Raw genomic sequence first — 113,893 nt, forward strand, 5'->3', positions numbered from 1 at the left:
ACCCGAAGTGGGGCCCGCGCGTGGATCCGGAGCGCATCGGCGCGTCGGGGCACTCCATGGGCGGCTACACGGCGCTGGCGCTGGTGGGGCTGAACCTGAACCTGGAATGGATTGAGAAGCGCTGCAAGACGCCGGGCACCCGCGAGGAGATTGGCTGCGAGGGCCTGCGCGACGTGGACTACGGCCGCATCGACATGAAGCAGGCGCGAGCGTCGTACCTGGATCCGCGAGTGAAGGCCGCGTTCGCGATGGCGCCGGGCATGGCGGCGTCCTTCGAGGCGCGGGACACCGCCGACATCCAGAAGCCCGTGGAGCTGGTGCTGGCGAAGGGGGACGAGCTGATGCCGCACGAAGGGCACGGCATGCACCTGGCCGGGCTGTTGCCCGCCGCGACCACGACGACGGTGGTCCTGGACGACGCGGGCCACTTCTCGTTCCTGCCCGAGTGCTACCCGAAGGGCTTCAAGGTCATCGCCATGCTGTGCCGCGACCCGGTGGCCGGGACGCGCCCGGCCTCGCACGCGCGCACGGTCGCGGAAGGCGTGGCGTTCTTCCGCCGCACGCTGGACGTGCGTTAGGCCGGAGCGGCGGCCTTCGGTGGGCTCTCCAGGAGGATGGTGACGGGCCCGTCGTTGACGAGCGCGACCTTCATGTCCGCGGCGAAGATGCCGGTGCCCACGGTGAGGCCGCGCTGGCGCAGCGCTTCGCAGGCGCGCTCGTAGAGGGCCTTGGCGGCGACGGGCTCCATCGCGTCGATGAAGCTGGGCCGGCGGCCCTTGCGCGCGTCGCCGTAGAGGGTGAACTGGCTGACGACGATGAGGTGCTTGGAGGTGTCCTCCAGCGACAGGTTCATCTTGCCGTCGGCGTCCTCGAAGATGCGCAGCGTGGCCAGCTTCTCCACCATCCACGTCAGGTCCGCGTCGGTGTCGCCCTTGCCCACGCCCAGCAGCACGAGCAGGCCCGGGCCCATCTCGCTCACGCGCTGACCGTCCACCGTCACCGACGCTTCCAGGACCCGCTGCACCACGGCCTTCATGGGTTCACTCCCTTTTGTCCCTGCTTCCTGCCAGGGACGCCCGGGGCCTTCAAGTCACCGGCCCTCGTGGCGTGGATCCATCGCGTCGCGCAGCGCATCGCCCAGCAGGTTGAAGCCCAGCACGGTGAGCGCCAGCGCGATGCCCGGGAAGAGGGCCACGTGGGGCGCCACCAGCAGGTACTGCGTCCCCTGGTCCACCAGCGCGCCCCACGACGGAGTGCCCGGAGGGACGCCCAGCCCCAGGAAGCTCAGCGACGCCTCCGCGACGATGGCGCCCGGCAGCGCGAAGGTCGCCTGCACGAGGAGCGGGCCCGCCGCGTTGGGCAGCAGGTGCCGCACGAGGATGCGGCCCGGACCGCTGCCCAGGGCCCGAGCGGCCTGCACGTAGTCGCGCTCGCGCAGGGTGAGCACCTGTCCGCGCGTCAGCCGCGCGTAGCCCGTCCATCCGGTGAAGGAGAGCGCGAACACGACGTTGGCGAGGCTGGGGCCCAGCACGGCGGTGATGAACAGCGCCAGCAGGATGCCGGGGAACGCGAGCAGCACGTCCACCAGCCGCATCAACGCTTCGTCCACGAGCCCGCCCGCATAGCCCGCGATGCCGCCCAGCGTGATGCCCACCGCGGCGGACAGCACCACGGCGAAGAAGGACACCTCCAGCGACACGCGCGCGCCGTACAGCACGTGCGTGAGCACGTCGATGCCGTTCTCCCCCGTGCCCAGCAGGTGGCCGGAGGTCGGGCGCGACAGCTCGCGAGTGAGGTCGATGGCGTCCGGCGAATGAGGGCTGAGCCACGGCGCGAACAGCGCGGTGAACACCCAGACACACGCCACGGCGAGCCCGAACCGGGCGCCCCAGGAGTGCAGCCGGAAGCGGTGGGCCGCGCTCATGAGCGCCTCCGCACGCGCGGGTCGACCCACGCATAGGCCAGGTCGGTGAGCGTGTTGACCAGGACGTAGCTGAAGGTGAAGAGGAGCACGGTGGCGCGCACGGTGTTGTAGTCGCGCTTCTCGATGGCGGTGAGCAGCAGCGTGCCCATGCCCGGCCAGGCGAACACCTTCTCCGTCACGATGGCACCGCCCAGCAACGCGCCGAACTCCAGGCCCAGCACGGTCACCAGCGGCAGCAGCGCGTTGCGGAACGCGTGCTTCCACAGCACCACGCGGGGCGACAGCCCCTTGGCCCGGGCCACGGTGACGTAGTCCTCGCGCAGCGCCTCGAGCATCGTGGCGCGAGTCATCCGCGCGAGGAACGCGGCCAGCGCGGTGCCCAGCGTGAACGCGGGCAGCACCAGGTGCCGCCAGGACTCCGCGCCGGACACGGGCAGCCAGTCCAGCTTCAGCGCGAAGAGGATGATGAGCACGGGGCCCAGCCAGAAGCGGGGCAGGGCGCCCCCCGCCACGGACACCCCCATCGCCGCCGCGTCCACCGGAGTCCCCCGCCGCGCCGCCGCCATCACGCCCAGGGGGAGCGCCAGCACCAGCGACACGGCCATCGCCGCCACCGTGAGCAGCAGCGTGTACGGCAGCGCCGCGCCCAGGGCCGGAAGCACCTTGCGCTGGAACGGAGGCAGCGACGTGCGCAACTCCCCGGTGGCCAGGTCGCGAGCGAACGTCCAGAGCTGCGCGTACCACGGCAGGTCCAGCCCCACGGCCCGCCGCAGCGCCGCGCGGTCCACCTGCGTCGCCTGCTCCCCCAGCATCACGTCCACCGGGTCGCCGGGCACGAGGTGCAGGAACAGCGACACGAGCAGCAATGCCCCCACCATCGCGATGACCGCGGACACCAGTCGCCGGCTCACGGCGTGCCTCTGCGCTCGGGCGTCACTTCGCGCGCCTTCGCCAGCGGCAGCAGCAGGCCATGCGCGCTGGGCTCGAAGTCCGCGAGCCTGGAGGACACCACCGCGACGCTCGCCTCATGCCACAGCGGGATGACGGGCAGGTCCGCGTCCAGCTCCCGCTGCGCCTGCGCGTACAGCGTCCGCCGCTCCTCCCTCGACGCCTGCGTCGCCGCGTCCAGCACGCGGTCCAGCGCCGGGTCCTTCAGCGCGCCCCGGTTGAACCCGCCCCAGTGGTTCTCCGGCCCGGGGATGTTCGCGGAATGGAACGCGCCCCGGAGCAGGTCCGGCTCCATCACGGCGGCCCACTTCAACGTGAACAGCTCGAAGCGTCCCCGTCGCACGTCCTCGAAGAACGTGCCGAACTCCAGCGCCCGCACCTCCACCGCCACGCCGCCCTTCGCCAGCTGCTCCTTGAGCACCAGCGCCACCGCGCGCCGGAAGCGGTCCGTGCTCGTCTTGAACGTGAAGGACACGCGCGGCTGTCCTCCGGGCCCATCCGGATCCGGATACCCCGCCGCGTCCAGCAGCCGGGCCGCCTCCTCCGGCGCGTAGCCGCACCCCGGCGTGGCCGTGAAGGCCCAGTGCTCGCGGGGCAGCATGCTGGACGCGGGCTCCGCCAGCCCGTGCAGCTTGTGCTCCACCAACGGACGCACGTCGATGAGGTGGCACAGCGCCTGCCTCACGCGCACGTCCGCGAGCGGCCCCTCCCGCAGGTTGAGCCCCAGGTACGTGAAGCCCGTGCCCGGCTTCGTCACCACGCGCAGGTGGGGCGCCTCCCGGAGCGCGGGCAGCACCGCCGGGGACACGTTGTTCACCACCAGGTCCGCGCGCCCCTTGAGCAGCTCCAGCACCCGCGTCGTCTCGTCCCGCACCACCCGGAACGTCAGCCGCGACACGGCGGGCTTGCCTCCGTGCCACCCTTCGAAGGGCGTAAGCGTCAGGTGCTCCTCGTCCGGCCACGACTCGAACCGGAACGGGCCCGCGCCCACCGGATGCTGGCCCTGCGCCTCGATGCCTCCGGGCCCCACCCGCTCCGAGGGCAGGATGGCCGCGGACAGCTCCGCGAGCAGCGGCGCATAGGGCCGCTTCAGGTGGAAGCGCACCGTGCGGGCATCCACCACCTCCACCCGGTCCACCGGCTCGTACCGCTCGCGCTTGGGGCTGCCCAGCTTCGGCTCCCTCAGGGCGTCGAAGGTGGCCTTCACGTCCTCGGCGGTGAGGGCGCTGCCGTCGTGGAAGGTGAGCCCCGGACGCAGGACGAACTCCACCACCGTCGCGGAAACGTCACGGAAGGACTCCGCCAGCTGGGGCACCGGCCGGCTGGCGTCATCGAAGGTGAGGAGCCCCGGGCTGATGAGCTGCGCCAGCCGCTGTCCATGGGCCGTGAGGGCGAAGCGGTCATCCAGGCTGTCCGGTGGGGCCTCCAACAACACCGTGATGCCCGCCGGTGGCGCCGGGGCCCGGCAGCCGGAGTCAAGCACCAGCGCCAGCGCGAGGACGAACACCCGGACGGCACGGAAGGGCAGGGGAGGCATGGCGTCTGTCACGAGGTGGATGTCAGGCGGAGCGCTCATGCTGCGACAGCCTTCTTCCTGTTTCCAGGAAGCAGGCAGGCGTGCAGGGTAGCGGCGGCCGTGCAGCCACCCCCCACCCTTGCCGCCCCTTTCGTCCCTTCTTCATAATGGATCGCGACTTCCCCGGAGCGTGCGTGCAGGTTTTTCGAACCAGACCCTTCTGGGCAGCGACCGCCATTGCCCTGTGGCTTCCTTCCGCCACGCTGGCTGCGTCGCCGTCCGCCGACAAAAAGGCCGAACGCGAAGCGCTGAAGAACGCGCTCGTTCAGGTGATGCAACGCACCGCGCTCAAGAGCAGCCGCGTCGGCGTGCACATGCAGAGCCTGGACGACGGCTCCGTTGTGTTCAGCCACAACGCGGACGAGCTGCTCAACCCCGCCTCCAACGTGAAGCTCGTCACGTCCTCCGCGGCGCTCGTCGCGCTGGGGCCGGAGTTCCGCTACGAGACGGAGTTCCTCGTGGAGCCGGAGCTGCCCGCCGACGGCAAGGTCAAGACGCTCTACGTGCGCGGCAGGGGTGACCCCACCATCACCACCGAGCGCCTCTACAGCATCACCTCCGAGCTGCTCCACGCGGGCCTCAAGGAGGTGCAGGACATCGTCGTGGACGATTCCTGGTTCGACCCCGAGCGCACGCCGCCCGGCTACGACCAGGAGGACTCCGACCGCGCGTACATGGCGCCCACCGGCGCGGTGAGCCTCAACTGGAACGCCGTGGCGGTCTACGTGCGCTCCGCTCCCGGCGGCAAGGCCGTGGTGGACATGGAGCCGCCCAGCGACTTCTTCGTCGTGGACAGCACCGTCACCAGCGGCCCGGGCCGCGCGCGGCGCGTGTCCGTGAAGTCCGACGCGTACGGGGACAAGCAGAAGATCATCGTCAAGGGCCAGGTCCCCGACGAGCGCGGCGCCGTGAGCGTCTGGAAGAAGATCGACAACCCGCCCATGTACTTCGGCGGCTCGCTCAAGCAGCTGCTCACCACGCGCGGCGTGAAGGTGAAGGGCAAGGTGAAGCAGGGCCTGACGCCGTCGCGCGCGAAGGTCGTGCACGTGTCCCAGTCCGACACGTTCGACATCGTCCTCAAGCGCCTCAACAAGCTCTCCAGCAACTTCGTCGCGGAGACGCTGCTCAAGACGATGGGCGCGGAGCTGCGCGGCGCGCCGGGCTCGTTCGCCAAGGGCATTGACGTGGTGGAGGAGTTCCTGGACCGCGACGTGGGCATCCCGCGCGGCACCTACGTGATGAAGAACGGCAGCGGTCTCAACGACGCCAACCGCTTCTCCACCGCGCAGGTGGACCGCCTGCTGCGCCACATGTACGAGCGCTTCCCGCTGGCCCCGGAGTACCTGTCCTCGCTGGGCATCGCCGGCAAGGACGGCACGCTCAAGTACCGCTTCGACGGCACGGACGCCGTGGGCCGGCTGCGCGCCAAGACGGGCACCCTGGAGGGCGTCTCCGCGCTCAGCGGCTACGTGCAGTCCGCGGGCGGAGAGAAGTTCTCCTTCTCCATCATGGTCAACGACTACGCGGGCCGCGCCGGCCCCGTCGTCGCGGGCATGGACGCGCTGGGCGCCGCCGTGGCCGCCACCGGCTCCACGCTGGGGCCGGGCAACGCGCTGGCCTCCCTCAATGAGGGCCAGAAGCCCCAGTCCGGCCTGCCGGACATCGCCAACCGCGTGAAGACCTACCTGGAGCTGGGCAAGCAGCGCGATCAACGCAACATCGGCTTCCTGCGCACCGCGTGGCGCAGCGAGCGCGACCCCGCCGTGCGCGCCGTGCTGGCGGAGAGCCTCTACCAGTCCAACCCGCACGACTACCTGGGCACGCGCACGCTCCTGGACAGCTACTCCGCCACGGATGACGTCTACGGCCGCCTGCGTCAGGTGGCCCACGCCCTGTCGGTGGGCGTGCCCGGCGTGAGCAGCATGGTGGAGCTGGCCTCCGGCGGGAACACGGAGGCCCTGGCCCGCGTGATGGAGCTGTGCCGCGCGGCCGGCGCCGCCCGTGACCTGGAGGCGCAGGACGAGCTGGCGGACGGCCTGGGCGAGGTGGCCCGCACCGCCCCCGAGGAGCTGGTCACCGCCCTGCGCGCCGCGAGCACCGTGGAGCGCGACGCGACCGTGCCGCTCCTGGCCCAGGGGCTGGTGAGGGCCGGGGACACCGCGCACCCGTTCTGGAAGTCCCTGCGCAAGCTGGGCTCCGGCGGGACGGATCCGCAGCTCGTCGCCTTCGCCAAGGGGCTGGACTCCACCCTCACCACCAAGACGGCCGAGGCCCGGACCTCTCAGCGCGCCCAGCCCGTCCAGGTGGTCGCGCCCGCGTCCGCCACGCCCAACGTCGTGCCTGCCTCCGGCGTCCTCCGCCCGGGCGGGTAGGCCCGCGCCGCGGACTCCCTCCGCCCGGACGCCCACCGTCCGGGCGGCCGTTCCTCCCCAGCCCTCCTCATCCCTCCCAAACCCCTGGAATCCCTGGCGCTTCCCGCCCGGGGAGCAGGCAGGCGTGCGGGCCCACTGGCCCTGGCCGGTTTCTCGCCAGGGGAATGTCAGTGGTGGATGCTATGGGCTGAAGGACCTGTCGGGGCGTGTGGCCTCGCAGGGTGCACCTGACCCGTCGGTGGGTCAGGTATCGGGAGGAAACATGGCTGGAGGCGTGAACAAGGTCATTCTCATCGGCAATCTCGGGGCGGACCCCGAGGTGCGCTTCACCCCGGGCGGTCAGGCCGTGGCGAACTTCCGCATCGCGACGAGCGAGAGCTGGAACGACAAGAACGGCCAGAAGCAGGAGCGCACCGAGTGGCACCGCATCGTCGTCTGGGGAAAGCTCGCGGAGCTGTGCGGCGAGTACCTCAAGAAGGGACGGCAGTGCTTCGTCGAAGGCCGTCTGCAGACGCGCGAGTGGATGGATAAGGAGAACAAGAAGAACTACACCACCGAGGTCGTCGCCACCTCCGTCACCTTCCTCGGCGGCCGTGACGCCGGTGAGGGCTACAGCGGCGGCGCGGGTGGTGGGCGCCGGCAGCAGCAGGGCAACGGCGGCTACGGGCAGGGGCGTGACGACTACGGCCAGCCGCCTCCCATGGGCATGGACGACGGTGGCGGCATGGGCGGCAACCACGGCGGCGCGGCGGACGAAGACATCCCGTTCTGACGCCTGGGGCCTCTCCCCTTGAAAAGCGAACCGGCCGCTCCTGGACGTCAGGGGCGGCCGGTCGTGTTTTCAGCGACCGGGGCCCGGGGCCCCGGCTCTGCCGCCGAGGGGCTTGCTCAGCCGACGTCCATGCCCGCCGGGCCGTACGCCGCGCCCGCCGTGTAGAGGGCGTAGATGGCGCCCCAGGACATGGCCAGCAGGATGAGGAAGATGATGATGGTGACGGGCTCGAAGCGGCGCATGGAGCGGTCGCTCGCGAGGATGCCCCAGCCCATGGCGAAGGTCTGCAGGCCGTTGGCCAGGTGGTACGCGGTGCCCAGCGTGCCCAGCAGGTAAACCATCAGCGTGGGGCCGTGGAAGTGCATCTCCCGCGCGATATCCATGAAGGGCTCCGCGTGGCCCTCCATCAGGCGCGGCTGCAGGAACGCCAGCCAGATGTGCGCGCCCAGGAACGCGAGCACGCCCAGGCCCGCCACGCGCTGCACGATGTACTTGGTGTTGCCGTAGTTGTTGTAGGCGAGGTTGTTCGGCTTGAAGCTGAACATGCGCACCACGCCCCACGCGGCGTGGATGAGCAGGGGCAGCATGACGATGATGAACGTGAACGCCTGGGCGAACGGGTTCGCGTACTCCGTCACCGACTTTTCCCAGGCCGTCGCGCCGTAGAAGGCGGCCAGGTTGTCCCACAGATGGTTGATGACCCAGAAGCTCAGGGGCACCACGGCGAGGAACGAACCCAGCCGCGACTTCAACAGGGGATTCCGGTCGGTGAGGGCTTCGGCGGTGGCTTGGGTGCTCATCGAGTCTCCAGCGGGGCGCGCGGATGGGTGGGGTGGAAGACCCCCGCGAGCCCAAGTCAGGGCCTGGGTGATACGGCCAACAGGCGGTTTATAGCCGTTCCGTCACGCCGGCTGGATTTCTTCCGCACCTGCCCGTGCCAGCCGCAAGACACCGACTCATAAGCCCGGGCGATGCCAGCCCCCCGCCCTGACTGCTGGCCGCCAGCCGGGCGTCCTGTCCCCGCCCCTCTTCCGTTGGCGGGCGCGAACGGGTGGGGCACGCTAACCAGCCCTATGCCCGATGAGCTTGTCAGTGGATTGTTGAAGGCGTCGGACCTGCGCCTGGTCCTCGCCACCACCGGGGCCCTGTCCCGCCAGGCCCGCGCCACGCACCAGAGCATGCCGGCCTCCGCCGCCCTCCTGTCCCAGGGCCTCACCGTCGCCGCCCTCATGGGCTCGCTGCGCAAGGGCACGGACTCCCGGATCAACGTGCAACTGGAGTGCGACGGCCCCCTGCGCGGCCTCTTCGTGGACGGCGACGCGAACGGCGTCGTGCGCGGCTACGTGAAGAACACCCTGGTGGAGTACGTGGGGACGGAGGGGAAGTACCACTGGCGCCCGGTGCTCGGGAACCAGGGCTTCCTGTCCGTGCTGCGCGACCAGGGCGGCGGCGAGTACTACCGCTCGTCCGTGGAACTGGAGCACTTCGACCTGGTGGCGGACCTGGAGCGCTACTTCCACCAGTCGGATCAGGTCCCCTCGCACCTGCTGATGGCGCAGCTGCCCGGCCCGGTGGACGGCCAGGAGGATCCGCTCGCCACCGTGGTGGGCCTGCTCGTGCAGCCCCTCCCCAACGGGGACAGGGACGCCTTCAAGGCGCTGGGCACCCGGCTCAAGGCGCAGTTCCAGACCGCGGTGCAGGCGCACGCGCAGGACGGGGCGCTGACGCTGCTGCGCTCGCTGGTGCCGGAGGCGGACCTGGAGATCATGTCGCGCTACCCCCTGCGCTTCACCTGCTCGTGCAGCCGGGACCGCGTGAAGCTCGCGCTGCTCGCCATGGGCCGCGAGGAGCTCCAGGACCTGCTGGAGAAGGAAGGCCAGGCGGAGGCCACCTGCCAGTTCTGCACGACGCGCTATGTCATCCCCGGCGCGGAGATCCAGCAGATGCTCACGGAAGGCACTGCCTGACGCGGCACCCGGGGCCCTCGGCCTTGAAGACAGACATCCCTTCCGGCACCGGCCGGCGCCGGGGATGTTTCAGCGCTTCACATCGTCCGGGGAGGCAGGCGCGGCGGTTGTGGCGGGGTCGCGGTGCTCGGGATATGACAGGGCCGCCGCACCTCACCCGGAGCTTTCGCCGTGGCCATCAAGCGGGCAGCGCCGCCGAAGTCCCAGGACCAGCGCAACCCTTCCCCGAAGCCTGCCGTGCCCTCCGCCGCCCAGAAGGACGGGGCGGAGAAGCTCGTCTCCATTCCCAATGACATGGTGCTGGCGCCCCAGGTGGAGGCCCCGCGCCAACCCACCGGCCGCGACCAGTCCCGCCAGAAGTCCACCGGCGTGGTGGAGCTGTCGTGGGCGGAGTTCGACCGCAAGGTGCAGAAGCTGGCGCGCACCATCCGTCAGGCGTGGGAGCCGCAGGCGGTGGTGGGCGTGGCCCACGGCGGCGTGTTCGTGGGCGGGGCGCTCGCGGGCGCGCTCGGCTGCGAGTTCTTCCCCGTGCGCATCAGCCGCCGCAGCCGCGACAAGGGCGAGCGCACCCAGGAGCGCGGCCAGCCGCAGGTGAGCGAGGAGATGCCCCCGGAACTCAAGGGCCGCCGCGTGCTTATCGTGGACGATATTGCATCCAGCGGGGACACGCTGGAATTGGCCACGGCGCTCGCGAAGAAGGTGGGCGCGAAGGAGATCCGCACCGCGTGCCTGATTGCGCGGCCGGAGGGCTTCACGCCGGACCACGTGGGGCTGTCCACGGACTCGCTCTTCGTCTTCCCGTGGGACTACGAGCCGGTGATGGGCGACGCGCACTTCGACGACGACCCCGACAAGGCCGGCGCCTAGTTTCAGGGCTCCGGGCTACAAGACAAGGGCGCTGACGCGGCGATGATCATCGGGACGGCGGGGCACATCGACCACGGCAAGACGTCCCTCGTGAAGGCGCTGACGGGCACCGACACCGACCGGCTCCCGGAGGAGAAGCGGCGGGGCATCACCCTGGAGCTGGGCTTCGCCCACCTGCCCCTGCCGGACGGACAGGTGGCGGGCGTGGTGGACGTGCCCGGCCACGAGCGCTTCGTGAAGGCCATGGCCGCGGGCGCGGGCGGCGTGGACCTGGCGGTGCTGGTGGTGGCCGCCGACGAGGGCGTCATGCCCCAGACGCGCGAGCACCTGGACATCTGCCGGCTGCTCGGCGTGAAGGCGGGCGTCGTCGCGCTCACCAAGGCGGACCTGCTGGACACGCTGGGAGACGACTGGCGCGCGCTGGTGGAGGCGGACCTCGCCGCGCTCACCGCCGGCACCTTCCTGGATTCCGCCCCCGTGGTGCCCGTGTCGTCGCGTACGGGCGCGGGGCTGGCGGAGCTCAAGTCCGCGCTCGGCCGCGCGGGCGGCGCGCTGCCGCGGCGCCCCTCCGAGGGCCCGGCGTTCCTCCCCGTGGACCGGGCCTTCACCATCAAGGGCTTCGGCACGGTGGTGACGGGCACGCTGTTGTCCGGCGCGCTGGCGGTGGATGACGCGGTGGCGCTGCTGCCCTCGGCGGCTGGCGCGCGTCCGGGCCCCTTTCGCGTCCGGGGCGTGCAGGTGCACGGCCAGCCGGTGGCGCGCGTGGAGGCAGGGCAGCGCGCGGCGGTGAACGTGGCGGACGTGCAGACGGAGGACGTGCACCGGGGCATGGTGCTCACGCGCGCGGGCGAGCTGCCGGAGACGTCCATGCTGGACGTGGAGCTGACGCTGCTGCCCGCCGCGGAAGCGCCGCTGCCCAGGCGCCGCAAGCTGCTGCTCCACCTGGGCACCGCGCAGGTGGAGGCCACGGTGGCGCTCCTGGACCTGGACTCGCTCGCGCCGGGGGAGACGGGGCTCGCGCAGCTGCGGCTGGAGTCGCCGGTGGGGGCGCTCGTCGGTCAGCGCTTCATCCTGCGCGGCTCGCGCGCGCTGCCGGGCCGGGGCGCCACGGTGGCCGGAGGGCGCGTGCTCTCCATCACGCCGCCGCGCCGGCGCCGGGGCGCGTCCTCGGTGGTGCGGCCGCTGCTGGAGGCGGACGCGGGGGGACAGGTGGCGTGGCTCCTCAGGCAGGCGGGCTACGCGGGGCTCACGCAGACGGAGCTGTTCGGCCGCTCGGGGCTTTCGCCCAAGGTGCTCTCGCGCACGCTGGAGCTGCTGGGCGCGAAGGGGCAGGTGCTGCTGGTGGACCGCGACCGGCGGCTCTACGTGGCGCAGGACGTGTTCGAGGGCCTGCGCCAGCGCTCGCTCGCGCTGCTCGCCGCGTTCCACGAGCGCGAGCCCATGCGAGACGGCCTGTCGCGCGAGGAGCTCCGTCAGCGGCTCTCCGCCCAGCTGGACGCCCGCTTGTTCCAGCGTGTGGTGCAGGCGCTGGTGGACGCGGGCCGCGTGGAGGCGGAGAAGGACCTGGTGCGCCTGCAGGGGCGGGGTCGTACGCTCACGCTGGGTGACGAGGCCGCGCGCACGCGCCTGTCCACGGAGCTGTCCGCGGCGGGGCTCGCGCCGCCCACGGTCACGGAGCTGGCTCAGAAGCTGGCGCTTCCGCCCGCGAAGCTGCAGGAGCTGCTGAAGGTGCTGGTGGCGTCGGGCGTGGGCGTGCGGGTGAGCGAGGAGCTGTGCTTCGACGCGGGCGCGCTGGAGGACCTGCGCGGCCGGCTGGTGGCGTACCTGAAGGAGCAGAAGGAGATCACCACGCAGGGCTTCAAGGAGCTGGTGGGCCAGAGCCGCAAGTTCACCATCCCGCTGTCGGAGTACTTCGACCGGGAGAAGGTCACGCTGAGGGTGGGGGACAAACGGGTGCTGCGTCGCGGATGAGTCCCAAGGTCTACAGCGAGCAGGCGCTGCGCGCCCTGGTGGAGCCCTTCGCCCAGCCCATGCTGGTGGTGGAGGCGGAGGGGCGCGTCCAGGTGGCCAACGTCGCGTACGCGCGGCTGTTGGGGCTGACCCTGGAGCAGGTGGAGGGCCGCTCCTTCCTGGACTTCGTGCAACCGGAGGAGCGCAGCCGGATGGGGGACCGCTTCCACCGGCTGGCCACGGGTGCGCCGCTGGACGGCCGCCCCCAGCTCTACAAGGTGCTCAGTGTCCACGGCGCGCCGGGCGAGGTGTACGTGCAGGCCAACCCCCTGAGCCTGGAGGGGGGGCGCTTCGCCCTGTTGCTCAGCTGCATGGTGATATCGGACCGGCCCGTGGAGCTGGTGGTGGCGGAGCGGCTGGTGGACACCTCCGCGGGGCTGGTGTCCGCGCGCTCGGAGGAGGGCGTGCGGCGCGTGGCGCTGGCGGGCCTGGAGGCCGCGGGCTTCCGGGCGCGCATCCTGCGCTGGGACGGCACGCGGCTGGTGGTGCGCGACGGCGTGTCCCTGCCGGCGGATGCGCACCTGGCGCTGGAGGCCCTGTCGGACGGGCGGCCGGTGTTCGGCGGCGCGGACCAGGCGCAGCCCACGCACGCGTACCTGCCGGTGGGCGGGCCCCAGTCGGAGGTGCTGTGGGTCGCGGGCCCGTGGGTGGCGCCCCGGCACGGCTCGGTGCTGACGCTCTTCGCGAAGGTGGTGGGCGCGGCGCTCGCGGACGCGCACCTCCAGGCGGACGGGGCGCGCAGCCGCTGGGAGGTGGAGTCGGTGGCGGAGATGGCGCGCTTCGTGGCGCAGCCCGTGCCCCCGCCGCCGGAGACGTTCCTCGCGCGCGTGGCGGAGCTGCTCCAGGCCCGCGCGGTGGCGCTGCACGTCACCTCCGACCCGGGACAGGCGCCCCGGCTCTCCGCCCACGTGGGGCTGGAGGAGGGGAGTGTGACGGCGGGGGACGCGGCCCGGGCCACCGGCGTGCTCCTGGCCTCGTCGCTGCGGGAGGACGGAGGGGTGCTGTCGTCGGAGGCGCAGGGGCGCGCGCTGGAGACGCTGTCCGAGGGCCGCTTCGGCAGCGGGACGGCGGCGCGGCTCACCCGGGGCGGTGAGTGCGTGGGCGTGGTGCAGGCGCTGCGCGCGAAGGAGCGCCCCTTCGACGAGCGCGACGCGCGGCTGCTGTCCACGCTCGCGGAGCTGCTGGTGACGCTGCTGGAGCAGCGCCGCCTCCGGGCGGAGTCCGCGCGCCAGCTCACGGAGACGCGCCTGTTGCTGGACCTGGCGCGCACCACGTCGGGCGTGCTGGAGACGGCGAGCATCCTGGACGTCGCGTCCGACTTCCTGGTGCACCTGTTGGACGTGTCCAACTGCTTCATCCTGCTCTACGACGAGCAGGCCAAGGTGCTCAGGGGCGCGGCGGCGTCGGCGGCCCACCGCGACCTGTTCCGCACGGTGGTGGTGCCGCTCGACAGCGACGACCTGGCCGCGCGCGTGGCCCTGGAGCGCAAGCCCATCGCGGTGGAGGACCTGACCTCGGCGAGCGTCTCCGTCAGCGCCGTGCTCATCGACCGGCTGGGGGAGAAGGCGCTGCTGGGCCTGCCGCTCACCTCGCGCGAGGAGCTCATCGGCGTGGTGCTGGTGGACGACGTGCGCGGCCCGCGCCCCTTCGGCCCGGAGCTGATCGAGCTGGCGGAGGCGACGTGCGGCCAGCTGGCGCTGTCCATCGCCAACGCGCGCCTCTACGAATCCCTGTGGGCCAGCTACGCGGAGCTGGCCGCCACCCGCGCGGAGATGGTGAAGCGCGAGCGCTTCGCCGCGCTGGGCGAGCTGTCCGCCATCGTCGCCCACGAGGTGCGAAACCCCCTGGGCGTCATCTTCAACGCGGTGGCCACGCTCCGGCGCATCATGAGCCCCAGCGGGGACACGGCGATGTTGCTGGACATCGTCGCGGAGGAGAGCGACCGCCTGAACCGGATGGTGGCCGACCTCCTGGACTTCACCCGCCCGCGCAACCCGGTGCTCCAGCCGGAGGACCTGCTGCGCGTGCTCCAGGACGCCCTGGAGGCCGCGCGGGCCCAGGCCCCCACGGAGCGCCCGGTGCACGTCCACGTGGAGGTGGAGCCCGGCGTCGCCACGGTGCCCATGGACCGGCGGCAGATCCGCCAGGCCCTGTTCAACGTGGCCGTCAACGCCATCCAGGCCATGCCCCAGGGGGGCGAGGTCTGGGTGCAGGCGCGCCGGGACACCCACGGCGGCCGCGAGCAGCTGCGCATCGACGTGATGGACCAGGGGCCGGGCATCCCGGCGGAGCTGCTCCACCGCGTCTTCGAACCCTTCTTCACCACCAAGGCCCAGGGCACCGGCCTGGGGCTGGCGGTGGTGAAGCGCATCCTGGAGGAGCACCGCGGTGAAATCGCCGTGGAGAGCGCCCCCGGACGCGGAACCACCTTCACCTTCTGGCTGCCGCTCACGCAGCCCCAGTCCCTCTCATGACCGACGCCACCACCCCGGTTCCCCGAGGACGCATCCTCGTGGTGGACGACCAGCGCAACATGCGCGCCACCACCGCGCTGCTCCTGAAGCAGGCGGGCTACACCGTCTCCGAGTCCGCCACCGGCGAGGAGGCCCTGGACCTGCTCGCGAGGGAGCGCGTGGACCTGCTCCTCACGGACCTGAAGATGGAGCCCATGGACGGGCTCACGCTCCTGCGGCGCGCGCTGGAGGTCGCCCCGCGCCTCCAGGTCATCATGATGACGGCCTTCGGCTCCATCGAGAGCGCGGTGGAGGCCATGCGCCTGGGGGCGTACGACTACGTCACCAAGCCCTTCAAGGAAGGCGAGCTGCTCTACCGCGTGGAGCGCGCCCTGGAGCGCGCCAAGCTCCAGGCGGCGGTGGACAACTTCGCCACGGAGTTCGCGGAGCGCCACGGCCTGTCCGCGCTGGTGGGCCGCAGCCCGGCCATGCGCGAGCTCACCACGCGCCTGGTCCGCGTCGCGCAGAGCGACGCCACCGTCCTCATCCAGGGCGAGAGCGGCACGGGCAAGGAGCTGGTGGCCCGCGCCCTCCACGCGCACAGCCGCCGCAGCAAGCAGCCCTTCGTGCCCGTCAACTGCGCGGCCATCAGCGAAACGCTGCTGGAGAGCGAGCTCTTCGGCCACGCCAAGGGCGCCTTCACCGGCGCGGTGAAGGCGCGCCGGGGCCTCTTCGAGGAAGCGGACAACGGCACGCTCTTCATCGACGAGGTGACGGAGACGAGCCCCACCTTCCAGTCCAAGCTCCTGCGCACGCTCCAGGACGGCGAGGTGCGCCGCGTGGGCGAGTCCACCGCGCTGCGCGTGGACGTGAGGATCGCCGCGGCCACCAACCGCGACATCGAGCTGGAGGTGAAGGAGAAGCGCTTCCGCCAGGACCTCTACTACCGCCTCAACGTGGTGCTGCTGCGCGTGCCCCCGCTGCGCGAGCGCCTGGAGGACGTGCCCGCGCTGGCGCAGCACTTCCTGGACCGCGCCAACACCCGCAGCCCCCGGACCCGGCGCCTGTCCGCCGCCGCCGTGGACCACCTGATGACGTACCGCTTCCCCGGCAACGTGCGCGAGCTGGAGAACCTGGTGGAGCAGGCCGCCGCGCTGGCGGAAGGGGACGAGCTGCTCCCCGAGGACTTCCCGCTGCGCCCCCAGGGCCGCGTGCTCCCGGACGTCCCCCCACCGCCTGAAGCCACCGGCCTGCCGCCCACCGACGCCGCCCCCAGGCCCACCGGCGCGGAGGCGTCCGGGCCCACGCTGGCGGAGGTGGTGGAGGACGCGGAGCGCCGCGCCATCGTGCAGGCCCTGGAGCGCCACGGCGTGGACCTGGCCCGCGTCGCGGACGAGCTGGGCGTCTCCTCCACCACGCTGTGGCGGAAGATGAAGCGGCTCAACCTCCGGCCCCCCGCGGGCGCCCGCGAATAGCCTCCCAGCGGAGTCCACCCGGCCTCCCGGTGCGAGTGCAGATCCGAAATCACCCCCGTTCAGGGATGAAAAAACCAACTGCCTGAATTCGTTGGGTGTTTTCATCCCTGAAACGCGATTTCAGGCCTGCAATGGAGCAAAAACACCGCTCTGTCGCCTAAGTGGCTGAGAACTCTGGAGTTTCGTCCCGCGAAGGCGCTGGCACGGCACCTGCTAAAGGCTACCTCGGGACGCATCGAAGCGAGGCTGAAAGTGGTTCCCCCCCACCCTTTCAGCACTTCCGGTGTGTCACCTTGAGAAGACCCGCGGCCCGACACCCTCACGGGTGCCGGGCCGCCTTCTTTTCCGCTCCCCGCACCATCCGCCGCCCCGCCGCTGATCCGCATGACGCGGCGCGAAGCCATTTCATTTCTGCAATGCCCCCACGGCCCTGACGCCGTGAGCCATGCCCCGCAACGACAACGCCCGCCAGGGCCAGGGGCCGAGGCGGGCGTCGGGTGCCGCGAGCTGCCGGCGTGCGGCTACTGGCCGAACAGCGTGCCGGCCTGGGCCAGCCAGTCGGTGACGTGGCCGGGGAGGATGCCCAGCAGCACGACGGCGACGGTGGCGATGACGAGCGCGGCCTCCGTGCCCCAGTTGCGCTCCAGCGGCTGGGCGCCCTCGGGGATGGGGTGCATGAACATGTAGACCACGACGCGCAGGTAGTAATACGCGCCCGCCGCGCTGCTGAGCACCGCGACCACCGTGAGGCCCACGAGGCCCACGTCGATGGCGGCCTGGAAGATGAGCAGCTTGCTCATGAAGCCCACGGTGGGGGGGATGCCGCCCAGCGACAGCATGAAGGCCGCCATGGCGAAGGCCCAACCCGGCCGGCGCTGCGCGAGGCCCGCGAAGCGCTCCAGGTCCCACGCGGTTCCCTTCTCCTCGTCCTCGCGGCGCTCCAGCGCGGACACCATGGCGAAGGCGCCCGTCGCGCTGAAGGTGTACGCCAGCAGGTAGTACAGGATGCCGCGCAGCGCGTCCGAGCGCGCCACGTCCAGCGGCGTGCCACCGGACAGCGAGGACGCGGACAGCAGGCGGAAGTGCTCGCCCGGGGCCGCGACGAACAGCGCCGCCACGCCCAGGAGCAGGTAGCCCGCGTGCGCGATGGAGGAGTACGCCAGCATGCGCTTCACGTTGCGCTGCGGAATCGCCATCAGGTTGCCGGCGATCATCGTGAGCAGCGCCAGCGTGGCGAAGAGCATCAGCGGCAGCTTGGGGTCCATGCCCTTGCCCACCGTGACGAACACGCGCACCAGCGACGCGAACGCCGCCGCCTTCACGCCCGCGCTCATGAGGGCCGTCACCGGGGTGGGGGCGCCCTCGTACACGTCCGGCGTCCACATGTGGAACGGCACGGCCGCCACCTTGAACGCGAAGCCCGCGGCGATGAGCACCGCGCCCACGTAGACGAGCGCCGGGGACGTGGACAGCGCCTGCTGCAGCGGGCCCGCCATCTCGTTGAGCTTCGTGGTGCCCGTGGCGCCGTACAGCAGCGCCGTGCCGTACAGCAGGATGGCGGAGGAGAAGGCGCCCAGGATGAAGTACTTGAAGCCCGCCTCGCTGGGACGCGTGCCGCGGCGCAGGTACGCCGTCAGCGCGTACGTCGCGATGGAGAGCACCTCGATGTTGACGAAGATGGTGATGAACTCCGACGACATCGCCAGCAGGCTCATGCCCGCGGAGGCGAAGAGCATCAGCGCGTAGAACTCACCGCGCTCCGCGCCACGCCGGCGCAGGAAGCCCACCGCGCTCAGGGCCGCCAGCCCCAGGCCCACGCTCACCACCAGGGTGAGGAAGCTGGAGAAGGGGTCCAGCACGCCGAAGCCGAGGAACACCTCGCGCGGCGGCTCGAACATCAGGCCCACGGCCACGGCGCCGCTGGCCGCCGCCGCCACGACGGTGAGCACCGCCTGGTAGCCGCGGGACGCCGTCGCGGAGAGGAACACCTCCGACAACAGCAGGACGGAGGCCGCCACCACCATGATGATGGCGGGCAGCAGGGGGAGGAATTCCGCCAGGGTGATATTTGGCAGGTTCATGGAGTCTTTCGGGGCCTACTCGCGCGCGGCGAGCGGCGCGGCGGGAACGGAGGGGCGGGCCACGGCGGCGGAGGAGGGCAGCGACATGACCTCCACGCGCAGCTGGTCGTCCTTCGCCTGGGTGGCGCCCGGAGCGCCCACGCTGGCGCGCGCCACGTAGCGGTCCGTGGACGGAGCGATGCGGTCCAGGAAGGGCTGCGGCATCAGGCCCATCACCGCCACCAGCACGATGAAGGGGGCCGTGGTGAGCATCTCGCGCAGGTTCATGTCGCGCAGGTGCTGGTTCTCCCGGTGCGTGATGCTGCCGAAGAACACCTTCTGCACCATCCACAGCATGTACGCCGCGCCCAGGATGACGCCCAGCGTGGCGAACGCGCCGAAGCCCAGCGGCAGGCTGCTCTTGAACGTGCCCATCAGCACCAGGAACTCGCCGATGAAGCCGTTGGTGCCCGGCACCGCCACCGACGAGAACGTGATGATGACGAACGCCGCGGTGAACACCGGCATCACCTTGGCGATGCCGCCGTAGTCCGACATGAGGCGCGTGTGGCGGCGCTCGTAGAGGAAGCCGAACAGGAGGAACAGCGCGCCCGTGGAGATGCCGTGGTTGAGCATCTGGTACGCGCTGCCCGTGGCGCCCTCGCTGGTGACGGCCAGCAGGCCCAGCATGCAGTAGCCCAGGTGGCTCACGGACGAGTACGCGATGAGCTTCTTGATGTCCCGCTGCGCCAGGCACATCAGCGCGCCGTACACGATGCCAATCACGGCCAGCACCGCGAGGAACGGCCGGGCCGCCTGCGCGGCCACCGGGAAGAGGGGAATCGCGAAGCGCCAGAAGCCGTAGGTGCCCATCTTCAGCATCACGCCGGCAAGAATCATGGAGCCCGCCACCGGCGCCTGCACGTGCGCGTCCGGCAACCAGGTGTGCACCGGCCACATGGGGACCTTGATGGCGAACGCCAGCGCGAACGCGGCGAACATCCACGGCCCGTAGGTGTGCAGCGTCGCGGCCAGGCCCGACAGGCCCGCGCACGCGCCCTCCGGCCCGGCGCTGCACGCGGCCAGCTGCTGATTGGCGGCGAGCAGGTTGTTGTAGAGCTGCCCGTAGTCGAAGGAGCGCGTCCCCGGGGGGCCGCTGATGAAGTACACGGCCACGATGGCCACCAGCATCAGCAGCGAGCCCACGAGCGTGTAGAGGAAGAACTTCACCGCCGCCATGCGCCGGTCCTCGGCGCCCCACACACCCACCATCAGGTACATGGGGATGAGCATGGCCTCGAAGAAGATGTAGAAGAGCAGGACGTCCATCGACGCCAGCGCGCCCAGCATCGTCGTCTGGAGCACCAGCAGCGCCAGGTGGAACTCCTTGATGCGGTGCTGGATGTACGTGGTGGAGGCGAGCACCACCAGCGGGCCCAGGAACACCGTCAGCAGCAGCAGGCTCACGGCCAGGCCGTCCACGCCCAGGTGGTAGCTCATCCCGAACTGCTGGAACCACGGGACGCGGTACTCCATCTGGAACTCCGCGCCGGACGGCTCGAAGCGGAAGTACGCCCAGACGCCGAACACCAGGTCCAGCAGCATGCCCACGAAGGTGATGGCGCGGACCTGCCCGTGTTCAGACGCGGGCAGCGCGAGCACCAGCGCCGCGAAGACGAGCGGCAGGTAGATGACGACGTTCAACAGGTGGGTGTCGAAGAAGCTCATGAAAGCACCTGCACGAGGGCGTAGACCGCGCCGCCCAGGATGGCGAGCGCCATGATGGCGGCGTAGGCCTGCGCGTCACCCGTCTGGAGCCGGCGCAGCCCGAGGCCCACCTTCTCCGTGACGTACGCGGTGCCTCGCACCAGCACCGTGTCGATGACGAGCGCGTCCACCACGCGGAAGAGGATGAAGGCCACGAACTTCACCGGCCGGATGAGGATGAACTCGTAGAGCTCATCCACGTAGAACTTGTTCTGCGCCGTGCGGCGCACCGCGCGCGCGAACGCCGGCACGGGCTGGCCCACCCGCGAGGGGAAGAACTTCAGGTAGGCGAACGCCGCGGCCGCGCCGCCCGCGAGCGCCCACATCCACGCGAAGGCGTAGTCCCCGACGGTGGGCGAGCTGGTGTCCAGCTTCACCGTCCCCGCCACGCGGGCCACCGTCTCCGCCGGGCGCAGCACGGGGGACAGGAAGTTCTCGAACACCGGCTGCGTCCCGCCGCCCGTGCGGGGCATCAGGGGCAGGGCGTAGGCGAACGTGATGAAGGCCAGGAACGCCAGGATGACCAAGGGCAGCGTCATGTGCCACGCGCTCTCATGCGCGTGCGCCAGCTTCGCCTCCGGGGACCGCCTGCCCGTGAAGGTCAGCAGGTAGACGCGCGACATGTAGAACGCCGTGGAGGCGGTGATGAGCAGGCCCAGCACGTAGACGAAGCCGGACACCCACTCCAGGCCGTGCAGGTGGTTGTGGTGCACGCCGTGGAAGATGGCGTCCTTGGAGAAGAAGCCGGACATGATGGGGAAGATGCCCGTGATGGCCAGCGTGGAGACGAGGAACGTGGCGTGCGTCCACTTCATCTCCTTCCACAGGCCGCCCAGCTTCTTGATGTCCGTCTCGTCCCCGTTGCCGTGCATCACGCTGCCCGCGCCCAGGAAGAGGCAGGCCTTGAAGAACGCGTGTGTCATCAGGTGCATGGCGGCGGCCCAGAAGACGCCCATGCCCACGCCCATGAACATGATGCCCAGCTGGGACACCGTGGAGTAGGCGAGCACCTTCTTGATGTCGTCCTGCGCGAACGCGATGAGCGCCGCGAGCAGCGACGTGAGCGCACCCACGATGGCGATGGTCGCCATGGCGGTGGGGGAGAGCACCAGCAGCGCGCTCATGCGGCAGAAGAGGTACACGCCCGCGGTCACCATCGTGGCGGCGTGGATGAGCGCGGACACCGGCGTCGGGCCGGCCATCGCGTCCGGCAGCCAGACGTACAGCGGCAGCTGCGCGCTCTTGCCCGCGGCGCCCAGGAGGAAGAGCAGCAGCGCGGCGGTCATCACGCCGCCGAAGGTGTAGCCGGACAGCGGCCCGGACTCGATGGGCGTGGCCAGGGACACCGCGCCGCCCGTGCCTTCCGGCAGGGCCAGGGCCAGCTTCTCCAGGCCCTTGAAGGTGACGGGGCCCTTCTGGGAGATGCCCTGCTCGTAGCGCGCCCGGCTGCTGCCCGCGGCGTTGTAGTCGCGCGCGTCCGCCTGGCGGTTGAAGGCGCCCACCGTGAGGATGAGCAGGAACGTGGCGATGAGGAACGCGAAGTCACCGATGCGGTTGGTGACGAACGCCTTGCGGCCCGCCCACGCCTTCGCGCTGTCCGTGTACCAGAAGCCGATGAGCAGGTAGCTGGCCATGCCGACGCCCTCCCAGCCCACGAAGAGCAGGACCAGGTTGTCGGCCATCACCAGCGTGAGCATCGCGGCGACGAAGAGGTTCAGGTACGCGAAGAAGCGCCAGTACCCGTCGTCGTGCTCCATGTAGCTGGTGGAGTACAGGTGGATGAGGAAGCCGACGCCCGTGATGATGAGCAGCAGGATGCCCGACAGGTGGTCCACCAGCAGGCCGAAGTTCACCCGGAAGTCACCCGCGGCGAACCACGTCCCGTAGTCGTGCGCGATGGCGTAGCGGATGGTGTCCCGCTCGATGCCGAACGGGTTGGGCATGCTCACCACGCGCCCGGCCGCCGCGTCGCTGGTGGCCCAGAAGGCCAGCACGCTCAGCACGAAGGCGCCGGCGATGGCGGAGCACGCCACCAGGTGCACGTTGGCGCGGCCCAGCCACTTGCCGAACACGCCGCACACGAACGCGCCCAAAAGCGGCAGCAGGATGATCAACCCCAGGGAGGGTGCGAACACCTCCGGGGGGATGGGTGCCGTTCTGAAGAATTCGACGATTCCGTCCATGGATGGGCTCAGGGGTGACGGGGCGTTAGTGCTTCATCGTCCGGATGTCGTCGACGTTCACGGAGCCGCGACTGCGGAAGACCGCGATGACGATGGCCAGACCGATGGCCGCTTCTGCGGCCGCCACGGCGATGACGAAGAAGGCGGACACGTGCCCGGTGCCCTCGCCATGCATGCGCGAGAAGGCCAGGAACGTCAGGTTGACCGCGTTGAGCATCAGCTCCACGCACATGAAGACGACCAGCGCGTTGGTACGCACCAGCACGCCGAACATGCCCATGCAGAAGAGGGCCGCGGCCAGCAGGAGGTAGTAGGTGATGGGGACCATTGGGTTGTCCGGAAGAGGCGCTGGGAGGTCAGATGCGGGACTTGGCCACCACCACCGCGCCCACCATGGCCACCAGCAGGAGCAGGCTGACCGCTTCGAACGGCAGCAGCCAGGAGGTGAAGATGGACTGGCCGATGGCCGCCATGGTGCCGAACGCCGCCTGGCTCTTCGCGTCGAAGGTCGCGGGCTGCGCGTCCATGCGGCCCAGCGTCACGCCCAGCACGGCCAGGAGGCCCACCGCGGAGGCACCGCCCAGCAGCCGCGTCACCGTGGGCTTGCCGCGGTGGGGCGCGTCCCCCAGGTTGAGCAGCATGATGACGAAGAGGAAGAGCACCATGATGGCGCCCGCGTACACGAGCACCTGCATGACGGCGACGGTGTGCGCCCAGAGCAGCACGTAGATGCCGGCCAGGAAGAAGAACGTCGACACCAGGGCCATGGCGGAGTTGATGGGGCTCCGCGCGGTGATGACCAGCCCCGCCGACAGCAGCGTCATGACGGCGAAGACGCCGAAGAGGACCAATTCGATGTTCAAGACCAGTCTCCGAAGGAACCCCAGGGGTGGTCACCGTATGGGCAGCGGTGCTCCCGAACGTGAGCCTCGAACTCGTCCCGGAACCGCATGAGGAAGGAGTGCGTGGGCAGCGCCGCCGCGTCACCGAGCGCGCAGATGGTGTTGCCCAGGCCGATGGGAGGGTAGGGCGCGATGGAGGAGGCGACGTTCGACAGCATGTCGATGTCGCTCATCTCCGCGCGGCCTTCCTCGATCTTGCGCAGGAGGCGCGTCTGCCAGGGCGTGCCCTCGCGGCACGGCGTGCACTGGCCGCAGGACTCTTCCGCGTAGAAGCGGGCCACGCGCCAGAGGCTGCGCACCATGCAGGTGGCGTCGTCCATCACGATGACGCCGCCGGAGCCGGCCATCGTCTGCTTCATCTTCAGCGCCTCGAACTCCAGCGCCACGTCCAGCTCGTCCGCGCCCAGCACCGGCGCCGAGGAGCCGCCCGGGATGACCGCCTTGACCTTGCGGCCCTTGGGCATGCCCTGGCCGTACTTGTCGTCGTGGATCAGCTCCAGGATGGTGGTGTGCATCCCCACCTCGTAGACGCCGGGGCGGTTCACGGAGCCGGACAGGCAGACCAGGTGCGTGCCGCCGGACTTGTCCGTGCCCAGCTTCGCGTACCACTCCGCGCCCTTGGCGAGGATGGGCGGCACGCTGGCGAGCGTCTCCACGTTGTTCACCACCGTGGGGCTGCCGAACAGGCCCACCACCGCGGGGAAGGGAGGCTTCAGGCGGGGCCAGCCCTTCTTGCCCTCCAGGGACTCCAGCAGCGCCGTCTCCTCGCCGCAGATGTACGCGCCCGCGCCGCGGACCAGGAAGCAGTCGAGCGCGAAGCCCTCCTTGCCCATCAGCGACTTGCCGAAGATGCCGGCCTTGTAGGCCTCATCGATGGCCGCCTGGGTGCGCTCCGCCTGGAACTTGAACTCGCCGCGCAGGTACACGTAGCAGGTGTGCACGCCCAGCGCGTACGACGCGATGGCGATGCCCTCCAGCATCATGTGCGGGTCGTTCTCCAGGATGTAGCGGTCCTTGAAGGTGCCCGGCTCGGACTCGTCGCCGTTGACGGCGAGGTACTTGGGCTTGGGGCTGTCCTTGGGGACGAAGCTCCACTTCATGCCCGTGGGGAAGCCCGCGCCGCCGCGGCCGCGCAGGTTGGACTTCTTCACCTCGTCGATGATGGCGGCGGGCTCCATGGAGAGCGCGCGCTTGAGCCCGTCATAGCCACCGCGCGACCGGTAGCTGTCGAGGGTCCAGGACTGGGGCTTGCCCCAGGCCGCCGAGATGACGGGTTCGACCGCCTTTGCCGTAGAGGCCATGGATGAACGTCCTAGGAAAGCGAGGGGGAGGAGGGGCGACTCACGACAGCTTGGCCAGGATGGCGTCCAGCTTCGCCTGGGTCAGCCGCTCGTGGTGATCCTCGTTGATCTGCAGGCAGGGCGCCGTCCCGCAGGACGCCAGGCACTCGGTCTCGCGCAGGGTGAACTTGTCGTTCGTCTCCCCGGCGGTCAGGCCCAGCTTCTGCTCCAGGTACGCGAGCATCTTCTCCGCGCCCCAGAGGGAGCAGGAGAGGTTCGTGCAGACGTCGATGACGTACTTGCCCGGCTTCTTGAGGTGGTACATCACGTAGAAGCTGGCGACCTCGTAGGCGCGCTCCGGCGTGACCTCCAGGTTCTTCGCCACCAGCCGAAGACCTTCAGGAGGCAACCACCCCTTGAGGTCCTGCAGCAGGCGCAGCGCGGGAAGCATGCCGGCGCTTTTGCGATCAGGGGGGTAGTGCGAGAGGATTTCCGCGATCCCCGCGTCGAACTTCTTCTGCTCTTCAGGAGTGAACAGGGGCTCCGCCATGGCGGGCCGTACGTATTGCCGCAATGGCTTCGTTGTCAACATAAACCCTCGGCGGTAGACTGGACCGCCATCAGCAAATTTCCGAGCGATTTCAACCCCTTGTTATGAGCCCGGACCCTGCGGACCAGCGGCAGCACCCTCGTGTCCCCACCGTCCTCCGGGTGGACTACCCACATGGGCGTCCACTGCGGGACGTGACGGAAAACCTCTCCGCCGGAGGCTTCTTCGTCCAGACCGAGCAGCTCTTCGCGGTGGGGGACGAGCTTCGACTTGCTCTTTCTTTCCCGGGACTGCTGGATCCGGTAGAAGTCGGCGGGACGGTGGCGTGGGTGCGCATCGCCGCGCCCGATCAGCCGGGCGGCGTGGGCATCCGTGTGGAGAGCGAGCAGGACCGGCGGCGACTGGGTGACATCTTGAGTTCGGCGGGACCCAACGACAGCGCGGTGACCCCTTCGGAGCAGGACGGGTACCGTGTGCTCATCGTCGAGGACAACCCACACATCATCGAGATGTACAGCTACGTGCTGAAGAAGCTCGCGAGCAACGACCTGCACGGCAAGGTGCCGCTGGAGGTCCACTTCGCGCCGGACGGGCACCACGCCCTCCTGCGGCTGCGCGAGGACCGCTTCAGCCTGGTGATGCTGGACCTCTACATGCCGGTGATGGACGGCTTCGCCCTGGTGGAGCGCATCCGGGAAGAGGAGGAGCTCAAGGGCATCCCGGTCATCGCCATCTCCGCGGGCGGCAAGGAGGCCCAGGAGCGGGCGATGCAGCTGGGGGTGGACATCTACCTGCGCAAGCCCGTGCGGTTCGTGGAAGTGCTGGAGACGGTGAAGCAGCTCCTGCGCATCCGGTAGGCCGGCGGGGCCCGGGGCGCTTTCTTCGACGCACCAGACGTTGAAGCGCCGGGCGGGTGCCGCGTAGAGTCCGCGGCACCCATGACGAAGCCCGCCATCCATCGTGACACCGTCAGTGGCGAGGCGCTGCTCATCCTGCAGAATCTGCGGGAGAACGGCCGCCTGGGACGCTCGAACAAGCTGGCCGACGTGAAGGCCGCCCTCGAACCGTCCGTCTCGCTGGAGTTCGACAGCTACTTCTTCTTCCTGCGCAAGTTCCACTACATCGCCATGGACCGCGAGGCCCAGCTCAAGCTCACCGAACAGGGGGAGCGGGTGGTGGAGGGGGACCTGCAGGACCGCTTCGCGTCGGAGGTCGACGACTTCTTCGCGGATCAGCTCCTCCCGGCGGAGGACGCCACGCACATTGGCCGGCCGCTGGACGAGGACGAGCCGATGAGCGTCCCGCCGCCACCGCCGGAGCTGCTCCTGGACGAGGCGGAGGTGGACGCGTCCTCCGCCGCCCAGTCCCAGGTGGGGCCGCCGCCCGTGCCGCCGTCGCGCACGCACCGCGTGGCGATGCCGGCGTTGGACCTGGCGCAGGCCGCGACCCAGATGCAGCCCGCGCAGCCGGCGCCCATCGCGACGCCACAGCCGCAGCCGGTCTCCCGCCAGGAGGGCCCGGCGGAAGGACGCCGGGAGACCTTCATCGGGCTGCCGCCGACGCCCGCGCCGGTTCCCCAGCCCCTCGTGGTGACCGCGCCCATCCCCAGCGCGTCCCAGCCGCTCATCATCACCCCTCCGCTCTCCGCCGCGCCCGCTCCGATGCCCCCTCCCGCCACGACGCCCGCTCCCGCAGCCCCGGTCCCCAATGCCGCCGCCGCTGCCGCCGCGAAGGGTGCCAGCGACCTGGACCTGCGCTACCAGAAGTTCGACCCCATTGGCACGGGGCCGCTGGGCACGGTCTTCAAGGGCCGCTACAACGCCCTGGGGCTGGACATCTGCATCAAGGAGCTGAAGGACATCTTCGGCTACTTCTCCTTCCTGCAGCGCGGTGAGGTCCTCAAGCGCCTGAAGAAGGAGCTGTGCGCGCAGGCGCAGGTGCGCCACCCGGGCGTGGTGCAGATCCTCGACCAGAACGTGGACTCGGCGCGGCCCTACTTCGTGGTGGAGCTGATGCGCGGCAGCCTGAAGGAGCGGCTGGAGGCCTCGGGCGGCAAGGGCATCGAGGTGCCGCACGCGCTGCGCACCTTCCTGCAGCTGGCGTACGGCCTGCGGGCCGCGCACGCCGCGGGGCTCACCCACCACAACATCAAGCCGGAGAACGTCCTCTTCGACGCGTACGGCAACGCGAAGCTCGCGGACTTCGGCATGAGCCGCGTGGTGGAGGTGGACGCCACCAAGGGCATGCCCCAGGTGTTCGTGGGCACGGGCGGCATGGTGTACATGGCGCCGGAGCTGATGAACCGGGGCGCCAAGGAGCCGGGCCCGTCCGCGGACGTGTACGGCCTGGGCATCCTGCTCTACGAGATGTTCACCGGTCAGATTCCGGGCCGCCGCTCGCCGCTGCCCTCGGAGGTGAACCCGGAGGCGCCCAGCGGGTTGGATCAGCTCTTCGACAAGGCCACGCAGGACAAGCGCGAGCAGCGCTACCCGGACGTGGACGCGATGCTGGAGGACTTCTACAAGGCCTTCCCGGAGCGCGAGTACCTGGACCGCGGCTCGCTCATCGTGTCGTCGGATCCGACGCAGGAGTAGCTGTCGGCCGTGCAGGCGGGCCTCGTCTCACGAGGCTCGCTCGTCGCGGCATGGACCTGTCAGACTGCGGCGCGCCCATGCACACGCGCCCCTCCGACAGCGTCCTCCTCACCGTCACCGGCAGGGACGGCCCCGACACCACCGCCCGCCTCACCGGCCTGCTCGCGGACGCGGGCGCGGAGCTGCTCGACGTGGAGCAGGTGGTGGTGCAGGGCCTGCTCACCCTGGCCCTCTGGGTGCGCCTGCCCGAGGGCGCCCGGGTGGGGGAGGCCCTCCAGGCGCTCCCCGAGCTGGCCCGCGAGCTGGGCGTCACGGTGGACGTGCGCGCGGTGCCCCCATCCGCTCCGCCCATGGGGCCGGAGCCGCTGCGCTACGTCGTCACCGCGACGGGCAAGGCGCTGGGCGTGCGCGACGTGCAGGCGCTGACGCGGACGCTGGCGGCGGGGCACGCGCGCGTGGAGCGCATCACCCGGCTGAGCGAGACGCCGCTCGCGGCGGTGGAGCTGCACGTCACGCTGCCGCCGGACGCGGATCCCGCGGCGCTCAAGCGCGCGCTGCTGTCGCTGTCCATGGCGAGCCCCACGTTCGACGTGGCCCTCCAGCGCGAGAGCCTCTACCGGCGGGGCAAGCGGATGGTGGTGATGGACATGGACTCCACGCTCATCCGCATCGAGGTCATCGACGAGCTGGCGCGGGCGTACGGCGTCCACGCCCAGGTGGCCGCCATCACCGAGCGCGCGATGCACGGGGAGATGGACTACGACGAGTCCCTGCGCCAGCGCGTGGCGCTGCTCGCCGGGCTGGACGCGCGCGTGCTGCACGACCTGGCCGCGAACCTGCCGCTCACCGAAGGGGCGGAGACGCTCATCCGCGTGCTGCGGCGCCTGGGCTACCGCACCGCGGTCATCAGCGGCGGCTTCTCCGTGGCGGCGGAGGCGCTCCAGCAGCGGCTGGGCATCGACTTCGCGTACTCCAACGCGCTGGAGGTGCAGGACGGGAAGCTCACCGGCAGGACCGTGGGCACCATCGTCAACGCGCGCCGCAAGGCGGAGCTGCTGGAGACGCTGGCGAAGCAGGAGGGCATCCTCCTGGAGCAGGTCATCGCCGTGGGCGACGGGGCCAATGACTTGCTGATGCTGGAGAAGGCGGGCCTGGGCATCGCCTTCCGCGCCAAGCCGAAGCTGCGCGAGGCCGCCGACACGTCCATCTCCGCCGGCGGGCTGGACACCATCCTCACGCTGCTGGGGCTCACCGCGCGCGAGCTGCGCGAGGTGGGCTGAAAGAGCAGGCAGCGGGGCTTCAGACGCGCATGCGCGCGGCCAGCTCGCGCTGCTGCACGGCGCCCTTCTCGAAGACGAGCTCCAGGAGGGCGCGGAGAATCTTGGAGCTCTTCTCCTGGTTCTGCTGCACCGTCTGCAGCCGGGCCAGGTCCTCCTCCGTCCACTCGGAGGTGGGCGAGCCGCCCGCGAGGATTTCATCCAGGATGTCCGAGGCGCTGGAGCCCGCGCTCGCGGCGGCGGACGCTGGCGCGGGGGCCGCGCGCTGGGCGGGCGCGGCGGGCGGCGGCGCGGCGTTCGGGTCGACGATGTCGCTGATGCGTTTGACGACCGTCTTGCCGCTCATGTCGACGACCTTGAACTCCTCCTCTTCCGGGAGCTCGCCGGCGTCCTGCTGCTTGTTCGTGTCGGGCTTGAAGCGCTTCTTCTCCACCGGCTCCTGGCCGCGGTAGTGGCGCAGGATGGCGTGCTCGATTTCACGGTCGCCCGCCACCATGGGCACCACGCGGGCGCGGCTGCGCGCCGCGACCTGGTCCAACGTGGCCAGGTCCGTGGGGTCGGACATGGCCAGCACCAGCGTCTTCCCGTTGTCCTTGAGCTGCACGGGGAAGATGCCCTTCTGCTCGGCGAGCCCCACGTCCACGCGCGCCAGCGCGGCCGCGTCCTTCGTCAGGTTGCCCAGCTGCACGCGCGGCATTCCCAGGCCCTGGCAGATGGCCTGGGTGATGGTCTCCTCGGACGCCAGGCCCAGGTCCGCGACGACGCGCGACACGCGGCCGCCCCACTGGTCCAGCGACGCGAGCGCGCTGCGTAGCTGCAACTCGTCGATGACGCGTGCCTTGACGAGGATGTCCGCGATGCGATTCCGGGAAGGGGGAGCCATGGGGTGGGGATTCTAGCGTCTGATGGCGCGGACGCTCAGTCCACGTCAATGAACATGCCCTGAAGGCATGGGAACATGCCTCGGGAGCAAGGAGGCTTGCCCCATGCAGCCCTTCGCGGACGCCGCCACCCAGCTGTGCCCCTACTGCGGTGAAGAGGTCGAAGTCGACGTGGACTCGCTGGGCGCCTCCTCCGAGTCCTACGTGGAGGACTGCCCCGTCTGCTGCCGCCCCTGGCAGGTGCGCGTCACCCGGGACGACGACGGCGCCAGCGTCTTCCTGGGCCGCGACGACGACTGAAGCCCCTGCCGGCGGCCTCCTGGCAGGAGGGCAGGCGGGCGGGCGTGAGGGGGCCTTGGGAGGGCTCCAGGACGGCGGGGGCCGTTGCTTGACACGTCCCGAACCATGGTTCTCTTGAGTCTTGTAGGGCGCTGCCGGGCACCCCCGAAGAAACGGGGCCCCGGACGCCCGACTCAACAACGACTGTGAACCCGCACAACGTGCGTCCCATGGGACGACACGCTCAGGAGAAGACCATGCTGACCGCTCGCCATCCCTTCAACAACGCCGCTGTCACCCACCCGCTGCTGCGCGACTTCGACTTCCTCTTCCGCGAGCTGGGCGTCCGCAACGACGCCGAGCGCACCGTCACGCCCGCGGCGGACATCCTGGAGGCCGAGTCCGGCATCACGCTGCGCGTGGACCTGCCGGGCCATGACGCCAAGGCCATCCAGGTGAAGGTGGAGGACGGCGTGCTGACCGTGCGCTCCGAGCGCAAGGCGGAAGACGTTCCGGAAGGGAGCACCCTGCGCCGCCAGGAGCGCGCCTCGGGTGTCTACGCGCGCCAGTTCCGCCTGCCGGACACGGTGGATGCCACCCGCGTGGAGGCCCGCTACGACAATGGCGTGCTCACCCTCACCCTGCCGCGCCGCGAGGAGACCAAGCCCCGCGTCGTCGAGGTGAAGGTCCAGGGTTGATGCGCATGCATCAACACCCGCGATGGATGCGCGAGCATCCTCCCATCAGGGAGGCCGCTGCCCTCGCTACGGCGAGGCGCGGCGACTCCCGCAAGCAGCCTTGCGACCCGGGGGCTTCCGCGGTGGCCGGCGGAAGCCCCCGTCCCTTTACTTGCGAGCAGTGTTGAGCGCCAGCGGCACGCGGAACAGCTCCATGACCTGCGTCACATCCAGCGGCTTGGGCAGGCACGCCACCGCGCCGGCCTGCTTGGACTGCTCCACCACGTCGGGCGTGTGATTGCTCGTCATGGTGATGAGGCGCACGCCCTCCATCTGCTTGCGCGCGCGGATGCGCTTGCAGACCTCAATGCCGTCGATGTCCGGCATGTTGAGGTCGATGATCATCCCGTGCGGCTTCTGCTCGGAGACGAGCAGCAGGGCCTCCACGCCGCTCGTCGTCGTCTGGAGCTCCACCTGGTTCGCGTGCGGCTTGAAGGCGCGCTTGATGGCGTCCAGCACCGGCCGCTCGTCGTCCACGACCAGCAGGCGCACCGTGCTGCTGCCCAGCTCCTCGGGCACGGGCATCTGGTGGGTGACCAGGAAGGTGCGCAGGTCGGTCGAGCGCACCCGGCGGTGGCCACCCGGCGTGCGGAAGGCCATCAGGATGCCCCGGTCGATCCACTTGCTCACTGTCGACGGGTCCACCTGAAGCAACCGACTGATGTCGTGCGTCGTGTAGAGCTGGTCCGTCATCGCCGTACTCCCCTCGGACTGCATCGTTCCACTAGCCATGGAAATAAACACCTACCTTGAATGCGGGGTTTGATCAACCCACCCTACGACGTGCTGCGTTTACCTGTGCTTCGCATCAGACCCACGGCGTCATCCCAACGGCCACTGGCACGGAGGCACAGCTCAACCAGCTCACGGGCGGCTCCGTGACCGCCCACGTTCTGCGTAACGAAGTCCGCTTCCTGGCGCACCTCTGGAACTGCATCCGCAGGACAGGCGGAAAGCCCGGAGAGCGACATGGGGTCCAGGTCGTTGAGGTCGTCTCCCATATACGCGCACTGGTTCGCGGGTATTTGGAGTTGAGCGAGCAATTCCTGAAGGGCGGGGCCCTTCTCCTTGCGGCCCTGGAAGATGGCGGCGAGGCCCAGTTCCCGGCCTCGGGCCTCCACGATGCGGGACGAGCGCGCGGTGAGGATGGCGGCGGGCAGGCCCACCAGCCGGGCCATGACGAGCGCATGGCCGTCCTTCACGTTGAAGCGCTTCATCACCTCGCCGTTGTCGCCGTAGTACAGCCCGCCGTCGGTGAGGACGCCATCCACGTCGAACACGAGCAGTCGCACTCGCGACGCACGGGACGTCAGCTCTTCCTTGCCTGGCTTGGAAGGCGCTTCCGTCTGCATGGCCTCCTCACCTTTCGCGTCCATCAACTGGCTTCGTGACCCAGCGCGCGGCGGATGCTGAGCACATCTCGTACCACGTCCTCGAACATCTGTGGATTGAGCGAGCACGGACCGTCACACAGGGCACGGTCGGGGTCTTCGTGGACTTCTGTGAATAAAGCGTCAATCCCGGCGGCGGCGGCGCTCCGGGCGAGCAGTGAGACGAACCGGCGCTCACCGCCTGTCTTTCCGTCGCTGGAGGAGGGGAGCTGGACCGCGTGGGTCGCGTCCATGCACACCACGAGGCCGGCCTCGCGCATCTGGGCGAAGCCGCGCATATCCACGACGAGGTTGTTGTAGCCGAAGGAGGAGCCCCGCTCCGTGACGAGCACGTTGGGGTTGCCCGTCTCCACGGCCTTCCTCGCCGAGTGGACGATGTCCTTGGGGGCGACGAACTGTCCCTTCTTCAAGTTCACCCCCTTGCCCGAGCGGGCCACCGCCTCCACGAGGTCCGTCTGGCGGCAGAGGAAGGCGGGTATCTGGATGATATCCACGACTTCAGCGGCAGGCCCGACGTGGCTGGTTTCATGGACGTCCGTGAGAACGGGTACACCCACCTCCCGGCGGACACGGTCCAGGATTCTCAGACCTTCCTTCAAACCGGGTCCGCGGAAGGACTTGCCGCTGGTCCGGTTGGCTTTGTCATAGGAACATTTGAAGGCATACGGGACGCCCAGCCGGGCGGTGATGCCCTTGAGGAGGTGGGCGTGGCGCAGCGCCATCTCCTCGGACTCGATGCTGTCCGGGCCGGCGATGACGAAGAGGCGCTGGCCGGGGCCGACCTTGTGGCCGCACAGCTCGATGGAGGGGGTGTTGCTCATGAGCGCACCGGGGTGGCGGGGGGCTGGGCTCGGGTGGCGTCCCGCTGGGCGAGCGCCGCGCCGATGAAGCCGGAGAACAGGGGGTGGGGGGCGAAGGGCTTGCTCTTGAACTCCGGGTGGAACTGGCAGCCGACGAAGTACGGATGGTCCGCCAGCTCAATCATCTCCACCAGGTTCAGCTCCGGGTTGTGGCCGGAGATGACGAGCCCGGCCTCCTGGAGACGGCCGCGGTAGGTGTTGTTGACCTCGTAGCGGTGGCGGTGGCGCTCCTGGATGGAGTCGTTGGCGTAGAGCTTGTGCGCGACGCTGCCGGGCTTGAGCGCGCACGCGTAGCTGCCCAGGCGCATGGTGCCGCCCTTGTCCTGCACCTTCACCTGGCTCTCCATGAGCGTCACCACCGGGTGCGGGGTGTGCTCGTCGAACTCCAGGCTGTTGGCGCCCTTCAGGCCCAGCACGGTGCGGCTGAACTCCACCACGGCCATCTGGAGGCCCAGGCAGATGCCGAAGAAGGGAAGCTTGTTCTCCCGCGCGTAGCGGACCGCGGCGATCTTCCCTTCCGTGCCGCGCACGCCGAAGCCGCCGGGCACGAGCACCGCGTCCACGCCCTCGAGCGTCTTCTCCGGGCCCTGCGCCTCCACGTCCTGGCTGTCCACGAAGCGCAGCTTCACGCGCACGTCGTTGGCGATGCCGCCGTGGAGCAGGGACTCGTTGAGGCTCTTGTAGCTCTCCGTGAGGTTCACGTACTTGCCCACGATGGCGACGGTGACCTCCCCGCGCGCGGGCTCGTAGATCTTGCGGACGATGGTCTCCCACTTCTCCAGGTGGGGGGCGCGGCTCCAGATGTTGAGCACCTCCGCCAGCCGCTCATCCAGGCCCTGGCGGTGCAGCTCCAGGGGCAGCTCGTAGATGCTGCGCACGTCCGGGGACGTGAACACGTTGCCGTTGTCCACGTTGCAGAACATGGCGATCTTGTCCTTCAGCTCGCGCGAAATCTCCCGGTCCGTGCGGCACAGGAGGAAGTCCGGCTGGATGCCGATTTCGCGCAGCTTCATCACCGAGTGCTGCGTGGGCTTGGTCTTCACCTCACCCGCGGCGCCGATGTACGGCAGCAGCGTCAGGTGGATGTAGACGGCGTTCTGGCTGCCCACGTCGTAGCGCATCTGGCGGATGGCCTCGAGGAAGGGCAGGGACTCGATGTCGCCCACCGTGCCGCCGACCTCCACGATGACGACGTCCACGTCTTGAGCGGCCTGGCGGATGCTGGCCTTGATCTCATCCGTGACGTGCGGAATCACCTGGACCGTCTTGCCCAGGTATTCCCCGCGGCGCTCCTTGGTGATGACCGCGTTGTAGATGCGGCCGGACGTGAAGTTGTTGAGGCGGCTCATCCGGGCGTGGGTGAACCGCTCGTAGTGGCCCAGGTCCATGTCGGTCTCGCCACCGTCCTCGGTGACGAAGACCTCGCCGTGCTGGAAGGGGCTCATCGTGCCCGGATCCACGTTGATGTAGGGATCCAGCTTGATGAGGGTGATGTCCAGGCCGCGGTTCTCGAGGAGGGCGCCAATGGATGCGGAGGCCAGTCCCTTCCCCAGCGAGCTGACCACGCCGCCCGTCACGAAGATGAACTTGGTTTTCTTGGAGCGCATGTCCCTTCCTGCCAAGGAGGCCAGGGGGCGTCAAATATTCTCTGACGCACGGACGGCCGGCTGGCCCCGACCCGCGAGCTCAGCCCTTCACTGCGCGTCCCAACCGCCAGGGCGGGCGACCGCGAACTGTTGGGCGGTGGGCTGGCCCACGCGGAAGCGCCGCAGGTCGCACCCCCGGCAGCTCCAGCCTTCCCAGCCTTTCTTCACGACCTGGTGCAGGCAGGCGTCGTAGTTGGGACAAAAAAGGTTGCGCTGGTCATCCACCGTCTCTTCATCACGGAGGGCGGAGGGCAGGGGGATGGGGCACGGCGTGATGGACACGGCAGTTCTCCGGCAGGCGACCACGACGGTCGTGGATGGCGCTTCCCCCCGGCGGCCACGAACCCGTGGGTGGGCAGGACATTCCCGGTAGGAAAGGGGAGCAAAAAAAGTCGCCCCCGCCGGCAAAGGCGGGGGCGACTCGTTACCGCAGGCGTCACTTCCGCCGGGGAGACACCGCGTTAGCGGGCCACCGCGACGGAGGTGGACGCCTTGATCTTGCTGTCGTTCAAGGCATCACCTCCTTTCTTGCGGCAGCAGAGATAATGCGTGCCCCCTTTTCGCGCCACGAAGAGCGCGGCGTCTTCAGGGCCTGTCGGGGGCCCGTCCGGGGAACGAGCGTTCAGGCGGCGACGACCTGGCGCTCCACGAGGCGGCGGTACAAGCCGTCCTGCGTCATGAGGGTGGCGTGGGTGCCGCTCTGCACCACGCGGCCTGACTCCAGCACCAGCACGCGCTGGGCGTTGGCCACGGTGGACAGGCGGTGGGCGATGATGAGCGTGGTGCGGCCCTGCATCAGGCGGTCCAGGGCGTCCTTGACCAGGTGCTCGCTCTCCGCGTCCAGGGCGCTGGTGGCTTCATCCAGGATGAGGATGCGCGGGTCCTTGAGCACGGCCCGCGCGATGGCCACTCGCTGCTTCTGGCCGCCGGACAGCTGCACGCCGCGCTCGCCCACCTCCGTGCGGTAGCCCTCCGGGAAGCGCTGGATGAAGTCGTGCGCGTTCGCGGCCCGGGCGGCGGCCTCCACCTGCGCGTCGGTGGCGTCCGGGCGGCCGTAGCGGATGTTGTCCGCGATGGAGCAGGAGAAGAGCAGGGGCTCCTGCGCGACCATGCCCACGTGGCGCCTGAGCCAGCTGGGGTCCAGGGACTGGAGGGGGCGTCCGTCCAGCAGCAGCTGGCCCTGGAGCGGATCATAGAAGCGGGACAGGAGGGCGGCGAGGGTGGACTTGCCCGCGCCGGAGGAGCCCACCACGGCGACGACCTCGCCGGCCTTGAGCGTGAGGTCGATGCCCTGGAGCACCGGCACGTCCGGGCGCGTGGGGTAGGCGAAGTGCACGCCCTTCAGGTCCACGCGGCCCTCGACGGTGGCGGGGCGCTCGCCCTCGGTGGCGGGGATGGCGGGGGTGCGGTCCATCAACTCGAAGACGCGCTCGGCGGCGCCCGAGGCGCGCATGAAGTCCGCCCAGAGGTCCGCCAGGGAGCCCAGGGACATGGCCACGAGCATCGTGTAGATGAGGAACGAGGTGAGGGCGCCCACGGTGAGCTCGCCGTTCACCACCAGCCGGCCGCCGTACCAGAACACCACCACCGCGGAGATGTAGCCCGCGCTGGAGGCGCCGCCGAAGAAGGCGGCGGACTGGCGCGCGCGGTGACGGGCGACCTCGTAGGCGTGGCGCACGGTGTTGCCGTAGCGCGCGACCTCCGACGGCTCCGCCGCGAAGGAGCGCACGGTGCGCAGGCCGGACAGGCTCTCCTCGGCGACCTCGCTGGCCTTGGCGAGCGCGTCCTGCACGTCGCGCGACAGCCCGCGCACGCGCCGGCCGTAGACCATGCCGCCCACGACGACGAGGGGCACGATGGCGAGCATCAGGAACGTGAGCGAGGCGGAGGTGTAGAAGAGCAGCACGATGCCGCCCAGGACCTGCACGGCGTTGCGCAGCCCCTGGGAGATGTTCACGCTCACCGTGTTCTGGAGCACGGTGGTGTCGGAGGCGAGCCGGCTGGTGAGCTCTCCGGTGCGGTGCGTGTCGAAGAAGGCCACCTCCTGGTCCATGAGGCGCTGGAAGAAGTCCTGGCGCAGGCGCATGACCACGCGCTCGCCGGCGGTGGTGAAGAGGTAGTAGCGCAGGGCGGTCGCGACGCCCTGGACCAGGAAGACGGCCAGCATGATGAGCGCGGCCTTGTCGATGAGGTCGCGGTTCTTCGCGTTGAGGGCCTCGTCGATGAGGACGCGGACGCCCTGGGGGTACACGAGGCTGGCGCCGCTGCTGATGAGCAGGAAGACGGTGGCGGACAGCAGCGTGCCGACTTCGGGGCGGGCGAGGGCCAGCAGGCGGCGCGCGGTGACCCCGGAGGCGCGGCGGGATGTCGGAGCGGTGACGGAGGGAGGCACCGGCGGAGCCTACTGGACTGTCGGAGGGCGTGCAGCCCGGCCGGCGGCGCAGGGCCGGGATGCAGGCGGGAGGCCCGGGTGGTATTCCGGAGGGGATTCCAGGAAGCGTTCCACGCGAGGAGGGGCCATGGAGAAGCGCGTCTTTGGCAACACCGGGGTGGCGGTGCCCGTCATCGGACAGGGCACCTGGCAGATGGAGGAGGACGACGCGGAAGCAGCCATCCGCGCCCTGCGCGCCGGGTTGGACCTGGGGCTCACGCACCTGGACACCGCGGAGCTCTACGGGCACGGCCGCGTGGAGGAGACGCTGGTGGCGAAGGCCATCGCGGGCCGGCGCGACGAGGTGTACCTCGTCTCCAAGGTGATGCCGTCCAACGCGACGCGCAGGGGCGCGGTGGCCGCCTGCGAGCGCAGCCTGAAGCGGCTGGGCACGGACCGGCTGGATTGCTACCTCTTGCACTGGCCCGGCTCCCACCCGCTGGAGGGCACGGTGGAGGCCTTCGAGGAGCTGGTGGCGGCCGGGAAGATCCGCTCCTGGGGGGTGAGCAACTTCGGGGTGGAGGACCTGGAGGAGGTGCTGGCGCTCGCGGGCAAGGGGCGCATCGCGTGCAACCAGGTGCTGTACCACCTGGAGGAGCGCGCCATCGAGCACGCCGTCGTCCCGTGGTGCGAGGCGCAGGGCGTGGCGGTGGTGGCCTACAGCCCGTTCGGCAACGGGCAGTTCCCGTCACCCACCAGCGCGGGCGGCAAGGTGCTGGCGTCCATCGCGAAGGCGCACGGCGTGACGCCGTTCCAGGTGGCGCTCCAGTTCCTCGTGCGCCGACCTTCCGTGTTCGCCATCCCCAAGGCGAGCGACGTGGCGCACGTGCGCGACAACGCGAGCGCGGCCTCGCTGAAGCTCACGCAGGAGGAGCTCCAGCGCATCGACGCGGCCTTCCCCAAGGGCGACGAGCCGGACGAGCTGCCGGTCATCTAAAGGCCGGCGCGCTCTCGCGCATCACGGCCTCCACGCGGGCCACGTCCTCCGGCACGTCCACCGCCACCGTGCGCCAGGACACCTGGGCGCAGCGGATGCGCAGGCCGTGCTCCAGGGCGCGCAGCTGCTCCAGCTTCTCCGCCTCCTCCAGCGGGGTGGGCGCAAGCGTGGCGAGCTTCAGCAGCGTGTCCCGCCGGTAGCCGTAGAGGCCCAGGTGGGCCCAGCGGTTGACGGGCGTGCCGGGCTCGCGGGCGTGGGGCACCGGGGCGCGGCTGAAGTAGAGCGCGTCGCCGTTGAGGGCGAGCACGGCCTTCACCACGTTGGGGTTGTCCACCTCCTCCGGCTCCAGGGGGCGCACCAGGGTGCCCATGTGCACCGCGTCGTCCTGGAAGAGGCCCGCGAGCACCTTGAGGGCGGCGGGGTCCACGAGCGGCTCATCCCCCTGCACGTTCACCCACACGTCCACGTCCGGGCGCGAGCGGGCCACCTCCGCGATGCGGTCCGTGCCGGTGGGGCAGGCGGGGCTGGTCATCACCGCCTTGCCGCCGAAGCCCTCCACGACGTCGCGGATCCGCGCGTCGTCGGTGGCCACCCACACCTCGTCGAAGGCGCTGGCTTCCTGACAGCGGCGCCAGACGTGTTCGACCATGGGGCGGCCGGCGATGAGGGCGAGCGGCTTGCCAGGGAAGCGGGTGCTGGCATGGCGGGCGGGGATGACGGCCACGGTGCGGGAGGCGGGCATGGGGCGGCATCTATCAGATTCAGGACGTCCCGCCGCGCCTGGGAGGCGGGTGACCGTTGCCCACCACTGGCCAGAAATGGCGCCGTGCCTAGCTTCCGGGGCGACATGAAGAAGGTCATCCACATCGTTGGCGCGCGTCCGAATTTCATGAAGGTGGCACCCATCCACCGGGCCATCTCCGCGCGCGGGTCCCTGCAGCAGCTCGTCATCCACACCGGCCAGCACTACGACGCGAAGATGAGCGACGTCTTCTTCGCGGACCTGGGCCTGCCTCCGCCTGAAATCCACCTGGGCATCGGCTCCGGGAGCCATGCCGAGCAGACGGCGAAGATGATGGTGGAGATGGAGAAGGTCTTCCTCCAGGAGAAGCCGGACCTGGTCTCCGTGGTGGGTGACGTGAACAGCACCATCGCCGCGGCGCTCGTCACGTCCAAGCTGGCCATCCCGCTGTCCCACGTGGAGGCGGGCCTGCGCAGCTTCGAGCGTCACCAGCCGGAGGAGATCAACCGCGTCGTCACCGACCGGCTCTCCGACCTGCTGCTCACGCCGTCGCGCGACGCGGACGCGAACCTCTTGAAGGAGGGCATCGACCCGAAGCACATCCACCTGGTGGGCAACGTGATGATCGACTCGCTCCTGTCGTCCAAGGAGAAGGCCGACCAGCTGCCCACGCTGAAGACCCTGGGCCTGACGCCGAAGGGCTACGTGGTGGCGACGCTGCACCGGCCGTCCAACGTGGACAACCCGAAGCTGCTGGCGGGCCTGCTGGGCGTGCTGATGGAGGTGGCGAAACAGCTGCCCGTCGTGTTCCCGGTGCACCCGCGCACGCGGAAGATGATCGCCGAGCAGGGCCTGGGCCCGAAGCTGGAGCAGACGCCGGGGCTCAAGCTGGTGGACCCCATGGGCTACCTGGAGTTCCTGTCCGTCACGTCGCAGGCGAAGCTGGTGATGACGGACTCGGGCGGCCTGCAGGAGGAGACGACGGCGCTGAACGTGCCGTGCCTCACCATGCGCGAGCAGACCGAGCGCCCCATCACCGTGGAGGTCGGCTCCAACGAGGTGGTGGGCACCGACCCCGCACGCATCCGCGAGGCCGCGAATCGCGTGCTGGCCGGCGACTTCAAGAAGGGCCGCGTGCCGGAGCTGTGGGACGGCCGCACGGGCGAGCGCATCGCGGACCTGTACGCGCGCTTCCTGGGCGTGGTGGAGGTGAAGCGCGCTTTCGGGTGAGCTGACGCGGACGCGTTCGTAAAGCAGTCAGGCCGCCGGGTGCTCGCGTCTTCGTGCGCGGGGGCCGGCGGCCTTGTTCGTTCCGAAGCGTGGTAGAGCTTCGGGTCCGCCATGCTCGAAGACACCGCTCCCGTCGTGCCTGATGGCTACGTCGACATCCCGTTCGTGGTGGAGCCGAACTACGCCGGGTGGCGGTTGGACCGCTACCTCTGCGAGAAGATCCGCCGCATGGACCTGGAGCGCGTGCGCGGCATCATCCTGCGCGGCGTCCTGTGTGACGAGTACCGGCTCAAGCCCTCCACGCCCGTGTACCCGGGGCTCACCTTCCGCATCCGCCGCCCCGCGAGCCAGGAGCCCGTGACGCCCACGGCGCTGCCCGTCGTGTTCTCCGATGACTGGCTGCTGGTGCTGGACAAGCCGGCGGGGCTGCCCATCCACCCCACCGCGCGCTACCACAAGGGCACGCTGGTGACGCTGTTGCGCGAGCGCTTCGGTGAGCGCTTCGCGGAGCCCGCGCACCGGCTGGACCGCGAGACGAGCGGGCTGGTGGTGTGCGGCCGCACCACCGAGTCCTGCCGCGTGCTGGGCGGGCTGTTCCTGTCGCGCGACGTGCACAAGGAGTACCTGGCGCTGTGCGAGGGCCAGCCCTCCGAGGACACCTTCGTCGTGGACGCGCCCATCGCGGAGGGCACGGACCTCATCCGCATCGCCGTGCGCATCGACCCGGTGGCGGGCAAGCCCAGCCGCACGCGCTTCCAGGTGCTCCAGCGCTTCACGCAAGGCGGTGCGCCGTTCGCGCTGCTGCGCTGCTTTCCGGAGACGGGGCGGCAGCATCAGATCCGCATCCACCTGCGCGAGGCGGGCTTCCCGCTGGTGGGGGACAAGATGTACGGGCCGGACCCCGGCTACTTCGACCGCTTCAGCAAGCACACGCTGGAGCCGGAGGCGTGGGTGCGGCTGCGGCTGCCCCGGCACGCGCTCCACGCGGAGCGCATCACGTTCCCGCATCCGGGCACCGGGGAGACCGTCACCTTCGCGTCGCCGCTGCCGGAGGACCTGCGGGACTTCATCGCCGGGAAGGCCCCGGCGCCCGCGCCCACGGCGTCACTGCCGTAGGCGCGGCCTTCGCGGCTCAGGCACTGAGCTTGGTGGCGGCGCCCGCGTTCTGGGTCAGCTTGTCGGTGAGGTACTGCCCGGAGAAGCACGCGGTGCAGTAGGTGCTCCGCTTCGGGTCCTCCACCGCGGTGCCCAGGCCCTCCAGCGACAGGTAGCCCAGGGAGTCCGCCGTCACGTACTTCGCGATCTCCTCCGTGGTGTGGCTGGCCGCGATGAGCTCCGTGCGGCTGGGCGTGTCGATGCCGTAGTAGCAGGGCCACTGCGTGGGCGGCGACGAGATGCGCAGGTGCACCTCCACGGCGCCCGCGGCCTTGAGCATCTTCACGATCTTCCGGCTGGTGGTGCCGCGCACGATGGAGTCATCCACCACCACCACGCGCTTGCCCTTGAGCACCTGGCGCACGGCGGACAGCTTCAGCTTCACGCCGAAGTGGCGGATGGACTGCTGCGGCTCGATGAAGGTGCGGCCCACGTAGTGGCTGCGGATGAGGCCCACGTCGTAGGGGATGCCGCTCGCCTGCGAGAAGCCGATGGCCGCGGGCACGCCGGAGTCCGGCACCGCGATGACCAGGTCCGCTTCCGCGGGCTGCTCGCGCGCCAGCTGCATGCCCAGGCGCTTGCGGACTTCATAGACGCTGGTGCCGAAGAGGACGGAGTCCGGCTTGGCGAAGTAGACGTGCTCGAAGATGCAGCGGCCCAGCCGGGCGGCGGGCTTGAAGGGCATGCTGGCGCGCAGCACGCCGTTCTCGATGACGACCAGCTCACCGGGCTCCAGCTCGCGCACGAGCTCCGCCTCGATGAGGTCCAGCGCCGTCGTCTCGCTGGCGAGCACGTACGCGCCTTCCTTCATCTTGCCCAGCACCAGCGGGCGGAAGCCGTTGGGGTCGCGCACCGCGATGAGCTTGTTCTCCGTGAGGAGCAGGATGCTGTACGCACCCTCCACCCGGCGCAGCGCTTCCACGAGGCGCGCCTCGAAGGTGGGCAGCTTGGAGCGGGCGAGGAGGTGCATCACCACCTCCGTGTCCGCGTCCGACTGGAACAGCGCGCCCTCCGACTCCAGCTCCGCCTTGAGCTCCGCCGCGTTCACGAGGTTGCCGTTGTGCGCGATGGAGAACTGGCCGCCCGCGTAGTTCACGAACAGCGGCTGGGCGTTCTTGATGCCGCTGCCACCCGCCGTGCTGTAGCGCACGTGGCCGATGGCCGCCTGACCGGGAAGGTTCTCAATCACCGGCGCGGTGAAGATGTCCGCGACCAGGCCCATCTGCCGGTGCGCGCGCAGGGTGTGCCCGTCGGACGCGACGATGCCGGCGGACTCCTGTCCGCGGTGCTGCAGGGCGTGCAACCCCAGGTACGTCAGGTTGGACGCCTCTCCGTGACCCACGATTCCGAAGATGCCGCACATGGTGCGCTGCCTTACCCCTTTCGACCGCGAAGCGGAACAGGAACGCACGCCTTGAAGCCAGGTATTCCACCTGCTGACGACGTCGGCCCTTGTAGGCCAGGCAAGGTACCGCCGCCTGAAAGGTAGGCGCCGCCCGGAAGCGCCAAGGGGTTACGCTCCCCGCGGCATGTCCTCCTTCCGGCGCTCCATCCTCCGCACCCTGCTGCCCTTCGCCTTGCTAACGGCGGGGGCCGCCTACGCGCTTGCCTCGTGGAACTGGTGCGGGAGGTGGGAAGAACGCACGCCCGAGGTGCTGTCACAGGTGCGTGGCGAAGGCCCCCTGCGGGCGGGCGCGGCGAAGGTGGCCCTCTCCCCGCCCTTCCCGGTGGTGGTGGCGGGCTATGCCCCGCCCCGGCCCGAGGCGAGCCAGGCCGAGCAGCCCCTCCATGCGAGGGCCCTGGTGCTGGAGGCCGGTGGGGCGCGCGTGGGCGTGGTGTCGCTGGAGCTGCTCTTCGTGACCCCGGAAATCACGGCGCGGGTGCGCGAGCGCGCCGCGAAGGCGGGGGTGAAGGAGGTGCTGGTGGTGGCCACGCACACGCACTCCTCTTTTGGAGGCTATGACGCGCGCTGGGTGGCCGAGCTGTCCGGGACGGGGCGCTACCAGGAGGCCTCCGTGAACGCGGCGGTGGCCGGCGCGAGCGAGGCGCTGGAGAAGGCCGCGGCGTCGATGGCGGACGTGGGGCTGGAGGTGGGCGGCGCCTCGGACGCGGGGCTCGTCTATTCCCGCTCCGGGGGCGACGCCCCGGATGGCCAGCTCACGCGGGTGGTGTTTCGCGGGCCCGCGGGGCCGGTGGCGGAGCTGCTGGTGTTCGCCGCGCACGCCACGCTCATTCCCCGGCAGCGGACGCTGGTGGATCCGGACTACCCGGGCCGGCTGAGCACGCTGCGCGAGGAGGCGGGCGGTGGCGTCTCCCTGGTCGTGCAGGGCAGCGCGGGCAATGCCTCCGTGGCCTTCTCCGAGGGCCAGGGCCCCGAGCGCGCCCTGGGCTTCGCGCGCAGGCTGTCCGCGCTGGCGGACGGGGCGGCCGGAGTGCCCGAGGCGGGGCCCGTGCGGCTGGCGTTCGCGCGGGTCGTGACGGCGCTGCCCCGGCCGGACTCGTCGCGGCTGGTGCCGGCCTTCACCCGGGCGGCGGGGGACAACTTCCTGTGCGCTTCGTCACCGCGCGAGGCGGAGGTGGACGCGCTGGCGCTGGGGCCGCTGGAGCTGCTGTCCGTCCCGGGCGAGCCCACCGTGGGCGCGGGCCGGGCGCTGGCGGACCTCTCCGGGGCCACGCACGTGCTGGGGCTCGCCAACGGCTACGTGGGCTACCTGGACACGCCGGAGCAGGTGCGCGTGGGGCAGGGGGAGTCCCGGCGCCAGTACTTCGGTCCCGCCCTGCTGGAGCGCCTGGGCACCGCCGCGCGCGTGGCTTCCGGCGCGGTGGGCTTCTCCGCCGGGAAGTAGACCGGGCGGAGGCCGGGCGGTCCTGGCGACGGCCCGTCCGCCCGCCTGCCCTGGGAACCTCCTGACGTCCGGCCGCCGTGGGCCGCACCGTCGCTGACGGAGGGCCCGCTGCCTACCTTGGTCTCCAGATCATCTTTCGCGTTCAGGGGGCACGGGATGAGGTGGGAAGGCGGACGTCGCAGCTCGAACATCGAGGACCGGCGGGGAAGTGGCTTCGGACGTCCGCTCGCGGTGGGCGGTGGCGCCGCGTCGCTGGTGGTGGCGCTGCTGGTGATGCTGCTGGGCGGGGACCCGTCCGACGTGCAGATCGGCTCGCGCACCTCTCCGTATTCGGATCCGGCCACGGGCGGCTCCGGGAACGTGGACCCCCAGCAGGAGAAGATGAAGGACTTCGCCTCCGTCGTCCTCGCGGACACCGAGGACACGTGGCCCCGCCTGCTGGAGCCGCAGGGCGTGCGCTACGTGCAGCCGCGCCTGGTGCTGTTCACGGACGCGGTGCAGTCCGCGTGCGGCGCGCAGGAGAGCGCGGTGGGGCCGTTCTACTGCCCGGGCGACCAGAAGGTGTACCTGGACCTGAGCTTCTTCGACGAGCTGGAGAGCCGCTTCGGCGCGCCCGGTGATTTCGGCCGCGCGTACGTCATCGCGCACGAGGTGGGCCACCACGTGCAGAACCTGCTGGGCATCTCCCGCAAGGTGCAGTCGCTGCGCAACCGCACGAGCGAGGAGCAGGCCAACCAGCTCTCCGTGCTGACGGAGCTCCAGGCGGACTGCTTCGCCGGCATCTGGGCCAACCACGCCCAGAAGGACCGCAACATCCTGGAGCAGGGTGACGTGGAGGAGGGCCTGGGCGCCGCCAGCGCCGTGGGCGACGACACCCTCCAGAAGCGCGCCCGGGGCTACGTCGTCCCCGAGTCCTTCACCCACGGCTCCGCCGCGCAGCGCATGACCTGGTTCAAGCGCGGCCTGGAGCAGGGGACGCTGGAGGCGTGCGACACCTTCAACGCCCGCCAGTAGGGGTGCCCGTTCCGTTCAACGGCGGCGCAGCGGCTGCGTCCCGTTGAGCGGCTGCTGGAGCTGGTACGTCCCGTTGAGCGGCTGCTGGAGCTGGTACGTCCCGTTGAGCGGCTGCTGCAGTTGATACGTCCCGTTCAACGGCTGCTGGAGCTGGTACGTGCCGGTGAGGGGCTGCTCCAGCTGGTACGAACCCACGAGGGGCTGCTCCAGCTGGTACGAGCCGACGAGGGGCTGCTGGAGCGCGTAGCCGCCAGCGGGCGGCTGCTGGAACCCGCCGCTGTTCGCGGGCGGCTGATACCAGTAATTGTCCCAGAAGGTGCCATCACCGGAATGCCCTGTCAGTGATTGCTGCTCATCCAGGCTCTGCGAGTCATTGCCCTCCAGGGCAGTCGCCGCTTCGTCCTGCTGCGCCATTGCCGTCATGGCCGGGCCGGACGCGAACGCCACCACCAGGGTCACCAGGGTGCCTGCGCGCATGGGAGTCCTCCTTCTTCCGTCGCGGGAGAGGGGGAACCGCGCCGCGACCTGTTTCTCAAGATGACCGCCCGGGTGGGCTCCGGGGAGCACGAGGGCCCTGCCATCGTGCCCGCCCGGGCGCCGGCCGTGGAGCCTTGCGTCAATTGCGTTCCGGACACATTTCGAACGATAGGCTTACCGCGTGTGCGTGCTTTTTTCGCGTGGCCAAAGGGGGACTGCGTCAAAACACAAACGTGTAACTTGTACTTGTCGTGAGTGTGTCTTTGCTCCGAGCATGCCGCCTTCCCGCTGCTTCGCGGGCCCGGGGGCTTGCCCGCGGCCCCATGTGGAGCGGCCTCGCGGAGGAATGACATGCCCCGTTTGCAGTGGACCCGCGCAACGAGCGCGACCCTTCTGGCCCTGGTTGGGGCCCTCTCGCTGACCGCCTGCTCGGATGACGACGACACCACGCCGGACTCGGGCGTGAAGGTGGACGCGGGCATCACCACGGACGCGGGCAGCGACGCGGGCACCACGGACGCGGGCAGTGACGCGGGCTCCGTGGACACGGGCATCGCCTGGGATGGCGGCAGCGCGGGCGACTTCTCCTGCGAGGGTAAGACGCAGACGACGCTGAACTTCGCGCCGGGCGAGGAGCAGGAGATCCAGAACCAGGTGAACACGCTGGCCGAGTGCACCACCATCCAGCTGGCCCCGGGCACGTACACCTTCAAGAACGCCATCACCATCCGTCAGAACGGCATCACGCTGGTGGGCGCGGGCAAGGGTGTGAAGGGCGAGGGCACGGGCGGGGCGAGCAGCACGGTGCTGGTGTTCACCACTGCTCAGGCGAACTCCAATGGCCTGGATGTGGTGGGCCACCGCTTCACGGTGAGCGACCTGGCGGTGTGGAACGCGAAGAAGGACGCCATCCGCGTGGAGTCCTCCTCCGACGTGGTGATGCGCCGCGTGCGCACGGAGTGGGCGGAGGCCAACAAGGAGACCAACGGCAAGTACGGCCTGTACCCGGTGAAGTCCAAGTACGTCCTCATCGAGGACTGCGAGGCGTACAACGCCGCGGACGCGGGCATCTACGTGGGCCAGACGGAGTACGCCGTCGTGCGCAACAGCGTGGCGAAGCAGAACGTGGCGGGCATCGAGATTGAAAACACGAAGTACGCCTACGTGCTGGGCAACACGGCCCAGGACAACACCACGGGCCTGGTGGTGTTCGACCTTCCGGGCAACCCCATCAAGGGGACCGACATCCGGGTGAAGAACAACATCATCACCGGCAACAACCGGAACAACTTCGCGTCCGTCCAGGCCAGCAGCAGCACGGTGTCGCAGGTGCCGGCGGGCACGGGCACGTTCATGCTGGCGTCGCGCCGCGTGGAGCTGACGGGCAACACCTGGGGCAACAACAACACGGTGGACGTGGCGGTGCTGAGCGGCCTCACCATTGACTCCAACCCCGCGAACTGGGCCGCGGCCGGCGGGAACTGGGCGAGCGCGGACATCTACATCCACGACAACACCTTCCAGGGTGGCAGCGGCGACAACGTGGACAACGGCAACCTGAGCCAGACGCGGCGGCCTCTGGGCGCGGCCCTGGCGGCGCTCTACGCCTACGGCGAGACACAGGGCACGCTCGGCGTGGAGCACCTGGTGTGGGACGGCCTGGATCCGGTCGGCCATGATCGCGGGCAGCTGAACCCCATCAACATCTGCTTCGTCGACAACACGCTGCCCACGGGCACCACCACGGCCATCGTGGACCTGGACCTGCAGGCGGCCGCCACCCTGGCGGGCAAGGGCGACCTGGTGGGCGCGTGGGGCAAGACGCGGCACTACGCCGCCGACAAGGCCGAGTTCAACTGCGCGGGCTTCAGCCCCGCGCTGACGATTGGCGACAACATCAAGTAATCGCGGTCAGGGAGCGTGACATCCATGTGGACGCCGTTCGTGAACCCCCGTCTCTCCGTGGTGCTGCTGGCGCTGTCGCTGGCGGCCTGCGGTTCCTCCGACCCGGAAGGCCCCGGGCCCACACCCGACGCGGGGACCTCCGTGCCGGATGCCGGAACGGAGGACGCGGGGGTTCCCGACGCGGGCACACCGGACGCGGGTGCGCCGGACGCGGGGCCCGTGGACTCCGGAACGCCTGACGCGGGCGAACCGGACGCGGGCCCTCCGCTGGTCATCCCCAAGACGCTGTCGGGCTACGGGCTGTTCACCGGAAGCCCGGCGGACGGGGGGCTGGTCCCGGTGGAGGGCAACGTGCCCTACACCCTGTCCACCCCGCTGTTCTCCGACTACTCGGTCAAGTCACGCACCCTCTACATCCCCCCCGGCAAGACGGCGCACTACCAGCCCATGGCCGCGCTGGACCTGCCGGTGGGGACGCTCATCACGAAGACGTTCGCCTTCCCGGCGGACCTGCGGAAGCCGGACCAGGACGTGCGGGTCATCGAGACGCGCGTCCTGGTGCGCCAGCCCTCGGGCTGGGAGGCGTGGCCTTATGTCTGGAACGAAGCGCAGACGGAGGCAACGCAGGTTCCTGGTGGTGGCTCTGCCGAGGTGACGTTCATCGACCTGGAAGGGGAGACCCGGTCGTTCACGTACGCGGTGCCCTCCAAGAACCAGTGCCAGCAGTGCCACCACCTGGTGGACGACAAGGGCGCGCAGGTGATGCACCCCATTGGCGTGAAGGCGCGCTACCTGCACCGCACGAACACCTACGGCGGCGTGGAGCGCGACCAGCTGGAGTACCTGGCGTCGCTGGGCAAGCTGGACGGGCTGCCCGCCGCGGCGGAGGTGCCAAAGGCGCCGGACGCGTTCGACCCGCAGGCGGCGGACCTGACCACGCGGGCGCGCACGTACCTGGACATCAACTGCGCGCATTGCCACAACCCGAAGGGGACGGCGGGCATCACCAGCCAGCTGTTCCTCGACATCGACAACGCGAGCCTGTTCAACCTGGGCGAGTGCAAGCGCCCGGGCTCCGCGGGCAGCGGCGTGGGCGGCGAGTTCGACATCCTCCCCGGCAACCACGCGGAGTCCATCCTCTGGTACCGGCTGCACACGGTGGAGGACGGCAAGATGATGCCGCAGATCGGCCGCACGATTCGCCACGAGGAGGGCTCGCAGCTCATCGCGGACTGGATCGACTCGATGCCCGCGAAGAGCTGCAAGTAGCGCTCAGGCGACCGGCGACGGGGGCTGGGGCTCCTCCAGCCCCACGTTGCTGGACGCGCGGTTGTAGACGGCCAGGTCCAGCAAGCCCTCCTCGCGCGCCACCAGCACGGGCACCAGCATCTGCCCGGTGACGTTGGTGAGGGTGCGCATCATGTCCAGCACCCGGTCGATGGCCAGCAGGTAGCCCAGCCCCTCCAGGGGCAGCCCCGCGGCGCTGAGGACGACGGTGGTCATCACCACCGCCGTGCCGGGCACGCCCGCGGTGCCGAAGCTGCCCAGCACCGACGCCAGCAGGATGATGAAGAGCTGGGGCGCGGACAGCGTCAGGCCGAAGTACTGCGCGATGAAGAGCGACGTCATCGCCGGGTAGATGGCGCCGCAGCCGTCCATCTTGATGGTGGCGCCCAGCGGCACCGCGAACGCCGCGTAGTCGCGGTTGACGCCCAGGTTGTGGGTGACGCTGCGCAGGGCTACCGGCATGGACGCGAAGCTGGAGGAGCTGACGAACGCCACCTGCATGCCCGGCGCGGCGCCCCGGAAGAAGCGCAGCGGGTTGAGCCCGTGCGCGGCGAGCAGCCCTCCGTACACGAAGACGACGTGCACCGCGCACGCGAGGTACAGCGTGAGGACGAAGGTGCCCAGGGGCAGGAGGCGCTCGAAGCCGTAGGTGCCCACCAGCGCGGCGATGAGGCCGAAGGTGCCCAGCGGCGTGAGCTCCAGCACGAAGCGGGTGACCTGAATCATCGCGTCGCTGGCCTCGCCCACGAGCGCGCGCAGCCGCTCCGTGCGCTCTCCCAGCTTCACCAGCGCGAAGCCCAGCAGGCCCGCGAAGAAGATGACCTGGAGCATCTTGCCTTCGGCGAGCGCGGCGAAGGGGTTGGTGGGCACCACGTCCAGCAGCACCTGCACGGGGCCGGGCACCTGCCGGGGCTTGTAGTCGCTGGCCGCCTGGAGCGTGCCCACGCCCAGGCCCGGCTTCGTGAGGGCGGCGGTGCCCAGGCCCACGCCCACGGCCAGCGCGGCGGTGACGGCGAACCAGAGGAAGGTGCGGCCCCCCAGCGCGGCCACGCTCTTCTGGCCGCGCAGCGCGGACACCGCGTGGATGACGGCGAAGAACACCAGCGGCGTGGCGATCATCCGGATGAGCTGGACGTAGAGCGTGCCCAGGGGCTGGAGCCACGTGCCGGCCCGGTCGCCCAGCGCCCACCCGGCGAGCGCGCCCAGCACGAAGGCGCCCAGCACGCGCTGCCAGAAGGGAATGCGGAACCAGCGGGCCCAGAGCTTCATCGCGCGATACCTCTCACACCGGTGGACCGGCAGACCCTAACCCCCTCGCGGGTCCGGCGCCGCCTTCCTGTCCGGGGGACGCCGCGCATCATTGCGACGCGCTGCCCGGCCCCCTAGGCTCCTGCCCGCTTTTCCCCCCAATCCAATGCCAGGAGTGCTCCCTTGAAATTCACGAGCAAGGACGTGTCGAAGCTGCTGGAGGAAGTGAGCGGGTCCGAGGACCTGGTGGGCCACGCCTGCGCCACCTCGTACCTCAACGGCCAGCACTACACCTGGAACGGCACCCAGTGGGTGGGGACCTACTACCCGGTGCTCAAGTATCCGGTGGGCGAGGACTCCAGCAGCTCCTGCTAGGCCGCGTTCCAGGGCCCTGCCTCCGTGAAGGTCGCCGTTGTGGACAGCGGTGTGTCGGTGGGCTTCCTTCGCGGGGCGGGGCTGTCGCTTGCCGGAGCGGCGAGCTTCACGGTGGACCGGGAGGCGCGGCGCCTGGAGTCCCGCGTCCACTCGCGTGAGGAGCTGGCCGCCTGGCGTCACGGCGGCTCCGCGCTGGAGGACCTGGAGGACCCGCACGGTCACGGCACCGCGGTGCTGAGCATCCTGCTGGACCAGGGCCGCCCCGGTGACGACGTGGAGTGGTACGTCGCGCGCGTGCTGGACGGGCGGATGCGCGGGGATTCGCTGTGCCTGCTGGAGGCGCTGGAGTGGCTGACGCAGGACGTGCGCCCGGACCTCATCAACCTGAGCCTGGGCACCGTGGGCCGCGCCTTCGAGGCCCCCCTCACCGCGCTGCTGGAGCGGGCGGCGGAGCAGGGGAGCGTCGTGCTCTGCGCCGCCGGTCCCGTGTCGGGCCTGCCGTCCGGGATGCCGTCGGTGGTGACGGTGGCGGACGCGGCCATGGCCCATGCGCTGCGCAAGGGGGACATCGTGGACCACGTCGAGGACGCGGCCACGGTGCGGCTGTACGCGGACGGCGCCTGGAGGGAGCGGCCCCTGACGAGCAGCTACGCGTGCGCCCTCGCGGCGGCGCGGGTGCTGCGCGAGGGCTGTCCTCCGGGATGGCGGCGCGTCACCGCGTCACGGCGGACGCGGTGACGTCACCGCCGCTTGGGGCCTCAGGCCGGGACGCGGGCGTTGTCCTTGCGGTCCCAGTGCCGGTGCTGCGCGAGCGCCTGGGAGAACGCCGTGGCGAGCGCCGTGCCGGTTCCGGCCTTGGAGCCCGCGACGATGCCGGGCGCGGCCGGGTCGATTTCGCAGGCCTTCAGCAGCTCCTCCGCGTCCCTGGACGCGCCCACCGTCTTGCAGTGCAGGTAGGCCTCCTGCACGAAGTGGCGTGACTCGCCGTCCTTCTTCAGCGTCGCCACGCTCGCGGCGCCGCCGGGGATGAAGACGCCGTCGTACTCCACGGAGGCCGTCGTCATCGCGCTCTTGTCCACCGGCACGTCCTTGCCGTTGGAGGCCTTCACCGTGCCCAGGCGTTTGGCGATGAGCTTCACCTTCGCGCCCTGCGCCTCCAGTTCCTTGCGCACCGCCATCAGCTCGTCCGCGTCCACGCCGTCCGCGACGAGCACGCCAATCTTGCGGGACTTGATGGACGGCGGCGTCGTCATCTTCATCGCCTCCATGCTCAGGGCCTTGGACGCGGGCGGGCCCTTGGGCGTGACGGGCGTGGCCTTGGGGGCGGGCAGGCCCAGCCCTTCGGCCACGGCCGACACCAGCAGGGCGTCAATCTTCGCGAAGTGCTCCAGCACGCGCTCCTGGATGGCGCGCGTCTCCACCTTGCCCAGCTCGAAGCGGCACGCGTCGATGAGGTGCTCCTGCTCCGGCGCGGACAGGCTGCGGAAGAACAGCGCGGCCTGGCTGTAGTGGTCGTTGAAGGAGGCGGAGCGCTCGCGCACCTTGTTGCCGCCCACCTGCTCCGGGTGGTGCACGAAGCCGCCCTGCTTCTGGGACGCGAGGAACGGGCAGCCGCCGCCCAGCGAGTTGGGGAAGTAGTTGGCGCGGCCCACGTTGCTCGTGTGCCGGCCGAAGCCGTCCTGCTGGTGGTTGTGCACCGGCGCCACCGGGCGGTTGATGGGAAGCTCCGCGAAGTTCGGCCCGCCCAGGCGCGTCAGCTGCGTGTCCAGGTACGAGAAGAGCCGCGCCTGCATCAGCGGATCATCCGTGAAGTCGATGCCCGGCACGATGTTGGACACGCAGAAGGCGACCTGCTCCGTCTCCGCGAAGAAGTTCGTCGGGTTGCGGTCCAGCGTGAGCTTGCCCACCGGAATCACCGGGGCCACCTCCTCCGGGATGAGCTTCGTCGCGTCCAGCAGGTCCACGCCCAGCTTCGTTGCGTCCGCCTCCTCCAGGATTTGAACGCCCAGCTCGTACTCGGGGAAGTCCCCCTGCTCGATGGCCTCGAAGAGGTCGCGGCGGTGGAAGTCCGGGTCCTTGCCCGCCAGCTTCTGCGCCTCATCCCAGACGAGCGAGTGCGTGCCCAGCAGCGGCTTCCAGTGGAACTTCACGAAGCGCGAGGTGTTCTTCTCGTCGATGAAGCGGAAGGTGTGGACGCCGAAGCCCTGCATCATCCGGTAGGAGCGGGGGATGGCGCGGTCGGACATGATCCACATGACCATGTGCATCGTCTCCGGGACGAGCGACACGAAGTCCCAGAACGAGTCATGCGCCGTCTGCGCCTGGGGCATCTCGTGGTGGGGCTCCGGCTTGGCGGCGTGGACGACGTCGGGGAACTTGATGCCGTCCTGGATGAAGAAGACGGGGATGTTGTTGCCCACCAGGTCGAAGTTGCCCTCCTCCGTGTAGAACTTCACCGCGAAGCCGCGCACGTCGCGCACGGTGTCCGCGGAGCCGCGAGAGCCCGCGACGGTGGAGAAGCGCACGAACACGGGCGTCTTCTTCTTGGGGTCCTGGAGGAACTTCGCGCGGGTGTACTTCGCCTGCGACTCATAGGGCTGGAAGTAGCCGTGGGCGGCGGAGCCGCGCGCGTGGACGACGCGCTCGGGGATGCGCTCGTGGTCGAAGCGGGTGAGCTTCTCGCGGAAGTGGAAGTCCTCCAGCAGCGTGGGGCCGCGCGCGCCAATCTTGAGCGAGTCGTCGGTGTGCTCGACGCGGATGCCCTGGTCCGTGGTGAGGAAGTTGCCCGTGGGCTCCGAGCGGTCCCTCGCGAGCTGCTGGTCCTTGCTCTTCTCGTCGATGTGCACCGCGTCCGGATGCTTCTGTGAGCTCACCGCACTGCCTCCTTCAAGGGGGCGTGCAGGGTGCCGGACGCGGTGGAGGCCGCACGTCTTCGTGTCTGCCTTTGGGGGTTGTCGGACTCAAGGGCAGGGACTGTGTCCGGTTGCGTTCGTTCGGGACGTTGGCCAGCGAGCGTCAGGCGTCCTTCGCCAGGCGCACCAGCATCTTGCCGGTGTTGTCCCCGCGCAGCAGGCCGATGAAGGCGCCGGGGGCCTGGTCCAGGCCGTCCACCACGGTGGCCACGTCCGACACCTTGCCCTCGCGCAGCCACTGGCCCATGTCGCGCAGGAAGTCCGCGCGGCGGTCCGCGTGGTCGCCGACGATGAAGCCCTGGAGGGTCAGGCGCTTGCCCACGGCGAGGAACAGGTTGCGCGGGCCGGGCGCGGGGGCGGGGGCGTTGTACCCGGAGATGGCGCCGCACAGGACGAGGCGGCCGTGGTTCTTCATCAGGCCGATGGCGGCCTCCAGGTGGTCGCCGCCCACGTTGTCGAAGTACACGTCGATGCCGTCCGGGCAGGCCTTCGCCAGGGACTCGGCGATGGGGGCGGACTTGTAGTTGAGGGCGACGTCGAACTTCAGGTCGTCGCGGACGTGCTTCACCTTCGCGTCCGAGCCGACGCTGCCCACCACGCGGCAGCCCTGGATGCGGGCAAGCTGTCCCACGACGCCGCCCACGGCGCCCGCCGCGGCGGACACGAAGACGGTGTCGCCGGCCTTGGGCTTGCCAAGGTCGAGCAGGCCCACGTACGCGGTCATGCCCGGCATGCCGAGCACGCCGAGGTACGCGGAGAGCGGGCCCACGGACGGGTCGGCCTTCTGGTAGTGCTTCGCGGGGGCGACGGCGTACTCGCGCCAGCCGCCGGTGCCGCCGACGACGAAGTCGCCTTCCTTGAAGTCGGGCGAGCGCGAGCGGAGGACCTGGCCCACGCTGCCTCCGTCCATCACCTCGCCCAGCTTGAAGGGCGGGACGTAGGACTTCGCGTCGTTCATGCGGCCGCGCATGTACGGATCCACGGACATGAAGTGGTTGCGCACGAGGAGCTGGCCCTCGGCGGGCTCCGGGACGGTGACCGTGACGAACTCGAAGTTGTCCGGCGTGGGTTCACCGTGCGGGCGGGACTTCAGGTGGATTTCACGACCCTGGAGTGGCGTGGCCATGGGGGCCTTTCGGGGAAGGGGGATGAGGACAAGGGCCTCTTAATGACGCGGGCGCCATGGGGCAGGGAATTGGTGGAAGACGTGTAAGGTAGGGAGCACAACGGGTGCCCTGTCATGTCGGACGGGCGTGCTACCCCTTGCCTTCATGGATAGAGTGGAGGGCGGCGAGGAATGGGGAGACGTGATGGGAAAGAAGCCCGCGACCTATGCGGACCTGGAGGCGCTTCCCGAGCATGTCGTGGGGGAGATCATCGAGGGCGAGTTGTATGCAAGCCCACGGCCGACAGCGCGGCATGCCTCCGCGGCCATTCGACTCAGCAGCAAACTTGTAGGGGCTTTCGAGTGGGGAAGTGGCGGACCCGGTGGATGGCTGTTCCTGGGCGAGCAGGAACTGCACCTCCATCAGGATGTCCTGGTTCCAGACGTCGCCGGATGGAGGTTGGAGAGGATGCCCGACGTTCCTGACACGGTGGCGATATCGCTCGCGCCGGACTGGGTCTGCGAGGTGTTGTCCCCGTCCACCCGGAAGCTGGACCGCGAGGCGAAAATGCCGGTGTATGCCCGTGAGGGCGTGCGGCATGTCTGGTTGATGGATCCGCGCACGCGCACGCTGGAGGTGTTCGGCCTGCGGGACGGAAGGTACGAGGCACTGCTCACGCATGTCGGGTCTGCTCCCGTGCGGGCGGAGCCCTTCGACGCAGTGGAGCTGGATCTCGCGCTTATCTGGGGACGCACGGAGAGCTGAGGCGGCCGGGCGAGCACGGATTCAGGTGCGCGCGGGCGGAAGGCGCGGGAGGCTTGGGCCCATGCCGCTGTCTCCGTTCTCGCTCCTCATCGCGCTGGGTGCCGTGCTCGGGCACCTGTACCTGTTCCGGCGGCTCGTCTGGAACCTCACGCCCCGCCGTGGTCCCCGGCTCTTCGCCGCGCTCGTGCTGGGCTTCATGACGGTGGTGCTGGTGGCCCGGCGGTACCTGCAGCGCACGCTTCCGGAGGCTCCCGGCGACGTGGTGGAACTGGTGTCCTATTCGTGGATGGGCGTGGCGCTGTGCCTGGTGCTCGCGCTCGCGGGGCTCGACGTGGGGCGCGCCGTGCTCGCCTTGGGACGCAGGCTTCGGCCCGCCGCCACCGCGCCCTCTGCTCCTTCCGTGGACGTCGAGCGGCGGCGGTTCCTGTCGCAGGCGACCGCGGGTGGGGCGCTCGCGCTGGGGGGCGGGCTGGCGGGGTATGGCAGCTGGCGCGCGTTCACGGCTCCGGAGGTCACGGAGCTGGTGATCCGCATTCCCAAGCTGCCCCGCTCACTGGAGGGCTTCAGCATCGTGCAGCTCACCGACCTGCACGTGGGCCCCTTCATCCAGCGGCGCTTCATGGACGAGCTGGTGCGGCGGGCCAACGCGCTGAAGCCGGACCTCGTCGCCATCACTGGCGACCTAGTGGACGGCACCGTGCCCCGGCTGGGCGGCTTCGTCGCGGCGCTCGGCAACCTCCAGGCGCGCTACGGGAGCTTCTTCGTCACCGGCAACCATGACTATTCCTCCGGCGCGGAGGCGTGGGTGGCCCACCTGGACTCGCTGGGCATTCCCTCGCTGCGCAACCGGCACGTGCGCATCGGGGACGCGGGCGGCGCGTTCGACCTGGTGGGCGTGGACGACTGGCACGGCGGCCGGCGCCTGGGCCAGAAGGGCTATGACCTGGAGCAGGCGCTCGCGGGCCGTGACCCCGAGCGCGCCGCGGTGCTGCTCGCGCACCAGCCCGCCAACTTCAAGGTGGCCGCGGAGCAGGGCGTGGACCTCCAGGTCTCCGGCCACACCCACGGCGGCCAGCTCTTCCCCATGACGGCGCTCATCGGGCTGAGCTGGGAGCACTCCGCCGGCCACTACCGGCACGGCGACTCGCACATCTACGTCAGCCGGGGCTGCGGCTTCTGGGGACCGCCCATGCGGCTGGGCAGCCCCCCGGAGCTGGTCAAGCTGGTGCTGACTTCGTGAGGAACGCGTCCAGCGCGGCGTTGACCGCGTCCGGATGGTCCAGCTGGATCCAGTGGCCAGCGCCCTCCACCACCTGGTGCGCTACGCCCTCGCCCAACCGGTGGAGGCTGGGCGGCGCGTCGTTGTCCGGCGCGACGAGCGAGAACTTCGGCCCCGGGTAGCGCGCGAGCGCGGCCGTCAAATCAAAGCGCAGGCTGGAGCGCTGCACCGCCGTCACCGCGGACAGCGGCGTCGCGTCCAGGTCCGCCAGCAAGCGCTCGCGCACGTCCGCGCGCGGCCCGGCCATCTGCGCCCAGTCCTGCCGCACGGCCTGCGCCACGTCCGGCGCGTCCAGCGAGGCGAGGTACGCGTTCACCTGCTCCTCGGGATACCGGCGCGAGTCCGTCATCGGATCCACCAGGAACAGCCCCGCCACCTGCCGGGGATTCTCCCCCGCGTACGCCAGCGTCACGCCCCCGCTGATGCTGTGCCCCACCAGCACGAAGCGCCGCAGCCCCAGCGCCCGCACGACCGCGGCGATGTCGCCCGCCAGCGACTCCAGCGTGAAGTCCTCCGGCTCCGGGTACGTGGAGCCACCGTGGCCGCGCAGCTCCAGCGCGATGCCCCGGCGGCCCGTCCGGGCCAGGTGCTCCAGCTGCGCCTGCCAGTGGGACGCGTTGCCCGCGAGCCCGTGCACGAAGACGACGGGCAGCGCCTTGCCTCCGCCGCCGGTGTCCACCAGCCGCAGGTCGCCCGCGGGCCCCGCCACGCGGAAGTCGTCGAAGCGGACGCGCTCGGGCTCGAAGGCCTGTCCTTGCGCGAAGGGGACCTCGTAGTGGGTGACGTGCAGGTCCCGGTCGATGAGGTAGCGGTCGTCCTCCGGGAAGAAGATGGCGCGCTCCGGCGTGTCGCCCGCGAAGCGCTTCACCGCGTCCATCGACTCCCAGAGGGTGACGAGGAGGAACTCCGCGCGCCCGTCCGCCACCTTGCGCAGACAGTACGCGGCCAGGTTGCCCGGCGTGCGCCGGTAGTGCGTGAGGCCCGTCTGGTGGAGATAGGTGAGGTAGGCGTCGGCGTCCTCCGCCTTCGTCACCCCGCGCCAGGTGCGTGCGAGCATTCCAGGTCCCTCGTGCCGGAAAGAATGGAGCCGCGCATGTAGCGCGCCCGGTGGGAGGCCGGCCACTCCGCGCTGCGCCGGGCGTGGGCAGACGACACTTGGCTTGGGGGCGCACGTCACCGACGATGCCGCGCACACGTGGACGCGAACCCTGGCGCACCGATTCCCGAGGCGGACTCCCGGCGGGTGGACGAGGTCCGGACCGGCTGGCGCTGGATGCTCGGGGGGCTGTCGCTGGTGCTGCCGGCGCTCTTCTTCTTCCGGGCGACGTTCACGCGCGACATCTTCCTGGCGGGCGACACGCTGCGGGCCTTCTACCCGATGCGGGCCTACTGGGCCTCGCGCGTGTCGCGGGGCGAGTTCCCCGACTGGTTCCCCTACGACGGCTTCGGACAGTCGTTCCCCGCCATCTTCATCTCCGGCGTGTTCCACCCCACGACGCTGCTGCACCTGGTGCTGCCCCTGGGCGCGGCGGTGAAGCTCACCGTGCTGCTGTGCTTCCCGGTTGCGCTGCTGGGCACGGTGGCGCTCCTGCGCGAGTGGGGCGTCCCCCGCGCCGGCGCGCTGTTCGGGGCGCTGACGTTCACCTTCAGCGGCTACCTGGTCTGCATCACGAACAACCCCACGTACCTGCTGCCCGCGAGCACCGTTCCCGCCGCGCTGTGGGGCGTGCTGCGCTTCGTGCGGCGGCCCTCGGCGGCGCGGCTGACGGTGGGGGGCGGACTGCTGGCGCTGGTCGCGTTCGGTGGGGATGCGCAGGCGTTCGCCGTCACGCAGGCGCTTGGCGTGCTGGTGGCGCTGACGGAGCCCGTGACGGGGACGTGGGCGCGGCGCGTGGGGGCGTGTCTGCTGCTGGTGGCGACGGGCGGGCTGCTGGCCGCGCCCCAGCTGCTGCCCGCCGCGGCGCTGGTGGCGACGGGCGAGCCCGGGGCCCGGTCGCTGGTGGAGGCGCAGTTCTTCTCCCTGCACCCGCTGCGGGTGGGGGAGCTGCTGCTGGGGCCGTTCCTCACGGATCCGGTGGGCGTGCGCGGCATCCCGGAGGTCGTGGTGCAGAAGCTCATCCGCACGGGGGGCTTCACGCGCGCGTGGGTGGACTCGCTCTACGTGGGGACGCCCGCGTGCGTGCTGGCGCTGGCGGGCCTGGGGGCTTCGTGGCGGCAGCGGCGCACCTGGGTGTTCGTGGGCGCGTGGCTGTTGCTGCTGGCGCTGGTGCTGGGGTCGTCACTGCCCGTGTACGGCTGGGTGTACCGGCTGCTGCCGCTGTGGCGGCCCTTCCGCTACCCGGAGAAGCTGGGGGCCTTCCTGGTGCTGGGGCTCGCGGTGGGCGCGGGCCTGGGCTGGCGGCGGTGTATGGGGCCCGGGGGCGCTCCGCGCGCGGTCATCGTCGCGGGCCTCGGCGTGGCGGCCTTCTGCGCGGCGGTCGTGCTGGGGGAAGCGGTGGGCGGGCTGTGGACGCGGGGCTGGGTGTTGCCGCACTGGCCGGACGCTCCCGCCGCGGCCATCGAGGGCCTGTCGAACAACGTGGTTCGCATGGGGGGAACGGCGGCGGGGCTCGCGCTGTTGTGCGCGGTCCTGGCGTGGCGGCCCCGGCTGGGCGTGGGGCTGGTGGTGCTCCAGGGCGCGGCGCTCTTCCTGGAGAACGGGCCGCTCTACCAGGTGTCCCCGGCGGAGATATTGGAGACGCCGCCTCCGTTCGCGGAGCGGATCCGCGCGTCCGCGCCGCCGGAGGAGCCGGTGCGGGTGAACACGGTGGTGAGGGGCTACGGGGCACCGCCCCTGGCTGGCTACGAGTTCAAGGACCGGCTGAGCCTGGGGCAGGTGGCGGTGCTGGCGCCGGACACGTCGGTGTTCTGGGACATCGAGAGCGCGGGCAGCTACCTGCCGGGACGCAGCACGCGCCTGCTCCGGCTGATGGGCGACACCCGGCGCTGGCCCTTCGAGCTGGCCCCGCGCCTGTCCACGCCCTTCACGGTGGCTCGCACGCGGGAGCTGACCGAGGGGCCACCTCCAGGCTCGCGCGTGCTGGTGGAGGAGTCGCTCTTCGGGATGACGCTGCTTGCGCATCCGCAGGCGCCCGCGCGGATCCACCTGGCCCGGCCGGAGTGCGTGGCGACGTTCGATGAGGCGTTGAAGCGGATGACGGCGCCCGAGCCGCCAGCGGTTGGCACCGTCCTCGTGGAGTGCCCGGCGCCGCTGCCGGTGGAGGCCGCGTCCGGTACCGGAGGTGTGCGGGTCTCACGGGAGTCGCCGGAGCACTTCACGGTGGACGTGGAGGCCGCCGCGCCTTCGGTGCTGGTGATCAACGATGCGTACCTGCCCGGCTGGACCGCGACGCTGGACGGCGAGCCCGCGCCCATCCTCGCCGCCAACGTGGCGGTGCGCGCGGTGGCGGTGCCGGCGGGGAGCCACACGGTGGTGATGCGTTACCGCACGCCGGGGCTCGTTCCAGGGCTGTGGCTGGGCGCGCTCACGCTGGGCACGCTGGGGGCCGCGATGGTCGTGTCGCGGCGCAGTCTCCGGAGCTGAGCGCCAGGCCTTCGGACCTGAGGGCTGTCCCCGGGATGAGAAGGTGAGAACCCGGCGGGGACCGCCCGTCGGCGGTGCACCGCCTGAACCTGTCCGACAGTCGGACAGGTTTGGGCCCCTGCCGTGGCAGGGGGCTTCCGTGGGGCCGAACCTCGGAAACCTGTCCGACAGTCGGACAGGTTTGGACCCCCGTTGGGGGCCGCGGTGCTCGTGGCCTCTCGCGTCACCTCGACGCGGTGGACCGGGTCAGGCGGTGGGGACGGCGACCTCGGCGCGCGACTCGCGCTGGGACGACGCGAGCGCCGAGCGCTGCAACCACCCGGCGAGCCCCAGCATCGCGAGCCCCGAGGTGCGCAGCGTGCGCAGCAGCTCCACTGCCTCCGTGGGATTGCCGGGCAGCAGCGGCGCCAGCCACTCGCGCGCGTCGTAGAAGAGCCACACCGCGCCGGACACGCCCATGGCCCACCACACCCAGGCGAGCCGTCCGCCTCGCAGCATGTACGCGACGCGGAGGATGGGGGCGACGAGCAGGATGGTCGTCATGTCCGCCAGCGTGGACGCCAGCGCGATGACCGCCGTGCAGGTGGCCGCGAAGCCCTGGCCCAGGTGCCCCGCCGCCGCGACGAGCGCCGGCCCACCCACCGCCAGCGCCGCCACCGCCGCCACCGCCCACAGGAGCGTCGCGCGGGAGCTGGGCGGCGGCTGGAGGCCCGACTGCCGGTAGGTGCGCGCCAGCAGCACCAGCGCGAACGTGGTGCTCACGTTCGCCAGCACCACCACGCCCATGCGCACGGGCAACAGCGGCGACTCCGTGAACGGCACGTCCGGCACCGCGTGCATCCAGTAGCTGCGCAAGGCCGTGCTGACGAGCGACAGGACCGCGCCCACCGTCAGCAGGCCCCACACGCGGCGAAGGTAGTCACCCGCGCCGAACGACAGCGCCGCCGCCGCCGTGCCCAGCACCGCGAGCAGGCCCACCGTCCAGCCCGCCACGTCACCCACGAGCGCCAGCCGGTGCGCGTCCTGGACCGACGTGGCCACCGCGGCCAGGTGCACTCCCTGGAGCACCGCGACGGCGCCCAGCCAGGGCGCCACCCGCTTGAAGGCGCGACCCGAAGAGGGACGGGGCGCGTTCATCGCAGCTTCTCCATGGCCTTCGAAATCTCCGTGAGGGTGTTCGTCGTGCGCAGCGCGCCGATGAAGACGTTCAGCATGGGCTTGAGGCCCTCCAGCACCTGCGGCACCTCCTGCGCCCCTACCTGTTCGGGTGGGCGCTTGAGGGCCCGCAGCGCGGCGGTGTGAATGGCCATCTTGGCGGTGAAGTCACCCAGCAGCGGCTCCAGGTGATGCATCAGCACGTCGTGCCAGCCAGAAGCGGATGAAGGGGAGGACGAGGGGGTCTGCACGCCACCTCCGCGGGGGGGAAGACCCCCAGCGTAGGGGCATTTCGAACCCGGTACGAGGGTCCGACTGCTCTTGAACCCGCACAAAATGCTCGGGCTGACCTGTTTTCCCCGCGACCTCTGGAAAACGGTGCGGCTAACGGCGGCGCGGCTTCTTCTCTTCGTCCGCCTTGGGCTCGGGCCGGGGCTCGTGCGGGCCCTTGAGGACGTCCTCGAAGCGGGACTTCTGCTTGCGGCGCTTGAAGAAGAGGGCGGTGCGGCCCAGCAGCTGCGCGAGCTCCGCGCCGGTGGCCTCGGCGATGCGGTCGGCGCCTTCGTGGCGGCCTTCCGGCCCTTCGTTGATCTTCACCTTGATGAGCTCGTGGTCGTTCAGCGCCTGCTCGACGGCGGCGATGACGCCCTCGGTGACGCCGGACGAGCCGACGATGACCACCGGCTCCAGGTGGTGGCCGAGGGCCCGCAGGTGGCGGCGTTCTTTCCCGGTGAGGGGCATGGGTGTCTCCTTGAAAAGGCGCGCACCCTACTTCTTTTGCGACGCCATGCGGACCTCTCGCATCGCATCAATGTGGTCCGGTTGCAGCTCGACCGTCCGCTTGAAGTGCTTGAGGGCTCCGGCCGCGTCGCCGCACAGCTTGGCGATGACGCCCAGGAAGTAGTGGGCGGGGGCGCAGCGCTCGTTGCGCTTGATGGCGGCCTGGATTTCCCGGAAGGCCTCCGGCTGGGCGGCCTTCTTGTCGGGTGAGGCGAGGAAGCGCGCGTAGCCCCGCCAGGCGTAGAACTCCGGCTCCTCGGCGTTGAGGGAGATGGCCTCGTTGAGCATCTTCACGGCTTCCGGGTACTTGCGCGCCTTCACCAGGATGCAGGACTTCTGGAAGAGCTCCTCGGCCTGGAGGATGGCCTGGACGTCCACGCCGTCGCCGCCGCCGTTCTTGAGGTCCTCCAGGTAGGCGGCGCGGTTCTTGTCGTCGGAGAGGGCGCGGTAGGCGTCACCGATGTACGCGAAGACCTCCGCCTTGAGCTTCTCCAGCTCCGCCGGGGCGCCCGGGGGCAGGGTGTCCGGGTGGTAGAGCTTGGCCAGGCGGAAGTAGGCGATCTTCACCGCGCTGCCGTCGGTCTGTTCGGTGAGGCCGAGCCGCTGGAAGTGGTTCTGCCCCTTCATGGTCGCGGCGAGCTGGCGCAGCGCGGGCAGTTCGTCCGAGCCGGGCGCGGGGCCTGAAGCCGCGGGGGCCGCCGGAGCGGCGACGACGGGCGGAGCGGGGCGTGCGCCCGGGCCCGCCGTGGGCGGAGCGCCAGGAGGACGGGGCGCGGCGCCAGGGCCGGCGGTGGGGGCGGCTCCGGAGGGAGCACCCGGGGGACGTGCCCCTGGCCCCGCCGTAGGCGCGGCGCCAGCGGGGGCGGCACCCGGAGGACGCGGAGCCGCACCGGGGCCCGCGGTGGGCGCGGTGCCGGGACGCGCGGCACCCGGCCCTGCGACGGGAGCGGCACCCGCCGGGGGGGCACTGGCAGGGCGGGGCGCGGCACCGGGCCCTGCGACAGGAGCGCCAGGACCCGCGACGGGCGCACCGGGGCCGGCCATCGGCATGGCACCTGGACCCGCGACGTGCGCACCGGGGCCCGCGACAGGCGCACCGGGTCCGGCCGTCGGCGTGGCCCCTGGACCCGCGACGGGGGCACCCGGGCCTGCGACGGGAGCTCCAGGACCGGCGACGGGTGCACCCGGGCCTGCGACAGGGGCTCCAGGACCGGCCATGGGCCTGGCTCCGGGACCCGCGGCAGGCGCACCGGGGCCCGCGACGGGCGCTCCAGGACTGGCGGCCCCCGGACCCACCGTGGGCACGCTTCCGGACGGACGGGCACCGGGGCCCACAGTGGGCGCGGCACCGGGAGGACGGGGCGCGGCGGTGGCCGTGGGGCCCGAGACCGGAGGAGGAGGCGGAGCCGCCGCCTGCGTGCGCGAGGCCGCCGCGAACGAGACGCCGTTCAGCTCCTTCAGCAGGAACGCCACGCGCAGCAGGTGCTCCGCGTCCTGCGGCACGTCCTGGAGCAGCTGCCCCAGCGAACGCACCCCGTCGATGAAGGAGAGCGCGCGCACCTCGTGCGGCGTCAGGCGCAGGTCGCTGGAGGGCACCCGGCCGCCGGACTTCATGATGGGCATGGGCAGCACGTAGGCCAGCCGCCGCTTCAGGTCCGCCGTCGGCATGCGGCGCACCTGGTCGCTGAGCAGCGCCCAGCGGTTGCCCAGCGGCATCGCCTTCTGCGCCGGCAGGTCGCGCGCCTCGAAGGTGAACGTCCCGGACTCCGCGCGCAGCGCCTTGCCCAGGATGCCCAGCGCCCGCTGCGACAGCTGCGTGAACGCCGTCGCCGGCTGGAGCAGCCCCAACCCGAACAGCGCCGCGAGCAGCTCGCCCCCGAAGCGCTCCTTCGCGCCTTCCGCCTGCTGGAGCTGCTCCGCCGTCAGGAGCCGCGCCCCCAGCAGCGACACGCCCAGCGCGTCCTCCGCGTGCGACGAGTCCACGAACTCCGGACTGCCCTTGCGGAAGTGGATGGACAGCGTGCGGTCCGAGAGCCCCAGCGTCAGCAGGCCCGTCTGCTCGCCCGCGGCGATGCGCCCGTACAGCTGCATGGGCGAGCACTGCTGGAACTGCCCCTGCGGCGGCACCGTGTTGGTCCCGTCATCCGCCGTCGGCTGCGGCGTCTGGGGCGCGGCCGGACGGGCCGCCGCGGCCGCGGGCGCCCCGGCGGGAGCACCCGGCGGACGGGCCGCCGCGACAGGAGGCCCCGGAGGCCGCGCGGCGGCGACAGGACGTCCCGCCGCGTCGACGGCCGGACGCGCTGCTCCGGGCCCGGGGCCCCGCATCGCGCCAGGGCCCGCCATGGGCATGGCGCCAGGGCCCGCGACGGGGGACGCTCCGGGACCCGCCATGGGCGCGGCACCCGGCCCCGCCATGGGCGCGGCGCCAGGACCGGGCGGCGGCGGCGCGATGGCGGCGGGCGCGGATTGCACCAGCGACGCGGGCGCGCCGTCCCCCCACAGCTCACGGGGGAACGCGTCCCGCACCTCCGGGAAGCGCCACGGGAAGGCGAACTGCAGACCATCGGTGGAGACCTGGAGCTTGCCCTGGATGGAGCCGCTGTCGATGAGCAACTCGATGGTCGCCCCCGTCAGGGGCCCCCACGTGGTGCCCCGATCGTTGCGCACCCAGTACTGCCGGACCTCGCCCTCCGCCATGTGCCGTCCTGCTCCCATTCCCTCTAGCGCCGGGAAGCCGAAATTTTATCGCCGCCCGCGCCCGCGTCCAAGCGGACGACCTCCCGCGAGCGGGCAGGCGGTCGTTTCAGGGCGTGGCGCCCTCGATCGCCGCCAGCCCCACGTTGGCCAGGCACGCCGCGTCGGCCTGCTGCTCGGCGGGCGGGTCGAAGCAGTACACCTCGCTGTCGAAGACCTTGCAGATGCCCGCCGGAGTCCCCGAGCACGCCACCTTGCCGTAGGCCGTGGTGCAGTTGTAGCCGCACACCGGCCCCGTCTCGCCCAGCTTGCACTGGGGCGCCGCCAGGCCCTTGCCCCACGCGCAGAGCGCCCCGGGCGACGGGTCGAAGCAGGTGACGTGGCCGTTCTGCGCCTTGCACACGCCCATGGGCGTCTTGGCGCACCGCACGCCTTCGGAGGCGTTCACGCAGTTGAAGCCGCACGCCAGCTGCACGCCGTTGCTGACGCACTGCGCGCGCGGCACCTGCCGGCCGAACACCGCGAACACCGCGGCGGGCGGGTCGAAGCACATCACGTTGCCGCCCTGGCTCCGGCACACGCCCGCGGGCGTCTTCGCGCACTTCACCTTGCCGAAGTCGGTGACGCAGCTGTAGCCGCAGCCCACCACCCCGTCGATGGTCTTGCACTCCGGCTCCGGTAGCGCGGCGCCATACGCCTTCACCACGTAGGCGGGCGGGTCGAAGCAGACGGCCTGCCCGTCGATGATGGTGCAGCGGCCCTGGAGCGTCTGGGCGCACCGCACGCGCTGTCCATCCGACTTGCACGCATAGCCACAGGACACGTGTCCGTCGATGGAGCGGCACGTGGGGGTGGTCGCGTCAGGCGGCGAGGGCGGCGCGGCGAGCGTCAGCGCCAGCACGGTCATCAGGGTCGCGAGCATGGACCGCATTGACCCCCAAGCTTCCGCGCGACGCAAGCAACCGGCCGGGACGGCGCGCCGTCCGGGTGATAAGCGGGCGCCACCCGCGGCGAGGAGGCGGGCCCCACCGTGGACCTGGACGTCAGCGCGTTGAAGCTGGTGCTGCTGTGTGTCGCCGCGTTGAGCGCGGGCTTCGTGGACGCCATCGCGGGAGGCGGCGGGCTCATCACCCTGCCGGCGCTCCTGACGGCGGGCCTGCCCGCGCACGTGGCGCTGGGCACCAACAAGGGCCAGTCCGTGTTCGGCTCGGGCGCGGCGCTGGTGCGCTTCGCGCGCGCGGGGTTGGTGGACTGGAAGCTGGCCCAGGTGGCGTTCCCCTTTGGCCTGCTGGGTGCGTTCGGCGGCGCGGCGCTGGTGCTGCTGCTCAAGCCGGAGGTGCTCAAGCCGCTGGTGCTGGTGCTGCTCATCGCGGTGGCGGTGTTCCTCGCCTTCCGCCGCACGCCGCCGAAGCGGGACGGCGCGGAGCCCTCGCCCCGGCCGCGCGCGCAGGCCATCGGCGCGCTCATCGCGCTCGCCATCGGCACCTATGACGGCTTCTTTGGCCCGGGGACGGGCACGTTCCTCATCGTGGCGTTCTCGTCGCTCCTGGGCCACGGGCTGGCGCGCGCGTCCGCGGACGCGAAGGTGGTGAACTTCGCCTCCAACCTGGCGTCGGTGACGCTCTTCGCGCTCCGGGGCGTGGTGCTGTGGAAGGTGGCGCTGCCCATGGCCGCGGCGCAGTTCACCGGCGCGTGGCTGGGCGCGCACGTGGCGGTGAAGGGCGGTGACAAGGTGGTGCGCGTGGTGGTGCTGGGCGTGGTGGCCGCGCTGGTGCTGAAGCTGGGCCGCGACGTGTGGCTGGGCTGGGCGGCCTGAGGCAGGCGCGCCCGCCGGGCCTTCAGCCGATGTGCACGAGCAGGCAGAGGCCCCGCTTCGCCACGGCGGCGGTGAACTTCTGGAGCTCCACGAAGTAGGAGAGCAGCTCCTCCAGCGGATCCACGTCCTCCGCCGGCTCCTCCTCGTCCCAGGTGCCGGGGTAGATGTCCTCCGCCTGGAGCCGCGCCGGGTCGAAGCGCTGGCGCAGGTCCTCCACGGAGGCCTTCTTCAGCGCCTCCGCCAGCGCCTTCACGGAAGGCGCGTCGAACACGCGCGCGGTGCCTTCATCCGACGGGATGTCGCCCACGTCCTCGCCGCCGCGCACGAGGAAGTCCAGGGGCGGCTTGCCCTCCCACGCCGTGCCGGTGAGCAGGTACTGGAGGCCGTGCCACGCCTCGCCGATGTCCAGCTCCAGGAACGCCGCGCCCTTCGCGTCGCCGAAGTCCTCCTCGTCCTCCAGGAAGGGCTCCAGCGACTCCGGGGCCTTGTGCAGGGCCTGGCGCTGCGTGTCGGTGGTGCTGCGCAGCGTGCAGAGCATCTCCATGGGGCGGGCTACTCCACGACGACGAGCTTGGCGTTGTTCTCCACGGCGGTGCCTTCCTTCGCGAACACCTCCGTGACCTTGCCGGCCTTGGGGCTCTTGAGCTCGTTCTCCATCTTCATGGCCTCCACGACCACGAGCCCCTGACCCTCCTTCACTTCCTCCCCGACCTTGACCAGCACCTTCACCACCTTGCCGGGCATGGGCGCGAGGATGAGCTGGCGGCCCTCCACGGAGAAGCTGCCCGCGGCCGCGCGCATGCGCAGCTTGCGCTCATCCGCCACGTCCGTGCGGTTCACCTGCCCGCGCACCAGCGTGCCAATCTCGTCGCCGTTCTCCTCGAACTCGACGTTGTAGGACTGGCCGTCCACCAGGAGCGACAGCGTGCCCTGGTCCACGGAGAGCGCGTCCACCTGGAACGACTTGCCGTTCACCGTGAGCCGGTAGCGGTCCTGACCCAGCGACTCCAGGTCCACCGGAACCGACTCCTTCTGACCCTGCTGCTTCGTGAAGTAACGCATGGAGAAAAAGGTCCTTCCTTGGGCTTGGGCAGGAAGTGGATCAGCGGCGGCGGCTCTTCAGCGCCAGGCGCCACGGGCTGATGCGGCCGCTGGCGTCGCCACCCCCACTGCGGGACGGCAGCGTCTTCGCGCGCTTCTGGTCGCGCTGGAAGGCGTGCAGCGTGCTCGCGATGAGGGCCACCTCGCTGAGCTTGGGGTCCTCCTCGCCCAGCAGCGCCGTGTGCTGGCGCGTGAGGAAGCTGGTGTCGTAGTCCCCGCCCACGAACTCCGGGTGGGACAGGATGCCGTGCAGGTAGCGGATGTTGGTGGTGATGCCCTTCACCACGTACTCGGACAGCGCGCGCCTGGCCCGCGCGATGGCCTCCTCGCGCGTGGCGCCCCACACGGACAGCTTCGAAATCATGGGGTCGTAGACGTTGGGCACCGTGAAGCCCGCGTACACGCCCGAGTCGTCGCGCACGTTCGGGCCGCTCGGCACGCGCAGCGCGTGGATCTTCCCGGGGCTGGGCATGAAGTTGCGCGCGGGGTCCTCCGCGTACACGCGCACTTCAATGGCGTGGCCGCGCGGCTCGGGCGCCTCGAAGAGGGGGAGCTTCTCGCCCTCCGCGGCGCGGATCTGCATGGCCACGAGGTCCAGGCCCGTGACCCACTCCGTGACCGGGTGCTCCACCTGGAGGCGGGTGTTCATCTCCAGGAAGTAGAAGTTGCGGTGCACGTCCACCAGGAACTCCACCGTCCCGGCGCCCACGTAGTTGACGGCCTTGGCCGCCTTCACCGCGACCTCGCCCATCTTCGCGCGCAGCTCCGGCGTGAGGATGGGGCTGGGCGTCTCCTCCACCACCTTCTGGTGGCGGCGCTGCGCGGAGCACTCGCGCTCGTTCAGGTGGATGGTGTTGCCGTACTGGTCGGCGAAGACCTGGATCTCCACGTGGTGAGGCTTCTCCAGGTACTTCTCGATGTAGACCGCGTCGTTGCCGAACGAGCTCATCGCCTCGCTCTTGGCGGAGCGCCACGCGGAGTCGAAGTCGGCCATGCCCTCCACGCGGCGCATGCCCTTGCCGCCACCGCCGCCGGCGGCCTTGAGCATGATGGGGAAGCCAATCTGCTGCGCGTACTCGCGCGCCTCCTCGATGGTGGCGATGGGCTCCGTGGTGCCGGGGACGACGGGCACGCCCGCCTTGATCATGTTGGCGCGGGCGCGGGTCTTCTCACCCATGGCGTCCATGGCGGCGGCCGGCGGACCGATGAAGGTGATGCCGGCCTTCTCGCAGGCGCGCACGAAGGACGCGTTCTCCGACAGGAAGCCGTAGCCGGGGTGGATGGCGTCCGCGCCGGACTGCTTCGCGACCTCCAGGATGCGCTCCTGCACGAGGTAGCTCTCGCGCGAGGGCGGGGGACCGACGAAGTAGGCCTGGTCGGCCGTGCGCACGTGCAGGGCGGAGCGGTCTGCTTCGGAGTACACCGCCACGGTGGCGATGCCGAGGTCCTTGCAGGTGCGCATCACCCGGATGGCGATCTCGCCGCGGTTGGCGACGAGCACTTTGCGGATCTTGGGCATGGGCGCCCGTCTAGCATGGGGCGCCCGGGATTGCCTGCCCCTACTTGCGCAGGTTCAGGTACTGGTCCATCAGCTGCTTCGCCTGGGCGAGCTTCGCTTCCACGAAGCGGTCGTCCTCGTCCGGCTCCGGGGGCGGGGCGGGGTGCGCGGGGGCCTCCACGGCCTTGCCGTCCGGCCCGAAGTCCACCGCCGCGGCCAGCAGGTTTCGCGCCGCATTCCCGCTGAAGAGGCGGGCCAGGGCCGTCGTCTCCACGTCCAGCCAGCGCGCGGCCTGGCGCAGGACGTCCAGGTACTCGCCCTCCATGGCTCGGGGCGGACGGCTGGGGGCAGCCATGCAGACGCGCGCGTAGCTGTGCTCCCGGTCCACGTACATGCCCATGGAGCGGTCGCGGAAGTCCTTGGAGAGGGCCTGCGTCATGGCGTCCAGGTGCTCCTCGGGGGAGGACACCTTGCCGGACGTCTTGCCGGACACGAGAGGAATCTCCGCCACGTGCCAGCCGCAGTCGGCCAGGGCTTCCGGACGGGACTCCACCCACTTGACCTCGGGCGTGGGCAGGTCCAGCCCCTCGCACACGCCCTTCAGCGTCTGACGCAGGGCGGTGAGGTTACCTTCGACGTCGGAGAGGAACAGGACGAGTCGGCGCTGCTGGGACACGTGGGGGGCTCCTTGAGTGGCCCCGTGAAAGCCCCGGCGTTACCTTAGAATTTCCGGAAGAAGCGACGCCCGCCTGCTCTCCAGACGGCGGGAGGCCTGCGGGCGGGCTCCGGGACTCCTTCTACAGCGGGATGTTGCCGTGCTTGCGGGGCGGGTTCTCCTGCCGCTTGTCCTTGAGCATCTCCAGCGCGCGGATGACCTTGGCGCGGGTCTCCTCCGGGCGGATGACCTCGTCGATGTAGCCCAGCTCCGCCGCCTTGAACGGGTTGGCGAACTTGTCGCGGTAGTCGTCCGTGAGCTTCTTGCGCTCGGCGTTGGCGTCCTGGGCCTTGAGCAGCTCGTTGCGGAAGATGATGTTCACCGCGCCCTCCGGGCCCATCACGGCGATCTCGGCGGTGGGGTAGGCGTAGTTGATGTCCGCGCGGATGTGCTTGGACGCCATGACGTCGTACGCGCCGCCGTAGGCCTTGCGGGTGATGAGCGTGATTTTCGGGACGGTGGCTTCCGCGTACGCGTAGAGCAGCTTGGCGCCGTGGGTGATGATGCCGCCCCACTCCTGGTCGGTGCCGGGGAGGAAGCCGGGCACGTCCACCAGCGTGAGCAGCGGGATGTTGAAGCAGTCACAGAAGCGCACGAAGCGCGCGGCCTTCACGCTGGCGTCGATGTCCAGGCAGCCGGCGAGCACCGCGGGCTGGTTGGCGACGATGCCCACGCTCTTGCCGTTCATGCGCGCGAAGCCGACGACGATGTTCTTCGCGAAGTGCTCCTGCACCTCGAAGAAGTGCTTGGAGTCCACGATGGCGCGGATGATCTCCTTGATGTCGTAGGGCTTGTTCGGGTTCGCCGGGACGATGGTCTTCAGCGACTCCTCGGCGCGGAACGGGTCGTCCTCGCACGGCTGGGACGGCGGGTCCTCCTGGTTGTTGGAGGGCAGGAACGAGAGCAGCTCGCGCGTCATCGCGATGGCGGCCTGCTCGTTCTCCGCGGCGAAGTGGGCCACGCCGGACTTCTGGTTGTGCGTGAGCGCGCCGCCCAGGGCCTCCTTGGAGACCTCTTCATGCGTCACCGTCTTGATGACGTCCGGGCCGGTGATGAACATGTACGACGTGTCCTTCACCATCATGATGAAGTCCGTGATGGCGGGCGAGTACACCGCGCCGCCCGCGCACGGCCCCAGGATGAGCGAAATCTGGGGGACGACGCCGGACGCCAGCGTGTTGCGCAGGAAGATGTCCGCGTAGCCCGCGAGGCTCTCCACGCCTTCCTGGATGCGCGCGCCGCCGGAGTCGTTGAGCCCGATGACCGGCGCGCCCACGCGGGTGGCCAGGTCCATGATCTTGCAGATCTTCTGGGCGTAGGCGCCGGAGAGCGAGCCGCCGAAGACGGTGAAGTCCTGGGCGAACACGAAGACCTGGCGGCCCTCCACCGTGCCGTAGCCGGTGACGACGCCGTCGCCCAGGATCTTCTTGTCGCCCATGCCGAAGTCGTGGCTGCGGTGGGTGACGAACTTGTCCAGCTCGCTGAAGGAGCCGGGGTCGAGGAGCAGGTCGATGCGCTCGCGAGCCGTGAGCTTGCCGGCCTCGTGCTGCTTGGCGATGCGGTCGGCGCCGCCGCCCTGCTCGGCCTGCTGCTCCATCTGCTGGAGCCGTGCGCGCAAGGGATCGTTCTCGGGGGTCGTGGCCATGGAGGGGCGCCTTAACACGATTGGAAGTTGGTGGCAGCGCTTCCCTTGCCTCTGAAGGGGTGGGCGGACGGCCGGGCCCCGTGTGCACGGGGTGGGGACGGGACGGAAGTTCAGGATTTCCGACACCGCGTCTGGTGGACGGCGCGGGGGACCAGGGAGGCTGGCGATGCGTGCGAGGCCGGGAACACTGCAGGTGGGGTCGTTCCGAGGGGTTCCCATCCGCGTCCATTTCTCACTGCTGGTGGCGCTGCCACTGCTCGCGCTGTCGTTCAGCGCGGCGCTTCAGCAGGCGGCGGAGGCGGCGGACGTGCCACCGGGTGCGTTGGGCGGGCACCCGTGGGCGTGGGGGCTGGCGGTGGCGGTGGGGCTGTTCGTGTCCGTGCTGCTGCACGAGATGGCGCACACCTTCTATGCGCTGCGGCATGGCGGCGAGGTGCACGGCATCACGCTGATGATTGTCGGAGGTGTGTCGGAGCTGGCGGAGGTGCCCAAGCGTCCCCGGGACGAGGCGCTGATGGCGCTGGTGGGGCCGCTGACGAGCCTGGGCCTGGCGGTGCTCCTGGGCGCGGTGACGTGGGGGGTGCACGGCCTGGGGCTGTTCCAGGTGCAGTTCGCGCTCTTCACGCTGGCGATGCTCAACGCGGTGCTGGGGGTGTTCAACCTGTTGCCGGCGTTCCCCATGGACGGAGGGCGCATCGTGCGCGCGGCGCTGACGCCCCGGCTGGGGATGGTGCGGGCGACGAAGGTGGCCGCGGGGCTGGGGCGGGTGTTCGCGGTGGCCTTCGGCGTGTGGGGGCTGGTGACGCTGAACCCGTTCACGCTGGTGGTGGCCTTCTTCGTGTTGATGGGCGCGGAAGGGGAGTCGCGGCAGGTGCGGATGAAGGCGCTGCTGGAGCGCGTGCGCGTGGAGGCGCTGATGACGCCCCGGATGGTGGGCGTGGACCTGGACCTGTCGATGCAGGACGCGCACTGGGCCTTGCGGCGCGAGCACGTGGGCATGCTGCCGGTGACGAGCGCGGGGCGGCCGGTGGGGCACGTGACGTGGGCGGCGGTGCAGGCGGTGCCGGAGGCGCAGCGCGGCGGCTACATGGTGCGCGACGCGATGGAGGACGGGGTGGTGGCGGAGCTCTCCGAGGACGGGTGGACGGCGCTGCGGCGGATGGCGGAGGCGCGCGTGCCGATGATGGCGGTGGTGGACGAGGAGGGGCTGCTCGCGGGGACGCTGGACTGGAATGACATCCAGCGGGGGATGACCCGGGCGGAGGAGGCGGAGCGGTCGCGGCCGGGGTGGCCTCGCGAGCGGACGGCATAGGTTGGATGCTTGGCGTCCATGTGTTCAAGGATCCTGACAGCTACAACGCCGTGCTCTCAGGCCTGTACGACGCACTCCACCGCGAGCGTGCATTGCGTGAGGAGAACGAGCGGTTCAAGAGGGAGGAAAACTCCATCGACCATGCCTACTCGACGCTGCTCGCCAATGGAGAGGTGCGGAAGACGCCGTTTCGCCGCAAGCGAGTCTTCCGCCGGTCATCGTCCCTGGCCAGTCGGGAAGGATCGCGGTCGTCGTGGATAGGAGTTCCTTCGAACTGGAGGGTGGGCAGTTGGCGGATCTGGCCCTCCAGATCTTCCGTGGGGATGGGGTTCTCCAGGTCGCCGTGGCGATGGAACATGCACTCGTTCGGCAGTAGAAAAGTCGCCCCCATGCCCACGACACAGGCCCTGCTGCTCGGCACTTTCGTCCTGCTTGCTGCGTCTTCTGGATGTACCAGCAGCGGGGTGTCGCTGCGCCCCGATGGAACTCCTGGTCCGCAGGAGTGCTCGGAGGAAGCCAAGCGGACGATGCGTGCCTTGAAATTGCGTGTGGGGGACGCGCAATTGGTGGAACTGGACGCGAACCAGATTGGTTCACGGCGCCCCACGCTCTACGACGGTCCGATTGAAAGCATCCTCGAGGAGGACTTCGGCACGCTGGAGGCGACGACCCGTTTGTATGGGCAGGTCTGGACGAGCGGTCCGCAGGTCGTCATCCGGTACTACGAGGCCCATCCGCCAGACAGCGAGAAGTTCCCCATCTGCGCCGTGGCCCGGCTCAGCCAGGACCAGATGCGGAAGAGCCCCGACTCGAAGCCCGGGATGGCGATTCTCGAAGGCTCTACCGCGGCGGCCTACGTCGTTGATTCGTTCCGGTAGCGGACGGCGTAGCGCTCCGGGTGAATAGGACCTTCACTGGCGCGTCAGCACGGAGGTCTCCCACAAGGAACTCCGATGAAGAGCCTGCTGGTTGGAATGATGTTGGCGTCGACGCTGGGGGCCGCTCCTTCGAAGACCGTGGCGCTGGTGGGTACGGTGCACAGCGAGGACATTGGCAACCAGACCTCCAGCCGGGCCACGTGGCTCCCCACGCAGCCCAAGCGCATCGAGCAGTTCGAGTTCCACCTGAAGCGCCCCATGAAGGCCGTGCAGCTGGAGTACCAGTGCCACCTCCAGGACCTCGGTGATTCGGGGTGGCTGCCGGAGGGCACGCCCTGTGGGACGCAGGGAGAATCCCGCCGCCTGGAGGCCTTCGGCATCCGGCTGCGCGGCGAGGGGGCGCACCTGTACACCGTGCGCTACTGGTGCCGGGTGGAGGGCATGGAGCGCCCCATGGGCCCGCTCACGGACGGCGCGATGTGCGGCACCACGGGCGAGAGCCGCAAGCTCCTGGGCATGCAGGTGGAGCTGGTGCGCAAGTAGACGTCAGAGTTGCTTCCGGAGACACGACGGCCCGCCCTGGGATTTCCCGGAGCGGGCCGTTGCACGTTCAGTTCTTCTCCGGCAGTGACCAGTTCATCTGAAACCTGTGCGCGCCGTTGGGCGCACTGTCCAGCCAGCCGGTGATGCTGTCGCTCTTCGCGAGCAGGGGGCCCAATTCCGTGCTCGCGCCGAAGAAGGCGGCCAGCTGCTGGTCGCCCATCACGTCCATCAGCGACACCTGGGACAGGCCCCGCGCCACCTTCTTCGGATCCAACGTGAACTCCACCGCGCGCTTCAGCGGCCCGCTCTTCTCCGGCAGCGACGCCAGCATCGCCTGCGTCACCGTGGAGTCGTTGCCGAAGACGAGCTGCTTGCCCTTGAGCCGCACGTAGACGCTGCCGCCCTTGGCCTCCATCGCGTAGCCGTCCTCCAGCGCCTTCGCGCCGGGGAACTTCGCCAGCGGGGCCAGCGCCGCCTTCACCGCCGCCGCGTCCGTCACCTCCGCCGCCAGCGCCTGCTTCGCCGCGAAGAAGCGCACCTCCGGCTTGCGCAGCGAACCCCTCACCGCCACCGAGTCCACCCCGAACAACACCTGCCCCGTCATCTGCTTCGCCAGCGCGTCCGTCACCGCCTTCACGTCTTCAGCGGGACACGCGGGACACACCGACCGCACCGCGCCCGCCACGGACTCCACCGCCTGCGCCACGCCCGTCGGCGCCACCTGCGCTCGCGCGAAGAGCAGGCCCGAGGGGGCCATGGCGCCGTAGGGGCTCGTGCCCCTGGCCTGGAAGGGCGGCAGCGGCAGCTTCGTCGCCGTGCCCTCCACCTTCAGCCCCGTCGCCGTGCCGTCCAGCGCCACCACGCCGTCCTTCGTGGATACGAACAGCACGCCCGGCAGCGCGGCCATCCGCGCGTCCGCCGCAGGGGCCTTGAGCGCCACCAGCTTCGCGGCCTCCTTGCGGAGCGCGTCGTCGGAGTCCGTGCTCAGGAAGGCGCACGCCTCCTGGCCCTTGAGGACGTAGCCCCCGAAGCCCCCCGTGGGGCCAGGCGCGCGCAGCGTCGTCACGCCCTTCACCGTGCCCCCCTTCACGTCGCCGTTGTGCGCGAGCACGTTCGCGGTCGCTTCCTGGAAGACCTTCGCGTCCTTCACCCGCGTGCACGCGATGCGGCCGTCCTGCCGCATGGACACGGACAGCGGCCCCGTCGCGTCGATGCCCAGCGCCGCCATCGCCTCCGGCTTCGACAGGTCCAACTGGAGGATGGGGTGCAGCTCCCCGCTCCACGACGCCGGGCTCAGCATCTGTGAGTACGCCCCCGCCCGCGTCAGGAACGCATTCAACCCCTGCACCTGGTCGAGCTGGGGGATGTGGAGGACCGTCACCGTCGAGGCGGCGACGCGAGGCGCGGGTGCGGCCGCCAGCGTGGCGGCAAGAGCGAGGGCGAGCATGCCCCCACCTGAGAGCGCCCCACCGCCCCTGTCAAGGCACTCCCACCCGGGACGCCCACCACCAACGTCCGCAAGGTGCCCCGCCAGCCCTACGCCGGCAGCCGCCCCGTGTTGGCCCAGTCAATCATCCGCTCCGCCAGCTCCTCCGCGTTGCGGCGCAGGTAGGCCAGCTGCAACACCTCGTCGTCCGTGCACGCCAGCGCCATGCGCACCCGCACGCTGTCCGCGAAGCGCAGCACCTGCCCGATGCTCAGCGACGCCCGGTCCTCCAGCGCCCCCGCGAACCGCGCCACGTCCGCCTCCACCGCGCAGCCCTCCGCCAGGAGCGCCGCCACCAGCGCGGCCCTGGGCACCCGGTGCTCGCGCGACCGCGCGTCCTGCAACTGGCGCCGCCACGGCTGCGACTCCCACCGCGCTCCACCCGGGTCCACTGACTCGGGCCCGCCCTGGGTCCGCGACTCCATTGCTCGCATCATCTGCGCCCCCTCTTTCAAGACCAGGGTCCGTCCACGGGCATGACCGGCGTCGGGCCTCCGAGCCACCCGCGGGCTGGAGGCTTTGCTGGAAAAACGCCTTGGTCCGGCTTTCTTGACGGCCCGGAGGGACGTTGGAACTGTCATGGGCGGACACCTCCGTCAGGTCTGCTTTGAGTGAATTGTCGGAAGGCGGCCCGCGTGGCTCGGGACGGGGGACGGGGGCGGATGTTTTCCTGGGGACAGTGGGTGGCCCCGGAGACGGATTGGGCCGGACCCCGGATTTCCCGCATCGTTCGGAGTCCTGGTTCCGGGGGGCGGGGTTGTCAGCCGCGTTCCTGTCGGGACCGTCACGGCCTTCCGGGGGGAAGCCATGCCGAACCTGCTCGACCTGCCGCGTCAGGCGTTGATGGACCTGCGCTCGCGTCTCAGCCACCTGCCGCTCGTGTCCCACCTGCACCGGCGACATGCGCCCAACAGTCTGGCCCTGTCCAGCCCCGCGCCGCAGGACTCGCTGCTGGCGGACCCGCAGCGCGTGGACGTGTGGCGCCGCGCGGTGGAGCGCTACGTGCGCCCCAACCAGGTGGTGGTGGACGTGAAGGCCGGCACCGGCCTGCGCACCTTCCTGGCCGCGCACCAGCAGCCGCGCAAGCTGTACGCGGTGGATGACTCGCGCCTCCTGGACACCACGCAGTGGGTGGCCCGCCGCAACGGCCTGGACCGCATCGACTTCGTGCGCGAGCCCACCTGGCACTTCCAGCCGCAGGAGAAGGCGGACGTGCTGCTGCATGAGCTTTTAGGAGATGCGCTGTTCGACGCGGGGCTGGTGCCGCGGATGCTGGACCTGCGCTCGCGGCTGCTCAAGCCCGGCGGCCGCATCCTCCCCAACCGCTTCGAGGTCTTCGTGGAGCCCGTGCAGCTCCGCGAGGAGGCGTGCGTCCCGTTCATCTGGACGCAGCAGCTGCCCCACGTGGACTTCCGCTGCCTCCAGTCGCTGCGCGAGGCGATGAGCCCGTCGTACTTCACGCGGCTGGTGCGCTCCTACGAGGTGGACCACCTCCTGTGCGAGCCGGAGCCCGCGTTCGGGTTCGACCTGGAGACGATGCGCGCGGACGGGCTGCCTTCGCGCGTGCGCATCCGGCGGCCGGTGGAGGAGGACGGGCGGGTGGACGGCTTCTGCCTGTTCTACAAGGTCGGCTTCGACGCGGAGCTGGCCTTCAACGTGTCCCCGCTGCGCGAGCGCAACACCACGGCGATGACGCTGCTGCGCGTGGAGCCCCGCGAGTTCAGCCGCTACGACACGCTGGACTTCGAGCTGGAGCTGCCCAACCCGTCCGACCCGCGCACCTGGCGGTGGCAGTTCACCTGACGGCAGTGCCGGAGCCCGGAGTGATGCCCGGTGGACAGCCTTGCTGCCGCCGGGTGTCGCCGCAGGTGGGCGCACTGCCTAGCTTGCACTCCACATGCGACCGTTCCGGCTCCTCGTCCTGCTCCTCGTCTCCGCCGCCGCGCTGCCCGCGGCGGCCCAGGCTCCGCGCACCGTGGCGGGCGTGTGTGGCCGCACCAACTGGGTCTGCGTGTCGGAGTGCATCGACGCGGAGTGCGTCGACAAGTGCATGCGCGAGGGGTGCGAGGACGCGCTCAAGCGGCTGAAGTCCTGCACGAGCAAGGCGGCCTGCGCGCCGGACGACACGGTGTGCGCGGCGAAGTCGTGCGGGCTCACCTGCGAGAAGTCCTTCGAGCCCGCGCCCAAGAGCCCGGAGAAGCGGGTGGAGAACCCCTGCGAGGGTGACAAGGCCCCCAGGGGCACGGCGGTCCCCGAGGAGCTGGTGGGCACGTGGGTGCTGTCCGCGGCGAGCATCCCGGACGTGGACCAGGGGAAGGAGGAGCGCATCGACGTGCAGCCCCGGTCCGACTACGCGCGGGCGCTCCAGGTGACGCCTGGCGGGTGCTTCGTGATGCGGACGAAGCTGGATGACGCGACGCTGGGGCGCGGCAGCACGCTGGACGTGCGCGCGTGGGGCCGGGTGGAGGTGAAGGAGGTGAAGGACAAGAAGCACCTGGCGCTGCGCACGCAGGACGGGCAGGCCGTGGGCCCGGTGTGCGGCAAGGAGCGCGTGGTGCCCCTGTCCAAGGGCCGGTTCAAGGGCGGCGAGTTCACCTACGTCATCGAGGAGGAGGACTCGCTCGTGCTCACGGTGCCGGGCGCCACGCGGCAGACGTTCCAGTTCGAACGGGAGAAGCCGGAAGCGCCGGAGCCGCAACCCAAGCCTTGAGGAGGACCTTGCCCCCATGGGGCGCACGGGTGAGAAGGACGCCATGGCAAGCCGCGAGCGGATGGCGAGCATGGACGCGGCGTGGCTCCAGATGGAGGAGCCCGCGAATTTGATGATGATCACCGCGGTGCTGTGGTTCGACGGCGCCGTGGACCTGGAGCGGCTGCGCGCCGTGGTGCGGGAGCGGCTGGTGGAGCGCTACCCGCGCTTCCGGCAGCGGGTGGTGCCCGGCCCCCTGGGCGCGCCGCACTGGGAGGACGCGCCGGACTTCCACCTGGAGGAGCACCTGTCCACGCTGCGCGTGCCGGCCTCGGCGGGACGCGCGGGGCTGGAGGCGCTCGTCGGGGACTGGCTGGGCGTGCCGCTGGAGCGCTCGCGTCCGCTGTGGCACTTCCACCTGGTGCGGGGCGCGCAGGGCGGGGACGTGCTGCTCGCGCGGCTGCACCACTGCATGGCGGACGGCATCGCGCTGGCGCGGGTGCTGCTGTCGCTCACGGATCCGGTGGACGCGGCGGCGGAGGCCGCCGCGTTGGAGACGGACGTGGAGGCCCGGAGCGAAGACTCCGACACGGCGGCGCCCTCCGAAGCGGAGCGGCGGCCCCAGGCTCCGGGCTGGATGCGGCTGGCCCAAGGCGCGCGCTCGGCGCTGCGCAAGGGCGCGGAGCTGGTGCGCGAGCCCATCCTCGCGGGCGACCTCATGCGCGAGGGCGCGAAGGGGGCGGCGGCGCTGGGGAAGCTGCTGGTGCTGCCTCCCGACCCGCGCTCTGGGCTTCGCGGACCGCTGGGGCCCCGGAAGCTCGCCGCGTGGTCGGAGCCCATCGCGCTGGAGCGGGTGAAGGCCGTGGGCCGCACCCTGGGCGGCACGGTGAACGACGTGCTGCTCACGGCGGTGACGGGCGCGCTGCGGCGCTACCTGGCCACGCGGGACGCGCCGCTGGAGGACGTGCACGCGCTGGTGCCGGTGAACCTGCGGCCGCTGGACGTGCCGGTGCCCCGCGAGCTGGGCAACCGCTTCGGCGTGGTGTTCCTGCGGCTCCCCGTGCACCTGGCGGAGCCCCGCCGCCGCCTTCGGGAGGTGGCGAAGCGGATGGAGCACCTCAAGCGCTCGCCGGAGGCCGTGCTGACGTCAGGCATCCTGGAGATGCTGGGCCACACGCCCGCGGCGCTGGAGCGCGCCGTCGTGGACGTGATGGGCACCAAGGCGTCGCTCGTCGCCACCAACGTGCCCGGGCCCCGCCAGCCGGTGTCGCTCGCGGGCACCCGGCTGGAGGGACTCACGTTCTGGGTCCCCCAGGCCGGCCACGTGGGCCTGGGGGTCAGCCTCTTCAGCTACGCGGGACAGGTGACCGTGGGCGTGGCCTCGGATGCGTCCCGGGTGCCGGACCCGGGGGCCCTCGTCTCCGCGTTCCAGGAGGAGCTGGACGCGCTGGAGACGGCGGCCCCCTGAGCACTACTTCGCGAAGAGCTTGGACGGGTCGTACTTGCCGCGCACGTCCTTGAGCTTCGCGCGGATGGCGTCCGGCCACGCGCTGTCGAACTGCTCCGGGGACTGGATCTTGCCCATGAAGTTGATGGTCATCTCCGGCGACAGCCAGGGCTTGAGCTCCGCGCGCAGGCCCTCCGTCGCGCCGGGCAGCACCGTGTCGAACAGCGGCGGGTGCATGCCCACCAGGCCGATGATGAAGTTGCCGCCGCGGCCGCCCACCGCCGAGCCGCCCGCCACGTCCTTCCAGCTGGCGCCGCCCAGGTGGCGGATCTCCAGCATGAAGAACGGGGACTGCACGCCCGAGCCCACGTGGCGCAGCACCGTGTTCGCGAAGTCCTGGTCCACGTGGGTCAGCATCATGCCGTTGGTCCACACGGGGCTGGGCTGATCCGGATCATTGTGGATGCGCGCAATCTGCGACGCGGGCAGCTCGCCCAGCATGTCCAGGTAGACCGGGGCCAGCGCGCGCAGGGGCTCCGCGAGCTTCGCGCCCTCCTCGGTGGAGCCCGGGAAGGCGAAGCGCAGGTTGAGCACCGTGCGGCCGCGCAGCGGGGGCGGGATGAAGTCGAACGGCGGGAAGCGCATGACGGCGATGCTCGTGGACACGCGCGCGTCCGCCTGCGACGTCCACTTCACCCAGCCGCGCAGCGCGGCCTCGATGTGCTCCTCCGCGAAGAAGAGGCCGCCCGCGTAGAGCGAGCGCATCTCCACGAGCTTGAGCTTCACCTCCGTCACGATGCCCAGGCCGCTCTTGCCGCCGCGCAGGGCCCAGAACAGGTCCGGGTGCTGCTCGGCGCTCGCCTGGACCGTCTCCCCGTCACTGGTGACGAGCGTGTAGCCCACGACGTAGTCGGAGCTGACGCCGTGGCTGCGCACCAGGGGCCCCAGGCCGCCGCCCAAGAGGTAGCCCACCACGCCCACGTTCGTGGACGAGCCGGCGACGGGCGTCAGGCCATGCTTCGCGGCCTCCGCGATGACCGGCTCCCAGCGCGCGCCCGCGCCGATGGTGGCCGTGCGCGCCGCCACGTCGATGCTCACCTGGTCCAGCGCCCTCGTGGAGAGGAGCACGCCGGAGGTGACGGGCGAGTACATCCCGTGCCCCGTGGCCTTCACCGAGACGGGCAGCTGGTTCTCCCGGGCGAAGCGGATGGCCTCCGCCACGTCCTGCGTGGACTTCACCGCCACCACGTACTGCGGCGTGTGCTGCACCACGACGTTGAAGCCGGCGCACTCCGGGGCATAGCCCGCGTCGCTGGGGGTGTAGACGGGACCGCTCACGCGGTGGGCGAGGGACTGGGTCATGGGGCGTTGCTCCTTCGTGTCAGCCGGCCCTTGCGGACCGGGCGGGGGAACTCGGGTGAGGCGCGTTGCCACGTCGAGGGAGTACGAGCGCGAAGCAGCATAAACCTGGAAGTCCGGTTCGTACACGGAAGCGCTCCGTGAAAACACGTCCCAGGTTGCGGTGGGCTGGCCTCCCGCCACCCCTACGACAGGCCGTGCTCCTCCAGCTTGTTGTAGAGGGTGCGCCGGCTGACGCCGAGCAGCCGCGCCGCCAGCGTGCGGTTGTCGCCCGCGCGCTTCAGCGCATCCACCAGCGCGGCCTTCTCCACGTCCTTGCGCCGCGACTCCAGCGTGACGGAGTCGGACGGCGACGGGGGCAGCGGCGCGGCGACGGGCGGCGGCGCGAGTCCCGGCTGGCGCGACAGCTCCCGCGCCACGTCCGCGCCGCTGAGCACGGGCCCGTCGGAGAGCACCACCAGCCGCTCCAGGAAGTTCTGCAGCTGGCGCACGTTGCCGGGCCATGGCTGGGCCTGAAGCGCGCGTAGGCCGTCCTCGCTCAGCGTGAAGGGCGGCCGGCCGTTGGTCTTCGCGTGCACGTCCAGGAAGTGGCGGGCGAGCAGCGCGATGTCCTCCGGCCGCTCGCGCAGCGTGGGCAGCCAGAGGGGCACCACGTTGAGCCGGTAGAAGAGGTCCTCGCGGAAGGTGCCGCGGCGCACGCCGTCCTCCAGCGACTGGTGCGTGGCCGCGACGAAGCGCACGTCCACCTTCACGGTCTGGGTGCCGCCCAGCCGTTCGAACTCGCGCTCCTGGAGCACGCGCAGGAGCTTCACCTGCACGGCGGGGGACACGTCGCCAATCTCGTCGAGGAACAGCGTGCCGCCGTGCGCCAGCTCCACGCGGCCGGGCTTGCGCGTCGCCGCGCCGGTGAAGGCGCCCTTCTCGTAGCCGAACAGTTCGCTCTCCAGCAGCGTGTCCGGGAGCGCCGCGCAGTGCAGCTTCACGAACGGCCCCGCGCGCCGGGGGCTGCCTTCATGCAGGGCGCGCGCGGCCAGCTCCTTGCCCGTGCCGGACTCGCCCCTCAGCAGCACCGTGGCGGTGCCCTGGGCGGCCTTCACCAGCAGGGCCTTCACCTCCGTCATCGCGCGGCTTGAGCCCATGAGCAGGCTGTCCAGCGCCTTGCCCTCGCCGCGCGCGGGTTCGGGGGGGTGGCTCGCTTGGAGCAGCGCCTTCTTCAGCGTGAAGAGGAGCTCCTCGCGGTCGAAGGGCTTGAGCACGAAGTCCGCGGCGCCCGCCTTCATCGCCTCCACGGCCAGCGGCACGGTGCCGTGCGCGGTCATCAGCAGCACGGGCACGTCCGGCCAGCCGCGCCCCACCTCCGCGAGCAGCTCCATGCCGCTCATGCCCGGCATGCGCACGTCGCTCAGCACGACGTCGATGGGCCGGCGCGCGAGCAGGGCCAGGGCGTCCTTCGCGCTGGACGCCGGATGCGGGGTGAGGCCCGCCTGGGTGAGCAGCGCGCCCAGCACCTTGAGCAGCGCGGGATCATCGTCGACCACCAGGACGTGGCCCTTCAGTGTGTCGCTCACGCGGCTTCTCCCTCGGATGCCGGAGCCGTGGGGACGGGCGCTGCCGGCAGGCGCAGGCGGAGGATGGTGCCACGGCCCTCGCCGCTCGTCAGGGACGCGGTGCCGCCGTGCGCTTCCGCCACGCGCCGCACGAAGGCCAGGCCCAGGCCGCTGCCCGTCGCCTTGGTGGTGTAGAAGTCGTCGAAGGCCCGCTCGCGCGTGCGCGCGTCCATGCCGCTGCCGGTGTCCTCCACCTCCACCACCACCGCGTCGCCGTCCTGTCGCGTGCGCACGGTGAGGGTGCCGCCCGAGGGCATGGCCTCGAAGGCGTTGCGCACCAGGTTCTCCAGCGCGTTGGCGAGCAGGTCCTCATCGCCCGCGCACTCAGGCAGGTTGGGGGCGAGGTCCTTCTTGAGCTCCACCGCTCCCGGGGTCGCGAAGGCCTGGAGCGACAGCACGCCCTCCACCAGCCGGTTCAAATCCAGCGGCCGGCGCAGCGGCTCCACGCGCGCGAGGCGCTGGTACGTGCCCGCCACGCGGTCCAGGCGCTCCACCTGCTCCAGCAGCAGGTCCAGGAAGTCCCCGTGCGCGTCCCAGGAGTGGCCGCGCGCGTGCTCCTCCTTCAGATACTGCGCGGCGCCCTTGAGCGCGGCAATGGGGTTCTTCAGGTCGTGCGCCATCTGCGCGGAGAAGCGCCCCAGCGTGGCCAGCTGCTCCAGGCGCTCGCGCTGGGTGACGAAGCCGGTGACGGCCCGCCGCGCCGCCGTGAGCAGCGCGAACGTGATGGCGGTGGTGCCCACGACGAGCGCTCCGGACTCGGCGGCGAAGGCGCGGAAGAGGGCGAGGTAGGCGAGCACGCCCACCAGCGCGAGCACGACGGCGTGCACCGCGGCGTTCGTGGCGCGCGCGTCCTTGCCGAAGAGCTGGAAGCGCAGCGACGCGGTGGCCATCACCGGCAGGCCCAGGAGCGTGCCCACGCTGCCCAGCTTCGGCACGGGCAGGGCCATGTCCGCCGCCAGGTCCGTGAGCAGCAGCGCGACGAGCAGCGTGAGCCCCAGCACCACCAGGCCCGCCCGCGCCCGCTCATCCTGCGAGCCCGCCCGGCGCAGGTGGCGCGTGAGCAGCACGAAGCCCGTGGTGAGGATGGGGATGACGCCGACGGCGACCGCGAGCCCGAAGCCGAAGGTGTTGATGCGCGCTTCCAGCGCGGGCACGCCCATGGCCACGAGCATCGTCAGCGCGAGCGCGCCCATCACCGCGTAGGTGCCGTACAGCACCCGGGCGGAGCGGCGGCGGCGGCCCACGAACGCGAGGATGAAGTGCACCGCGCACGGCAGCGTCATCAGCGCCGCGGCGAAGCCCATCAGCCGCCAGCCGGAGTCCCCCGAGCGCGCCAGCCCGAAGGCGGAGAAGTTCCAGGAGGACAGCGCGATGGACAGGAGCGACAGCGGCAGCGCGAGGGGACTCCGTCCCACGCGGGCCAGCGCGATGCCGGCGAGGGCGAGCTGCCCCGCGCACGCCAGCAGGCTGACCCACATGGCGCCCGTCATCGCGCGCCCTCGTGGCTCAGAGCATGCCCAGCCGGCGGGCGTTGGCGGGGTCCACCGCCGCGGACTCCCAGCGCCGCACCGCGGCCTCGCGCTCCGCGTCCGGCGCGTCCGCGTAGTAGCCCAGCGTGTCGTGCAGGGCGCGGCTGAGCTCCTCGATGGCGGCGAGCCGCACGTCCAGCTCGCGGTGGCGCAGCGCGGCCACCAGCCAGTCCGCGCGGCGGCGGCTGCGGTTCTCCGCCCACCACGCCGACCACTGGCGCGGCTGGAGGCCCAGCGTGGCGCGGGTGACTTCGCGCAGCGCTTCCGCGGCGGCCTGCGCGCACATCGCGTCGTCGCTGCCGGTGAGGTTGATGAGGCCCTCGATGGCGTCGCGGTCGTGCAGCGTGCCCAGCGCGCGGGCCGCCAGCGAGCGGCGCAGGGCGTCCCGGCTGGCCAGCTCCTGGCGCAGGTCCCTCAGGGACGCGTCCAGGCGCGGCAGGTGCTTGAGGGCGGCGGCGGCCACCCGCGCGGCGCTGGAGATGTCCGGCTCCATGTCGAACAGGCCGCGCAGCACGCCGTCCACCAGCTCCGCGTAGGGCAGGTTGCCCGCGGTGAGCAGCGCCAGGTAGCGCGTGTCCGCGTCGTTCGAGTCCAGGAGCGGCGCCAGCGCGACGGCCGCGGGACGGCCCAGGCGCGACAGGGCGGCGGGGATGGGGCCCAGCTCGTCCGCTTCCGGCAGCTCCACGACAGGCAGGCGGCTCCAGGCGGTGGGGCCGGGGAAGTGCTGCGCGAGCACGCGGGCGCTGGCCTCCGGCGAGCGTGACAGCTCCGCGATGGCGCTGGAGCGCTGGGACGCGTCCGGGCCGGTGAGCCGGCGCAAGAGGGGCGCGAAGTCCGGGGGCGGGCGCTCTTCCGGCGACAGCACGCGCGGGGGCAGGGCGGCGGCGCGGCCCAGGTTGGCCACGCCACCCCGGCCGAACACGGGGTTCCAGCCGAGGCCCGCGACCACTGCGGGCGCGGGGACGGGCGGGACGGGGGCCGGGAAGCCGGGCACGTCCACGTCGATGGTGATGTCCTCTTCGGGCGCGCGCAGCTCCGACACGCGCTGCTTGCGGAAGAGGATGAGCTCCTGGAAGGCGGCCGGGAGGTCCTGGCAGAACAGGATGTAGTCGCTCAGCCGGCGCTGGCTCATCGGCTTCTGGCCGCAGTCGCCGTAGAGGATGGCCACGAGGCGGCCCTTCACCTCCACCGGGTACAGGAAGACGGTGCGCGGGGCCTGGCGGCCGAAGAGCTCCAGGTAGTGCCGCGTGAGCGCGTCCGGAGGCAGCGGGCCCGCGTAGCTGCCGCGCGTGACGGCGACGGTGCGGAAGACGCTGCTCGCGTCCAGGGGGATGGAGACGAGGGACAGGGCGTTCGCGTCCAGGCCCTCGCCGCGCGCGTCCCAGCCACCGGCGGCGCCGCGCACGACGGCGAAGGCGGCCACGTAGTCGAACGTGCGGCGGCCGAAGCGCAGCGCCACGTCCAGCAGGCGGTCCAGGTCCCGCGTCGCCTCACGCAGCGCGGAGCGCGCCTGGGGCAGCGTCCACTCCGGCACGGCGGCATCCGGCGCGCTGGAGGCACCCGGGACGGGGGCGGGCTCCGTCGCCCGGGGACGGTTCGCGCCCGGCGTGGACGCGGGGTTGCTGAAGATGATGAACGACGGCTCGCCCCGGGGCGCCGGAGGAACGGGCGGCGGGGTCGGAATGCTGGCCTGGGCCGCGCGGGCCTGCTGCTCGGGCGCGGGAGGCCACACGGCGGGACGGGCTCCCGGGGGCTGGGCGGGGGCGCCGGTCCGGGGGGCGGATCCGCCCTGCGCGGTCTGGGCGCCCGGAGGGAAGGTGCCCGGAGCGGATGCGCCCTGCGTGGGGGTGCCCGGTCGGCCGGAGCCCTGCGAGGAGGCAGTGGCCCCCTGCGTTCCCGGGGTGGACGGACCTTGCGCGGGTGCGGTGCTGCCCTGCGCGGCCGGTGCGGGGGTGCCCGGTCGGGCTCCCTGGGCCGGCGTCGCGGTGGGCCCCGGTCCGCCGAAGCCCTGGGTCGGAGAGATGCCCTGCGCGGTGGGGCCCGGTCGGGAACCTTGTCCCGTCGTCGCGGGGGCCTGGCCTCCCGTGCCCTGCGCGGTGGGGCCTGGTCCTCCGAAGCCCTGCGTCGTGGGCCCCGGTCCGCCGAAGCCCGGCGCACCCGTGGCGGACGAGGCCTGCACGGTGGTTCCGGGACGGCCTGCCTGCGGCGGAGGGGCGTACGCACCCGGCGCGGTGGGGCGAGCGCCCTGGCCCGAGCCCTGCGCTGCGGCGGCGGAAGCGCCCGCGGCACCGTCGACGGGCACCAGCACCGGCACGGTCTGCGGCGGCGGCAGGGGACGCTCACCCGGCGGATGGAGCGTCGGCGGCGCGGCGGCACCCGAGGGGGCCTGCTTCGGGGCCTGCGCGGGAGGTGTGGCGCGCGCGGGCGTGCCGGGCATGTTCAGCCGCAGGGGCTCGCGCGTGTACGCGGGGGGCGGGATGTCGGTGGGCGCCGGAGGCGGGGTGGGCCGCTGGACCGCGCGGGCCGTCGTCACCGGGCCCGCGGAGGTGTTCAGGCGCAGCGGTTCGCGCACGTACGCCGGCGGCGGGATGTCCGCGGGCGCGGGCTCCCGCGAGGCGGCGGGACGGGCTTCCGCGGGCACGGGCTCCTGGGCCACGTTGCGCGCCAGCTGCTCCACCATGTCCACCGACATCGACTCGTCATCCGGCGGCGGAGGAGGCGGCGGCGTGAGCGCCCCGGCCTGCTGGGCGACGGCCTCCGCCAGCTGGACGAAGCGGGGCGGCAGCGGCTGGCGGTAGATGATGGAGATCCACTCGCGCACCCGCAGCTCGATGGCGACCCACAGCTCCAGCGGCTTGCCCAGGAGGAAGCCGACTTCGTCCAGCTCCTTCTTGGGCACCGGGTAGGCGCACGCCACGTGCAGCGTGTTGCCGTCCAGGGACAGGGGGACGACGCTCAGGCGCTCGGCGATCTTCGGAGGGATGAAGCTGGCGACCTCGAGGTTGGGCTCGAAGTCCACCAGGTTCACGGGCCGGAAGCCGGAGACCTCGCCCAGCATCGCGAGGACGTCCGCTTCGGTGAGGCCGCGCTCCAGGAGCGCGGTGTCCACGTGGCCACCCTGGGACTGATGCTGACGCAACAACTCCCCGGCCTGCTCCTGGGTCAGGAGGGCGCGCGAGACGAGGTGCTGGGCAAGACGCGAAGGCATGAAGGCCGCGGCATCTTACGGCCGCGGCCGCAAGGCACAATGAGCCGGTTTCAGCTCGGTTGGACGACGAAGGTGGACGTCAGCTTGTCATGGAGCGTCTGTCCGCGGCGGTCGAACAGCGCCATCCAGAACCCGCCCAGGAAGAGAACGAAGGAAAGCCCGGCCAGCAGCGCCCGGAAGATGGCCCGGCCCGGGGTGGGCGCCATGCCGTGGGTGTCCACCAGGCGCAGGCCCAGGAGCAATCGTCCCAGGGTGCGGCCATTCCACAGGAAGGCCGCGACCGCGCAGTACACGGTGGCGAGCACCAGCACCAGGACCACGCCCGGCAGCAGCACGCTGTGCATGGCGCGCAGCCAGGCGACGAACGCGTCCAGCCCGGTCAGCCCCGGCTGAGGACCCTTCACGCCCGCCACCGACGAGGCCAGGGTGATGTAGGCCGCCGCCACGGCGCTGATGGCCGCGGTGTCGACGGTGAAGGACAGGAGCCGGCGCCACAGCGAGGCGGGCCGCGCGTGGACCTCGCCCGCGGCCGGGACCGGGGCCACGGCGGGCGCGGAGACCTTCGACTTCGCGGGGGCGGCGGGGGAGGGCGAGGCTTCCATGCGGGACACTCCCGGGGCGGGCGCGGAGGACGTGGCGAAGGCCGGCGTCTCCAGAGGGGGCAGGATGCCCGGGTCCTCCATGACAGGCAGGCCCGGAGCGGCGTCCCGGCGAGCATCCATCAGCGGCAGGCCGGAGGGCGCCTGCGATGCATCCCAATGCTCGGCGGCCGACGGTCCGGAGGCGGGCTCCCGGTGGGGAAGGCCGGAGCCCTGGGCCGCCTGCGCGGGCGCGTCCATGCGGGGCAGCCCGGACGGAGCCGGCTGCGAGGCCGCGTCCATGCGGGGCAGCCCGGACGGGGCCGGCTGCGAGGCCGCGTCCATGCGCGGGAGGCCAGACGCCTGGGGCTGCGCGGGCGCATCCATGCGGGGCAGGCCGGGTGAACCCTGGGCGGCATTGCCACGCGGCTGAACGGATGCGGTCTGCGCCTGGGCGCGCGGAATGTGCGGCTCCGTGCCGTAGGCCGGCGTGGGAGCGGAGCCCGGGCGGGGCTCCATGGGGTTCGCCGGAGCCTGCGCGGCGCGAGGCACGGCGACACCAGGATTCTGGAAGCCCGGCTCCGACAGGGCCGTCGTGGGCGCGGCGCGCGGAGGCACGGCGGCCATCGGCGTCACGGCCGGAGGCGGTGCGGCGGGGCGCGGAGGAAGCACGGCGCCGGACGGCACGTTCCCGGCGGGAGGCGTGGCGCGAGGAGGCACGGGAGCCGGCGCGGCCGCCCGGGGAGCCTGCTGCGCGGGAGCCCGGACCGCCTGACCCTCCGCGTGCGGCGCGGGAGCGCGAACCGTCGCATCGGCCTGGGGCTGGGCGGAGCGAGCCGCCGCATCCACCGGCGCACGCGGCGCGGCTGCCGGAGCCTGCGCGCGAACCGTCGCATCCGCGTGGGAAGCGGGGGCCGCCGCGCGAATCGTCGCATCCGCGTGGGAAGCGGGGGCCTGCGCGCGAATCGTCGCATCCGCGTGGGAAGCAGGGGCCGCCGCGCGAGCCGCTGGATCCGCATGGGGCGCGGAGGCACGACCCGCCACGTCGGCGGGCGCGGCGGCGCGGGGGGCGTTGGGCGCGGGGGCGCGGGCCGCCGGAGCCGCGGGCGCGCGCACGGTCGCATCGGAGGCCGGAGCCTGCGCACGAACCGTCGCATCGGGTGCGGATGCGCGCACCGTGGGCCCATCCGTCGGAGGCACGGCGGCGCGCGGCGCGGCGGCAGGAGCCTGCGCGGGCGGGCGGGGCGCGGCGGCGCGAGGCGCGGCGGGCGCAACGGGCGCCATCCCCGGCCGGACCGAAGGCGTCATTCCCGGCGGGGTGACAGGGCCGCGAGGCGGCTCCATCGCGAAGGCTGGCGTGCCGCGCAGCGTCGCCGGCTCCACCGGTTCATTGTTCAGGGTGATGGGGTCGCCACCCGCGTCCTGGGCAGTGCGGTCCCCGGACCTGCGGCGATCGATGTGGATGTCGCGGTCAAGCAGGCTCGGGACGGGAGCCACCGCTGGTGGGCGCGCGGCATTCGCGGCGCAAGCGGGGCAATCTCCGACCGGCGGCAGCGAGGCGCCGCACTTCAGGCACTTGGACAACGGATCCTCCCGGTGACGCGGACAACCGTCGCCATGAAAGGCCGCATTCAGGCCTGTAGCAAGAAAAGGACAAGCCCCTGCTGGTCCCTCGCCCGAGGAACCGTCAGGGGCTCGTTGGCGCCACGGCACCCGTCCCGTTGGGGACGGTGCGTGTGGGGCGCCTCACGCTAGGCGTGGACGCGGCGCCGTCCCGCTGCCCCGACCAGGAGGAGCACGATGATGGAGCCTACGACCGACATGATGATGCCCGACGCGTGCAGGTCGAAGAGGCGTCCGTCACGCTGGAAGAGCGAACCGATGAGGCCGCCCACCAGAGAGCCCACCATGCCCAGCAGGGTGGTGGCCACCAGGCCCATGCTCTGCTTGCCCGGCAGGATGGCCCGAGCAATGAGGCCCGCGATGAGGCCGATGATGATGAATGCGATGATCCCCATGAGAGTCTCTCCCGTGTGAGGGACCCGCGAGGTCCCGAATGGCAGAAACGTAGGAATGCCCACACGGATCCGTGACCTGGGATGCGAGAGGGGGTCGTCCGCCCGCCTGCTACCCGAGCGACCCGTCCAGGTGCTGCATCACCGCGAGCGCCGCGAGCGCCGCCGTCTCCGTGCGCAGGATGCGTGAGCCCAGCGTCACCGGCCGGGCCCCCAGCCCCCGCAGCCCGTCCACTTCCTCACGCGCGAGCCCGCCCTCGGGGCCAATCACCAGCGCCACCGGCGTCCCCGGCGCCACGCTCCGGAACGCCTCGCCCAGCGGCACCGCGGACTCCTCCTCGTCCAGCACCAGCAGCAGCGTGCCCGGCGTCAGCGAGCGCGCCGCGTCCAGGAGCGGCCGGGGCGGGTGCACGTGCGGCACGTCATCGCGGCGGCACTGGCGGGCGGCCTCCTCGACAATCTTGGCCCACCGCTGCGTGCGCTCCTCGGCGCGCTTCGGCTCCAGCTTCACCACGCTGCGCGCCGTGGCCACCGGATGGAACGCGGTGGCGCCCAGCTCGGTGCCCTTCTGCAGCACCAGCTCCAGCTTGTCCCCCTTGGGCAGCCCCTGGAGCACGCTCATCTCGCGCGCGGGCGGCGTCACGCGCACGGCCCCCAGCACCAGCCGCACGGCCTCCGGGTCCAGCCCCGTGACGCGCGCCTCGAAGGCGCGGCCCTTGCCGTCGAACACCTCCAGCGCGTCGCCGTCCATCAGCCGCAGCACGTGGACGAGGTAGTGGCGGCGCTCGCCCGTGAGCGTCACGTCGGCGGGGGCGGGGTCGGGCAGGGGAACGAAGAGGCGGACCACGGCGGCTTCCTTGAAGGGGAGGGCGCCCGGAGGATAGCCCTCCATGCGTCCAGGGGTTCCCTTTCCGCGATTCAGGGGCGCCCGGCCGTGTCCCGTTCCTGCTATGGCGCGCCCACCGCCCATGGCCACCCTCGTCATCGAGTCCACCCGCTCCGGCTTCGTCGAATCCCTCCACACCGTGTCCGTCGCGGTGGTGAGCGCGGAGGGCACGCGCGTCGCGTACGCGGGCGACCCGGAGCGCGTCACCTTCTGGCGCTCGGCGGCGAAGCCCTTCCAGTCGCTGCCGATGGTGCAGGACGGCGCGGCGGACCGCTACGGCTTCGGCCCGCGCGAGCTGGCGCTCTCTTGCGCGTCCCACTCCAGCGAGCCCATGCACCGCGCCCTCGCCATGCAGATGCTGAGCGCGTCCGGCTGCGAGGAGCGCCACCTCGCGTGCGGCCCGCACCCGCCGCTGTCGCCCTCCGTCGCGGAGGAAGCGCTCAAGGCGGGCGTGGTGATGACGCCCCGGTGGAACAACTGCTCCGGCAAGCACGCGGGGATGCTCGCATTGGCCCGGCACCACGGCTGGGACGTGGAAGGCTACGCCAGCGATGGGCACCCGGTGCAGGAGCGCATCCAGGATGAGATCGCGAAGTGGACGGGCCTGCCGCGCGACGCGCTGGTGAAGGCCGTGGATGGCTGCCTCGCCGTCTGCTTCGGCCTGCCGCTCAGCGCCATGGCCACCGCGTGGGCCCGCTTCGGCGTGTCGGAGGCGCCCGCCGCGCGCCGCCTGCGCGAGGCCATGCTCGCGCACCCGGAGCTCGTGGGCGGCAAGGGACGCGCGTGCACGGAGCTGATGACCGCGTTCCAGGGCGAGGCCGTGGTGAAGATTGGCGCGGAGGGCGTCTATTGCGCCGCGCTGCCCCGGGCCCGCCTGGGCGTGGCCCTCAAGGTGGAGGACGGCGACGCCCGCTGCGCCCCGCCCGCGCTCCTCGCCGTCCTGCGCCTCGTCGCGCAGCAGCAGGGCCTGTCCCTGCCCATGACGGGCCTGGAGCACCACGCGGAGCCGCGCCTCCTCACCACGCGGAACGAAGTCGTGGGCTCCCTGCGCGCGGCCGGAACGCTCGCGTTCGCCTGAAGCTCCGGAGCCGCTCGCTGTAGCGCGGAAGGTCACACGCGCCACGCCTCTCGTAACCGGCCCCGCTACAACCCGAGCCGGTGCCCGAGGGGCCTCCAGGACACGGCGGCAGGCACGCGGACTGCACCAGGGGCAGTCCGCACACGGCGGGACTCGCGGGGTCCTGACGTCAAGGGGGAAAGCCTCGCGAGTCCAGATGGGGTCGGGTTGGCGAGCGTTCACGTTCGCGGCCCGACCCCCTCTTGTTCCTAGCGCTTCAAGTCGATGCGCACCCACTCGCCCTGCTGCGCGCCCTCCAGCACGGTGCACCCGAGCTTGCGGTACGCGGCCTCCACGTCCACGCGCTGGTGCGCGAGCACGCCCGCCAGCACCAGCCGGTCCTTCGCCTTGGGCACGATGAGGGGCGCCAGCTCAATCAGCGTGTTCGCCAGGATGTTCGCGAGCACCAGGTCGAAGGTGCCCTGCACCTCCGTCAGCTCGCGCCCGGAGATGTCCAGGTCGGGCGTCTGGTTGTCGGCGCAGTTCTCCTTCGCCAGCTCCACGGAGGTGGGGTCGTTGTCGGTGCCCACCACGTGGCCCGCGCCCAGCTTCTTCGCCGCGATGGCGAGCACGCCCGTGCCGGTGCCCACGTCCAGGACGCTCGCGCCCGGGTGCGTGGCCATGAAGTCATCCACCGCCGCCAGGCACAGCGACGTGGTGGGGTGGTCCCCCGTGCCGAAGGCCATCTTCGGCTCGATGACGATGCGCACCTTGCCGTCCGGCGCGTTCGCGGCGTCCCAGGGCGGACCCACCCACAGGCGGCCCACCTGCACGGACTTGATGAGCGACTTCCACTCGTTGCTCCAGTCCTGCTGGGGCTGCTCGTCCAGGGACAGGCGCGCGTTGGGGTGGCTCTCCGCCACCGCGTCGCGGGCGCCTTCCGCGCTCTCGCGGTCCTCGAAGTAGGCGACGACGATGGACTCACCCTTCACGGGAGCGCGCACGCCCGGCATGGTGGGCGTCTCCGCGTCGCGGACCTCCAGGCCCAGGGCGCCGCTCTCATGGAGGAGGTCCTGAAGGATTTCGGAGGCTTCCTCCGCGATATCCACGGTGAGTGACAGGTAGGTCTGGGACATGGCGCCCCTTCTACCGCACCCGGTGCGGCGTGGAAGCGCCGTCGTCGTGACGCTTCCACGCTCGCGGAGGGGACGCCTTACGGCCCGACGATGGCCGTGACCACGCGGTCGAAGTCGATGACCCGGCGGGCCACCTCCTGCACGTCCGCCGCCGTCACCTTCGCCACGCGCTCGGAGTAGTGCAGGAAGTTGTCCAGCCCGATGCCGTAGCAGGTGTCCAGCGCCAGCAGCGTCGCGCGGGCGCTGTTGCGCTGCAGGTCGATTTCGTACGCCCCGATGATGTGCTGCTTGGCGCGCTCCAGCTCCGCGTCCGGAATCGGCTCGTCCCGGATGCGCTGCAGCTCGCGGCGCATGCCCTCCACCGCCGCGTCCACCTTCTCCGGGCTCGTGCCCATGTAGACGGCGAAGTAGCCGGGGTCCAACCCGTCCATGGAGAAGCTGCTCACGCTGTAGGCCATGGAGCGCTTGTCGCGCAGCTCGATGAAGAGCCGCCCGCCCTGGCCCGACAGCACCGTGGACAGCACGTCCAGCACCACGCGCCACGGGTCCGTCATCCGCGCCGCCTGGAAGCCCATCACCAGGTGCGTCTGCGCGCGCGCCAGCACCTTCTTCTCCGTGCGCGGAGCGGACGGAGGCGCCTCCGGCTTCAGCTGCTTCGGGGCCACCGCCCCGCCGCGCGACTGGCCGAAGTACTCGTTCGCCAGCGCCCGCACCTGGTCCACGTCCACGTCGCCCACCACGCTGAGCGTCATCCGCGACGGATCCATGTGCGCCCGGTGGTACGCGCGCAGCTGCTCGGGCCCCAGCGCCTCCACGGACGCCTTCTCGCCCACGAGCGACAGCCGGTACGGGTGCTCCTGGTAGAGCGTGCGCGAGAACAGCTCGAACGCCAGGTTCGACGGCTTGTCCTCGCGGGTGAGGATGTCCTGGAGCAGCAGCGAGCGCTCGCGCGCGACCTCCTCCTCGCGGAAGGCCGGGTTGAGCAGCACGTCCGCGAACAGCCGGAAGCCGGGCTCGAAGTAGCGCGACAGGAAGTCCGCCTTCAGGCTCACGGAGTTGCGGCCGCCCTGGCCGCTGACGTTGCCCGCGTACAGGTCCGACAGGTGGCTGATGTCATCCGCGCTGAGCGTCGTGGTGCCCTTGGTGAGGGCGCGGCTGAGCAGCGTGGTGATGCCGTTGTCCTCGGGCGTCTCGTAGCGCGTGCCTCCGATGAACGCCGCGCGCATGGAGAACAGCGGCACGTGCGGCTCCACGCGGATGACGAGCGTCGCGCCGGAGGGCAGCTTCTCCTGCACCACCTCCGAGCGCGCGGACGCGATGGCGCTCCGGGCCGGGCGCGCGGCGCCTTCCGGAGGTGGCTGGCGGGCGGCGCGCTCCGGAGGCGTGAGGCCGGGGCTCTTCGCCGCTTCGTCCAGCGCGGCGTGCACGAGCGCCTCCGTCAGCTCCGCGGCGGGAGGCACCAGCGCGGTGACGATGGCGTGCTCCAGCCGCAGGTACTTCTGGGCCACGCGGCGCAGGTCCTCCGGCTTCAGGTTGCGGATGTCCTCCAGGTAGCGGGCCTCGGACTCCAGGCCCCCGGGGGACGTCTGGTACGAGCCCAGGTTGCGCGCGGTGCCCTGCACCGTCTCCTTGCGGTAGACGGACTCCGCCTCCACCACCGCCTGCACCGTGCGCAGCTCGTCCTCGGGCACGCCCGTGGTGCGCAGCGCCTCCAGCACGCGCGCCGTCTGCGTGAGCGCCTTCTGCGCCTGCGCGGGCGGCAGCGTCAGCGACACGGAGAAGATGCCCGGGTCCTTGGGCGTGTACGCGGACGCGTGCACGTCGTTGACCAGGTGCTGGCGGCGCTTCACCTCGCGCACCAGCCACGACGAGTTGCCCTGACCGGCGATCATCGCCAGCACGTCCAGCGCGGGCACGTCCGGGTGCTCCAGCTCCGGAATCGGGAAGGCCAGGTGCAGGTAGGCCTCCTTCACGTCCTCCGTCTGGATGAGCACGCGGCGGCCCGTGGGCGCGGCGTCGCGCGGGCGCTGCACCGCTCCCGCGTAGGGCCGGCCCCAGTCACCGCCGAAGATTTCATCCACCCACTGGCGCAGCTCCGCCTCGTTCAGGTCGCCCGCGACGGACAGCACCAGGTTCCTGGGCGTGTAGTGCCGGTGGTAGAACTCCAGCACCTTCTCGCGGGTGAAGCTGCGCACGCTCTCCTCGGTGCCGATGACGGGCAGCCGGTAGGGGTGCGTCTGGAACGCGGCGGTGAACAGCCCGCGGGACGCGCGGCGCGACGGGGAGTCGTAGCTGCGCTTGATCTCCTCGCACACCACCTCGATTTCGCGCGCCAGCTCCTCCTTGTCGAACGCGGAGCGGCGCACCGCGTCCCCCAGGATGTCCAGGCCCGTGCGGGCGAACTGGCTGGCGATGACGATGTGGTAGACGGTCTGGTCGAAGGACGTCCAGGCGTTGATTTCGCCGCCGTGCGCCTCGATGTCCCGGGCAATCTCACCGGGGCCCCGGCGCTCCGTGCCCTTGAAGAGCATGTGCTCGTGCAGGTGGGCGAGCCCGGCCTGGTCCGGCCTTTCGTCCGCGCTGCCGGCCTTGACCCAGACCTGGAAGGCCGCGACCTTGGCGGCGTGCTGCTCCTCGAAGACGACGGTGAGCCCGTTGGGCAGGGTGTAGCGGATGGCCATAGAAGTGGTCCGAAGCTGTCAGCCCTCTCCAAGGGAGGCAAGGCGAGGTGTGATGTTTGCTCCATTGGCTAACGTCCCACCCCTCCCACGTCGAGCGGACCGTGCCGCCTGTCTCCCACCAGGCAGGCGAAGCGGCGCGGCCCTCATCGCGTAACTGGTGGAAAGCCCCCGTGGCCGGTAACCTGGGACGCGCACATGCCGTCTCCCCCGGACGAGGCGGATCCGCTCGCGGACCTGAAGGAACTGCTGGATGACGGCGACGCCCCCGAGGCGGCGCCCGCCCCAGCGCTCACCAGGCCCCTGACGGTTCCCAAGCCTCCCCCCTCCGCGCCTCCCCCCCTGCCGCCCCGCCGGCCCGCCGCAGGCTTGCCCGCTGACCCGGCCGCCAGACCCGCCGCCGCTCCGGCCGCCCGGGTGCCCGCGACCCCCGCGCCCATCGCCGGGGGCGGGTTACCCACGACCACGCCGCCGTCCCCCGCGGCCGCGGCGCGCAGCCCCGGCAAGGGAGACCCCTTCGCGGAGCCCGCCGAGCCCCGGCTGCCCATGGGCGGCTCGCCGGAGGACAAGCTGGAGTTCTTCCGGGGCATCCTGAAGCAGAAGACGGAGACCCTGGCCCGGGCGCGCGCGCTGTACGCCGAGCGCGAGGGCGAGGTGACGCAGCTGAAGGCCGCGCTGGAGAAGGCGCGCAAGGAAGGTGGCGGCGCGGGCGCTCCGGGGCGCTCGCCGCAGGACGAGCAGCGCCTGCAGCTGGCCCAGGCGAAGGTCGCCTCGCTGGAGGCGGAGCTCGCCGCGTCGGAGGCGGACCGCAAGGACCTCTCCCGCGCGCTGGCGGAGGTGGAGTCGGAGATCCCCCGGCTGACGGAGGAGCTGCACGCCGAGCGTGAGTCGCGCGGGGCGATGGCGGAGGAGCTGGTCGGCGCGAAGGAGGCGCTGGGGCTCGCGCAGGACCGCGTGGCGGAGCTGGCCTCCGGCAAGTCCGAGGCGCAGGGCGCGCTGGAGGCGGTGCAGGAGCAGTACCAGTCGGTGCTCGCGGACGTGGAGCGGCTGACCGCCGAGCGCGACGCGCAGGCGCTGAACATCAGCCAGCTGGAGACGGCGCTCGCGGAGGCGAAGGGCGCGATGGGCGCCCTGGAGAGCGAGAGCGACTGGTCGCGCAGCTCGCTGGAGGAGGCGCACGCCCACGCGAAGGTGATGGAGGGCGAGCGGGACGCCGCGCGCCGGCAGCTCGCGGTGGTGGAGGACGGGCTCAAGACGCTCCAGACGCAGGTGACGGAGCTGGAGCGCACGCTCGCGCTGAAGGACGCGGACGCGGTGGGCCTGCGCGCCGCGCTCACCGCGCGCACGGCGGAGGCCGCGGAGCTGCCCGCGCTCCGAAGCGCCCTGGAGGCCCGCGCCGCGGAGGCCGTCCGGACGCAGTCGCGCGTGCGCGAGCTGGAGGCCGAAGTGGCCCAGGCGCGCGAAGCCGTGCGCGCCGAGGTCGAGGCGGCGGAAGTCCGCGCGCGCATGGCCGAGTCGGAGCTGGCCTCGCTGCGCGAGGTGCTGGAGGCCGCGGAGGTCGAGCAGGTCTCGCTGCGCGACCGGATGGAGTCGGACGCGGCGGCGCTCGGCGAGGCGGTGCAGGAGGCCGAGGGCCGGGTGCACGCGGCCGAGGCGAAGGTGGCGGCGCTGGAGGCCCAGCTGGCGGAGCTCACCGCCCAGGCCACGGCCGTGCAGTCCGAGCGTGAGGCCCACCAGGAGCAGCTCGCCGCCGTGGAGCGCAAGCTCGCCACCACGCAGGCGGAGCGCGTGGGCTACTCCGCGCGCGTGTCCATGCTGGAGACGGCCGCGGGCCAGCGCGAGGCGGAGCTGCAGCGCCAGCAGGCCCTGGTCGCCAAGGCCCAGGAGGAGCTGTCGCTGGAGCGCGCCCGCCGCGAGGCGGTGGAGGCCGAGGCCGCGGACGCGCGGTTGGCGATCGCCGAGGCCGAGGGCCGCGCCGAGGCGCTGAGCTCCGGACATGACGGCCAGCGCGAGGAGCTGGCGGCGCTCAACGAACAGCTGGAGGCCGCCCGCGCGGAAGCGGACAAGGTGGACCGGCTCCAGCAGCGCGTGAAGATGGTGGAGGGCGCGCTGGAGGCCTCCGAGTCCAAGCGGCGCGCCGCCGAGGCCCAGGCGGCCCGCGTGAAGGACCTGGACGCCGCGAAGGCCGCGCTCGAAGCGAAGCTCGCGCAGTCCGACGTCACGCTCCTGGAGGAGCAGGGCGTGAAGGCGGCGCTGGAGGTGCAGCTCGAGGAGCTCCGCGCCGCGCTCGAAGCGGAGCAGGCGGCGCGTCAGGCGCTCGAAGCGAAGCTCGCGGCGGCCCCTGCCTCGGGCGCGGGTGCGTCCTCGGACGTGGTCGCCGAACGCGACCAGCTCAAGGCGGACGTGGCCTCCATGAAGCGCAAGCTGATGGCGGCCGAGGCAGCGCTCGAATCGGCTGCCAGCACCAAGGCGAAGGTGGCGCGGCTGGAAGCGCAATTGAAGGCCCTGAAGTAGAGGTTGGACCTTCATGTCCTTCGCCGCGCCCACGGACCCCCTGACGGGCATGCAGGCAGCCCGCTTCGGGCTCTACCTGCACTTCCCCTACTGCCTGGCCAAGTGCCCCTACTGCGACTTCGCGGTGGCGGTCGCGCGCCAGGTGCCGGAGGAGCGCTACGCCAACGCCGTGCTGGCGGAGCTGGACGCGCGCCTGGCCGCGGACCCGTCGCTGCGCACCAGGCCGCTGGAGTCCCTCTTCCTGGGCGGCGGCACGCCGTCCCTGTGGCACCCCCGCTACGTGGCGCGCGTGCTGGAGGGCATCGCCGCGCGCCTGTCGCTCGCCCCCGGGCTGGAGGTGTCGCTGGAGGGCAACCCGGAGCGCGCGGACGCGGAGCGCTTCGCCGGCTACCGCGCCGCGGGCATCAACCGCCTGTCCCTGGGCGTGCAGTCCTTCCAGCCGGAGACGCTGAAGGCGCTGGGCCGCGCGCACGACGCGGCCATGGTGGACGGCGCGGTGGCGGCGGCGCGCAAGGCGGGCTTCCCCGTGGTGGCGCTGGACTTCATCTACGGCGTGCACGGCCAGACGCTCGCGCAGGTGGAGGCGGACGCTCTCCGCGCGGTGGCGCTTGCGCCCGAGCACCTGTCCACCTACGCGCTGACGGTGGAGCGCGAGGTGCTGGCGGAGTCCACGCCGCTGTCCAAGCAGCTGGAGCGCGGCGAGCTCTCCCTGCCGGAGGACGACGACGTGGTGGCCATGGCCCGCGTGGTGCGCGACGTGTACGGCGCCCACGGCCTCACCCGCTACGAGGTGTCCAACCACGCGCGCGAAGGCCTCAGCTCCCGGCACAACGCGCTGTACTGGACCGGCGGCGAGTACCTGGCGCTGGGCGTGGGCGCCACCGGCATGCTGCTGTCCCCCCAGGCCCACCGCTACGTGAACCTCCGGAGTCCGGAGGCCTACCTGCGCACGGTGGAGGAGGGGAGGCTGCCGGAAGCTTCCCGCGAGGACCTGGGCCCCGAGGAGCTCTTCGCCGAGCGGCTGAGCATGGGCCTGCGTCTGGTGTCGGGGGTGGACTGGGAGGCCGTCTGTGAGCGATACGGCCAGCCCGTGGAGCCCCGGCGCGCGGAAGTGGAGCGGCTGGTGGCCCACGGCTTCGCCACACGCCACGGCCGCAGGCTGGCCCTGACGGAGCGGGGGGCGGACGTGCACAGCGCCATCTGCGCGCGGCTGCTGTAGGCGACACCAGGAAGGACGACTCGACCGTGCTGACCAAGTGGTTCATGTGGATGGGCCTCACGATGCTGACGGGCAGCCCGCTGCTGTCGCTGGCGCTGCTCGCCGTGCTGCTGTTCGCCGCGGACCGCTTCACGCTCCAGCTGTTCCCCAGCCCCATGCGCGCCTTCAAGCGGTGGCAGCGCGCGGGCGAGCTCGCGGGCACCATCCTCACCAACACCCACGACCGCCGCGCCCGCGCGGAGCTGGCGGACATCCGCCTGGGCCAGAAGCGCTACCAGGAGGCGGTGGACCTCCTGCGCCCCAACCTGGACGCGGGCGACGACGACGTGGACACCCTCTACCTCTTGGGCGTGGCCTACCTGGGCGCGGGCGACGCCCCCCGGGGCGAGCTGCTGCTCACCGAGGCCGAGCGCCTGGACGCCGACTACCGCCAGGGCTCCATCGACCTGGAGCGCGGCCGCTTCCGCCTCCAGCGCGGCGAGCTGAAGGGCGCGCAAGAGGCCCTGGAGCGCTTCCTCCAGGTGCGCCAGGGCTCCGTCGAGGGGCGCGTGCTCCTGTCCCGCGTGCTGGACAAGCTGGGGCTGGACGTGGAGGCGAAGGAGGCCCGCGACGCCGCCTGGCGCGAGTACGCCCTCGCCCCCCGCTTCCAGAAGCGCCGAGACCGCTGGTGGGCGTACCGGGCGCGCCCGTCCCGCCCCCTCACGTACGCCGCCGTGGCCCTGGTGATGATGGGCGTGGGGGCGTACCTGACCCGCTACCTGCCCACGCACGACACGGCCCCGGGCCCCTACGGCTCCTACTATGATGAGCCCTACGCAGCGGATGACCTGGGCGGCGACGACGCGGAGTAGCCCGCGCGAAGCCCGCCCCTGACGGCCTCCGCCAGGCGAGAAGGGTTCCAGGCTTTCCGCGCATGTTCCCCCCGCCGTCCCAGGTGCTGCGCCAGCGCGAGGGCATGCTGGCCGACACGCCCTTCCCGCTGCTCCTGCACGCGCTGATGGTGGAGGAGCGCACCTGCACGCTGGAGCTCAAGGTGCGCCAGCGCGAGAAGCGCATCACCTTCGAGGACGGCGCGCCGGTGGCGTGCCACTCCAACCTCCTGCACGAGACGCTGGGCAAGTACCTGGTGGAGAAGGGCCGCCTGACGGAAGGCGACTACCAGAAGGCCCTGGCGGAGAGCGTGTCCTCGGGCCTGCAGCTGGGCGCGCTGCTCGTGCAGAAGGGGCTCATCAGCCCCTTCGACCTCTACAAGCAGCTCCAGGCGAACCTGGCGCACAAGCTCCTGGACTGCTTCCGCTGGACGGACGCGAAGTACCGCCTCATCGCGGACGTGGAGCCCCCGGACGCCACCGTGCGCGCCAACACCGCGCAGCTCATCCTCACCGGCGTCTCCACGCAGCTGCCCTTCGACACCGTCGCCACGCACTTCACCTTCACCGACGACCGCCGCTTCGGCCAGCTGCCCGGCGTGGAGTCCGCCCCCAAGCTGTCCTCCAAGGACGCGCGCCTGTTCCAGGCCCTGCGCCAGCGGCCCACCTTCAACGAGCTGCTGGAGCGCACCGGCTTCGACATGGACTCCGTGCTGCGCCGGCTCTACGCGCTGTGCCTCCTGGGCGTGGCGGGCTTCGTGGAGGACGTGGACGCGCGGGCGCAGGAGCTGGCCCAGCGGGCCCCCGCCGTCCCCGCCCACGTGCCGGAGCCCGTCCCCACGCCGGTGCCCGTGCCGTCCCAGGCGCCGTCCGGCACGCCCTTCTCGGACGAGGACGAGGCCGCGCGCAACGCGCTGGTGGGCGCGTTCCTCAACCACCGCGGCCTGGATCCGTTCGCGCTGCTGGACGTGCCGGAGGACGTGCAGCCGGTGGCGCTGCGCAAGGCGTTCCTCGCCGCCGCGGACCGCTTCGCCCCGCTGCGCTTCCACACCGCGGAGCTGAAGGAGAAGGCGGAAGGGATGCTGGCCGCGTACGCGCGGGCCTACGGCGCGCTGTCGGAGCCGGAGCAGAACGCGCTGTGGAAGAAGCGCCGGCAGGCCCAGCGGGAGAAGGCGCGCAACAACACCGGCCGGCCCTCCACCGCGGAGCAGTTCCGCATCCGCACGGACCTGCTGGACGCCACCACCCAGTTCGACGAGGGCAAGCGGCGCCTGGAGGCGCGCAACTTCGCGGGCGCCTTCGAGTACTTCGAATACGCCTGCGACATCGACCCCCGGCCGCTGCACCAGGCCCACCGCGCCTGGGCGCGCTACCTCATGAAGCCGGAGGCGCACGGCCGGCTCGCGCTCCAGGAGCTCCAGGAGCTGGTGCGCCAGGAGCCCGGCCTGGAGGAGGGCTGGGCCTTCCTGGGAGACGTGGCCCGCGGCGAGGGCCAGTGGGCGCTCGCGGAGGACGCCCTGCGCAAGGCCTTCAAGCTGAACCCCCAGCAGCGCCGCTACGTGGCGCTCATCCAGGAGATCGCCCGGCGGAGGTGAGTCCCCGCCGGACGAAAGGCCGCGGTGCGGGGCTACAGGCTCTGCAGGATGGAGCGGTCGGCCGCGGAGAGCCCCAGGCCCTGGGACACGTTGTGGACCACGCCCTGGACGCGAGCGGCTTTTTCACGCGAGAGCTGCTTGCCCGCCAGGAGCGAGAACACCTCCTGGAAGTCCTTGTACTGGACGGTGGGGCCCAGCACGTACCGGTCGTCCAGGCCCGTCGTGGACCGGTCCTCGTTGGCGCAGTAGGCGAACATCGGGGCGAAGTAGCGCTCACCCGGCGGCACCTCGATGGTGACGGTCTGCACGGTGATGCCGTTCTGCACGTCGTCGTTGGTCGACACGAGGACGAGCCCCGGCGGCAGCGTCACGGTGATGGGCGCGTTCGTGGTGTTGTTGAAGATGAGGCACACCCGCACCTCCTCGCCGGAGCCATTGGCCTCGTCCGAGTACTTGTCGTCGCAGTCCACCGGGTCCTCCGGCGAGTAGGCGATGATGGGGTTCTCCAGCGTCAGCCCCGGCGGCAGCGTGAAGGGCTGCCCCGTCGGGTCCTCCTTCGAAAAGCCCAGGCCCGGCCCCAGGGACTTGCGGGTGTTGGTGCCCCCGTCGGAGGTGGTGCCGCCGTCCGGGCCGCCCCCCTCGCCGTCGTCACTGCAGGCCGCCAGCAACGCCACCGCCAGCACCACGCCCATTCGCTTCGCCATGTGCCAGTTCATGCGATTCGTCTCCCTGCGCTCAACGCGAATGCCCGTGCCAACCATGGCATACGCACAGCGTCAAGCACCCTGGACCCCGGCCGGCCCGATAATGTCCGCAAGCCCGGAGGCCGGGCCTGCGTTCCCGGCCACTTGGCCGATTCCCGGGGAACCTACGGGCGGTATGGTAGCGGCACAATGGGTCGGGAAGACTCCCACCTTGGGGTATTTTCAGTACAGGGGCGAAGCATGAGGCGCGGGAGCGAATCAGGCCAGGCGGCGGTGGAGACGGCCATCGTCTTGCCCCTGTTCGTGTTCATGTTGCTGGGCACGCTCCAGCTGGGGCTGATGCACCAGGCCCGGCTCCTGACGAAGTACGCGGCCTACAAGGCCGTGCGCGCCGGCTCCCTGCACAACGCGGACATCCCCACCATGGAGAAGGCGGCCCTGGCGGTGCTGCTGCCCATGGTGAGCACGGCCGCCAGCGGGGGCGCGGAGATCATCAAGCCCATCACCAGCGCCGGTGACTTCAAGTCCAAGTTCGAGTCCGGGGACATCTCCAAGAACAAGATGAACGACGCCTCCGGCCTGAAGTTCGCGGAGGTCACCATCTGTGGCCCCCTCAAGGGGGACATGGGCTCCGGCTCCCACGGCAACAAGGAGATGGACTTCGATGATCCGAAGGTCGCCTCCGGAGACCAGGGCTGGGCGGACAGCCTGCGCACCAAGCTGAGCGTCCAGGTGACGTTCAACTACCGCCTGCCCATCCCGTTCGCGGACGTCGTCATCTACAACATCGCGCGCGGCCGGGACCTGCCGTACGTCCTGCGGCTGGGCAAGGACTCGGACCGCGACGAGTTCATCGTCAAGAAGATGTCCAAGTACGACTCCGCCGCGGACAACAAGCTCTACATCCTGCCCATCCGCGCCACGTACATCATGCGGATGCACTCCAATCTCTACCTCACCCAGAAGGAACTTCCGGAGGAGAACGAATGCATCTTCCCGTTCGAACCGTGAGGTCCGCCTCCCGGCCCAAGCGCGGCCATCGGGGCCAGGCCCTGGTGCTCGCGTGTCTGTCGTTCCTCCTGCTCGCGCTGATGACGACGCTGAGCTTCAACCTGAGCCACGCCCTGCGGGAGAAGATGAGCCTGCAGCAGCACAGCGACGCGCTCGCCTACTCCATGGGCGTCGTGGAGGCGCGCGCGCTCAACTACTACGCGGCCAGCAACCGGGCCATCGCGTCCGCCTACGTGGGCATGACGTCCGCGCACGGCTACATGGCCGCCGCCAGCGCCACGGGCGACATGATGCGCGCCGGCATGATGAGCTTCTTCATCGTCGCGGCCCTGGAGGTGGCGCAGTGCCCGCCCTACAACTTCCAGCACTGCTTCGACGCGCTGGAAGCGGTGATGATCGCCATGGACTACAGCTCCAAGGCCAGCGACTACGACTCCAAGGTCAAGGATGTGGAGGAGAAGTTCAACAAGGTCATCCAGGACCTGAACAAGATGGCCAACGACATCCATGCATCGCAGAAGTCCGCTCACAGCAAGGCGCGCAACGCCGTGCGCAGCGGACAGTCCGCGGATCTGTCGAGGCTGACCGACTACAACGTCCCCGGCGCCAACTCGCTCGACTCATCCGTGGGCGGGCTCAACGCGGAGGAGTTCGACTGCGCGGTGGACGGCATGAACTGCCAGCGCCAGGGCTCCAGCAACAAGGCGCGCGCCCAGGTGATGACGGAGATCTCCAACGCCTCGCGCCCCGGCTGGGCCGCCAACCGCAGCCTGCCCGTCATCATGAACGGGCTGCCCACCTACTTCAAAAGCGACTTCATCAAGGAACTGCTCAAGGACATCCCCCAGGAGGGCACGCACATGGTCGTGGGGCACCAGGGCACGGCCAAGGTCGCCCAGACCAAGAGCAACATCCACGGCCCCGGCCAGGTCACCGGCAACGAGGGCAAGGTCGTCGTCGCGGACGAGCACGGCACCCTCATCTCGCAGTGGCGCCACGGCTTCGGCGTGGGCACGTACAAGGCCCTGGTGGAGAGCAGCGAGAATGGCGGCAGCCACGAGCCCTCCGGCGCCCACTCCGGCCAGCACGACGAGTTCAAGGGCATCAACACCAAGGACCTGATGTCCTGCTCGAGCAGCGGCAACTGCTTCATGAAGTTCCGCGCGGACGACAGCCCCGACACGGACTGGGGCCAGCCGCACGTCTACAGCTACGTCACCAAGCAGTTCTTCGTGGGTGACCCGAAGAAGGCGCCCTGGGAGCTCAACGGCAGCGGCTCCTTCACGCTCACGCACGGCGCCCAGGGCTCCGGCAAGCTGCAGCTCGCGCCCGGCGAGGGCGCGGCGCTCTCCAAGGCGCTCGTCTACTACCACCGCCTGGGCCCCAACGGCTGGAAGGAGGCCCCGGGCCTCTTCAACCCCTACTGGCGCGTGAAGCTGCACCCGTTCACCGCCCAGGAGGCCGCGAAGGTGCTCAACCGCGCCGGCAACGGCGACGCCGCTGACCTCGCCGGCGCCAAGGACCTGGCCCTATGAGCGCTCGGTATCCGCCCTCCCGCCGCGGCCGGGGCGCCGCCTCCGTGGAGATGGCGCTCTCGATGATCGTCCTCATCCCCATCTTCATGTACGCGCTCTTCCTGGACGACCTCCTGCGCTACTCGCTGGATGCCCAGGAGGCCGCGGTGACGACCATCTGGGACTTCACCACGCAGGACTACACCAAGGCGCTCAAGCAGAGCGGCGGCGGGGGCACCGGCCCCCAGGGCGGCAGCTCCAACGTGCAGCACAACGCCCGCCTCACCTACTGCGACCACGAGTCCGGCATCGACCGGCCGGACGTCATGTCCGGCAGCAACTACGCGGACTGCGAGGACCTGGACCACCACCTGGCGGTCGTCGCCCACGTGTGCTGGATGAACGACAAGGCCAAGCAGGTGACGTGCGAGGCGCCGGACACCGGCGCGGCGTCGCTGGGCGGCCTGGCCGGCCAGTACCAGGGCCAGTTCACCAACGGCGGCTACATCGAGTGCTCCGCCCGCGCGGTGGTGGAGAACTACCTGCTGCCCGAGCAGTTCCTGCCGGAGTTCAGCAAGAAGGAGCTGACCAAGAAGAACTGGAAGGGCGAGGGGGACGTCCACGCGAACTCCAAGCTGGGCACGGGTGACAACGGCATCGGCGGCAATGCGTACTTCCTCAAGGAACAGCGCATGAGCATCATCACCGACACCTGGGCGCTGACGGAGGACGCGGACATCTCCCCGTCGGACTCCAGCGGTGAGTTCTACGAGCGCGCGGACTACGTGTACTCGAACGTCAGCAGCGGCGCGCTCATGAAGCAGAGCTTCCTGCGGTTCCGCCAGGCGCTGACGGAGGACCTGCTGGACGGCACCATGCTGTACATGTTCGAGGACTCGCCCAACAACCCGTACGTGTCCATCCACCCGCACCTGGCCAACATGCAGACCCCGGCCAACACCGTGGACCAGGAGGGCAGCACCCGCTACTTCAACCAGGAGTGGCGTGACTGGGACAACGACAAGAACCAGGACACCTACAAGCACGGGCAGCGCGGCGAGTGGTACATGGGGTGCAAGGATCCGGAGTCGTGCTGAAGGAGCTGTCCTCGCATCCCGCCTTCCGCACCGCCGCGGTGCTGGTGTCGGTGGCGGTGGCGGGCATCGTCATCGGCATGGGCATGGAGGAGGCGCGCTACGGGGGCGCCCGCACGGAGCTGGAGCGGGCGGAGGCCGCCGCGGACGAGCTGGACCAGGAGGCGGCGGCGGCGCAGAGCGGCCCCACGCGCTCCAAGCGGGACGAGGCCATCCTGGCGCGCACGCTGTCGTACTTCCCGCCCTATCCCAACGGCGGCCGCCCGGAGGCGCTGTCCGCGGACTACCTGGGGCCGGACACGCCCATCGCGGTGGCGTGGTTCTCCACGCAGGACTCGTCGGACCAGGTGCTGCAGCACTACCGCAAGTTCCTCCTGGATGAAGGCCTGCCCGTGGTGGGCGTGCGCTTCAACGACAACGCCGGCTACGTGGGCTACTGGGTCCCCAAGGACGACGAGGTGCGGCTGATGTCCACGCTGCACCAGGGCGGCGAAACCCTCGTCTTCGTCTCCTCGGCGCGCATGCGCAACTACCTGGAGCGCGCGGGCCGGGTGCCCGCCGGCGTCCCGGTGCCCCGGGGCCTGCAGGACGTGGCGTCCCTGTCCCTGCGGATGGAGGGCGCCACCAACATCACCGTGTCGGGCCGGCTGCTCGACACCACGCTCTCCGAAGCGGAGCAGGCCTACCGCGCGCAGCTGCGCGACCAGGGCTGGAGCGTGGAGGAGGCCCGTCAGGAGGCCTTCCAGGAGACCCAGCTGAGCCTGACGCGCACGGGGCTGCGCGGACAGGCCACCTTGAGGCAACCTGCCGCGCAGCAGTCGGTGGACTTCCACCTGTCCCTGATGCGGGCCCAGGGCGCGCCATGAGTCGCGCGCGTGGAGAGCGAACGATGAGCCGTTTCAAGAAGCAGGTCCTGACCCTGTCCCTGGGCGTGGGCGCGCTGCTGTGGGCCCCCCAGGCCTTCGCTGGCGTCAGCTGCGAGCGCCGCTGCGCGGAGGACAAGGTGAGGTTCGAGAAGGTGTGCAAGGAGAAGGCGAAGAACGCGCAGCCCTACTGCACGAAGGTCGCCGGCCAGGCGAAGGACAAGTGCGTGGACCAGTGCCGCAACGGCAAGAAGGGCGGCGGCGGCACGACGATGGAGGCGCCCCATGAAGACGCGCACTAGCCTGAAGCAGGCCCTGCAGCGCGGGCAGGCCATGTCGGAGTACGGCGTCATCACGGCGGCGTTCTTCGGCTTCACCGTGCTGAGCTGGCCGTTCCTCATCCAGCTGATGCGGGCCCTCAACACCTACTTCCAGTCCATCTACTACATCATCCAGTCGCCCATCCCCTGACGGTCGGGGACGGGCGGCTGGCGTGGACGGCGAGCTACGGCTTCACGGTGGTGACGAACACCGCCTTGCCGCCCTCCACCTTCATCACCACGGCCTGCTTCACCGCGTCGCGGTTGGCGTCCAGGTTGATGGTGCCCGCCACGCCCGGGAAGTCCTTCGTGGCCGCGATGGCGTCCCGCAGCGCGGGGCCTGACGTGTCCGGCGCGCGCTTCATCGCATCCACCAGCAGGCGCGCGGCGTCGTACGCCAGCACCGCCACGCTGTCCGGCACGCTGCCGTAGGCGGCCTTGTACTTCTTGAGGAAGTTCTGGACGACGGGGTCCGGGTTGTCCGGCGAGTAGTGGTTGGAGAAGTAGCTGCCCTCCAGCGCGGAGCCGCCCAGCTCGTACAGCTTGTCGGAGTCCCAGCCGTCACCGCCCAGCAGCGGCACGCGCAGGCCCACCTCGCGCGCCTGCCGCGCGATGATGCCCACGTCCGTGTAGTAGCCCGGGACGAACACCGCCTCCGGCTTCATGTTCTTGATGGACGTGAGCTGCGCGCGGAAGTCCGTGTCGCCCTTGGAGTAGCTCTCGTTGCCGGCGATGGTGCCGCCGAACTCCTTGAACTTCTGGTTGAAGACGTCCGCCAGGCCCACGGAGAAGGCGCTCTTGTTGTCGGTGAGCACCGCCACCTTGTTGAGCTTCAGGTTCTCCCGCGCGAACTTCGCCATCACCAGGCCCTGGAACGGGTCGATGAAGCAGACGCGGAAGATGTAGTCGCCCTTCTTCGTCACCTCCGGGCTGGTGGAGGTGGGCGTAATCATGGGCACCTTGCCCGCCTGCGCCTTGTCCGCCATGGCCATGGACACGGACGACGCGGCCTCACCCAACAGCGCCACCACCTTGTCCTGCGCGATGAGCCGCGTCGCGGCCTGGGCGCCTTCCTCCGGCCGGCCCTGGCTGTCGTAGACGCGCACCACCAGCTTCTGGCCGCGCACGCCGCCCGCGGCGTTGGCCTCCTGCAGCGCCAGGTCGATGCCGTTGCGCGCGGAGACGCCGAAGGTGGCCTCGGAGCCGGTGAGGCTGCCCACCTCGCCAATGAGGATGCTGCCCGCGGGCGGAGGCCCCGGCGGGGCCGTGGTGGCGCCACCTGCTTGCGTGGCGGGCGCGGGCGCGGGGGCCGGGGCGGACTTCTTCTCACAACCCACCAGGGCCAGGGCCAGCGCGGTGAGCAGGAGGGGGAGGGGACGGCGCATCGGTGGGGCTCCTCGGAGGGGAGACGGACACGGAAAGCGGACGGCTCCACCCTAGCTTGCCCGGTGGAGTGCCGCGAACCCGCACCCGACGTGACGGGCAGGGAAGCGCTCTGGATTTGAATGTGGACTGGACCGGTCCACATTACATAAGAGGCCGTCGCGGGCATCGGGCCCGTGGACAGCCACAGGAGACACCCCACACATGCTCCGGATGAGCAAGATGACCGACTACGGCATCGTGCTGATGACCGAGCTGGCGCGCGCGGACGGGGAAACCCGCACCACGCGAGAGCTGGCGGCGCGCACGCATGTCGCCCTTCCGTCCGCGAGCAAGGTCCTGAAGGGGCTCTTGCAGGCGGGGCTGGTGGTGTCGCACCGGGGGGCGAACGGCGGCTACGGCCTGTCGCGTCCGGCGGAGGCCATCTCGCTGGCGGAGCTGGTGTCCGCGCTGGAGGGGCCGGTGTCCCTCACGGAGTGTGGCCAGCACCAGGGCAAGCCCGCGGGCCCCTGTGAGCTGGAGGCCGTCTGCCAGGTGCGCGGCCACTGGCGCCTCATCAATCAAGCCATCCAGGAAGCGCTGGGGAAGCTGACGCTCGCGGACCTGCGCGCGCCCGCGCCCCGCATGCCGGAGCGGCTGGTGGGCCTGGGCCTGCCGACGTCCGCGGCCCTTCCTGCTTCCGCCACGGGAGTCCGTTCATGAGCAGCACCGAAACCATCCAGGAGCTGACGCGCAAGGGCTACCAGGCGGGCTTCGTCACCCAGGTGGAGGCGGACACGCTGCCACCCGGCCTGGACGAGGACGTCATCCGCGTGCTGTCCGCGAAGAAGAACGAGCCGGCCTTCATGCTGGAGTGGCGCCTGAAGGCGTACCGCCACTGGCTCACGCTGAAGGAGCCGACGTGGCAGGCGGTGAAGTACCACCCCATCGACTACCAGGCCATCCGCTACTACTCGGCGCCGAAGCAGAAGCCGAAGAAGGACAGCCTGTCGGAGGTGGACCCGGAAATCCTCCGCACCTACGAGAAGCTGGGCATCCCGCTGGAGGAGCAGAAGCGCCTGCAGAACGTCGCGGTGGATGCCGTCTTCGACTCCGTGTCGGTGGCCACCACGTTCCGGGAGAAGCTCTACAAGGCGGGCGTCATCTTCTGCTCGTTCTCCGAAGCGGTGCGCGAGCACCCGGAGCTGGTGGAGCGCTACCTGGGCACGGTGGTGCCCTTCTCCGACAACTTCTTCGCGGCGCTCAACTCCGCGGTCTTCAGCGACGGCTCGTTCTGCTACGTGCCCAAGGGCGTGAAGTGCCCCATGGAGCTGTCCACGTACTTCCGCATCAACGCGGCGGACACGGGCCAGTTCGAGCGCACGCTGCTCATCGCGGATGAAGGCGCCTCCGTGAGCTACCTGGAGGGCTGCACCGCGCCCATGCGCGACACCAACCAGCTGCACGCGGCGGTGGTGGAGCTGGTGGCGCTGGACGGCGCGTCCATCAAGTACAGCACGGTGCAGAACTGGTACCCGGGCGACGCGGAAGGGCGCGGCGGCATCTACAACTTCGTCACCAAGCGCGGCATCGCGCACCAGCGCGCCAAGATTTCATGGACCCAGGTGGAGACGGGCTCGGCGATTACGTGGAAGTACCCCAGCGTCATCCTCAAGGGGGATGACTCGGTGGGCGAGTTCTACTCGGTGGCGCTCACCAACCACCGGCAGCAGGCGGACACGGGCACGAAGATGGTGCACATCGGGAAGAACACCCGGTCCACCATCGTGTCCAAGGGCATCTCCGCCGGCCGCGGGCAGAACACGTACCGGGGCCAGGTGAAGATGCTCAAGAGCGCGGCGAACGCACGCAACTACACGCAGTGCGATTCGCTGCTCTTGGGCGACGAGTGCGGCGCCCACACGCTGCCGTACATCGAGGTGAAGAACGCGACCGCGCAGGTGGAGCACGAGGCGTCCACGTCGAAGATTGGCGAGGACCAGCTCTTCTACTGCCGGCAGCGCGGCATCTCGCAGGAGGACGCGGTGTCGATGATCGTGAACGGCTTCTGCCGTCAGGTCTTCAAGGAACTGCCCATGGAGTTCGCGGTGGAAGCGCAGAAGCTCCTGGGCGTGAGTCTGGAAGGGAGCGTCGGGTGATGGCGTCGTTGTTGAGCATCCAGGACCTGCACGCCCGCGTGGGCGGCAAGGACATCCTCAAGGGCATCCATCTGGAGATTGGCGCCGGCGAGGTGCACGCCATCATGGGGCCCAACGGCTCCGGCAAGAGCACGCTCGCGGGCGTGCTGGCGGGGCGTGAGACGTATGAAGTGACGAAGGGCTCCGTGCGCTTCGACGGCAAGGACCTGCTCGGCACGCTGCCGGAGGAGCGCGCGAAGGCGGGCGTGTTCCTGGGGTTCCAGTACCCGGTGGAGATTCCGGGCGTGGGCAACCTGCACTTCCTGCGCACGGCGCTCAACGCGCAGCGCCGCGCGAAGGGCGAGGAAGAGCTGGACGCGATGGACTTCCTCCAGCTGGCCAAGGAGAAGGCGAAGCTCGTGCAGCTGGACGCGGCGTTCATGAACCGCTCCGTGAACGAGGGCTTCTCCGGCGGAGAGAAGAAGCGCAACGAGATCTTCCAGATGGCGGTGCTCCAGCCCCGGCTGGCGCTGCTGGATGAGACGGACTCGGGCCTGGACATCGACGCCCTGCGCATCGTCGCGGGCGGCGTGAACGCGCTGCGCGCGAAGGACCGCGCCATGGTGGTGATTACCCACTACCAGCGGCTCCTGGACTACATCGTGCCGGACCACGTGCACGTGATGGCGGCGGGCCGCATCGTGCGCTCGGGTGGACGCGAGCTGGCGCTGGAGCTGGAGGAGAAGGGCTACGGCTGGATTGGCGGGGAGGGCGGCGCCGCCGGCAAGGCGAAGGAGGCCCGGCCATGAGCGCGGCCCACTACGCCGACGTGGCCCGGGCCTTCCAGGCGCGCGGGGATGCGCCCGCGTGGCTTCAGTCGTTTCGTGAGGAGGGCCTGAGCCAGTTCCAGGCGCGCGGCCTGCCCACGTCCAGGGACGAGGAGTGGAAGTACACGCCCGTGGCCACACTGTCGTCGCAGCCCTTCCAGCCCGTGCAGGCTGTCGCCACGGGTGAGGACGTGGCCCAGGCGGTGGCGCGGCTGGCGCTGCCCGGTCCCCGGCTCGTGTTCGTGGACGGGAGATTCGTGCCGGCGCTGTCGGTGCTCTCCGGCCTGCCTCGCGGCGTGGTGCTCAAGCCGCTGTCGCAGGCGCTGCGCGAGGACGGCGCGCTGTTGCAGGAGACGCTGGGCCAGCTCTCCCGGCCGTCGGCGCATGCCTTCACGTCGCTCAACGCGGCGCTGCTGGAGGAGGGCGCGCTGCTCACGCTCGCGCCCCGGGCCTTGAGCGAGGTGCCGGTGCAGCTGCTGTTCCTCGCGCGCGGCGGCGACGGGCCGGTGCTGGCCAGCCCGCGCATCGTCGTGGTGGCGGGCGAGGGCAGCGAGGCCACGCTGGTGGAGACGTACGCGGGGCTGGGCTCCGGGGCGACGTTCACCAACGCGGTGACGGAGGTGTCGCTGGGCGACAACGCCAGCCTGCGCCACTTCAAGCTCCAGGCGGAGGGCGACACGGCGGTGCACCTGGGCGGGCTGTACTCGCGGCAGGGGCGCGACAGCCGCTTCCAGTCGCACGCGTTCTCGTTCGGTGGGGCGCTCGCTCGCAACGAAGTGCACGCGGCCTTCGCGGGCGAGGGAGGCGAGTGCGTGCTCAACGGCCTGTTCGTGGGCCGGGGCACGCAGCACCTGGACAACCGCACGGACCTGGACCACGCGGTGCCGCACTGCTCCAGCCGCGAGCTCTACAAGGGCGTGCTGGATGACCGCGCGCGCGGCACCTTCCACGGGAAGATCCGCGTGCGCGAGGACGCGCAGAAGACGGACGCCAGCCAGACGAGCCGCAACCTGCTGCTCTCCGAGGGCGCGCAGGTGGACGCCCGGCCGCAGCTGGAGATCTTCGCGGACGACGTGAAGTGCGCCCACGGTACGGCGGTGGGCCGGTTGGATGACAACGCGCTGTTCTACCTGCGCTCGCGCGGCATCCCGAAGGCGGAGGCCGAGCGGATGCTGACGCAGGCGTTCGCGAGCGAGCTGGTGCGCGCGGTGCCGGAGGGGCCGGTGCGCGCGCAGGTGGAGGAACTGCTCGCGGGAAAGCTGCCGGGCGCTGCCCGGACGGAGGTGATGGGATGAGCGGCCCTGGATTCGACCTCGCGCGGGTGCGCGCGGACTTCCCCATCCTCCGGCAGGAGGTGCGGGGCCGGCCGCTGGTGTACCTGGACAGCGCCGCCACGGGGCAGAAGCCGCAGGCGGTGCTGGACGCCATCACGCGCTACTACACGCACGACAACGCCAACGTGCACCGCGGCGTGCACATCCTCTCCGAGCGCGCCACGCAGGCCTTCGAGGACGCGCGCGAGACGGTGCGCCGCTTCATCCATGCGAAGGACGTGCGCGAGGTCATCTTCGTGCGCGGCACCACGGAGGCCATCAACCTGGTGGCCGCCACCTACGGCCGCAAGCACGTGGGCCCGGGCGACGAGGTGCTCATCTCCGCCATGGAGCACCACTCCAACATCGTGCCCTGGCAGATGGTGTGCGACGCGGCGGGCGCGAAGCTGCGCGTGATTCCCGTGGACGAGCGCGGCGAGCTCCAGATGGACGCCGTGGACGCGCTGCTCACGGAGCGGACGCGCCTGCTGGCCATCACCCACGTGTCCAACGCGCTGGGCTCCGTGAACCCCATCAAGGAGCTGGTGGCCAAGGCGCACGCGAAGAACATCCCGGTGCTGGTGGACGGGGCGCAGTCGGTGACGCACTTCCCGGTGGACGTGCAGGACCTGGGCTGTGACTTCTACGCCTTCAGCGGGCACAAGCTCTTCGGGC

The 113,893-nt window shown here is 71.0% G+C and carries 98 protein-coding genes and 1 pseudogene (2 of these 99 cut by a window edge); 50 read left to right on the forward strand and 49 right to left on the reverse strand.

Annotation, left to right across the window (positions count from 1 at the left end; translation table 11 throughout):
* Nucleotides 1–578, forward strand: the 3' portion of a protein-coding gene (locus tag NR792_RS32330; RefSeq protein ID WP_375756570.1) for an alpha/beta hydrolase family protein. Its footprint begins 520 nt before the window's first position; only the last 578 of its 1,098 coding nucleotides appear in the window; the start codon falls outside the window, past its left edge; it ends in the stop codon at nt 576–578.
* Here NR792_RS32330 and dtd read toward each other — a convergent pair.
* The 4 genes from dtd to NR792_RS32350 are packed head-to-tail and all read right to left on the reverse strand — an operon-like array spanning nt 575 to nt 4,448.
* Nucleotides 575–1,036: a D-aminoacyl-tRNA deacylase gene (gene dtd, locus NR792_RS32335; protein WP_120524611.1), complete on the reverse strand. Its 462-nt coding sequence runs from the start codon at nt 1,034–1,036 to the stop codon at nt 575–577. The two genes, NR792_RS32330 and dtd, sit on opposite strands and share 4 nt — an antisense overlap.
* 54 nt (nt 1,037–1,090) lie before the next feature.
* Nucleotides 1,091–1,924, reverse strand: a complete 834-nt coding sequence (locus NR792_RS32340) for an ABC transporter permease (RefSeq protein WP_375756571.1) — start codon at nt 1,922–1,924, stop codon at nt 1,091–1,093.
* Nucleotides 1,921–2,835 carry an ABC transporter permease gene (locus NR792_RS32345; protein WP_375756572.1) on the reverse strand — a complete coding sequence of 305 codons (915 nt, stop codon included), beginning with the start codon at nt 2,833–2,835 and terminating at the stop codon, nt 1,921–1,923. The genes NR792_RS32340 and NR792_RS32345 overlap by 4 nt, the downstream gene beginning before the upstream one ends.
* The gene (locus NR792_RS32350; RefSeq protein ID WP_375756573.1) at nt 2,832–4,448 is read right to left on the reverse strand and encodes an ABC transporter substrate-binding protein; all 1,617 of its coding nucleotides are present in this window, start codon (nt 4,446–4,448) and stop codon (nt 2,832–2,834) included. The genes NR792_RS32345 and NR792_RS32350 overlap by 4 nt, the downstream gene beginning before the upstream one ends.
* Nucleotides 4,449–4,582: 134 nt before the next feature.
* Here NR792_RS32350 and dacB point away from each other — a divergent pair, with 134 nt between their 5' ends.
* Together dacB and NR792_RS32360 are read left to right on the forward strand one after the other, a co-directional pair.
* Complete coding sequence (dacB, locus tag NR792_RS32355; RefSeq protein WP_375756574.1) at nt 4,583–6,820, forward strand: D-alanyl-D-alanine carboxypeptidase/D-alanyl-D-alanine-endopeptidase; 2,238 nt, start codon at nt 4,583–4,585, stop codon at nt 6,818–6,820.
* Nucleotides 6,821–7,082: 262 nt separating this feature from the next.
* Nucleotides 7,083–7,592, forward strand: a complete 510-nt coding sequence (locus NR792_RS32360; RefSeq protein ID WP_375756575.1) for a single-stranded DNA-binding protein — start codon at nt 7,083–7,085, stop codon at nt 7,590–7,592.
* Nucleotides 7,593–7,708: 116 nt separating this feature from the next.
* Here the strand turns inward: NR792_RS32360 and NR792_RS32365 are convergent, their stop codons facing one another.
* Nucleotides 7,709–8,392, reverse strand: a complete 684-nt coding sequence (locus NR792_RS32365) for a succinate dehydrogenase (protein ID WP_375756576.1) — start codon at nt 8,390–8,392, stop codon at nt 7,709–7,711.
* Nucleotides 8,393–8,665: 273 nt separating this feature from the next.
* On the opposite strand from NR792_RS32365, the gene NR792_RS32370 reads away from it, so the two are divergent.
* The 5 genes from NR792_RS32370 (at nt 8,666) to NR792_RS32390 (ending at nt 16,364) form a co-directional block, all read left to right on the forward strand.
* Complete coding sequence (locus tag NR792_RS32370) at nt 8,666–9,559, forward strand: Hsp33 family molecular chaperone HslO (protein WP_375756577.1); 894 nt, start codon at nt 8,666–8,668, stop codon at nt 9,557–9,559.
* Nucleotides 9,560–9,730: 171 nt separating this feature from the next.
* Nucleotides 9,731–10,426, forward strand: a complete 696-nt coding sequence (locus NR792_RS32375) for a phosphoribosyltransferase (protein WP_375756578.1) — start codon at nt 9,731–9,733, stop codon at nt 10,424–10,426.
* A 42-nt stretch (nt 10,427–10,468) separates the two neighbouring features.
* Nucleotides 10,469–12,397, forward strand: coding sequence for a selenocysteine-specific translation elongation factor (gene selB / locus NR792_RS32380; RefSeq protein WP_375756579.1), 1,929 nt, complete (start codon nt 10,469–10,471; stop codon nt 12,395–12,397).
* Entirely contained in the window at nt 12,394–14,910 is a 2,517-nt protein-coding gene (locus tag NR792_RS32385; protein WP_375756580.1) for an ATP-binding protein, read from the forward strand. Before selB ends, NR792_RS32385 begins: the two co-directional genes overlap by 4 nt.
* Nucleotides 14,907–16,364, forward strand: coding sequence for a sigma-54-dependent transcriptional regulator (locus NR792_RS32390; RefSeq protein ID WP_375756581.1), 1,458 nt, complete (start codon nt 14,907–14,909; stop codon nt 16,362–16,364). The genes NR792_RS32385 and NR792_RS32390 overlap by 4 nt, the downstream gene beginning before the upstream one ends.
* Nucleotides 16,365–16,885: 521 nt before the next feature.
* Here the strand turns inward: NR792_RS32390 and NR792_RS32395 are convergent.
* From NR792_RS32395 to nuoE, 7 genes are read right to left on the reverse strand one after another with little or no spacing between them, the layout of a single operon-like run.
* Nucleotides 16,886–18,445, reverse strand: a complete 1,560-nt coding sequence (locus NR792_RS32395; RefSeq protein ID WP_375756582.1) for an NADH-quinone oxidoreductase subunit N — start codon at nt 18,443–18,445, stop codon at nt 16,886–16,888.
* A gap of 15 nt (nt 18,446–18,460) precedes the next feature.
* Complete coding sequence (locus NR792_RS32400) at nt 18,461–20,152, reverse strand: NuoM family protein (protein ID WP_375756583.1); 1,692 nt, start codon at nt 20,150–20,152, stop codon at nt 18,461–18,463.
* Nucleotides 20,149–22,374, reverse strand: a complete 2,226-nt coding sequence (gene nuoL / locus NR792_RS32405) for an NADH-quinone oxidoreductase subunit L (protein ID WP_375756584.1) — start codon at nt 22,372–22,374, stop codon at nt 20,149–20,151. Before nuoL ends, NR792_RS32400 begins: the two co-directional genes overlap by 4 nt.
* Nucleotides 22,375–22,399: 25 nt before the next feature.
* Entirely contained in the window at nt 22,400–22,702 is a 303-nt protein-coding gene (nuoK, locus tag NR792_RS32410; RefSeq protein WP_171415993.1) for an NADH-quinone oxidoreductase subunit NuoK, read from the reverse strand.
* A 28-nt stretch (nt 22,703–22,730) separates the two neighbouring features.
* The gene (locus NR792_RS32415; RefSeq protein WP_375756585.1) at nt 22,731–23,237 is read right to left on the reverse strand and encodes an NADH-quinone oxidoreductase subunit J; all 507 of its coding nucleotides are present in this window, start codon (nt 23,235–23,237) and stop codon (nt 22,731–22,733) included.
* On the reverse strand, nt 23,234–24,577 hold the full coding sequence (gene nuoF / locus NR792_RS32420; protein WP_207052272.1) for an NADH-quinone oxidoreductase subunit NuoF: 1,344 nt from the start codon (nt 24,575–24,577) through the stop codon (nt 23,234–23,236). The genes NR792_RS32415 and nuoF overlap by 4 nt, the downstream gene beginning before the upstream one ends.
* Nucleotides 24,578–24,617: 40 nt before the next feature.
* The gene (gene nuoE / locus NR792_RS32425) at nt 24,618–25,106 is read right to left on the reverse strand and encodes an NAD(P)H-dependent oxidoreductase subunit E (RefSeq protein ID WP_223740680.1); all 489 of its coding nucleotides are present in this window, start codon (nt 25,104–25,106) and stop codon (nt 24,618–24,620) included.
* A 104-nt stretch (nt 25,107–25,210) separates the two neighbouring features.
* Between nuoE and NR792_RS32430 the strand changes: the two genes are divergently transcribed.
* The 3 genes from NR792_RS32430 (at nt 25,211) to serB (ending at nt 28,980) form a co-directional block, all read left to right on the forward strand.
* Nucleotides 25,211–25,963 (forward strand): TIGR02266 family protein, encoded by a 753-nt coding sequence (locus tag NR792_RS32430; RefSeq protein WP_375756586.1) that lies wholly within the window; start codon nt 25,211–25,213, stop codon nt 25,961–25,963.
* An 81-nt stretch (nt 25,964–26,044) separates the two neighbouring features.
* On the forward strand, nt 26,045–27,700 hold the full coding sequence (locus tag NR792_RS32435) for a protein kinase (protein ID WP_375756587.1): 1,656 nt from the start codon (nt 26,045–26,047) through the stop codon (nt 27,698–27,700).
* Between the two features lie 77 nt (nt 27,701–27,777).
* Complete coding sequence (gene serB, locus NR792_RS32440; protein ID WP_375761726.1) at nt 27,778–28,980, forward strand: phosphoserine phosphatase SerB; 1,203 nt, start codon at nt 27,778–27,780, stop codon at nt 28,978–28,980.
* A 19-nt stretch (nt 28,981–28,999) separates the two neighbouring features.
* Here the strand turns inward: serB and NR792_RS32445 are convergent, their stop codons facing one another.
* Nucleotides 29,000–29,860: a hypothetical protein gene (locus NR792_RS32445; RefSeq protein ID WP_375756588.1), complete on the reverse strand. Its 861-nt coding sequence runs from the start codon at nt 29,858–29,860 to the stop codon at nt 29,000–29,002.
* A 103-nt stretch (nt 29,861–29,963) separates the two neighbouring features.
* Between NR792_RS32445 and NR792_RS32450 the strand changes: the two genes are divergently transcribed.
* On the forward strand, nt 29,964–30,158 hold the full coding sequence (locus tag NR792_RS32450) for a CPXCG motif-containing cysteine-rich protein (protein ID WP_375756589.1): 195 nt from the start codon (nt 29,964–29,966) through the stop codon (nt 30,156–30,158).
* A gap of 236 nt (nt 30,159–30,394) precedes the next feature.
* Nucleotides 30,395–30,835: an Hsp20/alpha crystallin family protein gene (locus tag NR792_RS32455; protein ID WP_375756590.1), complete on the forward strand. Its 441-nt coding sequence runs from the start codon at nt 30,395–30,397 to the stop codon at nt 30,833–30,835.
* Between the two features lie 147 nt (nt 30,836–30,982).
* Here the strand turns inward: NR792_RS32455 and NR792_RS32460 are convergent, their stop codons facing one another.
* From NR792_RS32460 to NR792_RS32485, 6 genes are all read right to left on the reverse strand, one after another.
* Nucleotides 30,983–31,606, reverse strand: a complete 624-nt coding sequence (locus tag NR792_RS32460; protein ID WP_120550420.1) for a response regulator — start codon at nt 31,604–31,606, stop codon at nt 30,983–30,985.
* A gap of 44 nt (nt 31,607–31,650) precedes the next feature.
* Entirely contained in the window at nt 31,651–32,226 is a 576-nt protein-coding gene (locus NR792_RS32465; protein ID WP_375761727.1) for a KdsC family phosphatase, read from the reverse strand.
* A 23-nt stretch (nt 32,227–32,249) separates the two neighbouring features.
* Nucleotides 32,250–33,086, reverse strand: coding sequence for a 3-deoxy-8-phosphooctulonate synthase (gene kdsA / locus NR792_RS32470; protein ID WP_375756591.1), 837 nt, complete (start codon nt 33,084–33,086; stop codon nt 32,250–32,252).
* The gene (locus NR792_RS32475; RefSeq protein ID WP_375756592.1) at nt 33,083–34,732 is read right to left on the reverse strand and encodes a CTP synthase; all 1,650 of its coding nucleotides are present in this window, start codon (nt 34,730–34,732) and stop codon (nt 33,083–33,085) included. Before NR792_RS32475 ends, kdsA begins: the two co-directional genes overlap by 4 nt.
* An 87-nt stretch (nt 34,733–34,819) precedes the next feature.
* Nucleotides 34,820–35,053 (reverse strand): hypothetical protein, encoded by a 234-nt coding sequence (locus NR792_RS32480; RefSeq protein WP_120560722.1) that lies wholly within the window; start codon nt 35,051–35,053, stop codon nt 34,820–34,822.
* 340 nt (nt 35,054–35,393) lie between these two features.
* On the reverse strand, nt 35,394–37,163 hold the full coding sequence (locus NR792_RS32485) for an ABC transporter ATP-binding protein (RefSeq protein ID WP_375756593.1): 1,770 nt from the start codon (nt 37,161–37,163) through the stop codon (nt 35,394–35,396).
* Nucleotides 37,164–37,290: 127 nt separating this feature from the next.
* Here NR792_RS32485 and NR792_RS32490 point away from each other — a divergent pair, with 127 nt between their 5' ends.
* Nucleotides 37,291–38,139 (forward strand): aldo/keto reductase, encoded by an 849-nt coding sequence (locus tag NR792_RS32490; protein WP_375756594.1) that lies wholly within the window; start codon nt 37,291–37,293, stop codon nt 38,137–38,139.
* Here the strand turns inward: NR792_RS32490 and kdsB are convergent.
* On the reverse strand, nt 38,132–38,881 hold the full coding sequence (gene kdsB / locus NR792_RS32495; RefSeq protein ID WP_375756595.1) for a 3-deoxy-manno-octulosonate cytidylyltransferase: 750 nt from the start codon (nt 38,879–38,881) through the stop codon (nt 38,132–38,134). The two genes, NR792_RS32490 and kdsB, sit on opposite strands and share 8 nt — an antisense overlap.
* A 105-nt stretch (nt 38,882–38,986) precedes the next feature.
* On the opposite strand from kdsB, the gene wecB reads away from it, so the two are divergent.
* Together wecB and NR792_RS32505 are read left to right on the forward strand one after the other, a co-directional pair.
* Nucleotides 38,987–40,111 (forward strand): non-hydrolyzing UDP-N-acetylglucosamine 2-epimerase, encoded by a 1,125-nt coding sequence (gene wecB, locus NR792_RS32500; protein ID WP_375761728.1) that lies wholly within the window; start codon nt 38,987–38,989, stop codon nt 40,109–40,111.
* A 111-nt stretch (nt 40,112–40,222) separates the two neighbouring features.
* The gene (locus NR792_RS32505; protein ID WP_375756596.1) at nt 40,223–41,227 is read left to right on the forward strand and encodes an RluA family pseudouridine synthase; all 1,005 of its coding nucleotides are present in this window, start codon (nt 40,223–40,225) and stop codon (nt 41,225–41,227) included.
* 16 nt (nt 41,228–41,243) lie between these two features.
* Here NR792_RS32505 and purF read toward each other — a convergent pair whose 3' ends face one another.
* Entirely contained in the window at nt 41,244–42,629 is a 1,386-nt protein-coding gene (gene purF, locus NR792_RS32510) for an amidophosphoribosyltransferase (protein WP_375756597.1), read from the reverse strand.
* 166 nt (nt 42,630–42,795) lie between these two features.
* On the opposite strand from purF, the gene NR792_RS32515 reads away from it, so the two are divergent.
* Nucleotides 42,796–44,112, forward strand: coding sequence for a neutral/alkaline non-lysosomal ceramidase N-terminal domain-containing protein (locus NR792_RS32515; RefSeq protein WP_375756598.1), 1,317 nt, complete (start codon nt 42,796–42,798; stop codon nt 44,110–44,112).
* Between the two features lie 156 nt (nt 44,113–44,268).
* A complete protein-coding gene (locus NR792_RS32520) occupies nt 44,269–45,126 on the forward strand; it encodes a neutral zinc metallopeptidase (protein WP_375756599.1) in 858 nt (285 codons plus the stop codon).
* Nucleotides 45,127–45,141: 15 nt separating this feature from the next.
* Here the strand turns inward: NR792_RS32520 and NR792_RS32525 are convergent, their stop codons facing one another.
* Complete coding sequence (locus tag NR792_RS32525; RefSeq protein WP_375756600.1) at nt 45,142–45,603, reverse strand: hypothetical protein; 462 nt, start codon at nt 45,601–45,603, stop codon at nt 45,142–45,144.
* Nucleotides 45,604–45,954: 351 nt separating this feature from the next.
* Between NR792_RS32525 and NR792_RS32530 the strand changes: the two genes are divergently transcribed.
* The gene (locus tag NR792_RS32530; RefSeq protein WP_375756601.1) at nt 45,955–47,508 is read left to right on the forward strand and encodes a parallel beta-helix domain-containing protein; all 1,554 of its coding nucleotides are present in this window, start codon (nt 45,955–45,957) and stop codon (nt 47,506–47,508) included.
* A gap of 39 nt (nt 47,509–47,547) precedes the next feature.
* Nucleotides 47,548–48,777, forward strand: a complete 1,230-nt coding sequence (locus tag NR792_RS32535) for an SO2930 family diheme c-type cytochrome (RefSeq protein WP_375756602.1) — start codon at nt 47,548–47,550, stop codon at nt 48,775–48,777.
* Between the two features lie 3 nt (nt 48,778–48,780).
* Here the strand turns inward: NR792_RS32535 and NR792_RS32540 are convergent, their stop codons facing one another.
* Nucleotides 48,781–50,064: a dicarboxylate/amino acid:cation symporter gene (locus NR792_RS32540; protein WP_375756603.1), complete on the reverse strand. Its 1,284-nt coding sequence runs from the start codon at nt 50,062–50,064 to the stop codon at nt 48,781–48,783.
* 162 nt (nt 50,065–50,226) lie between these two features.
* Here NR792_RS32540 and NR792_RS32545 point away from each other — a divergent pair, with 162 nt between their 5' ends.
* Together NR792_RS32545 and NR792_RS32550 are read left to right on the forward strand one after the other, a co-directional pair.
* Nucleotides 50,227–50,418, forward strand: coding sequence for a hypothetical protein (locus NR792_RS32545; protein ID WP_375756604.1), 192 nt, complete (start codon nt 50,227–50,229; stop codon nt 50,416–50,418).
* Nucleotides 50,419–50,442: 24 nt separating this feature from the next.
* A complete protein-coding gene (locus NR792_RS32550) occupies nt 50,443–51,156 on the forward strand; it encodes a S8/S53 family peptidase (protein WP_375756605.1) in 714 nt (237 codons plus the stop codon).
* 20 nt (nt 51,157–51,176) lie between these two features.
* On the opposite strand, the gene NR792_RS32555 is transcribed toward NR792_RS32550, so the two are convergent.
* Together NR792_RS32555 and NR792_RS32560 are read right to left on the reverse strand one after the other, a co-directional pair.
* Nucleotides 51,177–53,291 carry a catalase gene (locus NR792_RS32555; protein WP_375756606.1) on the reverse strand — a complete coding sequence of 705 codons (2,115 nt, stop codon included), beginning with the start codon at nt 53,289–53,291 and terminating at the stop codon, nt 51,177–51,179.
* Between the two features lie 142 nt (nt 53,292–53,433).
* Nucleotides 53,434–54,456 (reverse strand): NADP-dependent oxidoreductase, encoded by a 1,023-nt coding sequence (locus NR792_RS32560; protein WP_375756607.1) that lies wholly within the window; start codon nt 54,454–54,456, stop codon nt 53,434–53,436.
* Between the two features lie 184 nt (nt 54,457–54,640).
* On the opposite strand from NR792_RS32560, the gene NR792_RS32565 reads away from it, so the two are divergent.
* Both NR792_RS32565 and NR792_RS32570 read left to right on the forward strand, forming a co-directional pair.
* On the forward strand, nt 54,641–55,201 hold the full coding sequence (locus NR792_RS32565) for a Uma2 family endonuclease (RefSeq protein ID WP_375761729.1): 561 nt from the start codon (nt 54,641–54,643) through the stop codon (nt 55,199–55,201).
* Between the two features lie 61 nt (nt 55,202–55,262).
* Nucleotides 55,263–56,441: a metallophosphoesterase gene (locus tag NR792_RS32570; protein ID WP_375756608.1), complete on the forward strand. Its 1,179-nt coding sequence runs from the start codon at nt 55,263–55,265 to the stop codon at nt 56,439–56,441.
* On the opposite strand, the gene NR792_RS32575 is transcribed toward NR792_RS32570, so the two are convergent.
* Nucleotides 56,419–57,537, reverse strand: a complete 1,119-nt coding sequence (locus NR792_RS32575; protein ID WP_375756609.1) for an alpha/beta fold hydrolase — start codon at nt 57,535–57,537, stop codon at nt 56,419–56,421. The genes NR792_RS32570 and NR792_RS32575 overlap by 23 nt on opposite strands.
* Nucleotides 57,538–57,675: 138 nt before the next feature.
* Between NR792_RS32575 and NR792_RS32580 the strand changes: the two genes are divergently transcribed.
* Nucleotides 57,676–60,063, forward strand: coding sequence for a YfhO family protein (locus NR792_RS32580; RefSeq protein ID WP_375756610.1), 2,388 nt, complete (start codon nt 57,676–57,678; stop codon nt 60,061–60,063).
* A gap of 246 nt (nt 60,064–60,309) precedes the next feature.
* Here NR792_RS32580 and NR792_RS32585 read toward each other — a convergent pair whose 3' ends face one another.
* From NR792_RS32585 to NR792_RS32605, 5 genes are all read right to left on the reverse strand, one after another.
* On the reverse strand, nt 60,310–61,200 hold the full coding sequence (locus NR792_RS32585; protein WP_375756611.1) for a hypothetical protein: 891 nt from the start codon (nt 61,198–61,200) through the stop codon (nt 60,310–60,312).
* Nucleotides 61,197–61,469, reverse strand: coding sequence for a hypothetical protein (locus NR792_RS32590; RefSeq protein ID WP_375756612.1), 273 nt, complete (start codon nt 61,467–61,469; stop codon nt 61,197–61,199). Before NR792_RS32590 ends, NR792_RS32585 begins: the two co-directional genes overlap by 4 nt.
* Nucleotides 61,470–61,602: 133 nt before the next feature.
* Nucleotides 61,603–61,959, reverse strand: coding sequence for a ribosome assembly RNA-binding protein YhbY (gene yhbY, locus NR792_RS32595; RefSeq protein ID WP_375756613.1), 357 nt, complete (start codon nt 61,957–61,959; stop codon nt 61,603–61,605).
* A 27-nt stretch (nt 61,960–61,986) separates the two neighbouring features.
* Nucleotides 61,987–64,695: a DnaJ domain-containing protein gene (locus NR792_RS32600; protein ID WP_375756614.1), complete on the reverse strand. Its 2,709-nt coding sequence runs from the start codon at nt 64,693–64,695 to the stop codon at nt 61,987–61,989.
* Nucleotides 64,696–64,801: 106 nt separating this feature from the next.
* The gene (locus NR792_RS32605; protein ID WP_375756615.1) at nt 64,802–65,614 is read right to left on the reverse strand and encodes a hypothetical protein; all 813 of its coding nucleotides are present in this window, start codon (nt 65,612–65,614) and stop codon (nt 64,802–64,804) included.
* 108 nt (nt 65,615–65,722) lie between these two features.
* On the opposite strand from NR792_RS32605, the gene NR792_RS32610 reads away from it, so the two are divergent.
* Nucleotides 65,723–66,508, forward strand: a complete 786-nt coding sequence (locus tag NR792_RS32610) for a TSUP family transporter (protein WP_375756616.1) — start codon at nt 65,723–65,725, stop codon at nt 66,506–66,508.
* A 22-nt stretch (nt 66,509–66,530) separates the two neighbouring features.
* Here the strand turns inward: NR792_RS32610 and NR792_RS32615 are convergent, their stop codons facing one another.
* The 5 genes from NR792_RS32615 to NR792_RS32635 all read right to left on the reverse strand — a co-directional run bounded on the left by NR792_RS32615 (nt 66,531) and on the right by NR792_RS32635 (nt 71,467).
* Nucleotides 66,531–67,052: a YfbM family protein gene (locus NR792_RS32615; RefSeq protein ID WP_375756617.1), complete on the reverse strand. Its 522-nt coding sequence runs from the start codon at nt 67,050–67,052 to the stop codon at nt 66,531–66,533.
* An 8-nt stretch (nt 67,053–67,060) separates the two neighbouring features.
* Nucleotides 67,061–67,570 (reverse strand): biotin/lipoyl-containing protein, encoded by a 510-nt coding sequence (locus tag NR792_RS32620; RefSeq protein WP_375756618.1) that lies wholly within the window; start codon nt 67,568–67,570, stop codon nt 67,061–67,063.
* Nucleotides 67,571–67,610: 40 nt separating this feature from the next.
* Nucleotides 67,611–69,128: an acetyl/propionyl/methylcrotonyl-CoA carboxylase subunit alpha gene (locus NR792_RS32625; protein WP_375756619.1), complete on the reverse strand. Its 1,518-nt coding sequence runs from the start codon at nt 69,126–69,128 to the stop codon at nt 67,611–67,613.
* Between the two features lie 40 nt (nt 69,129–69,168).
* Complete coding sequence (locus tag NR792_RS32630) at nt 69,169–69,783, reverse strand: hypothetical protein (protein ID WP_375756620.1); 615 nt, start codon at nt 69,781–69,783, stop codon at nt 69,169–69,171.
* Nucleotides 69,784–69,904: 121 nt separating this feature from the next.
* Entirely contained in the window at nt 69,905–71,467 is a 1,563-nt protein-coding gene (locus tag NR792_RS32635) for an acyl-CoA carboxylase subunit beta (protein ID WP_207052207.1), read from the reverse strand.
* 193 nt (nt 71,468–71,660) lie between these two features.
* On the opposite strand from NR792_RS32635, the gene NR792_RS32640 reads away from it, so the two are divergent.
* From NR792_RS32640 to NR792_RS32660, 5 genes and pseudogenes are all read left to right on the forward strand, one after another.
* Nucleotides 71,661–72,779 (forward strand): site-2 protease family protein, encoded by a 1,119-nt coding sequence (locus NR792_RS32640; RefSeq protein ID WP_375756621.1) that lies wholly within the window; start codon nt 71,661–71,663, stop codon nt 72,777–72,779.
* A gap of 5 nt (nt 72,780–72,784) precedes the next feature.
* Nucleotides 72,785–72,969: pseudogene (locus NR792_RS32645) on the forward strand (DUF2381 family protein); the annotation flags it as partial.
* Nucleotides 72,970–73,032: 63 nt separating this feature from the next.
* Entirely contained in the window at nt 73,033–73,155 is a 123-nt protein-coding gene (locus NR792_RS32650; RefSeq protein ID WP_375761730.1) for a hypothetical protein, read from the forward strand.
* Nucleotides 73,156–73,168: 13 nt separating this feature from the next.
* Nucleotides 73,169–73,657: a serine/threonine protein kinase gene (locus NR792_RS32655; protein ID WP_375761731.1), complete on the forward strand. Its 489-nt coding sequence runs from the start codon at nt 73,169–73,171 to the stop codon at nt 73,655–73,657.
* A gap of 75 nt (nt 73,658–73,732) precedes the next feature.
* Nucleotides 73,733–74,200 carry a hypothetical protein gene (locus NR792_RS32660; RefSeq protein ID WP_375756622.1) on the forward strand — a complete coding sequence of 156 codons (468 nt, stop codon included), beginning with the start codon at nt 73,733–73,735 and terminating at the stop codon, nt 74,198–74,200.
* Between the two features lie 67 nt (nt 74,201–74,267).
* Here the strand turns inward: NR792_RS32660 and NR792_RS32665 are convergent, their stop codons facing one another.
* Both NR792_RS32665 and NR792_RS32670 read right to left on the reverse strand, forming a co-directional pair.
* Nucleotides 74,268–75,647, reverse strand: a complete 1,380-nt coding sequence (locus tag NR792_RS32665) for a hypothetical protein (protein ID WP_375756623.1) — start codon at nt 75,645–75,647, stop codon at nt 74,268–74,270.
* 89 nt (nt 75,648–75,736) lie between these two features.
* Complete coding sequence (locus NR792_RS32670) at nt 75,737–76,123, reverse strand: hypothetical protein (RefSeq protein ID WP_375756624.1); 387 nt, start codon at nt 76,121–76,123, stop codon at nt 75,737–75,739.
* Nucleotides 76,124–76,493: 370 nt separating this feature from the next.
* Between NR792_RS32670 and NR792_RS32675 the strand changes: the two genes are divergently transcribed.
* From NR792_RS32675 to NR792_RS32685, 3 genes are all read left to right on the forward strand, one after another.
* Nucleotides 76,494–77,489, forward strand: coding sequence for a class I SAM-dependent methyltransferase (locus tag NR792_RS32675; protein ID WP_375756625.1), 996 nt, complete (start codon nt 76,494–76,496; stop codon nt 77,487–77,489).
* Between the two features lie 94 nt (nt 77,490–77,583).
* Complete coding sequence (locus tag NR792_RS32680) at nt 77,584–78,396, forward strand: hypothetical protein (RefSeq protein ID WP_375756626.1); 813 nt, start codon at nt 77,584–77,586, stop codon at nt 78,394–78,396.
* Nucleotides 78,397–78,439: 43 nt separating this feature from the next.
* Nucleotides 78,440–79,843 (forward strand): wax ester/triacylglycerol synthase family O-acyltransferase, encoded by a 1,404-nt coding sequence (locus tag NR792_RS32685; RefSeq protein WP_375761732.1) that lies wholly within the window; start codon nt 78,440–78,442, stop codon nt 79,841–79,843.
* Between the two features lie 3 nt (nt 79,844–79,846).
* On the opposite strand, the gene NR792_RS32690 is transcribed toward NR792_RS32685, so the two are convergent.
* From NR792_RS32690 to NR792_RS32720, 7 genes are all read right to left on the reverse strand, one after another.
* Nucleotides 79,847–81,184: an FAD-binding oxidoreductase gene (locus NR792_RS32690; protein ID WP_375756627.1), complete on the reverse strand. Its 1,338-nt coding sequence runs from the start codon at nt 81,182–81,184 to the stop codon at nt 79,847–79,849.
* A gap of 182 nt (nt 81,185–81,366) precedes the next feature.
* Nucleotides 81,367–82,749, reverse strand: coding sequence for a sigma-54-dependent transcriptional regulator (locus NR792_RS32695; protein WP_375756628.1), 1,383 nt, complete (start codon nt 82,747–82,749; stop codon nt 81,367–81,369).
* Nucleotides 82,746–84,278, reverse strand: coding sequence for a nitrogen regulation protein NR(II) (locus NR792_RS32700; RefSeq protein ID WP_375756629.1), 1,533 nt, complete (start codon nt 84,276–84,278; stop codon nt 82,746–82,748). Before NR792_RS32700 ends, NR792_RS32695 begins: the two co-directional genes overlap by 4 nt.
* 16 nt (nt 84,279–84,294) lie before the next feature.
* Complete coding sequence (locus NR792_RS32705) at nt 84,295–87,525, reverse strand: FrgA protein (RefSeq protein ID WP_375756630.1); 3,231 nt, start codon at nt 87,523–87,525, stop codon at nt 84,295–84,297.
* Nucleotides 87,526–87,575: 50 nt separating this feature from the next.
* Nucleotides 87,576–89,600 (reverse strand): RDD family protein, encoded by a 2,025-nt coding sequence (locus NR792_RS32710; RefSeq protein WP_375756631.1) that lies wholly within the window; start codon nt 89,598–89,600, stop codon nt 87,576–87,578.
* A 254-nt stretch (nt 89,601–89,854) separates the two neighbouring features.
* Entirely contained in the window at nt 89,855–90,121 is a 267-nt protein-coding gene (locus NR792_RS32715) for a GlsB/YeaQ/YmgE family stress response membrane protein (RefSeq protein WP_375756632.1), read from the reverse strand.
* Nucleotides 90,122–90,230: 109 nt separating this feature from the next.
* Entirely contained in the window at nt 90,231–90,965 is a 735-nt protein-coding gene (locus NR792_RS32720; protein WP_375761733.1) for a 16S rRNA (uracil(1498)-N(3))-methyltransferase, read from the reverse strand.
* A gap of 121 nt (nt 90,966–91,086) precedes the next feature.
* Here NR792_RS32720 and NR792_RS32725 point away from each other — a divergent pair, with 121 nt between their 5' ends.
* Nucleotides 91,087–92,082 (forward strand): asparaginase, encoded by a 996-nt coding sequence (locus NR792_RS32725; RefSeq protein ID WP_375756633.1) that lies wholly within the window; start codon nt 91,087–91,089, stop codon nt 92,080–92,082.
* 248 nt (nt 92,083–92,330) lie between these two features.
* Here the strand turns inward: NR792_RS32725 and NR792_RS32730 are convergent, their stop codons facing one another.
* The gene (locus NR792_RS32730) at nt 92,331–93,197 is read right to left on the reverse strand and encodes a 50S ribosomal protein L11 methyltransferase (protein WP_375756634.1); all 867 of its coding nucleotides are present in this window, start codon (nt 93,195–93,197) and stop codon (nt 92,331–92,333) included.
* A 77-nt stretch (nt 93,198–93,274) separates the two neighbouring features.
* Complete coding sequence (locus NR792_RS32735; protein WP_375756635.1) at nt 93,275–95,878, reverse strand: M16 family metallopeptidase; 2,604 nt, start codon at nt 95,876–95,878, stop codon at nt 93,275–93,277.
* A 195-nt stretch (nt 95,879–96,073) separates the two neighbouring features.
* Here NR792_RS32735 and NR792_RS32740 point away from each other — a divergent pair, with 195 nt between their 5' ends.
* The 4 genes from NR792_RS32740 (at nt 96,074) to NR792_RS32755 (ending at nt 102,072) form a co-directional block, all read left to right on the forward strand.
* The gene (locus NR792_RS32740; protein WP_375756636.1) at nt 96,074–98,389 is read left to right on the forward strand and encodes a plectin 1 isoform 8; all 2,316 of its coding nucleotides are present in this window, start codon (nt 96,074–96,076) and stop codon (nt 98,387–98,389) included.
* A 13-nt stretch (nt 98,390–98,402) separates the two neighbouring features.
* A complete protein-coding gene (gene hemW, locus NR792_RS32745; RefSeq protein WP_375756637.1) occupies nt 98,403–99,608 on the forward strand; it encodes a radical SAM family heme chaperone HemW in 1,206 nt (401 codons plus the stop codon).
* 29 nt (nt 99,609–99,637) lie between these two features.
* Entirely contained in the window at nt 99,638–100,459 is an 822-nt protein-coding gene (locus tag NR792_RS32750; RefSeq protein ID WP_375761734.1) for a tetratricopeptide repeat protein, read from the forward strand.
* A 62-nt stretch (nt 100,460–100,521) separates the two neighbouring features.
* Nucleotides 100,522–102,072, forward strand: coding sequence for a DUF4388 domain-containing protein (locus tag NR792_RS32755; RefSeq protein ID WP_375756638.1), 1,551 nt, complete (start codon nt 100,522–100,524; stop codon nt 102,070–102,072).
* A 32-nt stretch (nt 102,073–102,104) separates the two neighbouring features.
* Here NR792_RS32755 and NR792_RS32760 read toward each other — a convergent pair whose 3' ends face one another.
* On the reverse strand, nt 102,105–102,776 hold the full coding sequence (locus NR792_RS32760; protein ID WP_375756639.1) for a hypothetical protein: 672 nt from the start codon (nt 102,774–102,776) through the stop codon (nt 102,105–102,107).
* Between the two features lie 240 nt (nt 102,777–103,016).
* On the opposite strand from NR792_RS32760, the gene NR792_RS32765 reads away from it, so the two are divergent.
* Genes NR792_RS32765 through NR792_RS32790 form a run of 6 tightly spaced genes read left to right on the forward strand, consistent with a single transcriptional unit; the run spans nt 103,017 to nt 107,729 of the window.
* Nucleotides 103,017–103,787, forward strand: a complete 771-nt coding sequence (locus NR792_RS32765; RefSeq protein ID WP_375756640.1) for a TadE/TadG family type IV pilus assembly protein — start codon at nt 103,017–103,019, stop codon at nt 103,785–103,787.
* Nucleotides 103,784–105,322: a hypothetical protein gene (locus NR792_RS32770; protein ID WP_375756641.1), complete on the forward strand. Its 1,539-nt coding sequence runs from the start codon at nt 103,784–103,786 to the stop codon at nt 105,320–105,322. The genes NR792_RS32765 and NR792_RS32770 overlap by 4 nt, the downstream gene beginning before the upstream one ends.
* Nucleotides 105,319–106,398: a hypothetical protein gene (locus tag NR792_RS32775; RefSeq protein WP_375756642.1), complete on the forward strand. Its 1,080-nt coding sequence runs from the start codon at nt 105,319–105,321 to the stop codon at nt 106,396–106,398. Before NR792_RS32770 ends, NR792_RS32775 begins: the two co-directional genes overlap by 4 nt.
* Nucleotides 106,392–107,261, forward strand: a complete 870-nt coding sequence (locus NR792_RS32780; RefSeq protein WP_375756643.1) for a hypothetical protein — start codon at nt 106,392–106,394, stop codon at nt 107,259–107,261. The genes NR792_RS32775 and NR792_RS32780 overlap by 7 nt, the downstream gene beginning before the upstream one ends.
* Nucleotides 107,262–107,284: 23 nt before the next feature.
* Complete coding sequence (locus NR792_RS32785) at nt 107,285–107,560, forward strand: hypothetical protein (protein ID WP_375756644.1); 276 nt, start codon at nt 107,285–107,287, stop codon at nt 107,558–107,560.
* Complete coding sequence (locus tag NR792_RS32790) at nt 107,544–107,729, forward strand: hypothetical protein (protein ID WP_375756645.1); 186 nt, start codon at nt 107,544–107,546, stop codon at nt 107,727–107,729. The genes NR792_RS32785 and NR792_RS32790 overlap by 17 nt, the downstream gene beginning before the upstream one ends.
* A gap of 34 nt (nt 107,730–107,763) precedes the next feature.
* On the opposite strand, the gene NR792_RS32795 is transcribed toward NR792_RS32790, so the two are convergent.
* Nucleotides 107,764–108,963 carry an ABC transporter substrate-binding protein gene (locus NR792_RS32795; RefSeq protein ID WP_375756646.1) on the reverse strand — a complete coding sequence of 400 codons (1,200 nt, stop codon included), beginning with the start codon at nt 108,961–108,963 and terminating at the stop codon, nt 107,764–107,766.
* 202 nt (nt 108,964–109,165) lie between these two features.
* Between NR792_RS32795 and NR792_RS32800 the strand changes: the two genes are divergently transcribed.
* The 5 genes in view from NR792_RS32800 to NR792_RS32820 are tightly spaced (each overlapping or abutting the next) and all read left to right on the forward strand, a layout consistent with a single transcriptional unit that may run on beyond the window.
* On the forward strand, nt 109,166–109,663 hold the full coding sequence (locus NR792_RS32800) for an SUF system Fe-S cluster assembly regulator (RefSeq protein ID WP_375756647.1): 498 nt from the start codon (nt 109,166–109,168) through the stop codon (nt 109,661–109,663).
* On the forward strand, nt 109,660–111,099 hold the full coding sequence (gene sufB, locus NR792_RS32805; protein WP_375756648.1) for a Fe-S cluster assembly protein SufB: 1,440 nt from the start codon (nt 109,660–109,662) through the stop codon (nt 111,097–111,099). The genes NR792_RS32800 and sufB overlap by 4 nt, the downstream gene beginning before the upstream one ends.
* Nucleotides 111,099–111,887, forward strand: coding sequence for a Fe-S cluster assembly ATPase SufC (sufC, locus tag NR792_RS32810; RefSeq protein ID WP_375756649.1), 789 nt, complete (start codon nt 111,099–111,101; stop codon nt 111,885–111,887). The genes sufB and sufC overlap by 1 nt, the downstream gene beginning before the upstream one ends.
* Complete coding sequence (gene sufD / locus NR792_RS32815) at nt 111,884–113,200, forward strand: Fe-S cluster assembly protein SufD (protein WP_375756650.1); 1,317 nt, start codon at nt 111,884–111,886, stop codon at nt 113,198–113,200. The genes sufC and sufD overlap by 4 nt, the downstream gene beginning before the upstream one ends.
* On the forward strand, nt 113,197–113,893 hold the 5' portion of the coding sequence (locus NR792_RS32820; protein WP_375756651.1) for a SufS family cysteine desulfurase. 533 nt of this gene lie beyond the right edge of the window; 697 of the gene's 1,230 nt are visible here — the first part of the coding sequence; the start codon lies at nt 113,197–113,199; its stop codon lies beyond the right edge, outside the window. The genes sufD and NR792_RS32820 overlap by 4 nt, the downstream gene beginning before the upstream one ends.

The organism is Corallococcus exercitus (genome assembly GCF_042231735.1).
Lineage (GTDB): Bacteria > Myxococcota > Myxococcia > Myxococcales > Myxococcaceae > Corallococcus > Corallococcus exercitus_B.

Excerpts from the sequence above, each read along its gene's own strand:
- NR792_RS32705 (WP_375756630.1), bottom strand. The coding sequence starts at position 87,525 with ATGCCTTCGCGTCTTGCCCAGCACCTCGTCTCGCGCGCCCTCCTGACC.
- purF (WP_375756597.1), bottom strand. The coding sequence starts at position 42,629 with ATGTGCGGCATCTTCGGAATCGTGGGTCACGGAGAGGCGTCCAACCTG.
- NR792_RS32515 (WP_375756598.1), top strand. The coding sequence starts at position 42,796 with ATGTCCTCCTTCCGGCGCTCCATCCTCCGCACCCTGCTGCCCTTCGCC.
- nuoL (WP_375756584.1), bottom strand. The coding sequence starts at position 22,374 with ATGGACGGAATCGTCGAATTCTTCAGAACGGCACCCATCCCCCCGGAG.
- kdsB (WP_375756595.1), bottom strand. The coding sequence starts at position 38,881 with ATGCCCGCCTCCCGCACCGTGGCCGTCATCCCCGCCCGCCATGCCAGC.
- nuoE (WP_223740680.1), bottom strand. The coding sequence starts at position 25,106 with ATGGCGGAGCCCCTGTTCACTCCTGAAGAGCAGAAGAAGTTCGACGCG.
- yhbY (WP_375756613.1), bottom strand. The coding sequence starts at position 61,959 with ATGCCCCTCACCGGGAAAGAACGCCGCCACCTGCGGGCCCTCGGCCAC.
- NR792_RS32685 (WP_375761732.1), top strand. The coding sequence starts at position 78,440 with ATGGCAAGCCGCGAGCGGATGGCGAGCATGGACGCGGCGTGGCTCCAG.
- NR792_RS32785 (WP_375756644.1), top strand. The coding sequence starts at position 107,285 with ATGAGCCGTTTCAAGAAGCAGGTCCTGACCCTGTCCCTGGGCGTGGGC.
- NR792_RS32795 (WP_375756646.1), bottom strand. The coding sequence starts at position 108,963 with ATGCGCCGTCCCCTCCCCCTCCTGCTCACCGCGCTGGCCCTGGCCCTG.
- NR792_RS32755 (WP_375756638.1), top strand. The coding sequence starts at position 100,522 with ATGTTCCCCCCGCCGTCCCAGGTGCTGCGCCAGCGCGAGGGCATGCTG.
- NR792_RS32455 (WP_375756590.1), top strand. The coding sequence starts at position 30,395 with ATGCTGACCGCTCGCCATCCCTTCAACAACGCCGCTGTCACCCACCCG.
- NR792_RS32715 (WP_375756632.1), bottom strand. The coding sequence starts at position 90,121 with ATGGGGATCATCGCATTCATCATCATCGGCCTCATCGCGGGCCTCATT.
- NR792_RS32635 (WP_207052207.1), bottom strand. The coding sequence starts at position 71,467 with ATGGCCACGACCCCCGAGAACGATCCCTTGCGCGCACGGCTCCAGCAG.
- NR792_RS32400 (WP_375756583.1), bottom strand. The coding sequence starts at position 20,152 with ATGAGCTTCTTCGACACCCACCTGTTGAACGTCGTCATCTACCTGCCG.
- NR792_RS32450 (WP_375756589.1), top strand. The coding sequence starts at position 29,964 with ATGCAGCCCTTCGCGGACGCCGCCACCCAGCTGTGCCCCTACTGCGGT.
- nuoF (WP_207052272.1), bottom strand. The coding sequence starts at position 24,577 with ATGGCCTCTACGGCAAAGGCGGTCGAACCCGTCATCTCGGCGGCCTGG.
- NR792_RS32585 (WP_375756611.1), bottom strand. The coding sequence starts at position 61,200 with ATGAACGCGCCCCGTCCCTCTTCGGGTCGCGCCTTCAAGCGGGTGGCG.
- NR792_RS32740 (WP_375756636.1), top strand. The coding sequence starts at position 96,074 with ATGCCGTCTCCCCCGGACGAGGCGGATCCGCTCGCGGACCTGAAGGAA.
- selB (WP_375756579.1), top strand. The coding sequence starts at position 10,469 with ATGATCATCGGGACGGCGGGGCACATCGACCACGGCAAGACGTCCCTC.
- NR792_RS32575 (WP_375756609.1), bottom strand. The coding sequence starts at position 57,537 with ATGCTCGCACGCACCTGGCGCGGGGTGACGAAGGCGGAGGACGCCGAC.
- NR792_RS32800 (WP_375756647.1), top strand. The coding sequence starts at position 109,166 with ATGCTCCGGATGAGCAAGATGACCGACTACGGCATCGTGCTGATGACC.
- NR792_RS32680 (WP_375756626.1), top strand. The coding sequence starts at position 77,584 with ATGCGACCGTTCCGGCTCCTCGTCCTGCTCCTCGTCTCCGCCGCCGCG.
- NR792_RS32360 (WP_375756575.1), top strand. The coding sequence starts at position 7,083 with ATGGCTGGAGGCGTGAACAAGGTCATTCTCATCGGCAATCTCGGGGCG.
- NR792_RS32660 (WP_375756622.1), top strand. The coding sequence starts at position 73,733 with ATGAAGAGCCTGCTGGTTGGAATGATGTTGGCGTCGACGCTGGGGGCC.
- NR792_RS32670 (WP_375756624.1), bottom strand. The coding sequence starts at position 76,123 with ATGATGCGAGCAATGGAGTCGCGGACCCAGGGCGGGCCCGAGTCAGTG.
- NR792_RS32560 (WP_375756607.1), bottom strand. The coding sequence starts at position 54,456 with ATGGCCACGCCACTCCAGGGTCGTGAAATCCACCTGAAGTCCCGCCCG.
- NR792_RS32625 (WP_375756619.1), bottom strand. The coding sequence starts at position 69,128 with ATGCCCAAGATCCGCAAAGTGCTCGTCGCCAACCGCGGCGAGATCGCC.
- NR792_RS32530 (WP_375756601.1), top strand. The coding sequence starts at position 45,955 with ATGCCCCGTTTGCAGTGGACCCGCGCAACGAGCGCGACCCTTCTGGCC.
- NR792_RS32605 (WP_375756615.1), bottom strand. The coding sequence starts at position 65,614 with ATGCTCGCGACCCTGATGACCGTGCTGGCGCTGACGCTCGCCGCGCCG.
- NR792_RS32350 (WP_375756573.1), bottom strand. The coding sequence starts at position 4,448 with ATGAGCGCTCCGCCTGACATCCACCTCGTGACAGACGCCATGCCTCCC.
- sufC (WP_375756649.1), top strand. The coding sequence starts at position 111,099 with ATGGCGTCGTTGTTGAGCATCCAGGACCTGCACGCCCGCGTGGGCGGC.
- NR792_RS32655 (WP_375761731.1), top strand. The coding sequence starts at position 73,169 with ATGCCCACGACACAGGCCCTGCTGCTCGGCACTTTCGTCCTGCTTGCT.
- NR792_RS32765 (WP_375756640.1), top strand. The coding sequence starts at position 103,017 with ATGAGGCGCGGGAGCGAATCAGGCCAGGCGGCGGTGGAGACGGCCATC.
- NR792_RS32690 (WP_375756627.1), bottom strand. The coding sequence starts at position 81,184 with ATGACCCAGTCCCTCGCCCACCGCGTGAGCGGTCCCGTCTACACCCCC.
- NR792_RS32570 (WP_375756608.1), top strand. The coding sequence starts at position 55,263 with ATGCCGCTGTCTCCGTTCTCGCTCCTCATCGCGCTGGGTGCCGTGCTC.
- hemW (WP_375756637.1), top strand. The coding sequence starts at position 98,403 with ATGTCCTTCGCCGCGCCCACGGACCCCCTGACGGGCATGCAGGCAGCC.
- NR792_RS32505 (WP_375756596.1), top strand. The coding sequence starts at position 40,223 with ATGCTCGAAGACACCGCTCCCGTCGTGCCTGATGGCTACGTCGACATC.
- NR792_RS32730 (WP_375756634.1), bottom strand. The coding sequence starts at position 93,197 with ATGTCCCAGACCTACCTGTCACTCACCGTGGATATCGCGGAGGAAGCC.
- NR792_RS32700 (WP_375756629.1), bottom strand. The coding sequence starts at position 84,278 with ATGACGGGCGCCATGTGGGTCAGCCTGCTGGCGTGCGCGGGGCAGCTC.
- NR792_RS32365 (WP_375756576.1), bottom strand. The coding sequence starts at position 8,392 with ATGAGCACCCAAGCCACCGCCGAAGCCCTCACCGACCGGAATCCCCTG.
- NR792_RS32445 (WP_375756588.1), bottom strand. The coding sequence starts at position 29,860 with ATGGCTCCCCCTTCCCGGAATCGCATCGCGGACATCCTCGTCAAGGCA.
- NR792_RS32520 (WP_375756599.1), top strand. The coding sequence starts at position 44,269 with ATGAGGTGGGAAGGCGGACGTCGCAGCTCGAACATCGAGGACCGGCGG.
- NR792_RS32615 (WP_375756617.1), bottom strand. The coding sequence starts at position 67,052 with ATGGAGATGCTCTGCACGCTGCGCAGCACCACCGACACGCAGCGCCAG.
- nuoK (WP_171415993.1), bottom strand. The coding sequence starts at position 22,702 with ATGGTCCCCATCACCTACTACCTCCTGCTGGCCGCGGCCCTCTTCTGC.
- serB (WP_375761726.1), top strand. The coding sequence starts at position 27,778 with ATGCACACGCGCCCCTCCGACAGCGTCCTCCTCACCGTCACCGGCAGG.
- NR792_RS32460 (WP_120550420.1), bottom strand. The coding sequence starts at position 31,606 with ATGGCTAGTGGAACGATGCAGTCCGAGGGGAGTACGGCGATGACGGAC.
- NR792_RS32565 (WP_375761729.1), top strand. The coding sequence starts at position 54,641 with ATGGGAAAGAAGCCCGCGACCTATGCGGACCTGGAGGCGCTTCCCGAG.
- NR792_RS32435 (WP_375756587.1), top strand. The coding sequence starts at position 26,045 with ATGACGAAGCCCGCCATCCATCGTGACACCGTCAGTGGCGAGGCGCTG.
- NR792_RS32790 (WP_375756645.1), top strand. The coding sequence starts at position 107,544 with ATGAAGACGCGCACTAGCCTGAAGCAGGCCCTGCAGCGCGGGCAGGCC.
- NR792_RS32430 (WP_375756586.1), top strand. The coding sequence starts at position 25,211 with ATGAGCCCGGACCCTGCGGACCAGCGGCAGCACCCTCGTGTCCCCACC.
- NR792_RS32735 (WP_375756635.1), bottom strand. The coding sequence starts at position 95,878 with ATGGCCATCCGCTACACCCTGCCCAACGGGCTCACCGTCGTCTTCGAG.
- NR792_RS32370 (WP_375756577.1), top strand. The coding sequence starts at position 8,666 with ATGCCCGATGAGCTTGTCAGTGGATTGTTGAAGGCGTCGGACCTGCGC.
- NR792_RS32725 (WP_375756633.1), top strand. The coding sequence starts at position 91,087 with ATGGCCACCCTCGTCATCGAGTCCACCCGCTCCGGCTTCGTCGAATCC.
- NR792_RS32390 (WP_375756581.1), top strand. The coding sequence starts at position 14,907 with ATGACCGACGCCACCACCCCGGTTCCCCGAGGACGCATCCTCGTGGTG.
- NR792_RS32675 (WP_375756625.1), top strand. The coding sequence starts at position 76,494 with ATGCCGAACCTGCTCGACCTGCCGCGTCAGGCGTTGATGGACCTGCGC.
- NR792_RS32620 (WP_375756618.1), bottom strand. The coding sequence starts at position 67,570 with ATGCGTTACTTCACGAAGCAGCAGGGTCAGAAGGAGTCGGTTCCGGTG.
- NR792_RS32600 (WP_375756614.1), bottom strand. The coding sequence starts at position 64,695 with ATGGCGGAGGGCGAGGTCCGGCAGTACTGGGTGCGCAACGATCGGGGC.
- NR792_RS32475 (WP_375756592.1), bottom strand. The coding sequence starts at position 34,732 with ATGCGCTCCAAGAAAACCAAGTTCATCTTCGTGACGGGCGGCGTGGTC.
- NR792_RS32490 (WP_375756594.1), top strand. The coding sequence starts at position 37,291 with ATGGAGAAGCGCGTCTTTGGCAACACCGGGGTGGCGGTGCCCGTCATC.
- NR792_RS32465 (WP_375761727.1), bottom strand. The coding sequence starts at position 32,226 with ATGCAGACGGAAGCGCCTTCCAAGCCAGGCAAGGAAGAGCTGACGTCC.
- NR792_RS32760 (WP_375756639.1), bottom strand. The coding sequence starts at position 102,776 with ATGGCGAAGCGAATGGGCGTGGTGCTGGCGGTGGCGTTGCTGGCGGCC.
- kdsA (WP_375756591.1), bottom strand. The coding sequence starts at position 33,086 with ATGAGCAACACCCCCTCCATCGAGCTGTGCGGCCACAAGGTCGGCCCC.
- NR792_RS32340 (WP_375756571.1), bottom strand. The coding sequence starts at position 1,924 with ATGAGCGCGGCCCACCGCTTCCGGCTGCACTCCTGGGGCGCCCGGTTC.
- wecB (WP_375761728.1), top strand. The coding sequence starts at position 38,987 with ATGAAGAAGGTCATCCACATCGTTGGCGCGCGTCCGAATTTCATGAAG.
- NR792_RS32525 (WP_375756600.1), bottom strand. The coding sequence starts at position 45,603 with ATGCGCGCAGGCACCCTGGTGACCCTGGTGGTGGCGTTCGCGTCCGGC.
- sufD (WP_375756650.1), top strand. The coding sequence starts at position 111,884 with ATGAGCGCGGCCCACTACGCCGACGTGGCCCGGGCCTTCCAGGCGCGC.
- NR792_RS32775 (WP_375756642.1), top strand. The coding sequence starts at position 105,319 with ATGAGCGCTCGGTATCCGCCCTCCCGCCGCGGCCGGGGCGCCGCCTCC.
- NR792_RS32385 (WP_375756580.1), top strand. The coding sequence starts at position 12,394 with ATGAGTCCCAAGGTCTACAGCGAGCAGGCGCTGCGCGCCCTGGTGGAG.
- dtd (WP_120524611.1), bottom strand. The coding sequence starts at position 1,036 with ATGAAGGCCGTGGTGCAGCGGGTCCTGGAAGCGTCGGTGACGGTGGAC.
- NR792_RS32665 (WP_375756623.1), bottom strand. The coding sequence starts at position 75,647 with ATGCTCGCCCTCGCTCTTGCCGCCACGCTGGCGGCCGCACCCGCGCCT.
- NR792_RS32395 (WP_375756582.1), bottom strand. The coding sequence starts at position 18,445 with ATGAACCTGCCAAATATCACCCTGGCGGAATTCCTCCCCCTGCTGCCC.
- sufB (WP_375756648.1), top strand. The coding sequence starts at position 109,660 with ATGAGCAGCACCGAAACCATCCAGGAGCTGACGCGCAAGGGCTACCAG.
- NR792_RS32540 (WP_375756603.1), bottom strand. The coding sequence starts at position 50,064 with ATGAAGCTCTGGGCCCGCTGGTTCCGCATTCCCTTCTGGCAGCGCGTG.